At 69.8% G+C, this 111,330-nt stretch carries 110 protein-coding genes and 1 tRNA gene (2 of these 111 cut by a window edge); 47 read left to right on the forward strand and 64 right to left on the reverse strand.

What is annotated here, in order from left to right:
• On the forward strand, positions 1–236 hold the 3' portion of the coding sequence (locus tag ABD235_RS13960) for a 2-dehydropantoate 2-reductase (protein WP_344174076.1). Its footprint begins 760 nt before the window's first position; the window shows 236 of its 996 coding nt (coding positions 761–996); its start codon lies beyond the left edge, outside the window; the stop codon is at positions 234–236.
• On the opposite strand, the gene idi is transcribed toward ABD235_RS13960, so the two are convergent.
• A complete protein-coding gene (gene idi / locus ABD235_RS13965) occupies positions 225–800 on the reverse strand; it encodes an isopentenyl-diphosphate Delta-isomerase (protein WP_344174079.1) in 576 nt (191 codons plus the stop codon). The two genes, ABD235_RS13960 and idi, sit on opposite strands and share 12 nt — an antisense overlap.
• Positions 801–1,002: 202 nt before the next feature.
• On the opposite strand from idi, the gene tyrS reads away from it, so the two are divergent.
• Genes tyrS through ABD235_RS13980 form a run of 3 tightly spaced genes read left to right on the forward strand, consistent with a single transcriptional unit; the run spans position 1,003 to position 4,280 of the window.
• Positions 1,003–2,241, forward strand: coding sequence for a tyrosine--tRNA ligase (gene tyrS, locus ABD235_RS13970; RefSeq protein WP_344174082.1), 1,239 nt, complete (start codon positions 1,003–1,005; stop codon positions 2,239–2,241).
• A gap of 1 nt (position 2,242) precedes the next feature.
• On the forward strand, positions 2,243–3,439 hold the full coding sequence (locus ABD235_RS13975) for an aminoglycoside phosphotransferase family protein (protein WP_344174084.1): 1,197 nt from the start codon (positions 2,243–2,245) through the stop codon (positions 3,437–3,439).
• Between the two features lie 13 nt (positions 3,440–3,452).
• Positions 3,453–4,280 (forward strand): NAD(P)H-binding protein, encoded by an 828-nt coding sequence (locus tag ABD235_RS13980; RefSeq protein WP_344174086.1) that lies wholly within the window; start codon positions 3,453–3,455, stop codon positions 4,278–4,280.
• A 22-nt stretch (positions 4,281–4,302) separates the two neighbouring features.
• Here ABD235_RS13980 and ABD235_RS13985 read toward each other — a convergent pair whose 3' ends face one another.
• The gene (locus tag ABD235_RS13985; RefSeq protein WP_344174088.1) at positions 4,303–4,902 is read right to left on the reverse strand and encodes a TetR/AcrR family transcriptional regulator; all 600 of its coding nucleotides are present in this window, start codon (positions 4,900–4,902) and stop codon (positions 4,303–4,305) included.
• A 93-nt stretch (positions 4,903–4,995) separates the two neighbouring features.
• Here ABD235_RS13985 and ABD235_RS13990 point away from each other — a divergent pair, with 93 nt between their 5' ends.
• Positions 4,996–5,742, forward strand: a complete 747-nt coding sequence (locus ABD235_RS13990; RefSeq protein WP_344174091.1) for an SDR family NAD(P)-dependent oxidoreductase — start codon at positions 4,996–4,998, stop codon at positions 5,740–5,742.
• A gap of 113 nt (positions 5,743–5,855) precedes the next feature.
• Here ABD235_RS13990 and ABD235_RS13995 read toward each other — a convergent pair whose 3' ends face one another.
• The 8 genes from ABD235_RS13995 to ABD235_RS14030 all read right to left on the reverse strand — a co-directional run bounded on the left by ABD235_RS13995 (position 5,856) and on the right by ABD235_RS14030 (position 14,247).
• On the reverse strand, positions 5,856–6,194 hold the full coding sequence (locus ABD235_RS13995; protein WP_344174093.1) for a hypothetical protein: 339 nt from the start codon (positions 6,192–6,194) through the stop codon (positions 5,856–5,858).
• On the reverse strand, positions 6,181–6,474 hold the full coding sequence (locus ABD235_RS14000; protein WP_344174095.1) for a hypothetical protein: 294 nt from the start codon (positions 6,472–6,474) through the stop codon (positions 6,181–6,183). The genes ABD235_RS13995 and ABD235_RS14000 overlap by 14 nt, the downstream gene beginning before the upstream one ends.
• Positions 6,474–7,703, reverse strand: coding sequence for an NRAMP family divalent metal transporter (locus ABD235_RS14005; RefSeq protein WP_344174098.1), 1,230 nt, complete (start codon positions 7,701–7,703; stop codon positions 6,474–6,476). The genes ABD235_RS14000 and ABD235_RS14005 overlap by 1 nt, the downstream gene beginning before the upstream one ends.
• Positions 7,700–8,116, reverse strand: coding sequence for a hypothetical protein (locus tag ABD235_RS14010; protein ID WP_344174100.1), 417 nt, complete (start codon positions 8,114–8,116; stop codon positions 7,700–7,702). Before ABD235_RS14010 ends, ABD235_RS14005 begins: the two co-directional genes overlap by 4 nt.
• A 73-nt stretch (positions 8,117–8,189) precedes the next feature.
• Complete coding sequence (locus ABD235_RS14015) at positions 8,190–8,669, reverse strand: hypothetical protein (protein ID WP_344174102.1); 480 nt, start codon at positions 8,667–8,669, stop codon at positions 8,190–8,192.
• Complete coding sequence (locus ABD235_RS14020; protein ID WP_344174104.1) at positions 8,669–9,208, reverse strand: isochorismatase family protein; 540 nt, start codon at positions 9,206–9,208, stop codon at positions 8,669–8,671. The genes ABD235_RS14015 and ABD235_RS14020 overlap by 1 nt, the downstream gene beginning before the upstream one ends.
• Positions 9,209–9,385: 177 nt before the next feature.
• Positions 9,386–11,050, reverse strand: coding sequence for a family 43 glycosylhydrolase (locus ABD235_RS14025; protein ID WP_344174107.1), 1,665 nt, complete (start codon positions 11,048–11,050; stop codon positions 9,386–9,388).
• Positions 11,050–14,247 (reverse strand): DUF2961 domain-containing protein, encoded by a 3,198-nt coding sequence (locus ABD235_RS14030; RefSeq protein ID WP_344174109.1) that lies wholly within the window; start codon positions 14,245–14,247, stop codon positions 11,050–11,052. The genes ABD235_RS14025 and ABD235_RS14030 overlap by 1 nt, the downstream gene beginning before the upstream one ends.
• A 204-nt stretch (positions 14,248–14,451) precedes the next feature.
• On the opposite strand from ABD235_RS14030, the gene gndA reads away from it, so the two are divergent.
• Both gndA and ABD235_RS14040 read left to right on the forward strand, forming a co-directional pair.
• A complete protein-coding gene (gene gndA / locus ABD235_RS14035; protein ID WP_344174111.1) occupies positions 14,452–15,888 on the forward strand; it encodes an NADP-dependent phosphogluconate dehydrogenase in 1,437 nt (478 codons plus the stop codon).
• Positions 15,889–16,000: 112 nt separating this feature from the next.
• Complete coding sequence (locus tag ABD235_RS14040; RefSeq protein ID WP_344174114.1) at positions 16,001–16,546, forward strand: DUF6319 family protein; 546 nt, start codon at positions 16,001–16,003, stop codon at positions 16,544–16,546.
• Between the two features lie 209 nt (positions 16,547–16,755).
• Here ABD235_RS14040 and ABD235_RS14045 read toward each other — a convergent pair whose 3' ends face one another.
• Positions 16,756–16,878: a hypothetical protein gene (locus ABD235_RS14045; RefSeq protein ID WP_344174116.1), complete on the reverse strand. Its 123-nt coding sequence runs from the start codon at positions 16,876–16,878 to the stop codon at positions 16,756–16,758.
• 93 nt (positions 16,879–16,971) lie between these two features.
• Here ABD235_RS14045 and ABD235_RS14050 point away from each other — a divergent pair, with 93 nt between their 5' ends.
• The 4 genes from ABD235_RS14050 (at position 16,972) to ABD235_RS14065 (ending at position 19,392) form a co-directional block, all read left to right on the forward strand.
• Positions 16,972–17,541: a DUF6817 domain-containing protein gene (locus ABD235_RS14050; RefSeq protein ID WP_344174118.1), complete on the forward strand. Its 570-nt coding sequence runs from the start codon at positions 16,972–16,974 to the stop codon at positions 17,539–17,541.
• Between the two features lie 83 nt (positions 17,542–17,624).
• The gene (locus tag ABD235_RS14055) at positions 17,625–18,017 is read left to right on the forward strand and encodes a hypothetical protein (protein WP_344174120.1); all 393 of its coding nucleotides are present in this window, start codon (positions 17,625–17,627) and stop codon (positions 18,015–18,017) included.
• A gap of 11 nt (positions 18,018–18,028) precedes the next feature.
• Complete coding sequence (locus tag ABD235_RS14060) at positions 18,029–18,679, forward strand: class I SAM-dependent DNA methyltransferase (RefSeq protein WP_344174123.1); 651 nt, start codon at positions 18,029–18,031, stop codon at positions 18,677–18,679.
• Positions 18,680–18,873: 194 nt separating this feature from the next.
• Positions 18,874–19,392 carry a glyoxalase superfamily protein gene (locus ABD235_RS14065; RefSeq protein WP_344174125.1) on the forward strand — a complete coding sequence of 173 codons (519 nt, stop codon included), beginning with the start codon at positions 18,874–18,876 and terminating at the stop codon, positions 19,390–19,392.
• Positions 19,393–19,679: 287 nt separating this feature from the next.
• Here the strand turns inward: ABD235_RS14065 and ABD235_RS14070 are convergent, their stop codons facing one another.
• Positions 19,680–20,948, reverse strand: a complete 1,269-nt coding sequence (locus tag ABD235_RS14070) for a bifunctional transcriptional activator/DNA repair enzyme AdaA (protein WP_344174127.1) — start codon at positions 20,946–20,948, stop codon at positions 19,680–19,682.
• A gap of 791 nt (positions 20,949–21,739) precedes the next feature.
• On the opposite strand from ABD235_RS14070, the gene ABD235_RS14075 reads away from it, so the two are divergent.
• Together ABD235_RS14075 and ABD235_RS14080 are read left to right on the forward strand one after the other, a co-directional pair.
• Positions 21,740–22,036: a putative quinol monooxygenase gene (locus tag ABD235_RS14075; RefSeq protein ID WP_344174129.1), complete on the forward strand. Its 297-nt coding sequence runs from the start codon at positions 21,740–21,742 to the stop codon at positions 22,034–22,036.
• Positions 22,036–22,842: an isocitrate lyase/PEP mutase family protein gene (locus ABD235_RS14080; RefSeq protein WP_344174131.1), complete on the forward strand. Its 807-nt coding sequence runs from the start codon at positions 22,036–22,038 to the stop codon at positions 22,840–22,842. Before ABD235_RS14075 ends, ABD235_RS14080 begins: the two co-directional genes overlap by 1 nt.
• Here the strand turns inward: ABD235_RS14080 and ABD235_RS14085 are convergent.
• From ABD235_RS14085 to ABD235_RS14125, 9 genes are all read right to left on the reverse strand, one after another.
• On the reverse strand, positions 22,839–23,546 hold the full coding sequence (locus tag ABD235_RS14085; protein WP_344174133.1) for a PIG-L deacetylase family protein: 708 nt from the start codon (positions 23,544–23,546) through the stop codon (positions 22,839–22,841). The genes ABD235_RS14080 and ABD235_RS14085 overlap by 4 nt on opposite strands.
• Positions 23,547–23,555: 9 nt before the next feature.
• A complete protein-coding gene (locus tag ABD235_RS14090) occupies positions 23,556–24,857 on the reverse strand; it encodes a D-arabinono-1,4-lactone oxidase (protein ID WP_344174135.1) in 1,302 nt (433 codons plus the stop codon).
• The gene (locus tag ABD235_RS14095; RefSeq protein ID WP_344174137.1) at positions 24,854–26,008 is read right to left on the reverse strand and encodes an amino acid deaminase/aldolase; all 1,155 of its coding nucleotides are present in this window, start codon (positions 26,006–26,008) and stop codon (positions 24,854–24,856) included. The genes ABD235_RS14090 and ABD235_RS14095 overlap by 4 nt, the downstream gene beginning before the upstream one ends.
• A 44-nt stretch (positions 26,009–26,052) precedes the next feature.
• A complete protein-coding gene (locus ABD235_RS14100) occupies positions 26,053–26,829 on the reverse strand; it encodes a hypothetical protein (protein ID WP_344174140.1) in 777 nt (258 codons plus the stop codon).
• Complete coding sequence (locus ABD235_RS14105) at positions 26,826–28,211, reverse strand: M15 family metallopeptidase (RefSeq protein WP_344174144.1); 1,386 nt, start codon at positions 28,209–28,211, stop codon at positions 26,826–26,828. Before ABD235_RS14105 ends, ABD235_RS14100 begins: the two co-directional genes overlap by 4 nt.
• Before the next feature lie 109 nt (positions 28,212–28,320).
• Positions 28,321–29,442: a succinyldiaminopimelate transaminase gene (gene dapC, locus ABD235_RS14110; RefSeq protein ID WP_344174146.1), complete on the reverse strand. Its 1,122-nt coding sequence runs from the start codon at positions 29,440–29,442 to the stop codon at positions 28,321–28,323.
• Complete coding sequence (locus ABD235_RS14115) at positions 29,439–30,353, reverse strand: alpha/beta fold hydrolase (RefSeq protein WP_344174148.1); 915 nt, start codon at positions 30,351–30,353, stop codon at positions 29,439–29,441. Before ABD235_RS14115 ends, dapC begins: the two co-directional genes overlap by 4 nt.
• A 34-nt stretch (positions 30,354–30,387) precedes the next feature.
• Positions 30,388–30,984, reverse strand: coding sequence for a TetR/AcrR family transcriptional regulator (locus ABD235_RS14120; RefSeq protein WP_344174150.1), 597 nt, complete (start codon positions 30,982–30,984; stop codon positions 30,388–30,390).
• 42 nt (positions 30,985–31,026) lie between these two features.
• The gene (locus tag ABD235_RS14125; protein WP_344174152.1) at positions 31,027–31,497 is read right to left on the reverse strand and encodes a MarR family winged helix-turn-helix transcriptional regulator; all 471 of its coding nucleotides are present in this window, start codon (positions 31,495–31,497) and stop codon (positions 31,027–31,029) included.
• An 86-nt stretch (positions 31,498–31,583) separates the two neighbouring features.
• On the opposite strand from ABD235_RS14125, the gene ABD235_RS14130 reads away from it, so the two are divergent.
• Complete coding sequence (locus tag ABD235_RS14130; RefSeq protein ID WP_344174154.1) at positions 31,584–31,961, forward strand: DoxX family protein; 378 nt, start codon at positions 31,584–31,586, stop codon at positions 31,959–31,961.
• 5 nt (positions 31,962–31,966) lie between these two features.
• Here the strand turns inward: ABD235_RS14130 and ABD235_RS14135 are convergent, their stop codons facing one another.
• The 3 genes from ABD235_RS14135 to ABD235_RS14145 are packed head-to-tail and all read right to left on the reverse strand — an operon-like array spanning position 31,967 to position 33,654.
• The gene (locus tag ABD235_RS14135) at positions 31,967–32,305 is read right to left on the reverse strand and encodes a GroES family chaperonin (protein ID WP_425553113.1); all 339 of its coding nucleotides are present in this window, start codon (positions 32,303–32,305) and stop codon (positions 31,967–31,969) included.
• Entirely contained in the window at positions 32,302–32,565 is a 264-nt protein-coding gene (locus tag ABD235_RS14140; protein WP_344174157.1) for a DUF3618 domain-containing protein, read from the reverse strand. Before ABD235_RS14140 ends, ABD235_RS14135 begins: the two co-directional genes overlap by 4 nt.
• Before the next feature lie 45 nt (positions 32,566–32,610).
• Complete coding sequence (locus ABD235_RS14145) at positions 32,611–33,654, reverse strand: glucose 1-dehydrogenase (protein WP_344174159.1); 1,044 nt, start codon at positions 33,652–33,654, stop codon at positions 32,611–32,613.
• A gap of 175 nt (positions 33,655–33,829) precedes the next feature.
• On the opposite strand from ABD235_RS14145, the gene bcp reads away from it, so the two are divergent.
• From bcp to ABD235_RS14160, 3 genes are all read left to right on the forward strand, one after another.
• Positions 33,830–34,297: a thioredoxin-dependent thiol peroxidase gene (gene bcp / locus ABD235_RS14150; protein WP_344174161.1), complete on the forward strand. Its 468-nt coding sequence runs from the start codon at positions 33,830–33,832 to the stop codon at positions 34,295–34,297.
• A 410-nt stretch (positions 34,298–34,707) separates the two neighbouring features.
• The gene (locus ABD235_RS14155) at positions 34,708–36,258 is read left to right on the forward strand and encodes a VWA domain-containing protein (protein WP_344174163.1); all 1,551 of its coding nucleotides are present in this window, start codon (positions 34,708–34,710) and stop codon (positions 36,256–36,258) included.
• Positions 36,259–36,300: 42 nt separating this feature from the next.
• A tRNA-Leu gene (locus tag ABD235_RS14160) sits at positions 36,301–36,381 on the forward strand.
• 72 nt (positions 36,382–36,453) lie between these two features.
• Here the strand turns inward: ABD235_RS14160 and ABD235_RS14165 are convergent.
• From ABD235_RS14165 to ABD235_RS14180, 4 genes are all read right to left on the reverse strand, one after another.
• Positions 36,454–37,320, reverse strand: coding sequence for a hypothetical protein (locus tag ABD235_RS14165; RefSeq protein WP_344174165.1), 867 nt, complete (start codon positions 37,318–37,320; stop codon positions 36,454–36,456).
• Positions 37,321–37,893: 573 nt separating this feature from the next.
• On the reverse strand, positions 37,894–38,424 hold the full coding sequence (locus ABD235_RS14170; RefSeq protein ID WP_344174167.1) for a hypothetical protein: 531 nt from the start codon (positions 38,422–38,424) through the stop codon (positions 37,894–37,896).
• An 82-nt stretch (positions 38,425–38,506) separates the two neighbouring features.
• A complete protein-coding gene (locus ABD235_RS14175) occupies positions 38,507–39,664 on the reverse strand; it encodes an epoxide hydrolase family protein (RefSeq protein ID WP_344174169.1) in 1,158 nt (385 codons plus the stop codon).
• Positions 39,665–39,810: 146 nt separating this feature from the next.
• Positions 39,811–40,500, reverse strand: a complete 690-nt coding sequence (locus tag ABD235_RS14180) for a hypothetical protein (protein WP_344174171.1) — start codon at positions 40,498–40,500, stop codon at positions 39,811–39,813.
• A gap of 101 nt (positions 40,501–40,601) precedes the next feature.
• Here ABD235_RS14180 and ABD235_RS14185 point away from each other — a divergent pair, with 101 nt between their 5' ends.
• From ABD235_RS14185 to ABD235_RS14210, 6 genes are all read left to right on the forward strand, one after another.
• Positions 40,602–41,495 (forward strand): ABC transporter ATP-binding protein, encoded by an 894-nt coding sequence (locus ABD235_RS14185; protein ID WP_344174173.1) that lies wholly within the window; start codon positions 40,602–40,604, stop codon positions 41,493–41,495.
• Positions 41,492–42,229 carry an ABC transporter permease gene (locus tag ABD235_RS14190; RefSeq protein WP_344174175.1) on the forward strand — a complete coding sequence of 246 codons (738 nt, stop codon included), beginning with the start codon at positions 41,492–41,494 and terminating at the stop codon, positions 42,227–42,229. The genes ABD235_RS14185 and ABD235_RS14190 overlap by 4 nt, the downstream gene beginning before the upstream one ends.
• Positions 42,230–42,241: 12 nt before the next feature.
• Positions 42,242–43,462 (forward strand): sensor histidine kinase, encoded by a 1,221-nt coding sequence (locus ABD235_RS14195; protein WP_344174177.1) that lies wholly within the window; start codon positions 42,242–42,244, stop codon positions 43,460–43,462.
• Positions 43,455–44,084 carry a response regulator gene (locus ABD235_RS14200; protein WP_344174179.1) on the forward strand — a complete coding sequence of 210 codons (630 nt, stop codon included), beginning with the start codon at positions 43,455–43,457 and terminating at the stop codon, positions 44,082–44,084. The genes ABD235_RS14195 and ABD235_RS14200 overlap by 8 nt, the downstream gene beginning before the upstream one ends.
• A 118-nt stretch (positions 44,085–44,202) precedes the next feature.
• Positions 44,203–45,855 carry an NAD(P)/FAD-dependent oxidoreductase gene (locus ABD235_RS14205; protein WP_344174181.1) on the forward strand — a complete coding sequence of 551 codons (1,653 nt, stop codon included), beginning with the start codon at positions 44,203–44,205 and terminating at the stop codon, positions 45,853–45,855.
• Positions 45,856–45,858: 3 nt separating this feature from the next.
• Positions 45,859–47,241: a sensor histidine kinase gene (locus ABD235_RS14210; RefSeq protein ID WP_344174184.1), complete on the forward strand. Its 1,383-nt coding sequence runs from the start codon at positions 45,859–45,861 to the stop codon at positions 47,239–47,241.
• 3 nt (positions 47,242–47,244) lie between these two features.
• Here ABD235_RS14210 and ABD235_RS14215 read toward each other — a convergent pair whose 3' ends face one another.
• Positions 47,245–47,721 (reverse strand): ribonuclease H family protein, encoded by a 477-nt coding sequence (locus ABD235_RS14215; RefSeq protein WP_344174186.1) that lies wholly within the window; start codon positions 47,719–47,721, stop codon positions 47,245–47,247.
• A 79-nt stretch (positions 47,722–47,800) separates the two neighbouring features.
• On the opposite strand from ABD235_RS14215, the gene ABD235_RS14220 reads away from it, so the two are divergent.
• Positions 47,801–48,118, forward strand: a complete 318-nt coding sequence (locus ABD235_RS14220) for a hypothetical protein (RefSeq protein ID WP_344174188.1) — start codon at positions 47,801–47,803, stop codon at positions 48,116–48,118.
• Here the strand turns inward: ABD235_RS14220 and ABD235_RS14225 are convergent, their stop codons facing one another.
• Positions 48,119–48,943 carry a M55 family metallopeptidase gene (locus ABD235_RS14225; protein ID WP_344174190.1) on the reverse strand — a complete coding sequence of 275 codons (825 nt, stop codon included), beginning with the start codon at positions 48,941–48,943 and terminating at the stop codon, positions 48,119–48,121.
• Positions 48,944–49,004: 61 nt separating this feature from the next.
• Here ABD235_RS14225 and ABD235_RS14230 point away from each other — a divergent pair, with 61 nt between their 5' ends.
• From ABD235_RS14230 to ABD235_RS14250, 5 genes are all read left to right on the forward strand, one after another.
• Positions 49,005–49,994 carry a YihY/virulence factor BrkB family protein gene (locus ABD235_RS14230; RefSeq protein WP_344174192.1) on the forward strand — a complete coding sequence of 330 codons (990 nt, stop codon included), beginning with the start codon at positions 49,005–49,007 and terminating at the stop codon, positions 49,992–49,994.
• A 59-nt stretch (positions 49,995–50,053) separates the two neighbouring features.
• The gene (locus ABD235_RS14235) at positions 50,054–50,653 is read left to right on the forward strand and encodes a hypothetical protein (RefSeq protein ID WP_344174194.1); all 600 of its coding nucleotides are present in this window, start codon (positions 50,054–50,056) and stop codon (positions 50,651–50,653) included.
• 258 nt (positions 50,654–50,911) lie between these two features.
• On the forward strand, positions 50,912–54,256 hold the full coding sequence (locus ABD235_RS14240) for a S8 family serine peptidase (RefSeq protein WP_344174196.1): 3,345 nt from the start codon (positions 50,912–50,914) through the stop codon (positions 54,254–54,256).
• Positions 54,257–54,349: 93 nt separating this feature from the next.
• The gene (locus ABD235_RS14245; protein WP_344174198.1) at positions 54,350–55,915 is read left to right on the forward strand and encodes a DUF4139 domain-containing protein; all 1,566 of its coding nucleotides are present in this window, start codon (positions 54,350–54,352) and stop codon (positions 55,913–55,915) included.
• A gap of 34 nt (positions 55,916–55,949) precedes the next feature.
• The gene (locus tag ABD235_RS14250) at positions 55,950–56,975 is read left to right on the forward strand and encodes an alpha/beta hydrolase (RefSeq protein WP_344174200.1); all 1,026 of its coding nucleotides are present in this window, start codon (positions 55,950–55,952) and stop codon (positions 56,973–56,975) included.
• Between the two features lie 27 nt (positions 56,976–57,002).
• On the opposite strand, the gene ABD235_RS14255 is transcribed toward ABD235_RS14250, so the two are convergent.
• On the reverse strand, positions 57,003–57,446 hold the full coding sequence (locus ABD235_RS14255) for a VOC family protein (protein WP_344174202.1): 444 nt from the start codon (positions 57,444–57,446) through the stop codon (positions 57,003–57,005).
• A 172-nt stretch (positions 57,447–57,618) separates the two neighbouring features.
• On the opposite strand from ABD235_RS14255, the gene ABD235_RS14260 reads away from it, so the two are divergent.
• Positions 57,619–57,855 carry a hypothetical protein gene (locus ABD235_RS14260; protein ID WP_344174204.1) on the forward strand — a complete coding sequence of 79 codons (237 nt, stop codon included), beginning with the start codon at positions 57,619–57,621 and terminating at the stop codon, positions 57,853–57,855.
• 23 nt (positions 57,856–57,878) lie between these two features.
• On the opposite strand, the gene ABD235_RS14265 is transcribed toward ABD235_RS14260, so the two are convergent.
• Complete coding sequence (locus ABD235_RS14265; protein ID WP_344174206.1) at positions 57,879–60,296, reverse strand: glycosyl hydrolase; 2,418 nt, start codon at positions 60,294–60,296, stop codon at positions 57,879–57,881.
• A gap of 108 nt (positions 60,297–60,404) precedes the next feature.
• Positions 60,405–60,950, reverse strand: a complete 546-nt coding sequence (locus tag ABD235_RS14270; protein ID WP_344174208.1) for a GNAT family N-acetyltransferase — start codon at positions 60,948–60,950, stop codon at positions 60,405–60,407.
• A gap of 121 nt (positions 60,951–61,071) precedes the next feature.
• Between ABD235_RS14270 and ABD235_RS14275 the strand changes: the two genes are divergently transcribed.
• The gene (locus ABD235_RS14275) at positions 61,072–62,421 is read left to right on the forward strand and encodes an NAD(P)/FAD-dependent oxidoreductase (protein ID WP_344174210.1); all 1,350 of its coding nucleotides are present in this window, start codon (positions 61,072–61,074) and stop codon (positions 62,419–62,421) included.
• Between the two features lie 50 nt (positions 62,422–62,471).
• Here the strand turns inward: ABD235_RS14275 and ABD235_RS14280 are convergent, their stop codons facing one another.
• The gene (locus ABD235_RS14280) at positions 62,472–63,194 is read right to left on the reverse strand and encodes an alpha/beta fold hydrolase (RefSeq protein WP_344174212.1); all 723 of its coding nucleotides are present in this window, start codon (positions 63,192–63,194) and stop codon (positions 62,472–62,474) included.
• A gap of 89 nt (positions 63,195–63,283) precedes the next feature.
• Complete coding sequence (locus ABD235_RS14285) at positions 63,284–63,844, reverse strand: YbhB/YbcL family Raf kinase inhibitor-like protein (RefSeq protein WP_344174214.1); 561 nt, start codon at positions 63,842–63,844, stop codon at positions 63,284–63,286.
• Positions 63,845–63,985: 141 nt separating this feature from the next.
• Between ABD235_RS14285 and ABD235_RS14290 the strand changes: the two genes are divergently transcribed.
• The gene (locus tag ABD235_RS14290; protein ID WP_344174216.1) at positions 63,986–64,786 is read left to right on the forward strand and encodes a hypothetical protein; all 801 of its coding nucleotides are present in this window, start codon (positions 63,986–63,988) and stop codon (positions 64,784–64,786) included.
• Positions 64,787–64,834: 48 nt separating this feature from the next.
• Here the strand turns inward: ABD235_RS14290 and ABD235_RS14295 are convergent, their stop codons facing one another.
• The 3 genes from ABD235_RS14295 to ABD235_RS14305 form a co-directional block, all read right to left on the reverse strand.
• On the reverse strand, positions 64,835–67,318 hold the full coding sequence (locus ABD235_RS14295; protein WP_344174218.1) for a X2-like carbohydrate binding domain-containing protein: 2,484 nt from the start codon (positions 67,316–67,318) through the stop codon (positions 64,835–64,837).
• A 156-nt stretch (positions 67,319–67,474) separates the two neighbouring features.
• A complete protein-coding gene (locus ABD235_RS14300; RefSeq protein ID WP_344174220.1) occupies positions 67,475–67,933 on the reverse strand; it encodes a DinB family protein in 459 nt (152 codons plus the stop codon).
• Positions 67,930–68,547 (reverse strand): class I SAM-dependent methyltransferase, encoded by a 618-nt coding sequence (locus ABD235_RS14305; protein WP_344174222.1) that lies wholly within the window; start codon positions 68,545–68,547, stop codon positions 67,930–67,932. Before ABD235_RS14305 ends, ABD235_RS14300 begins: the two co-directional genes overlap by 4 nt.
• 66 nt (positions 68,548–68,613) lie before the next feature.
• Here ABD235_RS14305 and ABD235_RS14310 point away from each other — a divergent pair, with 66 nt between their 5' ends.
• On the forward strand, positions 68,614–69,186 hold the full coding sequence (locus tag ABD235_RS14310) for a helix-turn-helix domain-containing protein (RefSeq protein WP_344174224.1): 573 nt from the start codon (positions 68,614–68,616) through the stop codon (positions 69,184–69,186).
• A 6-nt stretch (positions 69,187–69,192) separates the two neighbouring features.
• Here ABD235_RS14310 and ABD235_RS14315 read toward each other — a convergent pair whose 3' ends face one another.
• Together ABD235_RS14315 and ABD235_RS14320 are read right to left on the reverse strand one after the other, a co-directional pair.
• The gene (locus ABD235_RS14315) at positions 69,193–69,846 is read right to left on the reverse strand and encodes a transglycosylase SLT domain-containing protein (protein WP_344174226.1); all 654 of its coding nucleotides are present in this window, start codon (positions 69,844–69,846) and stop codon (positions 69,193–69,195) included.
• A gap of 122 nt (positions 69,847–69,968) precedes the next feature.
• Positions 69,969–71,309 carry an FAD-dependent oxidoreductase gene (locus tag ABD235_RS14320; protein WP_344174228.1) on the reverse strand — a complete coding sequence of 447 codons (1,341 nt, stop codon included), beginning with the start codon at positions 71,307–71,309 and terminating at the stop codon, positions 69,969–69,971.
• A gap of 218 nt (positions 71,310–71,527) precedes the next feature.
• Between ABD235_RS14320 and ABD235_RS14325 the strand changes: the two genes are divergently transcribed.
• Positions 71,528–71,791: a hypothetical protein gene (locus ABD235_RS14325; protein WP_344174230.1), complete on the forward strand. Its 264-nt coding sequence runs from the start codon at positions 71,528–71,530 to the stop codon at positions 71,789–71,791.
• Position 71,792: 1 nt separating this feature from the next.
• The gene (locus ABD235_RS14330; protein ID WP_344174232.1) at positions 71,793–72,284 is read left to right on the forward strand and encodes a hypothetical protein; all 492 of its coding nucleotides are present in this window, start codon (positions 71,793–71,795) and stop codon (positions 72,282–72,284) included.
• On the opposite strand, the gene ABD235_RS14335 is transcribed toward ABD235_RS14330, so the two are convergent.
• Positions 72,281–73,150, reverse strand: coding sequence for a LysR family transcriptional regulator (locus ABD235_RS14335; RefSeq protein ID WP_344174234.1), 870 nt, complete (start codon positions 73,148–73,150; stop codon positions 72,281–72,283). The two genes, ABD235_RS14330 and ABD235_RS14335, sit on opposite strands and share 4 nt — an antisense overlap.
• A 103-nt stretch (positions 73,151–73,253) precedes the next feature.
• Between ABD235_RS14335 and ABD235_RS14340 the strand changes: the two genes are divergently transcribed.
• Both ABD235_RS14340 and ABD235_RS14345 read left to right on the forward strand, forming a co-directional pair.
• Positions 73,254–73,883 carry a LysE family translocator gene (locus tag ABD235_RS14340; RefSeq protein WP_344174236.1) on the forward strand — a complete coding sequence of 210 codons (630 nt, stop codon included), beginning with the start codon at positions 73,254–73,256 and terminating at the stop codon, positions 73,881–73,883.
• Positions 73,884–73,914: 31 nt separating this feature from the next.
• On the forward strand, positions 73,915–74,412 hold the full coding sequence (locus tag ABD235_RS14345; protein ID WP_344174238.1) for a GNAT family N-acetyltransferase: 498 nt from the start codon (positions 73,915–73,917) through the stop codon (positions 74,410–74,412).
• On the opposite strand, the gene ABD235_RS14350 is transcribed toward ABD235_RS14345, so the two are convergent.
• From ABD235_RS14350 to ABD235_RS14365, 4 genes are read right to left on the reverse strand one after another with little or no spacing between them, the layout of a single operon-like run.
• Positions 74,409–74,999, reverse strand: a complete 591-nt coding sequence (locus ABD235_RS14350; RefSeq protein WP_344174240.1) for a hypothetical protein — start codon at positions 74,997–74,999, stop codon at positions 74,409–74,411. The two genes, ABD235_RS14345 and ABD235_RS14350, sit on opposite strands and share 4 nt — an antisense overlap.
• A complete protein-coding gene (gene rdgB, locus ABD235_RS14355) occupies positions 74,999–75,604 on the reverse strand; it encodes an RdgB/HAM1 family non-canonical purine NTP pyrophosphatase (protein ID WP_344174242.1) in 606 nt (201 codons plus the stop codon). Before rdgB ends, ABD235_RS14350 begins: the two co-directional genes overlap by 1 nt.
• A complete protein-coding gene (gene rph, locus ABD235_RS14360; protein ID WP_344174244.1) occupies positions 75,601–76,317 on the reverse strand; it encodes a ribonuclease PH in 717 nt (238 codons plus the stop codon). Before rph ends, rdgB begins: the two co-directional genes overlap by 4 nt.
• A gap of 10 nt (positions 76,318–76,327) precedes the next feature.
• Positions 76,328–77,152: an SGNH/GDSL hydrolase family protein gene (locus ABD235_RS14365; protein WP_344174246.1), complete on the reverse strand. Its 825-nt coding sequence runs from the start codon at positions 77,150–77,152 to the stop codon at positions 76,328–76,330.
• Between the two features lie 146 nt (positions 77,153–77,298).
• Here ABD235_RS14365 and ABD235_RS14370 point away from each other — a divergent pair, with 146 nt between their 5' ends.
• Positions 77,299–78,471, forward strand: coding sequence for a Gfo/Idh/MocA family protein (locus ABD235_RS14370; protein ID WP_344174248.1), 1,173 nt, complete (start codon positions 77,299–77,301; stop codon positions 78,469–78,471).
• Here ABD235_RS14370 and ABD235_RS14375 read toward each other — a convergent pair.
• The 3 genes from ABD235_RS14375 to murI form a co-directional block, all read right to left on the reverse strand.
• Positions 78,459–79,451 (reverse strand): alpha/beta fold hydrolase, encoded by a 993-nt coding sequence (locus tag ABD235_RS14375; RefSeq protein ID WP_344174250.1) that lies wholly within the window; start codon positions 79,449–79,451, stop codon positions 78,459–78,461. The genes ABD235_RS14370 and ABD235_RS14375 overlap by 13 nt on opposite strands.
• The gene (locus ABD235_RS14380) at positions 79,451–80,197 is read right to left on the reverse strand and encodes an MBL fold metallo-hydrolase (RefSeq protein ID WP_344174252.1); all 747 of its coding nucleotides are present in this window, start codon (positions 80,195–80,197) and stop codon (positions 79,451–79,453) included. Before ABD235_RS14380 ends, ABD235_RS14375 begins: the two co-directional genes overlap by 1 nt.
• 614 nt (positions 80,198–80,811) lie before the next feature.
• The gene (gene murI, locus ABD235_RS14385) at positions 80,812–81,615 is read right to left on the reverse strand and encodes a glutamate racemase (RefSeq protein WP_344174254.1); all 804 of its coding nucleotides are present in this window, start codon (positions 81,613–81,615) and stop codon (positions 80,812–80,814) included.
• 180 nt (positions 81,616–81,795) lie between these two features.
• Between murI and ABD235_RS14390 the strand changes: the two genes are divergently transcribed.
• Entirely contained in the window at positions 81,796–82,152 is a 357-nt protein-coding gene (locus tag ABD235_RS14390; RefSeq protein WP_344174256.1) for a hypothetical protein, read from the forward strand.
• Between the two features lie 55 nt (positions 82,153–82,207).
• Here the strand turns inward: ABD235_RS14390 and ABD235_RS14395 are convergent, their stop codons facing one another.
• From ABD235_RS14395 to clpS, 6 genes are all read right to left on the reverse strand, one after another.
• Positions 82,208–83,155 carry a PLP-dependent cysteine synthase family protein gene (locus tag ABD235_RS14395; protein ID WP_344174258.1) on the reverse strand — a complete coding sequence of 316 codons (948 nt, stop codon included), beginning with the start codon at positions 83,153–83,155 and terminating at the stop codon, positions 82,208–82,210.
• Positions 83,156–83,180: 25 nt separating this feature from the next.
• On the reverse strand, positions 83,181–83,459 hold the full coding sequence (locus ABD235_RS14400; protein ID WP_344174260.1) for a MoaD/ThiS family protein: 279 nt from the start codon (positions 83,457–83,459) through the stop codon (positions 83,181–83,183).
• A 1-nt stretch (position 83,460) separates the two neighbouring features.
• Positions 83,461–83,919, reverse strand: coding sequence for a M67 family metallopeptidase (locus tag ABD235_RS14405; RefSeq protein WP_344174262.1), 459 nt, complete (start codon positions 83,917–83,919; stop codon positions 83,461–83,463).
• Positions 83,920–83,983: 64 nt separating this feature from the next.
• Positions 83,984–84,961 (reverse strand): aldo/keto reductase, encoded by a 978-nt coding sequence (locus ABD235_RS14410; RefSeq protein ID WP_344174264.1) that lies wholly within the window; start codon positions 84,959–84,961, stop codon positions 83,984–83,986.
• Between the two features lie 437 nt (positions 84,962–85,398).
• Entirely contained in the window at positions 85,399–85,956 is a 558-nt protein-coding gene (locus tag ABD235_RS14415) for a DUF2017 domain-containing protein (RefSeq protein WP_344174266.1), read from the reverse strand.
• A complete protein-coding gene (gene clpS, locus ABD235_RS14420; protein ID WP_344174268.1) occupies positions 85,953–86,240 on the reverse strand; it encodes an ATP-dependent Clp protease adapter ClpS in 288 nt (95 codons plus the stop codon). The genes ABD235_RS14415 and clpS overlap by 4 nt, the downstream gene beginning before the upstream one ends.
• Before the next feature lie 106 nt (positions 86,241–86,346).
• On the opposite strand from clpS, the gene ABD235_RS14425 reads away from it, so the two are divergent.
• Positions 86,347–87,636 carry a nicotinate phosphoribosyltransferase gene (locus ABD235_RS14425; RefSeq protein ID WP_425553177.1) on the forward strand — a complete coding sequence of 430 codons (1,290 nt, stop codon included), beginning with the start codon at positions 86,347–86,349 and terminating at the stop codon, positions 87,634–87,636.
• 36 nt (positions 87,637–87,672) lie between these two features.
• Here ABD235_RS14425 and ABD235_RS14430 read toward each other — a convergent pair whose 3' ends face one another.
• Complete coding sequence (locus ABD235_RS14430) at positions 87,673–88,365, reverse strand: glycoside hydrolase family 12 protein (protein ID WP_344174273.1); 693 nt, start codon at positions 88,363–88,365, stop codon at positions 87,673–87,675.
• A 356-nt stretch (positions 88,366–88,721) separates the two neighbouring features.
• Here ABD235_RS14430 and ABD235_RS14435 point away from each other — a divergent pair, with 356 nt between their 5' ends.
• The gene (locus ABD235_RS14435; protein WP_344174275.1) at positions 88,722–89,714 is read left to right on the forward strand and encodes a LacI family DNA-binding transcriptional regulator; all 993 of its coding nucleotides are present in this window, start codon (positions 88,722–88,724) and stop codon (positions 89,712–89,714) included.
• Here the strand turns inward: ABD235_RS14435 and ABD235_RS14440 are convergent.
• From ABD235_RS14440 to ABD235_RS14460, 5 genes are read right to left on the reverse strand one after another with little or no spacing between them, the layout of a single operon-like run.
• Complete coding sequence (locus ABD235_RS14440) at positions 89,693–91,639, reverse strand: beta-galactosidase (protein WP_344174277.1); 1,947 nt, start codon at positions 91,637–91,639, stop codon at positions 89,693–89,695. The genes ABD235_RS14435 and ABD235_RS14440 overlap by 22 nt on opposite strands.
• Positions 91,636–93,834 (reverse strand): WD40/YVTN/BNR-like repeat-containing protein, encoded by a 2,199-nt coding sequence (locus tag ABD235_RS14445; protein ID WP_344174279.1) that lies wholly within the window; start codon positions 93,832–93,834, stop codon positions 91,636–91,638. The genes ABD235_RS14440 and ABD235_RS14445 overlap by 4 nt, the downstream gene beginning before the upstream one ends.
• A 23-nt stretch (positions 93,835–93,857) precedes the next feature.
• Positions 93,858–94,817: a carbohydrate ABC transporter permease gene (locus ABD235_RS14450; RefSeq protein WP_344174282.1), complete on the reverse strand. Its 960-nt coding sequence runs from the start codon at positions 94,815–94,817 to the stop codon at positions 93,858–93,860.
• Positions 94,814–95,797 (reverse strand): ABC transporter permease, encoded by a 984-nt coding sequence (locus ABD235_RS14455; protein WP_344174284.1) that lies wholly within the window; start codon positions 95,795–95,797, stop codon positions 94,814–94,816. Before ABD235_RS14455 ends, ABD235_RS14450 begins: the two co-directional genes overlap by 4 nt.
• Positions 95,781–97,448 (reverse strand): extracellular solute-binding protein, encoded by a 1,668-nt coding sequence (locus ABD235_RS14460; protein WP_344174286.1) that lies wholly within the window; start codon positions 97,446–97,448, stop codon positions 95,781–95,783. The genes ABD235_RS14455 and ABD235_RS14460 overlap by 17 nt, the downstream gene beginning before the upstream one ends.
• A 158-nt stretch (positions 97,449–97,606) precedes the next feature.
• On the opposite strand from ABD235_RS14460, the gene ABD235_RS14465 reads away from it, so the two are divergent.
• Positions 97,607–98,815, forward strand: a complete 1,209-nt coding sequence (locus ABD235_RS14465; RefSeq protein ID WP_344174288.1) for an ROK family protein — start codon at positions 97,607–97,609, stop codon at positions 98,813–98,815.
• 317 nt (positions 98,816–99,132) lie between these two features.
• Positions 99,133–101,982: a glycoside hydrolase family 3 C-terminal domain-containing protein gene (locus tag ABD235_RS14470; protein WP_344174290.1), complete on the forward strand. Its 2,850-nt coding sequence runs from the start codon at positions 99,133–99,135 to the stop codon at positions 101,980–101,982.
• Here ABD235_RS14470 and yicI read toward each other — a convergent pair.
• Positions 101,979–104,201, reverse strand: coding sequence for an alpha-xylosidase (gene yicI, locus ABD235_RS14475; protein ID WP_344174292.1), 2,223 nt, complete (start codon positions 104,199–104,201; stop codon positions 101,979–101,981). The two genes, ABD235_RS14470 and yicI, sit on opposite strands and share 4 nt — an antisense overlap.
• Positions 104,202–104,323: 122 nt before the next feature.
• The gene (locus ABD235_RS14480) at positions 104,324–105,553 is read right to left on the reverse strand and encodes a D-arabinono-1,4-lactone oxidase (protein WP_344174294.1); all 1,230 of its coding nucleotides are present in this window, start codon (positions 105,551–105,553) and stop codon (positions 104,324–104,326) included.
• 146 nt (positions 105,554–105,699) lie between these two features.
• Between ABD235_RS14480 and ABD235_RS14485 the strand changes: the two genes are divergently transcribed.
• Positions 105,700–106,698 (forward strand): YdcF family protein, encoded by a 999-nt coding sequence (locus tag ABD235_RS14485; RefSeq protein WP_344174296.1) that lies wholly within the window; start codon positions 105,700–105,702, stop codon positions 106,696–106,698.
• A 9-nt stretch (positions 106,699–106,707) separates the two neighbouring features.
• The gene (locus ABD235_RS14490; protein ID WP_344174298.1) at positions 106,708–107,469 is read left to right on the forward strand and encodes a hypothetical protein; all 762 of its coding nucleotides are present in this window, start codon (positions 106,708–106,710) and stop codon (positions 107,467–107,469) included.
• Here ABD235_RS14490 and ABD235_RS14495 read toward each other — a convergent pair.
• Complete coding sequence (locus ABD235_RS14495; RefSeq protein WP_344174300.1) at positions 107,462–108,223, reverse strand: sulfite exporter TauE/SafE family protein; 762 nt, start codon at positions 108,221–108,223, stop codon at positions 107,462–107,464. The two genes, ABD235_RS14490 and ABD235_RS14495, sit on opposite strands and share 8 nt — an antisense overlap.
• Entirely contained in the window at positions 108,220–108,975 is a 756-nt protein-coding gene (locus tag ABD235_RS14500) for a FadR/GntR family transcriptional regulator (protein ID WP_344174303.1), read from the reverse strand. The genes ABD235_RS14495 and ABD235_RS14500 overlap by 4 nt, the downstream gene beginning before the upstream one ends.
• A gap of 89 nt (positions 108,976–109,064) precedes the next feature.
• Between ABD235_RS14500 and ABD235_RS14505 the strand changes: the two genes are divergently transcribed.
• Together ABD235_RS14505 and ABD235_RS14510 are read left to right on the forward strand one after the other, a co-directional pair.
• Positions 109,065–110,384 (forward strand): SLC13 family permease, encoded by a 1,320-nt coding sequence (locus ABD235_RS14505; RefSeq protein ID WP_344174305.1) that lies wholly within the window; start codon positions 109,065–109,067, stop codon positions 110,382–110,384.
• Between the two features lie 5 nt (positions 110,385–110,389).
• A protein-coding gene (locus ABD235_RS14510; RefSeq protein ID WP_344174308.1) for a CaiB/BaiF CoA transferase family protein crosses the window boundary here: on the forward strand, positions 110,390–111,330 show its 5' portion. It continues 205 nt past the right edge of the window; only the first 941 of its 1,146 coding nucleotides appear in the window; it begins with the start codon at positions 110,390–110,392; its stop codon lies off the right edge, out of view.

Here is a 111,330-nt window from a genome sequence, read left to right on the forward strand (position 1 = left end):
TGGCGTCGAAGATGCTCGCGATCGACCCGCACGCCCGCTCGTCGATGTGGGAAGACCTGCAAGCCGGCCGGCGCACCGAGATCGACTACCTGAACGGCGAGGTCGTCCGCCTGGCGGAGTCGCTCGACCGCACCGCTCCGGTCAATGCCAAGCTCGTCGACCTCATCCGCGCCGAAGAGGCCGGTCCGCGCCGAGCCTGGACCGGCGACGAGCTCTTCAAGCAGTTACGGATGTAGAGCTGCAGGCGGGAGCAGACTCGGGTCACCTACGACCCAGTCGGCAGGCGTCCCACCCAAAGCTGCCAAGGCGTCCAGCTGCAGCAGGCACCAAGGCGACAGGCCCGGCCACCCGGCGACGTCCGCCCACTCCACCCACTCGTACGCCGCGACCTCCGCCGGATCGGGCCGCGGGTCGCCGTCCCATCTGACGCGGTAGACCGGACACAGCTCGTTCTCGACGATCCCCGCCGGCATCTCCGCGCGGTAGCGGAACTCGGGCAGCACCAGGTCGACCTGCTCGGCGACGGCGATCACGCCGAGCTCGTCGGACAGCCGCCGGCGGACGGCGTCCGGAAGTGCCTCGCCGGGCAGGGGATGCCCGCAGCAACTGTTCGTCCAGACGCCCGGCCAGGTGGTCTTGGTGTGCGCCCGCTGGGTCAGCAGCACCCGGCCGCGCCGGTCGAACACGTAGCTGGAGAAGGCGAGGTGCAACGGCGTCGACGCGTGGTGCACGGTCGCCTTGTCCTCGGTGCCGATCGCCCGTCCTGCCTCGTCCAGCAGGACGACCTTCTCGGTGTTCATCGGTCAAGCCTAGTGCTAGCCTGGCGAACGTGACGAAGCAGCAGGCGACGTATCGACCGGCTCTGGGAGGAGCCGGGAGCTAGTCGTTCCCTGAAGCAGCTTCGTACCAGAGCCTCCGAGGCAGGAACCGTCCGGTTCCTGCCTCTTTTCGTTGCCGGGAGGCTCGCCGTGGCCTCTCGCCGTCTGCTCCGAGAGGACCCCCATGAACGACGCCCAGGCCGTGATCGACCGGTTACGGCGGACCACCGACACCATCGTCGGCGAGGCCGACCTGCGCACCCGGCTGGAGTCCGGCCGCCCGCTGCGGATCAAGTACGGCGTCGACTGCACCGCGCCCGACCTGCACCTCGGGCACGCGGTCAACCTGTGGATGATGCGCGGCCTGCAGGACCTCGGCCACACCGTCGTGTTCCTGCTCGGCGACCTGACCACGCGGATCGGCGACCCGACCGGCCGCAGCGAGACCCGACCGATGCTGACGCCGGAGGAGATCGAGGTGAACGCGGCCGCGTTCCTCGAGCAGGTGTCGCTGGTCTTGCGGACCGACCCCGAGGTGTTCGAGGTACGGCGCAACTCCGAGTGGTACGACGCGATGGACGTCGCGACGCTGCTCGGCCTGTTCGCGCAGGTGACCCAGGCGCAGCTGATGGCGCGCGACATGTTCCGCAGCCGGGTCGCGGCCGGCCGCGAGATCGCGCTGCACGAACTGACGTACCCCGTCCTCCAGGGCTACGACAGCTTCGCCCTGGGCAGCGACCTGACGATCGTGGGGTCGGACCAACTGTTCAACGAGCAACTAGGGCGGCACTTCCAGCAACGGCTGGGCGCCGAACCGCAGGTGGTGATCACCAGCACGATCACGCCCGGCCTCGACGGCGGCCCGAAGCAGTCGAAGTCGCTGAACAACTACGTCGCGCTGACGGACTCGCCCCAGGACAAGTTCGGCAAGCTGATGAGCCTGCCGGACGACCTGGTCGAGACGTACGCCCGCGTCTACACCGAGCTGCCGCTGGACGCCGTCGCCGCACTCGGCAGCGCCGCCGCGGTCGGCGGACCGGCTGCCCGGGACGCCAAGCTCAGGCTGGCCGCAGCCGTGGTCACCCGCTACCACTGCGCCGGTACGGCGCGAGCCGAGCTGGACGCGTTCCAGCGCGTGTTCTCGCAGCGGACCGAGCCGGTTGACCTGCCGGAGGTGGTCATCGACTCGCCGGCACTGTCGGCGCTGGAGTTGCTGATCGCCGTACGGCCGGATGTCAGCAAGTCGGAGCTACGACGGCTGCTGCGGCAGGGCGCGGTCAGTATCGACGGGATGAAACTGACCGACCCGGAGGAGACCGTCGACCTGCACGCGGGCGCCGTCGTACGCACGGGTCGGCGGACCTGGCACCGAGTCCGGCGTAATTCGCAGGCGGCGGCCCCCGCTATGCCGGACCATCGGTGAGGTGAGCGAGACGAAGACGGTGGAGGCGCTGGTCAGCCTCGGCGACCGGTACCTGGGCAGGGTGCCGGCCTTCGAGGCCGACCGGCCGTGGTGGTCCGAGATCGAGGCGACCACGGCGTCCTTGGATCGGCTGCTCGGCGTGCAGAGCCTGGTGCTGCGGTTGGTCCATGCCGACGAGGCGGAGACTCGTCGCGGTGGCCGCGTGGTGTACCACGTCCAGGTCGCCGCGGAGCCGCGTCCGGGAGTCCTCCATCCGGCGCCACGGCCGGAGTGGGCCGAGATCGTGAAGCCGCATCCGCTCCGCGCGACCTGGGCCGAGGTCGACGGTCCACGGCGGCTGATCGAGTGGGCGCAGGGCATCCTCGGTCCCGTCCGGCCGGCGCAGGTCAAGACGTGGAACCTGTCCTGCCTCGTTCGCCTGGACGACGCGTGGGCGAAGGCGACCAGCTCGTTCTGCAGCGTCGACGCCGAGGTCATCCGCCAGGTCCACCGGTACGACGAGACGCTGGCGCCCGGCGTACTCGGGGTCGATCCGGCGAACCGATGGTCGTTGCTGGAGCACGCGCCCGGCGTCGACTGCTGGGAACCGGACGACGAGACGCTGCGCGACGTGATCGGCCGGTGGGTCACCGTCCAGGCGACTCTCGATCCGGCCGAGCTGCGGACACCCCGGATGCTTCCGCAGGAGGTGGCCGGCGAACTCACCGGGCTGCTCGACGGCGACGCCGGCTCGCAGCTGTCGCCCGACGACCTCGCGCAGGCCCGGCGACTGGTCGACGTACTGCCCGGCCTGGTGGCGACGCTGGAGTCCGCGGGCCTGCCCAACACCTTGGTGCACGGCGACTTCCATACCGGGAACTGGCGCTCCGACGGAACCACCCGCCGGATCGTCGACTGGGCCGACAGCCATCTCGGCCATCCGGCCACGGACCTGCACCGGCTCTGCGGCTATCTCCCACCCCAGCAGCAGGAACTGGCCCGGTCGACCTGGGTCGCCGCCTGGCGCAGCCACTGGCCGGCCGGCGATCCGGCTCGGGCCCTCCCGCCGATCGCGGTGCTCAGCCGACTGCTCGGCGCGATCACCTACCAGCGGTTCCTGGACAACATTGAGCCCGACGAACGCGTCTACCACGAGGGCGATCCCGCCCACGAGATCGCCGGCGCCGTCGGGACCGCGACCGAACTCGGCCTGCTGTGACGAAGGGAAACCCATGACGATCTTGGTGACCGGCGCTTCCGGCAACGCGGGCGGTGCCGTCGTCCGCGCGCTCGCGGCGAACGGCGTACCTGCGAAGGCCCTGCTGCGTCGTGAGCGGGAGCTGCCGCCCGGCATCGACTTGCTGCAAGGGGATCTCAACGAACCCCAGACGTTCGCGGCGGGGCTCGAAGGGGTGAGCGGGATCTTCCTGCTCAGCGGGTACGCGGGGACCGAGGAGCTGCTGGCGAAAGCTGCGGCCGCCGGCGTCGAGCGGGTGGTGCTGCTGTCGAGCAGTTCGGTGGTCGGTACGACGACCGACAACGCCATCGCGGCGTACCACCTGCAGACCGAGCGGGCGGTCGAGGCGTCGGGCCTCGAGTGGACGTTCCTCCGGCCGAACACCTTCATGTCCAACACGTTGCGCTGGCTCGACCAGGTGCGGGCGGGTGACGAGATCACGGTGCAGTACCCCGAGGTGCCGATCTCGACGATCCACCCCGACGACATCGCGGACGTCGCGGTGCGGGCGCTGACAGAGGACGGTCACGCGGGTACGGCGTACCGGTTGACCGGGCCGGTCGCGCTGCGGCCGGCCGAGCAGGTGGGGATCCTCGGCGAGGTGCTCGGACGGCCGCTGCGCGCGGTCGAGTTGTCGCGGGAGGAGTCTCACGCCGAGTTGCTCGCCGCGATGCCGGAGGCCTACGCGAACGCCATCGACGGGTTCTTCGGTGCCGGAGTGGTCGACGAGACGACGGTCAACGACACGGTCGAGACCGTCACCGGCCACCCGGCGCGGACCTTGCGGAAGTGGGCCGAGGAGAACGCCGCGCGCTTCGCCTGACGCGGGTCGACGCCGTACGGCGTCAGCTGACGGCGAGCGTGCGCAGGTGGTCGATCATCGTGTCGACGGACTTGATCAGCGGGTCCGGCGAACGGCGGACCTGGCTGAGCAGCAGGCCGCCCTGCACGGCGGCGAGCATGGCGACCGCGAGCTGGGCGGTGTCGGCGGACCGGCTGAGCTCACCGCGGTCCTGCATGCGGGTGAGACCGTCCTGGATCAGCGACTCCCACATCTGGAAGGCGTTCGCGAGCTGAACCCGGGCGACCGGATCGGACTCGGACAGATCGCTGGCCAGGGAGCCGAGCGGGCAGCCGCCGGCGCACTGGGTGGCGGTCAGAATGCCCACCATCAGGTCCCGCCAGTTGCCGAGGGCATCGAAGTTGTCGAGCGTGTCGAGGCCCTGGCACTGGGCGTCCAGCACCTGGCCGGTCTGGTACTCGATCACGGCCAGGACCAGCGCGTTCTTGCCCGGGAAGTAGTGGTAGAGCTGCGACGGGCTGACCGCGGCCGCGCCCTGGATGTCCTCGACGGTGGTCCGCGCGACGCCCTGGTCGAGCATCAGCCGCGAGGCCGCCGCGACGATCCGCTCGCGGGTCGCCTGTCCCTTGCGTGTCAGTGTCACGCGGTCGAGCCTACCGATTTTGGAGTTGATACTCCAATTTTGGATCCGCAGGATTGGAGCAACTACTCCAACCAGCGAAAGCGACAGCATCTGATGACTGCAGACTTCACCGGCCGGACCGCCCTCGTCACCGGCAGCACCAGCGGGATCGGGCGTGAGGTGGCCACCCAGCTCGCCGCCCGGGGCGCGCACGTGATCGTCAGCGGGCGCGACACCGAGCGCGGCGAGGCCACCGTCGCCGCGATCCGCGCGGACGGCGGCAAGGCCGACTTCGTCCAGGCCGACCTGACCGATCCCGCCAGCGTGACGCACCTGGCCGCGCGGGCGGTCGAGCTCGGCGGGCAGGTCGACGTACTGGTCAACAACGCGGGGCTGTTCCCGATCGCGCTCACCCCCGAGGTGTCGGCGAGCGAGTTCGAGACCGTGTACGCCGTGAACGTGCGGGCGCCGTTCTTCCTGGTCGCCGCGCTGGCGCCGGCGATGGTCGAGCGTGGGTACGGCGCGATCGTGAACGTCACGACGATGGTGGCCACGTTCGGGATGGCCGGGATGGCGGTCTACGGCTCGAGCAAGGCCGCGTTGCAGCTGCTCACCAAGACGTGGGCCGCCGAGTTCGGCGCGGCCGGCGTCCGGGTGAACGCGGTCAGCCCCGGTCCCACCCGCACCGAAGGCACCGCCGTACTCGGCGACAACCTCGACGGCTTCGCCCTGACCACACCCCTCAGCCGCGTCGGCCGCCCCGAGGAGGTGGCAGCCGGGATCGTCTGGCTCGCCTCCGACGCCGCCAGCCTCGTCCACGGCGCCATCCTGCCGGTGGACGGCGGACGTCTGGCGGTCTGACCGCGTGGCCCCACTTTGAGCACCGGCCAGCCGCCCGAACGCTCCCGAGACGGCTGGGCCGTGCTCAAGGTGGGATCCAGCAGCGACCAACGCCCGTCTGGGCGCGGTCCGGGTCAGTACCTGGCGACGTCGTCGAGCGACCTGAGCTCGCCCCGCCCGCGGCGGATCGAGACCGTCTCCGCGACCTCGGCGACGTCGGACCAGGGCAGGTACCAGACCGCGCCGAGCCGGCGGTGGACCAGCCAGCGCAGCAGCGCCGGGCCGACGCGGCGTTCGTACCCGAACAACCGCGTCGAGCGCTTCTCCACCACGATCAGGCCGTCGATCCGCAGCGCGGCCTGCCGGGAGGCGAGCAGCGGTCCGTCCTGCACCAGCCGGACATCGGCCACGCCGCCGATCTCCTGGCCGTCGGCATCGATCACGCGGCGTCCGAGCAACTCATTCAGTCGCATCGCCGGCTCCTGGGATCCGCCCGATCAGGTGCTGCTCGACCCACTCGTCGTGCCGGTCGAGGTCGAGGTCCTGGTTGAGGATCTTCACCGCCGACTCGATCTCGACGACCTGGTTCGCCGGGATCGACCGGCCGCCCGAGATCAGCGCGGTGACCACCGGCACCTCGGCGTCGAGGTCGAGCTCGACGTCGTCGATCTTGCCGAGCATGCGCCCGGTGTGCAGGTCGAGCAGCTGCCGGTCCAGCAGGTGCAGCTGCGCGTGCAGTACCCGTCCACTCATCACTGCCCCGCCTTCGTCACGATCATCAACGGAATCGCCGCGATCGACGCCACCAGCAACAACCCGAGGTAGACCAGCGCGAGGAAGTTGCGCACGGCCCCGTTCTTGGCCGTCCCCATGTAGTCGGGGTCGTTGGCAACGATCAGGATCGGCAGGTAGGTCAGCGGCAGGGCCATCGCGGCGAACACCACCGAGTACTCGGTCACCTTCACCGGGTCGACCGCGGTCAGCAGGGTCAGCACCGACAGCAGCAGGCAGATGACGATCACCAGGTGGAACCGCGACGCCTGCCGCGGCCGGACGAACTTGCCCCACTGCCAGCCGCGGTACTGCGCGATCGTGTACCCGCAGGACAGCGCGGTCTCCAGCGCGGCGCCGAAGGTCGCCGCGAAGATCCCGATCAGCACGACGGCCAGGCCGACCTTCCCGAGCGCGACCGCGGTCGGCAGCGCGACCTGGCCGAGGGTGCTCACCTGGATCCCGGCCGGCAGGAACAGCACGGCCGTGCAGCCGGCGATCGCCAGCGACAGCAGCCCGCCGAGCGGGAACCCGATGAAGACGTTCGCCCGCTCGGTCGCCAGGTCCCGCCGCGTCCATTTCTCCTCGACGCCGCCGGAGGAGAAGAAGAACACCTCGTACGGCGTCATCGCGGCACCGAACAGCGCGATCGCGTAGTACGCGTACGTCGCCCACGACTCGTGGCCGATCGGGCGCGGGCTGGTCGCCTGGTGCAGGAGCTGACCCCAGTCCGGGCCGACCTTCCACAGCGCGACGGCGAACACGATCAGCAGCAGCCCGAGCAGGCCGAAGGTGGTCTCGAGCTTGGAGAACTTGACCCGCCAGATCACCATCCAGACCGCGAACGCGGCCAGCGGCATCCACAGCAGGTAGTTCACGCCGCTGGCCAGCTCGAACGCGAGCGCGACGCCGCCGATCTCCGCGATCAGCGTCAGCACCGTGACGAGGAACGACGAGACCAGCGTGACGAGCCCGGTCCGTCGGCCGAGGCGCTCGCGGATCAGGTCGAAGACCGGCCGGCCCGACATCGCGACCACGCGGCCGGCCATGTCGGCGTACAGGCAGATCCCGATCACGCCGACCACGACCACCCAGGCCAGGTGCATCCCGAACCGCGCGCCGACGAGCGCGTTGGTGACCAGGTCCCCGATGTCGACGAACCCGCCGATCGCGGTCAGGATCCCGAGGGTGACGGCGAGGAGCTTCTTCACCGCGCCAGCTCCGTCAGTTGCTGCGCACTCTTCTCCAGTACGCCGACCTGCCGCGCCGCCGCGGAGGTGTCGTTGTTCGTGAGCGCGATCCGGACGGTCGTCACCGCCTTCGCGGCGTCGTCCAGGGCCTTGCTGTACTCGTCGTAGAGCCTCTGGGCCTCGTCGGTCTCGGGCTGCTGGCTGTCGAACCCGGAGACGATCCCGTCCAGCGCCTTCTCCGAGTCGGCCACCAACTGGTTGGCCGGTTGCGCCCAGACGTTCCCCTCCAGCAGTTGCTGCACTGCCACTCGCGCCGTCCCCACCTCGGCCGCAGCCTCTCGAGCAGCCTGCGCGCCGGCGTCCTGAAGCTTCTGCTCAGGCCCGGCACAAGCGCTCAGGCTGACGAGCAGCAGAACCCCGAGTACCCATCGCATCCGCCGCTCCCAGGTCCGATAGTCGTGCACCCCCGCTGGTACCCATCAGCGCTGGATACAACCGCCGGGGCAACTACTTCCGGATGGCCCTGCCGACCGCCTGCTCGGACGCCCGTTCGAGGAACTCGTCGAGCCTGGCCCGCACCGACTCCCCGAGCTCGTCCAGCGAGACCCGGTCGTCGGCTTCCGACATCTCGTGCGTCGCCTCGATCGCCGCCAGCGCCAGCCGCTCCAACGCGGGGTCGCCGCACAGCAGCTTCACTTTGTAGAACGCGGCCCAGGACCGGGCGCGCAGCACGTGGCTCTCGGTCCTGAGCGGCTCGTAGTCCTCGACGTCCGGGCCGGTGACCAGCCGCTTGCGCAGGCGGGTCATGTGGGCGCGGCGCCAGTCCATCACCCGCTCGGCGAAGTCGCTGTACGCGTCGATCCGCCGGGCCCGCAGCTGCTCGTCACGCGTGAACCGCTCGGTCCGGCTCTGCGCGAGCCGCTGGAAGAGGAAGGAGGTCGCCGCCCCGACGACCGTACCGACGATCGCGATCCAGGCAGTCCCCATCAGTCGGTGGTCGGGCTGAGCGCGGCGACGTACTCGGCGCCGGTGGTCGCCGTGCCGAAGCGGGGGAAGACGTACGAGACGGCGAAGTCGTGGGCCTTGGCGTCGAGGCCGGTCATCGCGTCGGTGAGGTAGACGGTGGCGTAGCCGAGGTCGTCGGCGGCGCGTCCGGTGGACTCGACGCCGAAGTTGGTCGCGATGCCGGCCAACGCGATCGTCTCGATGTCGCGGGCCCGAAGCGCCTCGTCGAGCCCGGTGTTCGTGAAGGCGCCCACGGTCCGCTTGACGATCTCCAGGTCACCCGGCTGCGGATCCAGCTCGGGCGCCAGCTCGCTCCCCTCGGGCTGCACGCCCACCCCCGGCCGCTCGACCCGGACGTGCACCACCAGCCCACCGACCGACCGCGTCGCCTTCGCCAGCGCGACGCACCGATCAAGCACCTCGCGCCCGGCCAGCGGCCCGGTCTCCAGGGCGATGATCCGCGGCATCAGGTCGATCAGCACCAGCGCGGTCCGCCGCGGCTCCAAACTGAAGGAAGTCATCCTCCGACCCTAACGAGGGACCCGTGCACCGACCATCCCGCGGGCCGGGCCTGCTGGAGAAGCGCACCGGACTGCCGGTCGCGCGATCGTGAGGCGGGCGAAGCCACGCCGCTGCTCTTTCCCCCACCAAACGCCCCTGCCCCGCGCGCAGCGCGGGGCAGGGGCGTTTGGTTCGCACTACTTGAATTCAGCAGCCAGCTGATCGGCGTACTGGGTGTCCTTCTCCTTCGCCGAGAAGCCGAAGCGGAAGGTGCCGCCCTCGTACGTGCCGGGCGGAAGCGCACGACCGCCCGGTTGCCACAGCGGTTGCCACGCGACCGCGCCGTTCGGCGGGTCGTACCAGTGGTTGTCGCTCGACCACGCCGAACCCGCCTTGTACGCCGCGACGACGCTCAGCCCCGGACCCGTCGCCATCGACCACGCCGGCAGGCCCGCGACGTCCCCGTTTCGGTCGAACCCACCAGGATCACCCTGGTTGCCGAGGGCCGAGTCGACGTTCAGCGCGACCTCCCACACCGGCGCGGTCGTCGTACCGAGCACGTTCCACCGCAGTTGCGTGTCGAACGTCCTCGCGCCGAAGAAGAACGACCAGTCCGCCGTCACCGGCTCGTCGTTGAAGCTGATCCCCTTCAACGCCAGCCGATCCCCCCGAGCCTCGACCCGGGCAGCCGGCCCAGCCGTGTCCGTCGCCCCGAAGTTTCCCACCGCCAGGTACGGCGCGGTCGACCGCGACGACGAGTCCAACGCGGCCTGGTAGTTCCCACGCCCCGACGGATCGACGCCGAGCGACTTCAGCGCGGCCTTCGGTGCGCTCTGGACGTCGGCCCGGTAGTACTTGGTCGACACCACCCGCCCCTTCGTCACCTGCAACGCGTCGAAGTCGAGCGGCGCGACGTACAGCCCGCCCTTGCCCCAGCCGGCGCCCGTGACCCACCACCTGCGCCCGTCCTGCACGACCTCGGCCGCGTGCGCCGCGATCGTCCCGACCAGCTGGTCGACGGTGAACTTCAGCGGATCCTTGCTCTTGTAGACCTTGGTCGACTCGTACCCGCCGTCACAACAGACGAACAGGTACCAGTCCGACCCGCGCTGCACCACGAACGGCGACTCGGTCGGCCCACCGAACGTTCCGGTCGCCGGGTGCTGGAACGCCGTCTTCCGCTCGCTCCAGTGCCGCAGGTCGGGACTCGTGCGGTAGGCAACGATGTGGTTGCCTCCGGCGGGCGTCGAGTTGGCCGTGTAGTACATGACCCACTGGTTGCCGACCCGGTGCACCATCGGGTCCCGCCCGTCGAACCCGTCGGTGAACAACGGGTTCGCCGCCGTGTCCCGCGACCAGTTCACGAGGTCCTTGGACGTCGCCAGCTGCATCCGGTACGCCGTGTGGTCCTCGGTCCCACCCGCGTAGAACATGTAGTAGGTCCCGGCGTCGTACATCACGTACGGCGCCCAGATGTGGCTCTCCCCCGCCGCCGGATCCGCGAACAGCGCCGGCGCCTGCTTCGTCCACGGCCCGTTCGGCGTCGGCGCCGTGGCGTGCCCGAAGCTCTTCTCGTCGAGCGGGTTGGCCGGTTCGGCGTGCGTGATCGCGTAGACGTGCCAGGTCCCGGTCGCGCGGTCCTGGACGAGCGTGTGGTCGTTGTAGTACCACTGCTCGTTCTCGCCCACACTCGGGTCGTACACCTTCACGAACTTGCCCGCCGCAACGACCCGGTCCACCTGCACGTACGGCGTACTGCGCACCCGGTCCTCACCTCCGCCTCGGCCGGCCGACGCCGGCAGGGCTGCCGCGCTCAGAACGGCAGCTCCCGCCAGCGCCGCCAGGATCCTTCGCCCGCGCATCAGCCGAGCTCCAGATCCAGCAGGTCCACGCCGGCCAGGAAGTTGGTCGCCGCGGCGTTCTTCCCGGTCAGCGTGACGCTCAGCTGGTGTTTGCCCGCAGCAAGCGTCGCATTGCCCAGGTCAACCTTCTGCGTGCCGACCCCGGCCCCCTGGTACCCGTCGAACGACACCGGCGTACCGCCGTCGATCGCCAGGTCCACGATTCCGTAGTCGGCCGCCTTCGTCAGCACCGAGGACACCTTGTACGCCCCGGCCGACGGCACCGAGAACTCCAGCACCACCTTGTCACCCGCCTTCGTCCCATGGATCCACAACTGACTTCCACCCGACCAATTGACTCCACAGCAGTTGCCCTGCGGATCGACCGGTACGGTCGCCGACACAGCCGGCAGCAGCGTCTCGGCCTCGATCCGGATCGTGCTGCCCGACGTCGCCTGCGCGGCCGCGGACTTCGCACTCTCGTGTCCGGCCAGGTCGACCGCCGAGACCCGGTACGTCCAGGTCTCCTTCAGCCCGAGTCCCTTGTGCACGAAGCCCGGCACCGTGCTCGTGCCGATCAGCTTCTCGGCCGCACCGGCCTTCGCGCCGTACACCTTGTACGTCGCGATGCCGCTGTCGTCCGACGCCTCCGACCAAGTCAGCCCGATCGAGTTGTCGGTCCGCCCGGTCGCGACCAGGCCGGTCGCCGGCGCCGGCGCCTTGTGGTCGGCGTACGGGATGACGAGCGACTGCACGGCGTACGCCGCCGCCGTCCAGGCCGGTGCTCCCGCGGTCGGCCGGAGCTCGATGCTGAGCTTCGTCCGCCCGAAGGTGAGCGAGGCCGGGAGCTGGTAGTTGTCGTCCAGCCAGCGCTGGCGGTCGTTGCCGAGGGCCTGCAACCAGGTGCCCGCGTCCTTGCCGTTGACAAGCACCTTCACGGACTGCCAGGCCACGTTCTGGTCGCTGGTACGGCGCACTGTCACACCGCGGTTGACCGGGTCGATCTTCACGTCGAACTTGACCGGTGCGGTTGTCGAGCGGACCTGGTCGGTCAGCACGGTGTCGTCGTGGTCGCCCTCGTAGACCGATGTGAGGTCCTGCTGTGTACCGGAGTCGGCGTACTGGTGCTCGGCCCTGCTGCTCGCCGAACCGGTGTCGATCCGGTCCGTCTCGCGCGCCCCGAACGCGGCGCTGGTGTAGAGGAACGCGGTCGAGCCGTAGAGCGACGCGTGGTCGTTCTGCTGCCCGTGCTCGATGCCGAAGGCCAGCTGGTTCTGGAAACCGATCGAGTCGGTGATGTGCAGCCGGAACGCGCTGTCGCACTCGACCTCGCACTCGCCGGCCTTGACCTCGTGCCCGGAGTTGCCGTGGAACGGGGTCGAGTACGTGCCCTGGTTGAAGTACCAGCCCGACTCGTAGTAGTCCTCGGTCCCGGTGCCGTGGATCGCCGGGGTGCGCTCGCCGTCGACGTACACGCGCTCGTCGCCCTCGAGGTAACCGCGGGTGTTGCCGTCCGGCTGCAGTCCCTCCATGGTGTGCGAGACGCCGACGAACTTGCCGCGGCCGGTCGCCTCGGCGATCGTCCAGTCCTTGCCGTACGCCGGTTCGCCGCGGTGCGAGATCGCGGTGAAGTAGCCGCTCTTGCCGGTCAGCAGATCGACGGCCGCGCTCGCGTCCCGCGCGCTTGTCACCTCGGCCGTGCCCTGCAGCGGATACGCCGTGGTGTTGACCAGCGTGACGGTCGCGCGAGCCAGGTACGGCATCGGCCACCAGGACGAGTACCAGCCGTTCGGGTCCATCGCGAAGAACAGGCTCTTCACCGGGTTCTCGCCGAGACCGGAGCCGAAGAACTCGCCGATCGGCGCGTCCACCTGCTTCTTGCCGTCGACAACCACCTGCACCCGGACACCGGCCAGCAGCGCGTCGGAGGACTTCACCCGGGCCGCGTCGTCGGCCGTCGCGGCGTACGGCATCGAGTGCGAACCCGACCAGGCCTGCTTGTCGATCACGTACCCGTGCGCCTGCTCGTCGGCGACGTGGTTCGGGCCGACGTCGACGGTGTCCGTGCGCTTCGCCGTACCGCCGACGATCGAGTCGGCCCAGTAGGTGAACTCGTTGAAGTCCAGGTCGGAGGAGACGAACTCGTTCTTCACGGTGATCTGCGACTTGCCCGCGGTCGCGCTCGCCGGCAGCTCGACGACCTGGTCGTTCCACTGCGCGCCCTGCCCGGGGAGCGGCGCCCACTCGCCGACCTTCACGCCGTCGACCAGTACGTTCGCGCGCTGGTTGCCGATCCGCAGGTCCATCCGCCGGGTCAGCTTCACCCCGGTGTTGGCCGGGTCGAGCTTGACCGTGAACTGGCTGGAGCCGGTGAAGGCGCGGCCGTCGTCGGTGAACGCGTCGAGCTCGAGACCGACGATCTGCGGCAGCTTCAGGCGCAGTGCGCTGAGCTCGCCCGGACCGTAGCTGTCGGCAAGCGTCACCTGCTTGCCCGCGGCAAGGTTCAGCGGCTTGCTCGTGGTCCGCGCGGCCGGGTTCACGGGCTTCGGGTCCTTGGTGCCCGATGCCTGCAGCAACTTCACGACATCCTCGGCCTTGTCGGCCGGGTCGAACGTGCTCACGCCGTTCGCGTCGGGGAACTCGCGGTAGTCGACGTGGTAGAAGTACGGGTTGCTCTGGGTGGTGACCTTCATCGACTGCCTGTACGGCATCGGCACGCGGATGTAGACGCCGCCGCTGGTCTCCAGCGCGTTCGCGACCAGCGGGAAGACGAAGGGGGCGCCGAGCTTGCCGTCCACCAGGTCCTGCAGGCTCGCGTCCACCACCTTCTTGCCGTCGAGCTCGATGGTGATCCTGCCGGTCCTCGTGACGTCACCCTCGTCGCGGGTGAACCAGATCGACGCGATCTCGCCCGGACCGGCGTCCTCGGCGATCACGCAGCCGGAGGCGTCGGTGCGCAGGCACGAGTACGTGCCGTCGAAACCGTCGTTGTTGGTGCCGTCGCGGCCGAAGCTGGAGAACTGCTTGGTCCGGACGCCGTTCTGCAGCTCGGGCAGGCGGTCGAGCCGCCGGTAGACGTCCCAGCCGACCGGACCGTTGCCGCTGGACACACTCGGCGCGGCGTACGTCGTACTGGAGGCTTGGAGGGCTGTCGTGGCGGGGAGAACGAGGAGTGCTCCGAGGAGCGCCGCGGCGGTTCGTCGCAGCAACCTGGTCATAGGCGGAGACCTTCCGGGAGACCTGGGAAATCGATTTCTCAGTGTCTACCATCCGGGTCACTCGGTTGAGAAGAGTTCGATGAGCAGATTCTGGAATGAACGCGGAGTTCCACCAGTTGGTCACCCGATGGGCCATGGTGTTGCCACGGGCGACAGACTGGACCCGCAGTCCGTTCCTCCAGTCCTCACCCGCAGGAGACACCGATGAGTTCTGCTCCAGCCCAGATCGCCGTCACCGGCCTCGCCGTGATGGGCCGCAACCTGGCCCGGAACCTGGCCCGCAACGGCTTCCGCGTCGCCGTGCACAACCGGTCCCAGGGCCGCACCGACGCCCTGATCGAGGAGTTCGGCCACGAGGGCGAGTTCACCGCGGCCGCGGACCTCCCGGCGCTGGTCGAGTCGCTGGAGACGCCGCGCAAGATCATCATCATGGTCAAGGCGGGCGAGCCGACCGACGCGGTGATCGACGAACTGGTCCCGCTGCTGGACGAGGGCGACATCGTCGTCGACGCCGGCAACGCGCACTTCGCCGACACCCGCCGCCGCGAGGACGCCCTGAAGGCCAAGGGCCTGCACTTCGTCGGCGCCGGCGTCTCCGGTGGCGAGGAGGGGGCGCTGAACGGGCCGAGCATCATGCCGGGCGGATCGACGTTCGCCTACGCGGCGCTGGAGCCGATGCTGACCAAGATCGCCGCGCACGTGAACGGGGAGTCCTGCTGCGTCCACGTCGGCCCGGACGGCGCCGGCCACTTCGTCAAGATGCTGCACAACGGCATCGAGTACGCCGACATGCAGCTGATCGCGGAGGCCTACGACCTGCTCCGGCACGTGCTCGGGCTGTCCGCCCCGGAGATCGCCGACGTGTTCCGCGACTGGAACAGCGGCGACCTGGAGTCGTTCCTCATCGAGATCACCGCCGAGGTGCTGTCCCAGGTCGACGAGTCGACCGGCGGGCCGTTCGTGGACGTGGTGCTGGACCAGGCGGAGCAGAAGGGCACCGGGCGCTGGACCGTGCAGGTCGCGCTCGACCTCGGGATCCCCGTCAGCGGGATGGCCGAGGCCGTGTTCGCACGGTCGCTGTCGGGTGACGTCGTACGGCGTGAGGCGGCGGCCGGCGTACTGCCTGGTCCGGCGGGCAAGGTGTCGGTCGATCGCGACGCGTTCATCGAGGACGTGCGGCACGCGCTGTACTCGTCGAAGCTGGTGGCCTACGCGCAGGGCTTCGACGCGATCCGCGCCGCCTCCGAGCAGTACGGGTGGAACATCGACCTCGGCGCGATGGCGACGATCTGGCGCGGCGGCTGCATCATCCGGGCGCGGTTCCTGGACCGGATCAAGGAGGCGTACGACCGCGACGCGAACCTGCCGTCGCTGCTGGTCGACGACTACTTCAAGGAGGCCGTCGCGAACGGCCAGGAGGCGTGGCGCCGGGTCGTCGGCGTTGCCGCCGCGGCCGGCGTACCGGCTCCTGGCTTCTCGGCCTCGCTGTCGTACTACGACGGCCTGCGCGCGGAGCGGCTGCCGGCGGCGCTGATCCAGGGCCTGCGGGACCTGTTCGGCGCGCACACCTACCACCGCGTGGACCGCGAGGGCGCGTTCCACCTCGACTGGTCGGGTGACCGCAAGGAGCACGACGCCTGAGTCGTTGACGCGGCAGTGGGATTGGCGCTGAGATCGAACATATGTTCTACTGTTCACTCAGCGCCAGCCCGCTCCGGCGGGGACATGTTCACCCAGGGAGATCGCCGCAACGATGACCGTAGACACTTTTGCAGCTGAAGCTCAGACCGACGCCGTCGACACTCCCGCCGAGGCGATCGACACGCCGACGGACGTGACGGCTCCCGCTGCCGACGACGCCGAAGTGAAGCCTTCGTTCTCGGACGACTCGGCTCCCGCCGACGCTTCCGCTGCTGCTGACGCCTCCGCTGCTGCTGACGCCTCCGCTCCCGCTACCGCCGAGGCCACGCCGGCCCCGGTCGCCGAGAAGCCGAAGAAGGCTCCCGCGAAGAAGGCCCCGGCCAAGAAGACCAAGACCCTCGAGCTCACGCTGACCGTCACCGGCACCGCCGACGGCGAGTGGAAGGCCGAGCTGAAGCAGGGCAACAGCTACATCGCCAAGAACCTGCTCGTCGCCGCCGCGGCCGTCTCCCGCGCCGCCAAGGAGCTGCACGAGGACCTGTCCGGCCCGATCGACGAGGTCATCGACGCCGCCCGCGAGCAGCAGGCCGCCAAGGTCGCCGCCCTCGAGGCCGAGCTCGAAGCCGCCAAGCGCGCCCTCGCCGAGCTCGACGACTGACAACACCCACGATCCCGCAGCCGGACGCGGTCTTCCCCCAACTCCGGCCGTGGAACCCCTGGGCAGGGGCAGAGGCGTCCGCCCCCACCCAGACGCACTGAGGAGCATGCCGGGCCGTTGACCCCAACGGCCCGGCATGACGCGTTTCTGCCGCAGACCAGCACCCTCAGCCCCGGCCAGTCACCGGCAAGCGACCACAGCCCAGCCGGTCAGCCGACCAGCAACCTCAACCGCAGCGCGGCCACCCCAACCAGTCCCCCCATCCGGCGGAACTGGATCGGCAACGGAAGTTTTACGGCGACCCGCCCGATCCCGTGTGACGTATTCGGCACGCCGTGTCCTGGGCGGGGGGCTCCTGCGCGCCGTACCGTGTTTGCTCTGGGTTCACCTTCCGGGCCCTGGCCGCTCCGAACAGAAGAGGTCAGATGAGCACCTTCCAAGACCTGGGATCGCTGCTGCTGGTCCGCGGCGCCGACGAGCTGGATCACGCCGGCGGCACGCTCTACGTTCATCTGCACCGGGTCGCGAAGCGGCTCCGGGCGCTCGGCGCCTCCGACACCTTGGTGCTCGCCGGCCTCGCCCACGCGGCGTACGGGACCGACGGGTTCCCGACCCACCTCTTCGACTGGCAGCAGGAGCGGCCCGTCCTGGAAGCGGTGATCGGGCCGGAGGCCGAGCAGCTCGTCTACCGGTACGGCGCCTGCGAACGCGAGACCACCTGGCGCGACCTGGCCGAGCACCACACCGTCACGGACCGGTTCACCGGTACATCGGAGGAGCTCAGCACCGCCGAGCTGCGCGAGTTCGTCGACCTGACGATCGTCAACGAGCTGGACGTTCTCGACCACGCCCCGCAATTGGCCGGGAAGCTCCGGCCGTACCTGCAGGAACTCGTCCCGCGCTGGCAGTCCCTCGCCTCCCCCGCGGTCCTGGCCGACGCGGCACGGGCGCTGGAGCTGTCCCACGCGACGGGCGAGGAGCTTTCACCCGCCTAGCGTTTGAGCCGGCTTGCGCCTGAGTCCGGCAGGTCCAGGAAACCGTCCTGGAAATCGGTAGGCCTTCGACGCATGATCAATACATGGCTCAGTACGAAGTGATCGCCCGCACCCGGCTCGCCCGGCGCCTGACCACGTCCGCCTACCTAGACCTGGCCCTCGACTCCCCGAAGCTCGACAAGGGCATGCGTTTCGTCCGGACCGAAGAGCTCCCGGACGGCCAGGTGGCCGTCGTACTCCAGCACAAGTCCAGCCCGCGCAAGCACGATCTCGCGGCCGCCACGGCCAACCGCACACTCGCCCAGCTCGGCATCCCGGCCGCTGAGGTCCAGCAACTGGACCTCGTACGGCTCACCAAGCACGGCCGCGCTCTGGTCCGGTCCTGGAAGCAGTACCCCGGCGACCCGTCCGGAGACCGCGAGCCCCGCCGCCCGCACCCGACTCCGCCGACCCTGCGCGCCACCAGGGATCACTAACATCCGGCAGCATGACTGCCTCCCGCATCGACCAACCGGCTGACCTCGACACCGTCAGGACCTCGTACGACCGCGTCGCGGACAAGTACGTCGAGCTGAATCTCGGTGACCTCACGACGTACCCGTGGCTGCGCGCCGCGATCGACGGCTTCGCGGCCGCGGTCCACGGCCTCGGCCCGGTGCTCGATGTCGGCTGCGGCCCGGGCGACGTCACCGCGTACCTGGCCGAGCGCGGGCTCGACGTCTCCGGGGTCGATCTGTCCGCCCGGATGATCGAGCACGCCCGGCGATTGCACCCCGGCCAGCAGTTCGCCGTCGCGTCAGCCACCGAGCTGGAACTGGCGGATTCGTCGTACGGCGGGATCCTCGGCTGGTGGTCGTTGTTCAACCTGCCTCGCGAGGTCCTCCCGCAGGTGCTGCAGTCCTTCGCCCGCGCCCTGGTCCCCGGCGGCCACCTCATCCTGGGCATGCACCAAGGCGACGGCGAGCTCGTCCGAACCGAGGCGTACGGCGGTGTGCCGGTCGCATGGACCACCTACCTCTGGCAGCCCGACGAGCTCTGGGCGTTGCTGGCCTCCGCAGGCTTCGATTCGGTCGCCGACCTCAGGCTCTCCCAGAGCGTCGCCGGAGTTCCGTCGTTGGTGCTGGTGGCGCGGGTCTAACTGCTGATGGGCTCCCTTGGTCGACAGGCTTGGTGTTACCGTGAAGACGGCTTTGGTGTGGCCTGCCGCTCGCGCCCCTTTCCGGGGTTTGGTGAAGCACACCGTGTGAACTCTTCGGTGGATCCGGCTTTCGAAGCGGTCCTGAATCCGACAACGCGAGCACCGGACTGGTGGGGCCGTACGGAAGGCCGTTCATGAGTGTGGAGAACGCGAAAACGCTCGCGCGGAGATTGCGTGGGGACCTTGCCGCCGCCGGCGTCGAGATCTCGCACAGCTTGGCGCTGGAACTGGTGGCGCATCAGCAGGGCGCCAAGGACTGGAACGTCCTCGCGGCCGGCGGGTCGGCCCGGGTGGCGGCGGGGCCGAGCGTGCCGGTACTGCGGGTGATGTCGATGGAGGTCGCGTTGCCGTTCTACGTCGGCTTCCTCGGGTTCACGCTGGACTGGGAACACCGGTTCGACGTCGGGATGCCGGTGTACGCGCAGGTGTCGTGGGCGTCGGCGACGGTGCATCTGTCCGAGCACCACGGCGACGGGAGTCCGCACGGCGTGGTGTGGATTCCTGTTGCCGACGTCAACGAACTGCATCAGCGGCTGCACGCACAGGCCGATCAGCCGCTACGGCCGGGGATCGATGTGGATGCGCCGGGCGGACCGACGCTCGAGGTGATTGATCCGTACGGGAACGTACTACGGTTCGCGGAAACGCTGTAGTTGTTGAGGTTCCCCGTCCACGGCCGGGGCACCTCGGCGGCGGCCGTCGCCCCGGCTACGGGCGGGCACACACCGGCGGCGTTGGCGCCTCGGCCTCGGGCAGCGCAGCCCGGCAGCAGCCGGCACCTCGTCCACGGCCGGGGCACCTCGGGCTTGCCCGCGGGGTGCACCGGCTCACGTGGTGAGGTAAGTGGCGGCGAGAGCTTGGCGAGGGTGCCAGCTTGCCGGCAGCCGGCACCTCGTCTACCGCCGGGGCGCCTCGGGCTTCGCCCTCGCGGTGCACCGGCTCACGTGGTGAGGTAGGTCGCGGCGAGAGCTTGGTGGGGGTGCCAGCTTGCCGGTTCGGCGTACAGGCTTGGTGGAAACGCGTCCTGGTGGCCGAGGCGGAGGGCGATGGTGTGCGCGGTGTCGGCGGTGAGGCCGGGGATGCTGGTGAGGTTGGCGATCAGGGTGTCCAGGGGTTGATCGAGGAAGGCTGGGTCGGCTACGCAGGATTCGGCCATCAGCTGTGGGAGGCCGGTCGCGCTTTGGAGCGCCTCGGCCGACGGGAAGAGATGCGTGAGGCCGTGCGGCAGCCCGGGGACGGGGTGACCGAACTCTTCGACCAGCCCACCGGCCAAACCGCGTGCCTCCTCGCGGGAGTTGCCTTGGGCAAGGGCTGACTGCACGGCAGCCTCCAGCGGTCCCCAGGCGCCGGGGACGCGGAGGCCCGGGCGGCGTCGTACGAGCGGTCCCAGGACCGGATCCTGCGCGAGTTCAGCCGGCGCGGTGTCGAGGCCGACCATCCGGGCAGCGCGTTCGACGACGTGGATCAGGCCTTCCCAGTATGGAAGATGAGCGCGGAGGATCAGGTGGTCGCCATCGCCCGCAGTCAGCTCGAGCAGGCCAGGGCCGCCGTCGAGAGCGATGGTCCGGCGGTAGGTGCCATCGGCAACTGATTCGACGCCGGGGATCGCGCGGGCCGCGAAGAAGGCGAGCATCGCCTGCCAGTCGTACGGCGGTTGGTACGGGAGCCGCATCACCAACCCGCCGTCCGCGGTCAGCCGATCAGCTCGCCGCCGGCGATCACGCAACTCGCGCGGCGCGGCGCGGAACACCTGCCGCATCTCCCGGTTGAACTGCCGCAAACTCCCGAAGCCGGACGCGAACGCGATGTCCGCGACGGTCAGATCCGAGTCGTCCAGCAGCCGCCGCGCGAAATGCGCCCGCCGGGACCGCGCAAGCTGGTCGGGCGTCACCCCGAGGTGATCCCGAAACATCCGCCGCAGATGCCGCGGCGACACCGCCAGCCGCTCCCCGAGCGCGACCTCGGTCCCATCGTCGAGCACGCCGTCGATGATCAACTGCACCGCCCGGCACACCATCTCCGGCGCCCGAGCATCGACCGGCGAAGCCACCCGGTACGGCCGGCACCGCAAACAAGCCCGAAACCCAGCCGCCTCCGCAGCCGCCGCCAGTTCGAACGTCCGCACGTTCTCCGCCAGGGGTTTCGCCCCACACCCCGGCCGACAGTAGATCCCCGTAGTCACCACCGCCGAGTACGTCGTCACACCCACAGGTATAGGCCATCCCCAGCCCCCCAACCAGCCATATCCGGACCAGTGGGGAAAGGGAGGGAGAGGAAGCCCGGCCGCCCCGACGGCTACGGGGCTTCGCCCCGTGCCCGCTCGTCCGCGCACCTCCGGCTCGCGGCTCGACCCCACATCCTCCTCGCGCCGGAATCTGGTTGGGAGGAAGGGGCCTGCCCTCCCCGACGGGCTACGGGCTTCGCCCGTGCCGGCTCGGCCTCGCGTGGCTTCGGCCCAGCGCCGCCGACGCGGCTCCGAGCTACACCCGAGTTTGACCCACGCCCGGTTCGGACTCATGTCCGCGTTTGGACCAAGATCCGAGTCGCGCAGGGATCTGGTGGGGTCGAGAGAAGGGGAGCCTGCCCGCCCCGGCGGCTACGGGCTTCGCCCGTGCCGGCTGGCCGTGCGCGGCTGCCGCGCACGCGCCGGCTCGGACCACATCGGTCTCGCACAGGGATCTGGGGGAAGCGGAGGGCCTCGCTGCAGCGCACGCTGGGGCTCGGACCCACATCGGTCTCGTACAGGGATCTGGGTGGGAGTGGGGGGCCTCGCCGCCCGACGGCTACGGGCTTCGCCCGTGCCGGCTCGGCCGGGCGCGGCTGCAGCGCACGCTCCGGCTCGGGACCCACGTTGCCCTCGCAGGGGTGATGGAGGTTGGGAGCTTGGCCGTGCCGGGCCGTCCTGCGCCGGCGTACGTGGTTGTCCGAATCTGGCCAGACCGTGGGGGCCCTGCCGGTTGATGCTTCTTGGGTCAGATCACTGCAGAGAGGGTCACCAAGATGCTGTGCAAGGTTTTTCCGATTGAGCTCAAGCCGGGCATGCAAGCCGAGGCGGAGGCGATTGTGGCGGAGTTTGCGCCGCGGGGGCCTGAGGTGGAGGCGGGGACGTTGTCGTTCCGGGTGTACCGGGATCCGGCGCGGGCCGACTACCTGTTGTTCGTGGAGCACTTCGCGGACCAGGCGGCGTACGACGCGCACACCGGCTCGGCGGCGTACAAGGAACTGATCGCGGGGCGGTTCGCCGGGTTGATCGTCGAATTCGTCGAGATCGACCACGAGCTGCTGGTCAGCCACTGATGTCCAGCGACAAGGCGCAGAAGCTCCGGGCGCTCGATCCGTTGGTGCTGCCCAACGTCTGGGACGCGGGGAGCGCCGTGCTGGTGGTCGCGGCCGGTGCGCAGGCGGTCGCGACGACCAGTGGCGGCGTGGCCTGGTCGCTGGGCAAGCCCGACGGTCAGGTCCTCACCCGTGACGAGATGATCGAGCAGGTACGCCGGATCGCCGCAGCCGTCGACGTGCCGGTGACGGCCGACATCGAGGGCGGCTACGGCCCGGCGCCGGCCGATGTCCGGAGGACCGTCGAGGAGGTCGCCGCAGCGGGCGCTGTCGGGGTGAACCTCGAGGACTCCAAGGCCCCGGGCGGTCCGCTGTTCTCCGTCGACGAGCAGGTCGAGCGGATCAAAGCGGCGCGGGCCGGCGCAACGGCCAAGGGCCTGCACAACCTGCTGATCAACCTGCGGACCGACGTGTTCCTCTTCGGCATCGGCCCGGAGGACGGCCGCTTGGGCGACGTGCTCGATCGCGCCAAGCGGTACGCCGAGGCCGGCGCCGACGGCCTGTTCGTCCCCGGGCTCACCGACCTGCCGACCATCCGCGAGCTGACCGCGCAGTCCCCGCTCCCGGTCAACGTGATGGCCGGCCCGGGCGCACCGTCGGTCGCCGAGTTCATCGCCCACGGCGTACGCCGGATCAGCCTCGGTACGGCGATCGCCCAGGCGGCGTACTCGAAGGCCCTCGACGCCGCCCGCGAAGTCCTCGACCACGGCACCTACGACGAGCTCGCCGACATCCTCGACTTCGGTCAGCTCAACGCGAAGTTCTAAGGAGTGAACACCTCGAAGGACGTCGCGAACGTCGTACCGAACCTGGTACCACCGGCGCGCGACACTCCTTCGAGGAACTCCGACGGATCGAAGCCGCCCAGCCCGTCGATGTAGGCCTTGTGCGCCCGCAACGACTCCAGCCCCGTCTCGTACGTGTCGGTGATGTCGACCCCGTGCTTGCCCGACGGCGAGCCCGCCGCCCACACCTGCCGTACGCCGTTCCACCGCTCACCGGCATCGGGAAAGATCCACCGGTTGGCCGCGTCCCGCACGGCGTCGAGCGTTGCCCGCCCGACGGCCATGTGGTCGGCCTGGTTGAGGATCACGTCCCCGTCCCAGGTCTCGCGGAAGTTGTTCGTGATCACGATCTCCGGCTGGTGCCGGCGGATCACCGCGGTGAGCACCTCGCGCAGCGCGACGCCGTACTCGATCGTGCCGTCGGGCTGCCCGAGGAACTCGACCACGTCGACGCCGACGATCCGCGCCGACTCGATCTCCTCGGCCTCCCGCAGCGGCCCGCACTCGGCCGGCGCGAGACCGTCGATGCCTGCCTCGCCGGAGGTGGCCATCACGTAGACGATCTCCTTGCCCTGCCCGGTCCAGCGCGCGATCGCCGCGGCCGTTCCGAACTCCAGGTCGTCGGGGTGCGCCACGATCGCGAGCGCCTTCTGCCAGTCCTCAACGACCGGTTCGAGTGGGGTCATGGCGGCAGGCTAGTCGCCGAAGACCTGCCGCGTGTAGGGGTTTGCGAACGCGCGCCGCGGATCGAGGCGGTCGCGCACCGCCAGGAAGTCGCCGAAGTGCGGGTACAGCTCGGCGAAACGCTCGGCGCCGAGCGTGTGCAGCTTGCCCCAGTGCGGCCGGCCGCCGTACGCCGCGACGATCTGCTCGAAGGCGGCGAAGTACCGCCCGTGGTCGAGCCGGTGGTACTGGTGGATCGCGATGTACGCCGTCGCCCGGCCCTGCGCGGTCGACAGCCAGATGTCGTCGGCCGCCGCGACCCGCACCTCGATCGGGAACGGGAACCGCTCCCCCGACCGATCGATCCAGGCCCGCAGCTCGCCGAGCACCTCGACCAGCTTCTCCCGCGGTACGGCGTACTCGGACTCGCGGAACACCACGTTCCGTTCCGAGCAGAACACCTTGTACGACGCGTCGACGTACTCGCGCGCCGACAGCGCCCGCGACGCGAGCTGGTTGATCCGCGGCACCAGGGTGGGCCGCCGGACCGCGAGCCGGTTGGTCAGCTCGAACACCTTGTTGGACAGCAGCTCGTCGTCCACCCAGCCGCGGATCCGGCTGACCGGCGACGCGCCGACGCCGTCGGAGACCCGGTTGTTGCGCTTGGTCAGCGCGACGTCGGTGTGCGGGAACCAGTAGAACTCGAAATGGTCGTTGCCATCGGCAAGTTCATCGAAACCGTTCAGCACTTCGCCCAGCGGCAGCGGCATCTCCTGCGCGCGCAGCAGGAACGCCGGCACGCACTGCAACGTCATCGAGGTGATCACGCCCAGCGCCCCGACCGAGACACGGGCGGCCGCGAACACGTCGGCGTTCTCGTCGGCGGAGCACTGCAGCACCGAGCCGTCGGCCGTGACCAACTCCAGCCCGACCACCTGGGTCGCCAGGCCGCCGAGCTTCGCGCCGGTCCCGTGCGTGCCGGTGGAGACCGCGCCGGAGATCGTCTGCTTGTCGATGTCGCCGAGGTTGGCCATCGCGAGGTCGAACGACGCGAGCCCGGCGTTCAGCTTGGCCAGCCCGGTGCCGGCGCCGACCGTGACCCGGCCCGACGTCCGGTCGGCGGACTGGATCGCGGACAGCCCGTCGAGCCGGACCATCACCTGTTCCGGGACCGAGCAGCCGGTGAAGGAGTGGCCGGAGCCGACCGCCTTCAGCTTCTTGCCCTGCTCGGCCGCGGCCTTGACTGCCGCGGCGACCTCGTCGGTCGAGCCCGGCCGCAGCACCTCGACGCCGGTCGCCGACTCGGTGCCCGCCCAGTTCCGCCAGGTGCTCATCCGAAGTTCTTCCCTTCGCCCCGGTAGCTCACCAGCTCGGTCAGCTCGTTGCCGTCGATCGCGTACAGCCGGTCGAACCGCTCCAGCATCTCGCCTGCCTTGGCGTAGCGCATCCACACGCGGTCGCCGATCTTCAGACCGCGCGCGTTCTCGCCAGCGACCGGGGTCTGCACCTCGCCGGCGCCCTCGGTCCCGAGGAGCTTCAGCCCGAGCGGCCAGGTCGGCGCGGGCAGCCGCGACTTCTTCGCCGGGCCGGACGCGACGTACCCGCCGCCGAACAGCGTGGCGATCCGCGGCGTCGGACGTCGTACGACGCCCAGCGCGTACGCGACCGCGTGCTCGGGCTGGAACACGTCGTACCTGTCGAACAGCGTCGGCCCGTAGAGACCTGACCCGGCCGTGACCTCCGTGACCGCGGGATCGGCGCTGCTGATCTCGATGCTGCCCGTGCCCCCGCTGTTCACCAGCCGGAGCAGCGCGACCTGCTTGACCGCGTCGACGACCGCGCCACGGCGGTCGGACAGCTCGGCCGCGGACCGCCGCTTCACCCAGCGCACGGCGGGCGAGGTGTCCGGCAGCCCGGCGATCTGCGCCTCGTAGAACATCACGCCGACCAGCTCGAAGGCGTCGTCGGCGACGACCTGCCGCGCGAGCGCGAGCACCTGCTCCGGCGTCCGCAGCGGAGAACGCCGTACGCCGAGATGCTGGCCGAAGACCCGCAGCGAGGCGTCGACGTCCAGGCAGACCCGGATCCGCTCACCGCCGCCGGTGACCTGCTTGATGAACGCGAGGTGCTCGACATCGTCGATCATCAACGTGATCCGCGCGGCCGCTTCGGCGTCGCCGGCCAGTTCGCGCAGCGCGGCGCGGTGGACGGTCGGATAGCCCATCAGGATGTCGTCGACGCCGTTGCGCGCGAGCCAGAGCGCCTCGGGCAGCGCGTAGCTCATCACGCCGTGGAAACCGGGCCGCTGCAGCGCCTCGGTGAGCAACGCACGGTTGCGCACCGACTTGGAGGCCACGCGGATCGGCACCCCGGCGGCGCGCCGGACCAGGTCGTCGGCGTTGCGGCGGAAGGCGGCCAGGTCCACCACCGCGAACGGCGGGTCCAGCTCGGCGGTCAGCCGTGCGTACCGGTCGAAGTCACCCATGGACGGAGTCTAAGCGCGGACAAAACTGAAAGGTAGTACATCTTTCATGCCGAATCGATCACAGCCCGGAGTACGGGAACGACGCTGTGCGCCCAGTCGGCGCTCGGTTTGGCGTCCTGCGCGGCGAGCAGAGCGACCGTGCTGCCTTGGTGCACGACGGTCTCGGCGTAGGGCTCGGCGCCGGCGTACCGGCGCACTTGGGCTGCTGCGTCCTGCTCCGACCAGAGCGGCTCTACTGCGAGCTGGGCGTCCTTGGAGGTGCCGCAGGCTGTCATGCGCGCCTGGTACCCGGTGTAGTACTGCGCAGCCTGCTTCTGGTTCGCGAAGCGGAGCAGAAGGGCTGTAGCGGGCAGGTCCGAGCCAGTCCGGTACGTCGCCTGCAGGGCGTGCAGCGGGACCGGCAGCGAGCCCGCCGGCATCCGCCCTTCACAGCCGACCGGCAATGCTTCGTACGCCGCCTGGTGCGCGCTGCGCTGTCTGGTCCACGTCTTGTTGCCCAGCCAGCCCGCCTCCGCGCCGCCCTCGTCGACGTACGTCTTCCAGCCCGTGCCGAGCTTGTCGGCCGGGGGCAGGTTCTTGCTGGTGACCGGTCCGGCGGCAGCGGGCGGCGGTGCGGTCGCCTGCTCGGGTACTGCCGGGGGCTTGGCGGCGTCGGTGGGCTTGGCCGTGTTCGGCGTGACTGTGGGGATCGGGACCGTGCCGCCGACGGTGCTGGGGATCGACAGCTCGGGAGTGGCTGCGGGCTTGTCAGCTGCCTGGGTGGGACTGCAGGCGGTCAGCAGGCCTGCAGCGACCACCACTACGGCGTACTGGACTCTCATTTCGGCTCGAAGTGCTGGTAGTCCGGCTTGGCCCAGCGGGCGCCCCAGAAGTAACCCTGGGCGTCGAGGGCCTTGGTGAGGGTGCTGCCGGCGAACAGCATGCCGGGGCGGGCCGGTGTGCGAGTGCGGTAGGCCAGACCGTTCTTCGGGTACCAGACGCCGTTGGCCGCGAGGTACGGGTTCTCCACGGTGTTGATGTCGATCGCGTAGCCGTAGGAGTGCGGCGACAGCGAGTACGGGTCGCCGGTGACCTGGCGGCAGTTGAACATCGAGGTGTTGTCGGCCTCCATCGCGCGGACGTCGCTGCCGCCGAACACGTCGACCCGGGTCATCCGCCGGATCGGGAACTTGGCGTTCAGGTTCGCGGTCCAGACCGTGATCATCTTCTGCACGGCGGCGTCGCGGACGATCAGCTCACCCTTGTGCAGCAGGCCGTCGAAGCCCCAGTGGTTCATCGTCAGCAGCCGTAGCGACGACGGCCCGACCGGGCAGCCGGCGCGGTAGGTCTTCGGGACCATGCTCGCGGCGACGGCGTACACCTTCGGGTTGAGCCCGGCCTTGACCACGACGTACGCCGACGCCGACACCTCGACGGCCGTGGCCGGCACGCCCCGGCTGACCACGCGAACCGACCGGCTGGACGGGAAGTTGTCCGGGAACGGCAACCGGAAGTTGCCCTTGGCATCGGTTTTGACGCTGGTCAGCCAGCGCCAGGCGCCGCTGCCGAGCAGGTCCTGGAGCACGACCTCGAGCCCCGGCTGGGCCGGCACCGTCGTCCCGGTGACGGCGACGCCGGTCAGCGCGACGTAGGAGGCGGCGGGTTTGGTGATCACGATCCGGCGGTCCTGCGCGGTGCCGATCCGGGCCGGCGACATCGCCGGGGTGCCGTAGAACTTCGGACCGACGACGACCCGGAACGTGGTGCGGATCGGGCCGGTCGGGGTATAGGTGATCTTGTACGCGCCGCCGGTCGTCGACTGGGTCGCGCCGCGCAGGGTCCAGCCGCTCGGCAGCGCCTGCCAGAGCGAGAGGTACCAGTTCGTGGCGCCGTTGTTGAGCTTGCCGGTGAACGTCATCGGCCGGTCTTCCCACGTCGTGGCCGGCTGGTCGAGCGAGATCGCCAGCGCCTCGGCGGCGAGCGACGGCTGCGTGGTCGGCTGGCCCGTCGGCTGATCGGTGGGCGTTCCGGTCGGCGTGCTGGTGGGCTCTTCGGTCGCCGGCGGCGCCGGCGTCTCGGCCGGCGGCGTGCTCGGTGGCGTGCTGTCCGGCGTGTCCGCCGGTGTTTCGGCCGGCACGACCGGCGTCGACACCGGCGTACCGGACGGCACGCCCGGTGTGTCGTCGGCGTGCGCGCTGATCGGCAGCAGCGCGAGCAGCGCCACGACCGCGACTGTAGGCAGAGCTCTCCGAGCCATGACCGTCCTCCCCAACGGGCGGGACCATTCCGGGCCGCCCTCCTCACCAGGGGAGACGCCCTGGACGCCAGAAAAGTTACACCTGGGCTTGCAGTCTTTTCACCGCCGCATCGATTCGCTCGTCGGTCCCGGTGAGCGCAACTCGAATGTTCCTCTCACCAGCCGTTCCGTAAAAGGCCCCGGGCGCCACCAGAATGCCCAGTTCGGACAGCGCGGCCACCGATCCGTAGGCGTCGTACGACGGGTGCTCGGCCCACAGGTACAGCCCGCCCTGCGACAACGTGATCTCCCAGCCCGCGCCGGTCAGCGCCTCGCGCAGGACCGACCGGCGCCGGATGTAGCGCGCCCGCTGCTCCTCCACGTGCTGGTCGTCGGCGAACGCCGCCGCCATCGCCGCCTGGATCGGCGACGGGACCATCAGCCCGGCGTGCTTGCGCACCGCCAGCAGCTCGGCCACGATCCGCTCGTCGCCGGCCACGAAACCGGCCCGGTAACCAGCGAGGTTGGACCGCTTGGACAGCGAGTGCACGGCCAGCAGGTTGTCGAAGGAGCCGCCGCACACGTCCGGGTGCAGCACGGACACCGGCTGCTCGTCCCAGCCGAACTCCACGTAGCACTCGTCGTTCACCAGCAGCACGTTGTTGGCCCGGGCCCACTCCACCGCGGCCTTGAGCTCCGCGGCCGAGGTGATCTCTCCGGACGGGTTGCGGGGCGAGTTCAGGTAGGCGACGGCCACCGGGCCGTCGTACTGGGTGACGTCGGGGACCGGCACGCTCTTGGCGCGAGCCAGCGCGGCGCCTGCCTCGTACGTCGGGTAGGCGAGGTCCGGGATGAGCACGGTGTCACCGGCTCCGACGCCGAGCAGCATCGGGAGCAGCATGATCAGCTCCTTGGTCCCGATCACCGGCAGCACACCGGTCCGCGGGTCCACCCCCGGTACGTCGAGGCGGCGCTCGAGCCAGTCGACCGCGGACTGCCGCGCGGTCGACGTACCGATCGTTGTCGGGTACGCCGGAGCGTCGGCCGCGTCGGCCAGCGCCTTCTTCACCAGGTCGGGCACCGGGTCCACCGGACTGCCGATCGACAGGTCGACGATGCCGTCCGGATGGTCGGCCGCCTTCTGCTTGAACGGCGCGAGCTTGTCCCACGGGAAGTCCGGCAACCGGCTGGAGGTGGAGCTGGAGAAGAGGTCTGTCACCCCTCCATTGTCTCCTGCGCGACCCTCGCCGCGTGGCCGCCTTCCCAATCTGTGGATAAGAAGCCGAGCGCCATCGCGATCACCGCCGGGTCGCCCAGGATCCGGCGGTGCCCGAGCCCCTCGGTCAGCTCGACGGTCGCGCCCGGCCAGGCCTTGGCCAGCCGGATGCTCCCGTCGGCCTGGGTCTCGCGGTCGTCCCGGTCGTGGATCGCCAGCAGCGGCGGCAGCTCCCGCCTGGTCGCGAGGTCGGTCACCACGCGTGTGCCCTCGTAGCTCTCCATCGGCCCGAACCTGCGCGCGAACCGGCGCAGGAACCCGGCTCGCACCCGCGGCCCGAACCCGAACGCCGCCTGGAACCCGTCCATCCAATCCGCGAAGTCCGTCGCCGCCGCGAGGTACACCACCCGCTCCGGCCCGGCGAAGTGCAGCAGCGCGTGCGAGATCGCCGCCGCGCCGAGCGAGTGCGCGATCACGCCGTACGCCGGACCGCGGTCCGCGACGACCGCCTGGAACGCGTCGGCGAGCTCGAGCAACGTGCTGCGGCCCTTGCCCTCCGGACCGGGCGCGGAGTCGCCGTGGCTCGGTGCGTCGTACGCGACCACCTGGAACCCGCTGTCGACCAGCGGCGGGATGAAGGCCGCAAGCTGCAGGCCCCAACCGCCCCAGCCGTGGACGAGATAGACCAGCGGGCCCTGTTCGCCGTACACCTGGCCTCGGATCAGGCCTTCTTCGAAGGGCAGCTCGAACGGCGTACCGGGCGGGAGGTCGACCCTCGGGCGGCGGACCTTCTCCGGGACTGGTGGCACGCGGAACCACAGCTGCTCGAGCAGCCGGGCACCGATCGGCGGCGCGACCCGCTCGAGAATCCGGAAGCTGGTCGCATAAAACCGAACGATCGTGCTTTTTTTCACCGCTGCGTCTCCCCCACTCGAAGTTCCCTGGTCTCTAGATCCGCGCCGCGTCGAGCAGCGCTTCGAAGGCCGCGCGCGCCCGCGCCTCGGCGCGGTCGTCGCCGAGCAGCCGGCTGGCGTGATGGAAGGCCATCAGCACGCCCTGGATGTCGAACGCGTACTGCTCCGGATCGGCGTCCGGCCGGAACTGCCCCTCGGTGATCCCGGTCCGGAAGATCGTCGCGATCGCGTCGATGTAGTCGCGGTACGCCTGCAGGAAGCGATCGCGGACCGGGCCGGGCGGCGCGTCGTCCAGCTCGGCGGACACGCTGTAGAAGAAGCAACCGCCGGGCAGGGCGAGATCGCCGCTGTCCCAGCGCAGCTTGCGGTCGAACAGCGCGCGCAGCCGGGCCTCGCCGCGCGGAGCCTTCAGCGCCGGCCGGACGACCCGCTCGGCGAACAGCTCCGCGGTCCAGTCGATCACGTCGAGCTGGAGCTGCTCCTTGGACTTGAAGTGGGAGAACAGGCCGCTCTTCGACAGCCGCGTCCGCTCGGCGAGCAGACCGATGCTGAGCCCGCTCAGCCCGATCACACTGACCTGCGCCGCGGCGACGTCGAGCACCGCCGCTCTGGTCTCCTCACCTTTACCCACCCTCGAATAAGAGCACGACCGTGCGGTTCTCGGCAAGGGCTTTTAGCAGGGCTTCCCGGGATCGACCTTCGCGAGGATCTGCTCGCTGATCACCCTGAGCTGCTCGAGCTGCTCCGGCGTGAGCGCGTCGATGACGTACTTGCGGACCATCTCGACGTGCCCGGGCGCCGCCTCCACCAGGTAGGCGTACCCCTCGTCGGTCAGCGTGGCGACGGTGATCCGGCCGTCTTCCTCGTACGGACGGCGATGCACGAACCCGCGACTCTCCAGCCGCTTCACCACGTGCGACAGCCGCGACAGCGTGCCGTTCGCCTCGCCGGCCAGGTCACTCATCCGCCGCGACCGTCCCGGCGACTCCGACAGGGCGGCGAGCACCGTGTACTCGAAATGATTCAGGCCGGAGTCACGCTGCAGCTGGAAGTCGAGCGCTCCAGGCAGCTTGAACAACATGGCCGCCAGCGCCATCCACCCCTGCAGCTCGTCGGCATTCAGCCACCGCACGTCCTCCGCCATCCGTGCAGTCTACCGACTTGATTGACGCTTCAACCCAACCCGCGCTACCTTGACTTGAAGCATCAACTAACTACTGAGAGCAGCTGATGAACGTCTTCCTGTGGATCGTCGCCGGCCTCCTGGCCGCCTTCTTCCTGGCCGCCGGCGGCAACAAACTGGCCCAGTCCAAGGCCAAGCTCGGCGAGAACCCGAACATGAAGTGGACCGAGGACTTCTCCGCCGGCACCCTCAAGCTCATCGGCACCGCCGAGGTCCTCGGCGCACTCGGCCTGATCCTCCCGGCCGCCCTCGACATCGCCCCGATCCTGGTCCCGCTCGCCGCCGTCGGCCTGGCGGTGATCATGGCCGCCGCCATCGTCGTCCACGTCCGCCGCAAGGAGTACAAGACACTGCCGATCAACGCGGTGGTCCTGGTGCTCGCCGTAGTACTGGCGATCTTCCGCTTCGGCCCGAACAGCTTCTAGGAGTTCTAGAGGTAGAGCCCGGTTTGCCCGTCTTCCAGGCGGTTGGCGGCGACGGCGTGGAGGTCGCGTTCGCGCAGCAGCACGTAGTCGTCGCCGCGGACCTCGACCTCGGCGCGGTCCTCCGGATCGAACAGCACCCGGTCGTCGACCTCGACCGTGCGTACGTTGGCGCCGATCGCGACCACCTTGGCCCATGCCAGCCGGCGGCCCATCTGGGCGGTCGCCGGGATCAGGATCCCGGCCGAGGACTTCCGCTCCCCCTCGACCTCCAGCGACACCAGGACGCGGTCGTGCAGCATCCGGATCGGTAGCTTGTCGTCGGACAGGCGCTTGCGAGGGGTCACCGGCGGCCCACCAGCTTGCGGATCATCAGCAGGGCGCCGACCACACCGACAACAGCCGCACCGACCGCGACCAGCTTCTGCGTGCGCAGCTCACCGCGCTCGTCGAAGACCTGCGCCTTCGCCTGCTCGACCTGCCGCTTGGCGACGTTCTTCGGGCTCGTGCGGTCGACCAGCTCGTCCACGGTCGCGGCCAGTCGTGCACGGGTGGCGGCGATGTCCGCCTCGATCTGCTCGGTACCACGAGCTTGCGTGTCCGACACCTGTCCTCCTCGTTACTGACCGGCAACTGATCCCATCCTCGCAGGTCAGGCGCGCAGGTCCACGACCACCTTGATGTCGCCGGGCTTCTTGGTCAGCGCACTGGGCCAATCCGACAGCGGAACGGTCCTGGTGATCAACCGCTCCAGCCAGCTCTGGTCCGCCGCCAGCAGCACATCCACAGCGTCGGCGTAGTGCCGCTTGGCAGCATTGACCGTCCCAACCAGCGCGGCATTCCGTACGACGAGCTGCCGCACCAGAGCGTCCATCTGTACCTCGATGCGGTCCGGACCAGGCGAGATCCCGGCCAGGCACATCACCCCAGCCGGCGCCAGCAGCTTGGCCGACTCGACCACTACCGGCCCAGCACCGGTCGCCTCGATGACAACGTCCGGCTGCACCCGCAGCTCGCTCAGGTCAGTCAAGAACGTCCCGCCAAGGTCTCGCACCAGCTGCGGCTTAGGTCCCTCGTCAGACCGGTCCAGCACGTGTACGGCGTACCCACGCTGCGCAGCAATCAGCGCAGCCAGCAGACCGATCGGTCCGGCGCCCGTGACAAGCACCTGCTTCGGCTCGTACCAGGAGCGACTCCCAACATGGTCCACCTGCTCCCACGCCTTGGTGAGGATGCTGGCGGGCTCCACCAGTACGCCGAGCCGCCCCAGCTCAGCAGGAACCCGTACGGCGAAGTACGGGTCGACCCGCCACCGCTCAGCGCCGTACCCGTCGTCCCCCTTGATGCCGCGCTCGGTGTAGAGCCCGTTGCGGCAGAAATCCCACTCACCGCGCGCACAGGCCGGGCAGGGTTCCGGGTCCGGCCGCCTGACGATGCCTGCGACCAGGTCCCCGCTGGAGAAGCCGGAGCCGGGCGGAGCCTCCAGCACCTGGCCCAGCGACTCGTGGCCGAGCACCAGCTGGTCCGCACCGGCCCTGCCGCTGCCGAACTCGCCGGCGACGAGCTCCAGGTCGGTGCCGCAGATCCCGGCCAGCACGCCCTCGACGAGCATCGTCCCGTCGGCCTCGGGCGGTTCGGCGACCTCGCCGACGGACGCTGAGCCAGCCTTGCCCGGAACCACCGTCATCGCCCGCATGCGCCCACTCCACTCCTGCACGGTCCCCGCGCGCAAGTTCCCTCGCCGTACCTCATGGTCGTCCCACGCGTCACAGGAGCCCCTCGCGCCGCTGCTTCCGGCGTACGGCAGAATGTCGGACAATCACCCAGTCGTGCCCGTTGTCCTGTGCCGTTGTCGACGAAAGGACCCCGTCATGTCCGAGCGCCTGTCCGTCGGCGACGTTGCACCCGAGTTCACGCTGTCCGACGCGAACGGCAACGAGGTCTCGCTGCGCGACCTGCGCGGCAAGAACGTGATCGTCTACTTCTACCCGGCCGCGATGACCCCGGGCTGCACCAAGCAGGCCTGCGACTTCCGCGACTCGCTCGACTCGCTGGCCGCGGCCGGGTACACGGTGCTCGGGATCTCGCCGGACAAGCCGGCCAAGCTGCAGAAGTTCCGCGAGCGCGACGGCGTGACGTTCCCGCTGCTGAGCGACCCGGACAAGGAGGTCCTGACGGCGTACGGGGCCTTCGGCGAGAAGACGATGTACGGCAAGAAGGTCACCGGGGTGATCCGCTCGACCTTCGTCGTCGACCCCGACGGGAAGATCGCGGTCGCGCAGTACAACGTGAAGGCCACCGGCCACGTGGCGAAACTGCGACGCGATCTCGGTCTCTGAGACAGCTCGACCGGTTCAGCGAAGGAAAACCTTCGACGGTTTCACGGGCACGGTCCATGGAACGGTCGTTTGAGCAAATCCGTGCTGTGATCTGGATCACACCCCGGTCGGAGCGGACCGGAGTTCCGACGCTACCCAGCGTGAGTTTTTAGGCTTACCTGAGGAGTAGCCGTACTCCGAAGGCCTCCAGCGTTCGATGACGACCTGATTCCGGTGCGGTCACGGTGGCCGGCGACCTTGGCCCTGACCAGTGCAAACCGGGTAATCTGCGCGCGCAGTCTGCCTCTGGGAGGGAGGGACCTGCCGCGATGGGAAAACATTCCTCTGCGGTAACGCGAAGTAACAACAACCGCCGGCCGGTGTACTTGACCGCCGTCGGTCTCTTGGTGCTCTCGCTAGGTGCCGTGTTCGTGGTCCGCTCCTTCGGATCCGAGTCCGGCGCCGACGGTTTGCTGGGCGGTCAGTGTGACGAGCCGACCCAGATCAAACTCAGCACGACGCCCGAGTTCCAGCCTCAGCTGGACCAGGCGACCAAGGCGTTGATGGCCAAGGGCGGTGAGGACGGCAACGCCTGTCTGCAGTTCACCATCACCGCCGCGCAGTCCGCGTCGGTCGCCCAGGAGCTCTCGAACGGCAGCGACAGCCGGCCGGACCTGTGGGTGCCGGACTCCTCGCTGTGGGTGGGCCGCGCCGACGACGGCGAGTCCATCCCGACCATCGCCGTACCGTCGCTGGCCACGTCACCGCTGGTCCTGGTCGGCAAGTCCGAGAACTTCGCCAACACCTCGTCGTGGCTGAGCCTCTTCGCGGAAACCCAGCCGGCTCTGCTCGACCCGGCCAAGCAGGCCTCCGGCGCACTCGCACTCCTGGCGATCCAGTCCGAACGCGCCAAGACCTCGGCGTCGAACAGCCAGGTCGCCAAGGTGCTCGTACCGCTGGCGCAGCGGCTCGGTTCGATGCCGAAGCAGTACACCGAGGTGAGCGGGCCGCTCAGCCGGGCCTCCGCCGACGGCAGCCCGGTCGTCGTACCGATGTCTGAGCAGGCGTTCGTCAAGTACCAGGACGAGAACCCGGCCGCACAGCTGAAGGCGATCGTGCCGCGCACCGGGACGCTGCTGATGGACTACCCGGTGGTGGTCACCGCCAAGACCAACACCGAGGCGATCACCGACGCCGGCAAGGCGCTCGGCGAGCAGATGCTGTCCGACGCCGTCGGCCAGTCTCGGGACGACGCGGGCTTCCGCGACGCCCTGGTGAGTCCGCTCGGCGAAGGCCGCGGCGTCGGCGACATCACCCAGCTGACCAAGCCGACCGCCAGCGCGATCGAGAAGGCTCTGCTGAGCTGGACGACGCTGTCACTGTCGGCCCACTCGCTGGCCGTCATCGACGTCTCGGGCTCGATGGCCGAGAAGGTCCCCGGCAGCGCCAAGACCCGGATGCAGCTGACCATCGAGGCCGCCGGCAAGGGCCTCACGCTGTTCCCCGACTCGGCCGAACTGGGCCTGTGGGTGTTCTCCACGAAGATCGGCCCGCTCGGGGCCGACTTCAAGAAGCTGGTACCGATCGGCAAGCTGACCCCGGCCCACCGGCAGGCGATGATCAGCAACCTGACGGCCCAGTCGGCCCGCGTCAACGGTGGCACCGGTCTGTACGACACCGCCATCGCCGCGATCAAGGAAGTCCGCAGCCAGTACGACTCGGGCGCCGTCAACACCGTCCTGCTCTTCACCGACGGCAAGAACGACGACCCGGGCAGCGACAGCCTCGACCGCACCCTGCAGATCCTCGAGGGCCTGAAGGACCCGGCCCGCCCGGTCCGCATCATCGCCCTGGGCATCGGCCCCGACGCGGACGAGACCGAGCTCAAGCGCCTGGCCCAGGCCACCGGCGGCCAGAGCTACGTCGCCCGCAACCCCACGGACCTCCAGGACGTCTTCATCGACGCCCTGCAGAACCGCTGACACCGGTTGCTCCCTAGGATGACCTCCTGGGGAGCAACCCCGGCCAGAGTGGTGGAACGGCAGACACGCCGGCTTTAGGTGCCGGTGCCCTCGGGCGTGCGGGTTCAAGTCCCGCCTCTGGCACCCACGCGAAGTCTTCAAGCCTTGTGGCTGAATGGCCCACGCCCGCCGCTGCTGTCGCGCACAACGTCCGCGTCAGTGGTCGTACAAGGCTTCGAGTTCGGTGCGGCGGGTGGTGACGTCGTCATGATCGTCGCCGAAGACGAGCAGGTGCAGCGTGCTCTGGTTGATCGTGTTGTCGGTGCGGCGGGTGTCGTGGCCGCCGGTGACGATGAGCCCTCCGCGCTGCAGCGCGGGCCGCAGCGCGGCCAGGAGTGTGGCGATGGGTGCCGAGGTGGTGAGTTTCGTCGACTCCGACGGTCGGTCCAGGGCGTCGGGACGGATGGTGTGCAGCGCCAGCAGCGGGATGGATCCGCTGGTGATGCGGAAGTTGAGGTCGAGCATGACGAGTTCGCCGTCGTAGGTCTGGGCGCAGTCGAGGCTGCACATGCCGCGGTAGCCGACGTCGGCGGCGCGCTGGGCGATCGCCAGGCATTCGGTGAGCAGGTCGGCGGGCAGGGGAACGATGAGCCCGAAGCGGCCGCCGGTGTAGACGCCGTCGGCGTCGATACGCTGGTCGGTCACGGCGAGCAGGCGGGCCCGGCCGTCGGCGGCGACGTACAGCTGGACCCCCCAGTTGTGCTGGATGTTCAGGTACTCCTCGACGACCACCTCGGTGAGGACGTCGGTGAACGCGGGCAGGATCACCGGGTCCCCCGCTCGGTGCAGGTAGACGTCGAGGCTGGCGCCGTGAGCGGCGTTGGTGGCGGCCTTGAGCACCCAGGACTTCTCGGCGGGGATGGCTTCGGCGAGCTCGTCGATCGTGACGATCTGGCGGCGGGCCTGGAAGCGGGGGTCGACGAAGGTGCTGATGCTGGCTTTGTTGTTGAGGTAACCGACGAGCTCGGCGCTCTTCACGGAGCGTTCGTCGGGGTACAGCGCCGTGGGCTGCGGGTACTCCATCGACATGAGCAGGCCGTCGCTGAGAGCTTCGGTGACGCGGGCGGCGAACTCGGCCTCGGTGCGGAACTCGCGTGGATCGGTGCCGACGGGCAGGCCACCGTCGCGGAGGGCGGCGAGGAGGTTGGGTTCAGTGCCGCCCGCGCTGGTGATGACGGGGGTGTCGCCGGCGATGGCGAGGGGGCGGGCGGACAGGACGTCGCGGGTGTTGCGGTGCCTGCTCGACGGAACGGCCGGCTCCTGCGCGGGGCGTGCGCAGACGGCGATACCAGGACCGTAGATGTCGGTGAGGGTCCGAGGAGCGGCCAGGATCGGCGTGAGCGCAGAAGCGGTAATGGGAGATCTCCCTTGTGGGGTGGTGCTTGGACCCGGTCCTGGCGTGGAGTGGTGCGAAACGACCGAAAGCGGTGAAACGCGCCTGGATGAGGCGGCGTCCGCTCCAGAGTGAAGGCGCCCGCGGGTGTGAACCCGGGGCGGCCGTATTCGTCACTGTCTCACGTTTCGCGAGACTCGGTGAGCTGCCGATGCGCCGCCGGAACAGCTCCCCCCAACGACGACTTGTCAGCGGACGCCGGTTTACTGGGTCTGGGTGATGGTCTGTAGCTGGGACAGCAGCAGGGCTGCCTGCTTGGCTCGTGCGGAGATGCCGAGCAGCTCGCGGGCCAGCAGAACCAGCGAGATCGGGAACATCACCATCGCCACCAGGATCACGAAGATGGCGGCGAGGCTGTCCAGGGGTGAGTCGTTGCTGCGGGCGTCGCCGCTGCTTGTCGAGGAGAAGTTCAGGCTGTCGCGCTTGCCTGTCTCGAGGAGGCACCGGAACTTCGGCTTGTACGGGCGGACCGTCGCCTTGCTGCCGTCGGCGAGGCGGAGCCTCACGCGGCTGCGGATGAACATGCCGCGGGACACCTTCGTCACCGCGGGCAGTTGACGCCATGGACGGTCGGGGCGGTCGAGGACCGAGACGCCGCCCTCGTGAACGTACAGTCCGGTGACGGTCTTCTTCAGCAGGACCATCATCACGCCCGCGGGGAGCGGGGCCTCGCACGCGGCGCGGATCTCTTCGACCGTGTGGTGCGGCAATGGGTCGGCTTGCTTCTTCGCCACGCTGTCCCCCCGGAGGCCATGATCGATCCCTTCTCGGAAGGCTAACGCCTGTCCGCCGGCCACGCGGAGATTTGAGTCGTGGTCAGCGCAGACCGGCGGCGAACTCTCGGATGTCCTGGGCGAGGAGGTCAGGTTCCTCGGTGGCCATGAAGTGACCGCCGCGCGGCAGGACGCTCCATCGAGGGTGGTGGAACTGTCGCTCCGCAAGGGAACGGGGCGGTACGCCGCCGATGTCCGACCGGCTGGCGTATACGGCTACGGGCGCGGCGGCGGGATCCTTCGTCGGGCGGGATCCTGGGAAGAGGTCGTGAGCGTGATAGTGCATCACCGATGAGCCGAACGAACCTGTTGTCCAGTAAAGAGTCAGAAGAGTGAGCAACGTCGTACGGGTGGCTGGGGCGGTCAGGTCGAGGGTGCTCCACGCCTGCCACTTCTCGACGACCCAGGCCGCGAGTGCTACCGGCGAGTCGGCGACAGCGAGCGCCGCGGTCAGGGGCTTGGTGGCCTGGAGATGGTGATAGGCACCATCCTGCTCTGCCCAGGTGGCCATCGACGCGAGCCATTCGTTCTCCTCGGCAGTCAGCGTGCCGTCGTGAACTCCCGGAGTGCGGACCGGGCTCAGCGCGTTGGTGCTGACGTGAGCACCGAGCACGGCGTCAGGGTGTCGAACTGCCAACCAGGCCGTCACCCGTGCTCCGATGTCCCCGCCCGAGGCGAAGAACGACTCGTAGCCGAGACGTGACATCAAGACTTGCCAGCGGTCCGCGATCGAGGCAGCGGTCAACTGCTCGAGCTTCCTGAACGTGTCGGAGTAGGCAAACCCGGGCACCGACGGTACGACGACGTGGAATGCGTCTTCGGCTCGTCCTCCGTGCAGTTCAGGTCTCGTCAGCGGCTCGAGGAGAGGAACGATCTCGAGGAACGAGCTGGGCCACCCGTGCGTGATGACGATCGGTCTGGCGTGGGGATGCGGACTGCGGACGTGCAGGAAATGGGTCCACGCACCGTCGATCTCCAGGCGGAAGTGAGGAAGCGCCCGAAGCCTGGCGACGTACTCGTCGAAGTCGAAGGCGGTCGCCCACTCGTTGACGAGATCGCGGGCGAAGGACACCGGAGTTCCCGCCGACCAGTCGTCCACGGGCTGCTCGGCCGGGAACCTTGCAGTCAGAAGTCGAGCGCCGAGCGCACTTGTCGTCGTCTGGCCAGGAGCAGGGTCAAAGGACTCTGGCTCCTGCGTCATCAGCGATTCCTCCCCGTGGTGACCCGACCAGTAGACCCCGCCCACTCGCCCGTACGTCACCCTAACGGTCGCGCGACACCGATCCGCAGAACGGCGGGGTGCCGTGCAAGAACGTCGAGCACGACACTGCCGTGGACGACTGCGACCTACCGGGGAACGATTTCTGTTCGGCCTTGCCACGAGCCGTGTTCTGACAGAGGCCGGAACCGCAGCGTGGCGAACTCGTGGTGGAAGTCCCGGCGGCGGCGCTCGACCATCGCGGCGGCGTGACGGTCGGGCGCGGGGACAGCGCTGTGGCCGTGGACCATGTCTTCCATCTCTTGGATGGAGTGCCAGACCGAAAACGTGGAGATTGTGTGGGGTGGGCGCATCGCGGCCAGCGCCAACGTGGTTCCCGGGTGATCGCGGACAAGGCGTTCTACTGGCTTGCCCCATTTCAGGAATCTGGGGACTTCGGGGAGGCGCATTCGGGCGAGGGTGACGGCGACGACCGGTTCGGCTGGGTCCCAGTCGCCTGAACGCGCGGGCAGGTCGGGGAAGGCTGCTAGGCGGGACCAGCGGCGGAGGAATTGCAGGCGGACGTGCCAGCCTGTGGCCAGGTCTTGGCCCAGGGGGTGGTCTGCGAGGAAGGCGAGGAGTGCGGGTTCGTCTTCCCAGCGGGCGAACATGGCCATTCGGCGGAGTTGCATGCGGGAGGGGGAGATGGTGGGGGCGCCCAGGGTCATCAGCGCCAGGCATTCGGCGTGGCGGAGGCCGGGGGCGGATGGGGGCCTCCACAGGGCGCGTGCCGTTGTTGCCGGGCTGAGCTCCGCTAGGTGGAACGTGAAGATCGTCATCGTGGGCAACTGTCGCACGACAGAAGATCAGCCGATTGGGTGATGGCGGGCGAGCTTGATGGGCGATGTGGGGTGGGTGTGCCTTCCGCGAGGGTTTTCGTATGGCTGTTGTCGAGGTGAGTGGGTTACGGAAGTCGTACGGCGATCGCACCGTGGTGGACGGGGTTTCCTTCGGGGTCGAGGAAGGGGAGATCTTCGGGATCTTGGGGCCGAACGGGGCGGGGAAGACGACGACCGTGGAGTGTGTCGAGGGGCTGCGGGTTCCGGACGGCGGGAAGGTCAGGGTCGCTGGGCTTGATCCGGTGGCGGATCGCGCGGAGGTGAGTCAACTGCTCGGGGCTCAGCTGCAGGAGAGTGAGTTGCAGGGGAAGCTCACGGTTCGGGAGGCGTTGGAGTTGTACGCCGCCTTCTACCCGCGGCCGGCTGACTGGAGGGTGCTGGCTGAGCGGTTGGGGCTCAACGAACACCTGGACCGGCGGTTCGGGCAGTTGAGTGGCGGGCAGAAGCAGCGGTTGTTCATTGCGCTGGCGCTGGTGGGGAATCCTCGGGTGGTGGTGCTCGACGAGCTGACGACGGGGCTGGATCCGCGGGCTCGGCGGGAGACCTGGGAGATCGTTGAGGACATCCGGAGGCAGGGCGTCACCGTTCTGCTGGTCACGCATTTCATGGAGGAAGCGCAGCGGTTGTGCGATCGGATCGCGGTGATCGACAAGGGGCGGATCACCGCGCTGGACACGCCGCGGGGGCTGATCAGCCGGACGGCGGGGGCCACCGTCATGTCGTTCACGCCGTCGGCTCCGGTGGACCTCGAAGGGGTGCCGCAGCTGGTGTCGGTGGAGGAGCAAGAGGGGCGGATCACGCTCAGGGGCACCGACGAGACGGTGACCGCCGTGCTGTCGTTGCTGGCTCGGCAGCGGATTACGGCGCTGCAGCTTCGGGTGACTGATGCGACGCTCGACGATGCGTTCCTCGACCTGACGGGAGCTGCGAAATGAGTACAACCGCTGTCCTCAAAGCTGAGGCCCGACTGTTCCGGCGGGAGCCGGGAGCGTTGTTCTGGGTGATCGCGTTTCCCTCGCTGTTGTTGGGGATTCTGGGCGCCGTACCGTCGTTTCGTCAGAGCAGCCCGGACCTTGGCGGGCTTCGGCTGATCGACGTCTACGTGCCGGTACTCGTTCTGGTCGCGCTGATCATGGCCGGCGTGCAGACGATGCCGCCGGTGATCACCGGGTACCGCGAGCGTGGGATCCTGCGGCGGATGTCGCTGACGCCGGTTCGGCCGGGAGCGTTGCTGGGTGCGCAGATGGGGTTGAACGGCGCGGCCGCGATCCTCTCGGCGCTGCTCTGCCTGACGATCGGGCGGGCTGTCCTCAACGTCGCGCTACCGCGCCAGGCCGCCGGATACGTGCTGGCGTTGCTGCTGACGGCGGCTGCGGCGTTGGCCCTGGGCGCCCTCGTGTCAGCGCTTGCGAAGACGGCGAAGATGGCGGGCGCCATCGGCTCGGTCGTGTTCTTCCCCAGCCTGTTCTGCGCCGGGCTCTGGATCCCGGTGCGGTCGATGCCGGACCTGATGGCGCACATCGTCGTACTGACGCCGTTCGGCGCGGCGGCGAGTGCGCTTGATCAGGCGTCGACCGGCCAGTGGCCGGACTGGTCGCACCTCGGAGTCATGACCGCGTGGGCCGTCGTACTGACCGCCGCGGCAGCGCGCTGGTTCCGGTGGGAGTAGGAGACTAGGCGCGTGGACACCGACATCGAGCGCCGGCAGGAGGTTTTCCGCGAGTGGCTGCCGTACGGGCTGCTCTGCATCGGCACGGTGCTGTCCACCGCCACGGCCGGGCTGATCATGCCGGACACCGACGACCGGATCCTGGCCGGCGTACTGGTCGCAATGGCGCTTGCGCTCGAGGTGTGGTGGACCAGGACCAACCGTCCAGGCCCAAATCGCATCTCGGCGGCGTACTACGCCACAAGACTGGCCCTCGGCTTCGTGCTGACGTTGCTGAACGGGTTGTTCGCGTTCTACGCCGTCGCCGGCTACTTCGACACCAACGAGCAGATCGCCAACCGGCGCTGGAAGCAGTTCGCCTTGTTCGCCTGCTCCGTCCCGGTCGCCGCCGCGCAGAGCAGCGGGATCCCGGTCGGCGACTCGCTGAAGTGGGTCGTGTTCGCCGGGCTCCTGGTGGCCAACAACGTGCTGCTGACGACGGTCGTGCACTTCTCCGAGCAGGAGGACGAGCGGTCGCGGGCCCGGGCGGCGACGATCGTCGAGCTCGAGCGGGCCCAGGACGAGAACGCCGCCCTGCAGGCGCAGCTCCTGGTCCAGGCCAGGGAGGCCGGGATCGCCGACGAGCGCCGGCGGATGGCCGCGGAGATCCACGACACGATCGCGCAGGGTCTGACCGGCATCATCGCGCAGCTGCAGGTCGTCGCGAACATCTCCGACGAACCGGTCGTGCAGGAGCGCGTCGGCCGCGCGACCGAGCTGGCCCGGCACAGCCTGAGCGAGGCCCGGCGCTCGGTGCAGAACCTCGCCCCGGTCGATCTCTCGTACGACGGGCTCCCGGTCGCGCTGCGCAAGACCGTCGACCAGTGGGCCGAGCGCACCGCCGTACGGGCCGACTTCACCCTCACCGGTACGGCGCAGCAGCTCCATCAGGAGGTCTCGGCGACGCTGCTCCGGATCACCCAGGAGGCCCTCGCGAACGTGGCCAAGCACGCCTCGGCCGAGCGCGTCGGCGTCACCCTCAGCTTCATCGACGACGAGGTCACCTTGGACATCCGCGACGACGGCAAGGGTTTCGACCCGCTGATCAGAACCGAGCGCAGCAGCACCGGCGGCTTCGGCCTCGACGGCATGCGGGCCCGCGCCGAACGGATCGCCGGTTCGCTCACCGTCGAGTCCGAAGCAGGGGCCGGTACGGCGCTGTCGGCGCGCGTACCGTTGGTGCCCCATGGCTGAGATCTCCCTCCTCCTCGTCGACGACCATCCCGTTGTCCGCAACGGGCTTCGCGGCCTGTTCGAGTCGGTCCCCGGCTTCATCGTGCTCGCCGAGGCGTCCAACGGGGTCGAGGCGGTCGCACTGGCCACCGAGCTCGACCCGGACGTGATCCTGATGGACCTGCGGATGCCCGGAGGCAGCGGGCTCGACGCCATCACCGAGCTGACCCGCCGCGGCGCCCGCGCGAAGATCCTGGTCCTCACCACCTGGGACTCCGACTCCGACACCCTGCCGGCGATCGAGGCCGGCGCGACCGGCTACCTGCTCAAGGACGCGCCGGGGCCGGAGTTGTTCACCGGTGTCCGCGAGGCGGCGGCCGGTCGTACGGTCCTCTCCCCCGCCGTGGCTTCCCGCCTCGTCTCAGCAGTCCGTACGCCGGCCAACGCGCTCGCCGCTCGGGAACGCGAGGTGCTCGCGTTGGTTGCCAAGGGCACCTCCAACCGCGAGATCGCCCGCGAGCTGTTCATCAGCGAGGCGACGGTGAAGACGCACCTCAGCCACCTGTTCACCAAGCTCGGCGTGACCGACCGCGCCGCGGCGGTCGCGAAGGGCTACGAACAAGGCATCCTCGGCCGGGACTGACCTCCGGCCCGCGGTTGGGAGCCTCGGACAACAGCTTCGGCCGCGGAAGGCTCGGCGGGGCTGGGATCTGGCCGGGCGGGCGTTGTCGTGCTTACGCTGGCCTCGGGGGGAAGACCAGATGAGCAAACCCACGATCCTGACCGTCGACGACGATCCCATGGTGTCGGCGGCGATCTCGCGAGACCTGCGGAACCGGTACGGCGACGACTACCTGATCGTGCGCGCCGGGTCGGGCGCGCAAGCCCTTGCGGTGCTGGCGAAGCTTGCGCTGCGCAACCAACCGGTCGCGCTGATCGCCGCTGACCAGCGGATGCCGGAGATGACCGGCATCGAGATGCTCGAGCGGGCGCGGGTGCACGCACCCGGCGCGAAGTACCTGCTACTCACCGCGTACGCCGACACCGACGTCGCGATCAAGGCGATCAACGACATCGGCCTCGACTACTACCTGCTCAAGCCGTGGGACCCGCCCGAGGAGCGGTTGTACCCGGTGATCGAGGGCCTGCTCGACGACTGGCGGCAGGCCAACCCCGATCACACGTCCGACGTACGGGTCATCGGCAACCGGTGGTCCGACCGCAGTCACGAGATCAAGACGTTCCTGGCCCGCAACTACGTCCCCTACCGCTGGTACGACGTCGAGCGCGACACCGAAGCCCGCAGACTGACGCAGCTCGCCGAGGCGGAAGCGCCGGACCTGCCGCTGGTCCTGATCCCCGACGGCGACACCCTGCGCAGGCCGTCGACGCTCGATCTCGCGGGAGCCCTGGGCCTGCGAACCACCGCCCAGCAACCCCTGTACGACGTGTGCATCGTCGGCGGCGGTCCCGCGGGCCTGGCGGCCGCGGTGTACGCGGCGTCCGAAGGACTGAGCACGGTGATCGTCGAGCGCGAGGCGCCGGGTGGGCAGGCCGGGCAGAGCGCGGCGATCGAGAACTACCTCGGGTTCCCCAGAGGACTGACCGGCTCGGACCTGGCCCAGCGGGCGGTCGCGCAGGTGTCGCGGTTCGGCGCGGAGATGGTGCTGGCCCGCTCGGTGACCGGCTTCGAGACCAGGGGTCCGGTCCATGCCGTCCTGGTCGAGGGCGCGGGCGAGATCGAGGCCCGCGCGGTGATCGTGGCGACCGGGGTTTCGTACCGCCGGCTGGAAGCGCCCGGGCTCGCGGAGCTCACCAGCTGCGGCGTGTACTACGGCGTGAGCGCGAGCGACGCGAGCCAGTGCGAGGGCGACGACGTCTATCTCGTCGGCGGGGCCAACTCGGCGGGTCAGGCCGCGCTCAACCTGGCGCGCTACGCGCGGAACGTCGTCCTGATCGTCCGGGGCTCCTCGCTGGAAGCCACGATGTCGCGGTACCTGATCGACAAGATCGCGTCCACGCCGAACATCCGCGTGCGGTGCCGCAGCGAGGTGGCGGCCTGTCGTGGCAACGGTCACCTGGAGGCCGTCACCATCGCCGACCGAAACACGGGCCGCACCGAGGAGCTGCCGACGAGCTGGTTGTTCGTCTTCGTGGGCGCCTCGCCGCGCACCGAGTGGCTGGGCCCTGACGTCGTCCGGGACGCCAAGGGTTTCGTGGTCACCGGCCAGGAACTGCTCGCCCACGACCAGGGGTGGCGGTTGCCGAGGGCCCCCTTCGTGCTCGAGTCGAGCGTGCCCGGCGTGTTCGCGGCCGGCGACGTACGGCTCGACTCGATGAAGCGGGTCGCCTCCGCCGTCGGCGAGGGCGCCATGTCCGTCTATCTCGTGCACCGCTATCTGGCCACGGTGTGAGCCGTGGACGTCGGCGACATCAAAGGGCTCAGCCTCTTCGCCGGGCTGAGCGACGGGCAACTCACGGAACTGCTCGAGGGCGGTGCCGAGGTACCGATCGAGCCTGGCGTCAAGCTGTTCACCGAGGGCGAGCACGCGGACTTCTGGTGGGTGCTGGTCGACGGCGCGATCGACCTGTCGAGGCACGTCGGCCGGGAGGACACGGTCGTGGGCCGGATGGACGTGCCGGGTCGCTGGGCCGGCGGGTTCAGGGCCTGGGACGAGCGGGGCGTCTATCTCGCGTCGGGGCGTGGTGTGCAGGAAGGCCGCGTACTACGGGTGCCGGCCGCGGTGCTGCGGACGCTCACCGACGCCTGGTTCCCCTTGGGTGGCCACCTGATCAACGGGGTCTACGGAACCGCGCGATCCATCGAGGCCACCGCGCGGCAACGCCAGTCCCTGGTGACGCTCGGCACCCTCGCCGCGGGTCTTGCCCACGAGATCAACAATCCCGCGGCGGCCGCGACGCGGGCCGCGGGCGCGCTCGAGGGGGTCTGCCAGACGCTGATCTCCTCGCTGGACCGGCTGGCCCAGGGAGAGATCTCGGCCTCGCAGCTGACCGCCCTCGACAAGCTCCGCCGCGAGATCCAGCCGGCCGCGATCAGCCTCGATCCGCTCGACGTCGCGGACCAGGAGAACGCCGTGGCCACCTGGCTCGGGCGCCACGGGGTCGAGCGGGACTGGGTGATCGCGCAGCCGCTGGCCGCGGCCGGGGTCGACGTCGCCTGGTGCGAGCGCGCGGCCGCCGTACTGGACGAGGACAACCTCGAGCCCGGCCTGGACTGGGTGGCGAGCACGTTCGCCGCGACCACGTTGCTGTCCGAGGTGCGGGAGTCGACCCGGCGGATCTCCGACCTGGTCGCGGCCGTCAGGTCGTACTCGCAGATGGACCGGGCGTCGCTGCAGCCCACCGACGTGACCCAGGGACTCGAGAACACCCTGGTGATGCTCGGCCACAAGCTCCGCGACGGGATCGAGGTGGTGCGCGAGTACGGCGACCTGCCGCGGATCGAGGCGTACACCGGTGAGCTCAACCAGGTCTGGACCAACCTGATCGACAACGCCGTCGACGCGATGAACGGATCCGGCACCCTGCGCGTCCGGACCCGCGCCGAGGGCCACGAGATCGTCGTCGAGATCGCCGACACCGGCGAGGGCATGCCCCCGGAGGTCGCCGCCCGCGCCTTCGAGGCCTTCTACACCACCAAGGACGTCGGCAAAGGCACCGGCCTCGGCCTGGACATCGCCCGCCGGATCGTCGTCGAACGCCACAACGGCTCCATCGCGATCACGTCGGCGCCCGGTGACACGACGTTGCAGGTCCGCCTGCCCGTTCGCCGGCCGTGAGGATCAGCGCTGCGGGAAGCAGGCGGCGACGGCCAGGCTGTCGACGAAGTCGTTCATCTCGTGGCCGGAGTGGCCCTTGACCCACTGGAACGCGATGTCGCCGCGGGTGGCCACCAGGTCGACCAAGGGCTCCCACAGGTCGCGGTTGGCGACCGGCTTGCGGGCCGACGTGAGCCAGCCGCGCTCGAGCCAGCCGGTGTGCCAGCGGTCGCGGAAGCAGTTCACGACGTACGTCGAGTCGGAGACGATCAGCAGCGGGCCCTCGTTCGCCCTCGCGGCCTCGAGCGCGGCGCGGATCTCCATCCGCTGGTTCGTGGAGACGGCCTCGTGGCCGGAGGCGAACTCGGTCCTCGACAGGGCCCAGGCCCAGCCGCCCGGGCCGGGATTGACCGAGCAGGCGCCGTCGGTGAACACGCTGCGGGCGCCGACGGGGACGGTCATGTCGGCGGGGCGGGGACGGCGTACGCGGGTGGTGGCCATAAGACCGAAAACACTACTGCACCGGGCCCTCGCCCTCGGTGACCTGCTCGTCGTAATCTCGGAGCAGGGAGTGAGAGCGATGGAGAGGCTGCGGACGTCGCTGGGACAGCTGGCGGACCGGTTCCGCCGGCACCCTGTCGCGGTCGCTGATCCGTTCGACACGTTGTGGTTGCAGACCCGGCTCGGCCACCTGGCCACCGAGATCCGGCGGATCGAGACCGCGCCGCGGATCTACGCGCGAGCGCACCGGTTGATGGCCGTCGAGGCGGCCTACGACGCGCTGCTCGACGAGGCGTGCCGCCTGGCCGGCGTACCGGAGAAGGACGGTCCGGAGCGCGGCGAGGACAAGCGCTGGCTCGAGGAGCAGGAGCTGGCCGCCCGCGGCTGGTCGTGGTGACTACTCGCTGACTCCTCGGCTCAGCAGGACCGCGGCGATGAACGTCCGGAAGAGTTGCAGCGGATCGTCATTGCGCAGGGCAACGACTTTCTCGTCCACCTGCTCGACGCCGCGCAGCGCGCAGGCCAGGTCCGCCAGCGCACGGTTGTGGTACCGGACGGTGAGCTCGGCCGGCTGCTCGATGGTCGGCAGCTGGAAGTCGCCCAAGCGGCGCAGCGCACTCTCGGCGCCGTCCCGGATCCGCTCCTGAGCCAGCTCTGGGTGCACGGTCAGCGCCGCGTTGTGCGAGACCGACTCCTTCACGACGACGCCTTCGATGCCCGGGCAGAACGGCAGCGCCTCGTCGATCGTCACCCGGTCCCCCGAGATCAGTACGACGGGAACCCCGTGCGCCAGCGCCGCGAGCGCGTTGACGCCCGCCTCGCCCGCGACCACGCCGTTGAGGCGGACCTCGGCGATCGCCTTCGGGTTGTACGTGTGGTGCAGCACCGACGACGTGGCGCCCGCCGACCCGTGGTACGAGACGAACATCGCCGCGTCGAAGGAGTCGTCGAGCCCCTCCATCATGTACAGCGGCTTGTGGCGCCCGGACAGGTAGCTCGCGCGGCCGTGCAGCTCGTCCGGGCGCAGGTTCTGCATCGTCGAGTGGGAGTCGTTGACCACGAGCTCGGTCGCACCGGCCGCCAGCGCGCCGTCGATCGCGGCGTTGACCTCCGCCTGCAGCAGCCGGCGGTAGTACTCGTACTCCACGGCCGGCCCCCGCACCTGACCCCAGTCGACGACCCCTGTCGTCCCCTCCATGTCCGTGGACAAGAACACCTTCACCGCCGACTCCTCTCCTGGGCACCTGCGCACGATCGAAGCACAGGGACCGTACGGTAGGGGCGTGGGTACCTTCGGGCAGCGGGTGGACGCTGTGCAGCGGCGGCGTCGGGTCCTGGGATTCCCGCTGGGCGTGATCTACAAGTTCTTCGACGACCAGGGCAGCTACCTCGCGGTGATCGTCACGTACTACGCGTTCGTGGCGATCTTCCCACTGCTGCTGATCTCGTCGTCGGTGCTCGGGTTCGTGCTCCAGGGCAACGAGGAACTGCAGAAGGCCGTGCTGGAGTCGGCGCTCAAGGAGTTCCCGATCGTCGGGACCCAGCTGGCGACGCCGCAGGGTCTGCAGGGCAGTACGGCGGCCGTGATCGTGGGCACGCTGGCCGCCGTGTACGGCGTGATCGGCCTCGGGCAGGCCGTGCAGAACGCGGTCAACGTGACCTGGGGAGTCCCGCGCAACGGCCGGCCCAATCCGTTTCACGGACGGCTGCGCTCGGGCGCGCTGCTGTCGCTGGCGGGACTGACCGTGCTCAGCTTCGCCACGCTGACCGTGCTGGCCGGTAGCCAGATGTCGATGTCCAGCAAGGTCGCGGACGGCATGGGGTGGCTGGTCTCCGTCGGCTCGGTGCTGGTCCTGACCGCGCTGCTGACGCTGTGCCTGCGGCCCGGGATCAGGCCTCGGCCGCCGTTCCGGAAGATTCTGCCGGGAGCGTTCTTCACGGCTCTCGGCTGGCACCTGCTCGAGCGGCTGGGTGGGATCTACGTCGAGCACGTCCTGGCCAAGGCGAGCGAGGTGAACGGCGTGTTCGCGCTGACCCTGGGCCTGATCGGGCTCATCTACGCCGCCTCCACGATCGCCGTCGTCGGCGCCGAGCTGAACTCGGTGATCGCGCACCGGCTCTACCCGCGCTCGCTGCTGGCCCTGTTCAACGACTCCACCGCGGACCTGACCCCGGCCGACCACCGCGCCTACGCGATGTACGCCAAGGCTCAGCGGCACAAGGCCGCCGAGACGATCGAGGTCACCTTCGGGCCGCACGAGCCCAACTCCTGACCCACCAGCTCAGGCGGCGGGTTTCGTGGGTTGGCGGTACGGCGGTTAAGGTCTGCCGGGTGTCCAGTTTTGATGTTGCCGCGCCCGATCACGAACTGACCGACGTCGAGGAACGCACTTGGCGGGAGGTGTCCGACGTCGGGATCGCCGTCGCCCGGACCGAGTGGGCGGGAGCTGCCCGGGAGATGTTGCTGGCAGCGGCCGGCAAGTACCAGGGCCTGGTGCAGCACAAGGACGTCGCGGCCGGCGTCCAGGAGCTGACGGGGATCCGGACCAAGCAGCCGACCCGGCAGTGGATGGGCGGCGTGCTGGCCGAGGTCTCGGCCGAGAGCCTGCGGCGTGGCGAGCCGATGCTGTCGGCGCTGTGCGTGAACCCCGACGAGAGCGTGTTCGACGGGTACGCCGCGATCGTGGGCGCCGCGACCGGGACCACTCCCCCCGACGCCGACGTGCACGCCTCGCACGAGCGGCTCAACGTCTACCGCCACTTCGAGGCGGCCGGGCTGCCGGCCGACGGCGGCAGCCCGATGATCCCGTCGAAGCTGAGCGCGGCGCGCGGCCGGGCGCGCAAGGCGGCGATCGCCGAGCGGCCGATCAACAAGTGCCCGAAGTGCAACCTGCAGACGCCGGCCAACGGGATCTGCGACACCTGCGACTGATCCGGGCCTCGGGCAAGAGGTTGTCGACGGCAAACGCTTGAGTCAGTCGCCGTGGGGTGCGAGGTCTGGCCGAGGACGAGGTTGTGGGCTTAGCCTCACCTCAGGCGGGTGCCGCGGGGGTGTCTGCCGGTACGCCGGAACCCGGGGGGGGTTCGGTCACAGGACTGAAGGGTCTGCAGCGTCGTACGGCGCTGCCCGACGTCCCATGCCTGGCCTTCTGAAGGTTGTCGGCGTCTGCTGCCTTCACAGGAGGCCCTCATGAGGTCCAGAGCCCGGACCCGCACGACCCGACGTACTGCCATCGCCGGTCTGTCCGCCGGCCTGCTGATCGCCGCCACCCTGCCCGCCTTGGGCGCGGCGGCGGCCGACCCGTCCCCCACCGGTCCCAAGACCTGGACGGCGACGCCCCTGGCGGTCGCCGACACGGTCAACGGCGCCAAGTCGCCGAGCGGTCAGCTCGCCAAGAGCGACCCGGCCCTGATCAACAGCACCTCGGCCAAGCAGGTCCGGGTCGTCGTCAAGCTCGACTACGACTCGCTGTCGTCGTACCGCGGTGGACTCAAGGGTCTGCCCGGCACCAGTCCGGCGGTCACCGGCAAGCGCCTCGAGCCGAAGAGCGCGAACGCGGCCAAGTACCTGAAGCACGTGGCGGGGCTCGAGGACACCTTCCTCGCCGCGCTGCGGGACCGGGTCCCGAGCGCGCGGGCCGGCCAGAAGCTGCAGACCGTGTACGGCGGGATCGCGCTGAGCGTCGAGGCGAACAAGGCGCGCGACCTGCTCAAGCTGCCCGGCGTGGCCGCGGTCCAGCAGGACAACCCGCAACAGCTGCTCACCGACTCCAGCGGCGCGTTCATCGGCGCCCCGACGATCTACAACCAGCTCGGCGGCTCCGCGAACGCGGGCAAGGGCGTCGTCGTCGGCATCCTGGACAGCGGCGCCTGGCCCGAGCACCCGTCGTTCGCCGACCCCGGCACGCTGCCGGTGCCACCGCCGACCGTCGACGGCACGGCCCGCGTGTGCGACTTCGGCGACAACCCGCTGACGCCGGCGCCTGACGTTTACACCTGCAACCGCAAGCTGATCGGCGGCCGGCCGTTCCTCGACACCTACAACGCGGTGATCGGTGGGGACGTGTACCCCGACAGCGCGCGGGACTCCAACGGGCACGGCACGCACACCGCCACGACGTCGGCGGGCGGGCCGGTCGCGAACGCCAACCCGCTGGGCATCTCCCGCGGCCCGATCCTCGGGATCGCCCCGGCGGCAGCCGTGTCGGTGTACAAGGTCTGCGGCGCCGAAGGCTGCTTCCCGAGCGACTCGGCCGCGGCCGTCGGACGGGCCGTCCTGGACGGCGTCAAGGTGATCAACTTCTCGATCTCCGGCGGCAGCGACCCGTACAGCGACCCGGTCGAGCTGGCCTTCCTCGACGCGTACGCCGCGGGCGTCTTCGTCGCCGCCTCGGCCGGCAACTCCGGTCCGGGCGCGAACACCACCGACCACCGAAGCCCGTGGGTCACCACGGTGGCGGCGTCGACGCAGAGCCGGACCTTCCGCTCGGCGATCACGCTGACCGGCGACGGCGCGACCGCGTCGATCTCGGGCATCTCGATCACGGCCGGTGTCAGCACGCCGACGCGGGTCGTGCTCGCGTCCGCGCCGCCGTACAACAACGCGGCCTGCACCGCGCCGGCGCCCCCGGGTCTCTTCGTCAACAAGATCGTCGCCTGTGAGTTCACCCCGGGTCGCGTGCTGAAGGGGTTCAACGTCAAGCAGGGCGGCGCGGCCGGCATGCTGATGTACAACACCACCTCGCCGTCCGACGTGTTCAGCGACAACCACTGGCTGCCGACCGCGCAGCTGGAGAAGCCCGACGCCGACGCGCTGCTGGCCTTCGTCGCGGCCCACCCGGCGACCACCAACGCGTCCTTCACGCAAGGCACCAAGACCACCTGGCAGGGCGACGTGATGACGTCGTTCTCGTCGCGTGGTCCCGGTGGTGACTTCCTCAAGCCCGACGTGACCGCGCCCGGCCTGCACATCCTGGCCGGACAGACGCCGACGCCGGAGTCCGCCTCCGAGGGGCCGCCCGGGAACCTGTTCCAGGCGATCGCCGGTACGTCGATGTCGTCGCCGCACGTGGCCGGCGCCGGCGCCCTCGTCGCCGCGCTGCACCCGACGTGGACCGCGGGACAGATCAAGTCCGCCCTCGCCACGACCGCCAAGACCACGGTCAAGAAGCCGGACCGGGTCACCCAGGCCGACCCGTTCGACTACGGCAGCGGCCGGATCGACCTCACCAAGGCCGGCGACCCCGGTCTGACGCTGGACGAGACGGCGGCCAACTACGCGGCCGCGGCGACCGACTCGCTGAACCGGATCGACCTCAACCTGCCGTCGGTCAACGCGCCGACCATGCCGGGCCTGATCACCGCCGAGCGGACGGTCAAGAACGTCACCAACCAGACGCTCACCTTCAGCGCCACCGGTACGACGGTCAGCGGGGCGAACGTCAGCGTGCTGCCGCCGGTGTTCCAGGTGAAGCCCGGCAAGACGCAGAAGCTGACCATCGCCGTCACGGCGCCCGCACTGCCCGACGGTCAGTACTTCGGTCAGGTCAACCTCAAGCAGATCGGCGGCAACCGGGCCCTGCACCTGCCGGTCGCGTTCTTCCGCCAGGAAGGCGTCGTACCGGTCGACCAGACCTGTACGCCGTCGACCATCGCCCGCAACACCGGGGCGTCGACGTGCACGGTCACCGTGCAGAACAACAGCCTGCAGACCACCTCGGTGACGGCGGCGAGCACGCTGAGCTCGCAGCTCCGGCTGAACAGCGTCACCGGCGCCACCCAGGTCGGCGGCCAGCTCGCGACCAAGACCGCGACGCTGGCCGGGCGCCAGCCCGACCGGCCGGTGATCGCACCGGGTGAGTTGTTCGGCTACCTGCCACTCGACGCGTTCGGCGTGGCCCCCACCCCGATCGGGGACGAGCAGGCGCTGAACTTCAACGTCCCGGCCTTCCAGTACGCCGGCCAGACGTACAACCGGATCGGCGTGACCTCGAACGGGTACTCGGTCGCCGGCGGTACGTCGACAAGTGACGACGTCCAGTTCGCCCCGCAGTCCCTGCCCGATCCGGCCCGGCCGAACAACGTGCTCGCGTCGTACTGGACCGACCTGGACGGGACCGCTGCCCCGGGCGTCTACGCGACCACCCTGACCGACGGGGTGGCCACCTGGATCGTGCTGGAGTGGCGGGTGAACCTGTTCGGCACCTCCACGCTGAAGGTGTTCCAGCAGTGGATCGGCGTCAACGGCGCCGAGGACATCACCTACGCCTACAACGGTGCGCTCGGTGACCCACCGGCCGGCTACGGCCTGACGGTCGGCGCCGAGAACCTCGAGGGAACGGCCGGCAGCCAGATCGCCGGTCCGCCGACCGGGGACTACCGGATCACGTCGACGCCGGGAGCGCCGGGCGGTTCGATGACCTACTCGATGAACGTCAAGGGCGTGCAGAAGGGCACCGGGTCGGTCACGACCGGGACCTCGACCCCGCTCGTCAAGGGCCTCACGATCGAGGTCGACAGGATCGTCGTCAACTAACGCGCTGGGGCCGGACCCTACGGGGGTCCGGCCCTTCGTGGCCTGTGGACGACGCACGGCAGAGAAGGCCTTCCGGCGGCTACTGTCGGGGCCATGAGCGAACTCGTGGTGGACGCCCCGATCGTGGCCGTCGTCGTGTATCCCGACCGCGCCCGGGTCACCCGGCGCGGCCGGATCACCGTGCCCGCCGGTGACCGGACGGTGTACGTCGAGGCGTTGCCGCTGGGTCTGCAGGAGGACTCCGTTCGGGTCTCCGGGCGCGGACCGGCGACGGTGCTCGGGGTGGACGTGGCGATGCGGCATCATCCGCAGGCGCCGGACGAGACCGTGGCCGCGCTCGAGCGCCAACGCCGCGAGGCGCTGGCCGAGGTCGAGGAGCTGGCCGATGCCGACGAGGTGCAGGTTCAGCTCGACGCCTTCCTCGCGCAGTTGGGCCGACGGGCCGGAGGGACCTTCGCGCGGACCCTGGCGAGCGGTGACTCCGGGGTCGAGCTGGGTGAGTTCACCGAGTCGCTGGCGGGGCGGCTGTCCGCCGTACGTTCGAAGCGGCGGGAGCTGGCGAAGCAGCGCCACGAGGCGGAAGAGCGGCTGGCCGCTGCTGACCGCCGGCTTGCCGCGGTGGCGGAGCAGCGGGCTCCTGATCGGCGGTCGGCCGCGGTCGGGCTGGCGCTGGAGTCCGAGGCAGAGGTGGAGATCGAGCTGTCGTACGTCGTGCCCGGCGCCGGCTGGAGCAGCTCGTACGACGTACGGCTGTCCGGCGATCGGTTGACGTTGAGCTGGTACGGGCTGATCACGCAGCACACGGGTGAGGACTGGCCCGAGTGCGAGCTGACACTGTCGACGGCTCGGCCGATGGTGAGTGCGAAGGTGCCTGAGCTCGATCCCTGGTACCTCGACCGCTATCACCCGCCGGTGCCGGTCGCGGCTGCCGCGCCAGGTGCCGCTCCTCGTCCCATGGCCCGGCAGGCTTCGTACGGCGCTGCTGAAAGCCTTGCCGCGGCTCCTGCCTTCGCGGACGTCTCCGCGACCGTCGAACAAGGCGTCACGGCCGCGACCTACACGCCGCCACGACCGGTCGCCGTCCCGGCCGACGGCGCTTCGCACCGGGCGACGATCGCGTCCGTCGAGCTCGACACCGAACTCGACTACGTGACCGCGCCGGTCCGGTCGCCCGACGTCCACCTGCGCGCCACGGTCGTGAACTCCTCGGAGCACACGCTGCCCGCCGGACGCGCCGCGGTCTTCCACGAGGCGGACTTCGTCGGCTCGACCGCGCTGCCGTTGTGGGCTCCCGGCGAGGACGTCGAGCTCGCCCTGGGCCTGGACGACCGGATCCGCGTCGAGCGCAAGCTCGTCCGTCGTACGGCGAGCAAGGCGACGCTCGGCTCGACCCGGCGGCGCGAGGTCGAGTACGAGACCCGCGTCGAGAACCACACGCCCCGCACGGCCCGGGTCACCGTCCTCGACCAGCTCCCGGTCGCCCGTGACCACGAGATCGCGGTCAAGCCGATCACCACGTCGCCCGAGCCCGCGGAAACCACCGACCTCGGCGTCGTCACCTGGAAGCTCGAGCTCGCGCCGGACGCCGAGGTCGCGGTCAAGCTCGGCTTCCGCGTCGACACCGGCAAGTCCGTCGACCTGACCGGTTGGCGGGAGTAGCCCTGCATTCCCTTTGATCCTAGGAGGACACCGTATGTTGCCGTGGCGTGCTGAGTTGGCCGGCCGGTTCGTGGAGTCGCAGTTCGAGAGTGAGCTGCTGCGGGGCAATCCGCTGGGCGATCCGCACGTGCGGCCGGTGCTCGTGTACCTGCCGCCGGGGTACGAGTCGGGTGATCAGCGTTATCCCAGCATCTACGTGGCGATGGGGTACACCGGGCACCTGGGCATGTGGTTCAACCGGACGCCGTTCCGGCAGCCCTATCCGGAGTTGCTGGACGCGATGTTCGCGACCGGCGACGTGCCGCCGGCGATCGTCGTGTTCGTCGACGCGTGGACGAAGTACGGCGGCTCGCAGTACCTGGACTCGCCGGGGACCGGGCAGTACCACTCCTACCTGTGCGACGAGATCGTGCCGTGGGTGGACGCGACGTACCGGACCATCGCCGACCGCGACCACCGGGCGATCACCGGGAAGTCGAGCGGCGGGTACGCGGCGATGGTGACGCCGTTGCTCCGGCCCGACGTCTTCGGCGCGCTGGCGACGCACGCCGGCGATGCGGCGTTCGAGGTCTGCTACCGGCCCGAGTTCCCGGTCCGCGCCAAGCAGCTGCGCGACCGGTACGACGGCTCGTACGCGGCCTTCTTCGCCGACGCCGAGAAGCGCGCCGGCCAGATGACGCACCAGGATCTCGTCCTGCTGGAGATCTACGGCTACGCGTCGGCGTACTCGGCCGAACCGGACGGCACGGTCCTGCTCCCCTTCGACGACCTCGGCGAGATCGTCCCGGAGATCTGGGACCGCTGGCTCGCGATGGACCCGGTCGCGATGCTGAAGCAACCCCAGTACGCCGAGGCCCTGCGCTCGCTCCGCGCGGTGTGGATCGACGCCGGCAAACAGGACGAGTACCACCTGGACCTGGGCGCCACCGCCTTCCACCGCGCAGCCCAAGCGCTCGGCGGCCCGGAACTCCACTTCGAGCTCTTCGAGGGCACCCACGCCGGCATCGAGTACCGCTACCCGCTGGCCGTCCGCTGGCTGTGCGAACAACTCACGCGGTAGAAATTCAGACGCCCCGACACCACTCCTTCACTGCGGCCGTGCGGTGATGCCGTGCAGGAGTCCTGTGGTCTGCCCGATCTCGATGAGGTACCCATCGGGATCGCGCAGGTAGCAGCGCAGCTCGGCGCCGCGGTCTTGGGGCTCGGTGAGAAACCGGGCGCATTGGGCGCGGGCCTGCGCGTGGAACGCGTGGATGTCGGCCACGCGGACGTTGAGGAACGCCGACACCGGGTCGCCGGGTTCGGGGGCGGTCAGTACGACGTCCGGCTTGTCCGGAGTGGGGCCTCCGCCCGGATTCATGACGATCCAGGTGTTGGCGACCTTCACCGTCGCCGGGTTCTCCGCGAGCACGATCTCGCCGCCGAAGACGTTCGCATAGAACTCCCGCGAGACACCGACGTCGCGCACGGTCAGGAAGTGCGTCACCAGCAGTCCGTGCTCCGGTGCGGGAAATCCGTCGTACTCGGTCACGGCTGTCTCCCAGGAATCGGTGATCCGTCGGCAGCTCAGACAGGACAACCCTCCGACCTGTGACAACTGGAACGGGACCGAGAAACGTTTGATTAACGTCGACTACTGCGGGTACTGGCCTTATGACAAGGCGTAACGATGTTGCGCACGGCAAGGGAAGGCGGAGGTCCCGATGAGACGCATGGCAAGGATGGTGGCAGTGGCGAGCATGGCGGCGGTCGCGATGTTCGGCGGGACGACGGTGGCGAACGCGCAGCCGACCGGCGTCCAGGCCGAAGGCGAGGTCTCGTGCGGCTACGACTTCGACAAGTGCCACCTGCAGTGGTTCGACTACGGCTTCGTGAAGAACTACATCGTCAGCAAGATCTACTACCGCGGTGGCGGCTACCACTTCTACTGGTGGAACTGACCCCCCGGACCTGAACCGGCCGGCTACTCCGCCACAGCCCCCGGTTCAGGTCCGTCTGCCGCAGGCACCTGAAGGACCACGGGCGAGCTGAGCAGACCGGAGTGCAGGAAGTCGGCCGCGTGCTCGATGTCCTGCAGTTCGAAGCGATTGCCATGCGCCGCCGTGACGGACTCCACCAGCGGCGCGAGGTGCTGATCACCGGCCAGCGCGTTCGCGCCCGTGTTGTGGACGACGATCCGCAAGGTGTTGCGGCCGGGTCGAGCAGCCTCGGTCACGTCCACCCGGTACGGCGGCGCCCACACGCTCCCGCACCGGACGTCGTTCACCCAGACCTCGGCGGCGACCCCGACCGGCGGGACCAGCCGGGCGTGGAACGAGTTCGACGGAAGGTACTCCTCGGCGTCCGCCTTCTCCCCCGGACCGAAGTCGAGGAAGGTCCGCGCGGCCTCGGAGAGCTCGATCTCCGTCAGGTAGGTCGCCGATCCCGAGTACGTCGGCCGCAGGTCCTCCCACCGATCCGGCAGGCCGACCGGCTCCGCGCCGTCGCCGAAGTCCACCCGCCACGGGCCTGCGACCGGGCCTACGACCTCAGCCTCGACCGAAGGCTCAGGCACTCGGTCGACCGGCACCAGGACCACCGACTCGTACGGATGCAGCGTCACCTCGGAATCGACCACCGTCGTCGCGCCCGTAGCGGCATCCCAACGCTCGAAGGCGTCCGAGACTTCGAAGCGAAAGCTGCGCACCTGGTTGCCGGTGTTCGCGACGAAGTACACGTCCCCGTCGTCGAGCCGCCGATGCACGATCCCGATGTCCTGCTCCACAGGCTCCGGCAACCGCTCGACAAGCTGCTCCAGATTCACCACCTCACCCGCCTCGAGCCATTCCCGAGTCCGCGCCGGCACCATCGCACCCTCCGGTACGACGACCAGCCCGCCCGGCTCCAGCACGTCGACCGCATCGTCGTCCACCAGGTCGAAGTCCAGCCCCGACTCACGAATCGCCCGCGGAATCTCCTCCCCGATCACGTCCCGAGCCGCCCGATACAGGTTCACCGACCCTCGCGCCGCGACGTACACGTCGGACGCAGGCACGTACACCTTGATCTCCCGCACCGGCGTCCCCTGCTGCAACAGCCACGACAGCCGGTGCAACGACCCGAACAACTCCGGCGCGACCGGCCACCAAGGATTGCGATCGTCCAACGCCCCGGCGGCGTAGAAGATCCAGCCCACCCCCGGTGCATCCGACGGTGAGTACGGCCAGCCGTGCCCGATCAGCTGGTTCACGCCCGACAGGAAGTGCTCGTGCGCCTCACCCTTGAGGTCCAGCGGCGTCGCCCGGAACGACGGCGAGTGCACCCACGTCCACACCTCGGCCGACACGACCTGCTGCCCGTACGCCGCGGCCGCCGACGCCGCCCACCGCGTCTCGGGCACGCGCGTCCATCCCCACCCCTCGCCCTCGTACAGGTCGGCGAACCGATAGCTGCTCACCGTGGCGCCCGGTTCGCCGTAGCTCTGGATCCGGAACGGCATCCCGTGCCCGGCCGCCCACCGCTGGAACACCGCGACGAGGTTCTGCTCGTACAGCTCCGCCAGCGTTCGCTGAAAGTCGATCCGCACCTGCGCCGATCCGGCCGTGTCGACCAGCAGTTCGTAGAGCCGCGGCCGCAACGAGTACTCCCGCCGGGCCGCGAACTCCTCCAGCAGACCCGGCGTCCAGTCGGCGCCGTACACCTCCAGGCTGTCGCAGAACACCGACCCGACCAGCTCCGGCCCGGCGGCCAGCAGAAACGGCTCGGCGACCGACGCGATGTGCTTCTCCGCCGCGGCCGCCGAGTAGTGATCGAGCACCGGCCCCTCGGCACCCGCCGCGGCCCGCTTCACGTTCTGCCCGGTCAGTCGCGAGGTGGCGATCAGCACCTCCCGCGGCCCCTTGCCCGCCGGCACGTGGATCACCCCGTCGGCGATCGCGAGCTCCTCGTACGCCGACGGCGCGGCGCCGTCGCCGACGAACGCGGCGACGATCTCGTCACCGGGCCAGGCCTCGACCACCGGGACGTCGTACGACGAAGCGCCGATCTCGCGCCGGTCCCAGCTCAGCCCCCGCGCGGCGTGCTCCGGCCCGATGTGCCCACCGCCGTACGACCAGCCGCTGCCGAGCGTGAGGTCGAACCGCAGCCCGAGGTCACGCGCGGTCCGCGCCGCGAACCCCAGATCCTTGAGGAGCTCGTCCGAGCCGAACCGCGCGGTCACCGGACCCATCGGGTACACGAAGGCGACCTCGACCCCGCCGAGCCCGGCCGCGGCCATCGCGCGCAACTGCCGCTCGAGCTCGGTCCGCTCGACCGACGGGCCGAACCACCACCACCGCATCATCGGCCGGCCCTCCGCCGGCGGATTCCGGAACCGGCGTCGTACGTCGTCCACGGTCGCCATCGCGTCGGCCTTCCCAGTCGCCCACGGTGCTCGTGCCTCCACCCCATCGCGCCGGCCCGACCACGTCAACGAACCTGTCCGGGATCGGTCACCCCGCGCCGGGGCTGATCAGTCCTCCTCGCAGGTCGCGCAGTACGCCAGGTCGTCGTGCCGCAGCCGGTACAGCTCCAGGCGTCGGTGGTGGTACTCCTCGGTCTCGCCGATCCACTCCATGCCGATCCGTCGCGCCGTCGCCGCCGCGCGCTCGTTCGACGCGCCGACCAGGGCGAACAACTCGTCGACGTTGGCGTGGTGCATCGACCAGCGCGCCACCGCCTCACCGGCCTCCGCCGCGTAGCCCTGGCCCCACGCCGTCCGGGCGAGCTGCCAGCCGATCTCGATGTCCTCCCACGGCGCCAGCCGCAGCAGTGCGACGCCGCCGACCAGACGCTGCGCGTCGCGCTCGCGGACAGCCCAGTGGCTGACCGGTTTCACGTCGTCGGCCTGCCACTGCCGCAGGACCGCGCGCATGGCCGCCTCGTCCGGAACGCGGTGCATCTCCGGGGTCAGCCAGCGGGTCACCTCCTCGTCGCCGTAGATCGCCAGGGCTTCCGGCGCGTCGGTGTCGCGCCAGGGCCCGATCACCAGGCGGTCGGTCTCGATCCTCGGTTCCATCGCAGTCCCTTCGATGCTGTCGGCACTGAAATGGACCGGGCAGCCCCCGCGGTTGTGACAGGGATCGCGTCACAGCTCGGGCGGTTGCTTTGTCTTCATCAGTAGGAGAGAGGGGACGTACATGCGCAAGATCGTGATCGTCGGCGGCGGGTACGCCGGGTTCTACACGGCCTGGAAGCTGGAGAAGACGCTGCGCCGCGGCGAGGCCAAGGTGGTCGTGATCGACCCGCGGCCGTACCTGACGTACCAGCCGTTCCTGCCCGAGGTGCTGTCCGGTGCCGTCGAGGCCCGGCACGCGGCGGTCTCGCTGCGGCGCAACCTGCACCGCACGAAGATCGTCGCCGGCGCCGTCACGACGATCGAGCACGGCCGCAAGACCGTCACCGTCCGGCCGACGCAGGGCGCCGACTTCGAGATCGAGTACGACGTGCTGGTGGTGACCGCCGGTGCGGTGACGCGGACGTTCGCCGTACCGGGGCTGACCGAGCAGGCGATCGGGATGAAGCACGTCGAGGAGGCCGTCGCGATTCGCGACCGGCTGCTGACGGCCTTCGACGAAGCGTCCGTGCTGCCGCCCGGTCCGGCGCGGCAGCGACTGCTGACGGTGACCTTCGTGGGCGGCGGGTTCGCCGGGGTCGAGGGTTTCGCCGAGCTGCTGTCGCTGGCCAACAAGCTGCTGTCCTTCTATCCGGAGCTGACCCCTTCGGACCTTTCGTTTCATCTGGTCGAGGCCAAGCACCGGATCCTGCCCGAGGTCAGCGATCGTCCCGGGCAGTGGGTGGTCTCGCAGCTCGAGAAGCGCGGCGCCCACGTTCACCTCGACTGCTCGATGGTCTCGGCCGTCGACGGTCACGTCGTCCTGTCGAACGGCATCGAGTACGACGGGGAGCTGATCGTCTGGACGGCCGGCAACGCCGCGCCGCAGCTCGTGCGCAACCACACCGACCTGCCGGTCAACGCGCAGGGACGCCTGCTGGTCCGGGCGGATCTGCGGGTCGGCACCGACGACGAGCCGATCGAGGACGCCTGGGCCGCCGGGGACGACGCGGCGGTGCCGGACCTCGCGGCGTCCGTTGCCGGAACCTACACGGTGCCGAACGCGCAGCACGCCGTACGGCAGGGGAAGCTGCTGGCGAAGAACCTGCGCGCTTCGCTGCGGGGTCGCGCTCCGAAGGAGTACGTGCACCACAGCCTCGGCGCCATCGCCACGCTCGGACTGGGCACGGGGATCTTCCAGTTCCGGGGGCTGGTGATCAAGGGGTTCCTGGCCTGGCTGATGCATCGCGGGTACCACGTGCTGGCGGTGCCGACGTGGGACCGCAAGATCCGCGTCCTGGCCGTGTGGCTCACCGCGGTGTTCTACGGGCGGGACATCGTCTCGCTGGCGTCGGTGCAGCGGCCGCGCGAGGCCTTCGTCACCGAGGCCGACGTACCGCGTGAAGCAGTTGCATCGACAGCTGCCCGGAGCTGAACAAAGGAGTTGGCCGCTCGCTCGGGCGAGCGGCCAACTCGTTTGTTGGCTCAGCTGGAAACCGCCGTGACGGCTTCGAGGATCACCTCGGCGACTGGACCCGGCTGCGAGACGCTCAAGGCGTGCGAGCCGCCCTCGATCTCGCGGGTCGTCCGCGCGCCCGCCCGCTCGGCGAAGTACCGGTGAGCGGCCACCGGAATGTTGCGGTCCTGGTCACTGATCACGAACCACGACGGCGTCGTCCGCCAGCCCGGCGCGTCGGTCGGGAGCGGATCGGTCAGCGCCTTCTCGGTCACCGGCCGCTGCGTCGCCGCCATCAACGCCGCCTCCTCCGCCGGTACGTCGGCGCAGAACTGCTGGTGGAACCGGTCCTGCCGGATGTACAGCTCGTTCCCACCGGACGCCACCGGGTAGCCGGCCAGCGCATCACCGAGCGTGCTGCCCGGGAACTTCGCCGACAGCTCCAGCGCACTCTCCCCGTGCTCCGGCGCGAACGCGTCGACGAACACGAGTCCCACCACAGCGTCGTTCTGCGCCGACGCCTCGGTGATCACCATCCCGCCGTACGAGTGCCCGACGAGCACGACCGGCCCGCCGACCCCGGCGACGACGTCCCGCACGTACGCCGCATCGCCTTCCAGGCTCCGCAATTGGTTGCCTGCCGCAACGGTCTGCCCCCCTTCGGCCTGCAACCGCGCGACCACCCCGTTCCAGCTCGCGCTCTCCGCGAACGCCCCGTGCACGAGGACGACGGTCGGCTTCTGTTCAGTCATGGCTCTGCTCTCCCCTTGATGAATAGCTGTCACCCACTTGGACCGAACAGCCACCCACCCTGTGACGAGATCCCGCAGGCCCCGCCGAGTTACCCCTCGCGCCGATAGGTCGCGACGAACTCCGCCGTGTCGACTACCGCCGACTCAGCCGCCGCCAGCACGGTCCGCGCGGGTACGCCGTACGGCAGGTCGATCGCCTTGTTCAACGCCAGCAGCGTGAACCGGTAGTGATGGGTCTGCCCTGCCGGCGGACAAGGCCCGTTGTACGTCGCCTCGCCGAGATCACTCAACGCCTCACGCGCCTCATTCGGCTTCGTGTGCTCAGCCAGCCCGCCCGCCCCCGGCGGGATCTTCCACTCCACCCAGTGGATCAACGGGTCACCCTGGGGACTCACCTTGTCGTCGTCCACCATCGACAGCACCAGCTCCACGGTCCCGCTGGGCACATGCCGGAACACCAACGGCGGCGAGAAGTCCCCCGCCCCGTCACACGTCATCCGTGGATCGAAACTCCCGTCCGCCCGGAACCCGTCACCGGCCACCACGGCGAACTTCCCGTCGTCAGATGCGACCGGCGCGGGATCTTCACCGTTCGAACACCCGGCGACGGCGAGCAGCAGGACAGCAACAGTTACCGGCAACTTCAGCACGCATTCACGCTAACCACTCCGCCCGTGATCCGACCCTTACCGATCATCGACCATGCAACCGTCGCGGCGGGCCGTACGTCGTACCCGCCGACAAGACACACGCCCATCCGGCCGGAACGCCGGGATCTTGCGGAGGTAGTGATGGTGAACAGGATCAGCAGACGGCACGCCCTGATGCTCGGCGGTGGGGCGCTGGCAGCGGCGCTCGGCACGAGTCAGGCGGCGGCGAGTCCGTGGGTTCGGCTGCCGGTGGTGACGGCGAACATCGGGCGGAAGAACCTCGGCGCGCGGGAGGCGGCGATCCGGGACGTCCGCACCAACGCCGACCCGGGGAATCGGCCGGTCGTCGGCTGGCAGGAGATCCGGGAGGGCGACGAGGGTGAGCCGGCGATGATCTCGCAGTACTTCGGCGACGCCTACCAGAACGCGTTCCTGCGGCACGACACGTCGTACCGGGTGCCGATCTCCGTGCCACAGCCCTGGACCGTGGTGAACTCCAACGCGACCTTCGTGCACGGCGGGATCAGCGACGTCACGCCACCGCGGTGGATCAACGAGGTGGCGGTCGAGCACTCGGCGTACCCGGGGCTGAAGTTCGTGCTGATCAACACGCACTACCTGGCCGGCGCCTACAACGGCGAGCAGAACCCGAACCTGCGCGACGAGTGGGACCTGCACAAGAAGACGCACCGCGAGCGGGTGATGGCGCACCACGAGCGCGGGCACCTGGTCATCTGGACCGCCGACACGAACAACCCGGGCTACGACCAGGCAACCGGACAGGCGGCCGAGCGCAAGGTGTTTGCCAATGGCATCGACCGGATCGACTGGCTGCCCGGGGACGGGACGGTACAGCTCGAGCTCACCGGCACCAGGAGCGTGCCGATGAGCGTCGACAGCCACGAGGCCCGGGTCGCGCTGTTCCGGATCCGGCTGGCCTGAGACGTGAACGGGGCCCGGGGATCCCGGGCCCCGTTCACTGGCTTACTGCTAGCCGATCGTGTAGCGGAGCTGGTCGGACCGGAGGACGTCTCCGGAGACCTTCACGATGCGGACGGTGTGGTTGGCGTCCTTCAGGCCGGACTGGGTGAAGGCCGGCTGGAGGGTCACCCGCTCGTCGCTGTGCAGGTTGACCCGCTGGACGAGCTTGCCGTCGATGAAGACGTCGGCCTCGCCCTGGTCGGGCGCCTTGGCGGTGTTCCACTGGACCGACGTACCGCGGAAGGTGAAGCTGACCGAGGCGCCGTTGGCCGTGGTGAAGTGGATGTCGTCGCGGTAGTCGCCGCGGAAGGTGAAGTCCAGGGCGTTGTCACCGGTGGTGAGCTTGGCCAGGTACTCCTTCTTCAGCGTGACGTTACGCCCGGCAACGGTGTAGTCGGTGCCCTTGACCAGCGCCGTACCGGCATTGGCGACCGACGCCAGCTCGCTCGAGTCACGAGCGATCTCGATCGTCACGTCGGCCGGAGCCTTCTTGTCGAAGGCAACGGTGTCCGGGTTCAGCAGGCTGACCTGCCGTACGTCGAGCTTGTCGACCAGCATGAACTGGCCGGACTTCTTCACGCCGCGGATCGTGTGTGTGCCGTTCGGCAGGTCCGAGATGCTGAAGACCTTCACCTGCGCGCCGCGGCCCTCGGCCTGGTGCGTGTCGACGGTCTGCTTCAGCTCGCCGTCGATGTAGATCTCGACCTCACCCTGCGACTCGTGGGTCTCGGTGAAGTAGTCGACCCCGGTCCCGACGAACGTGTGCGTGAACGCGTCGCCGTTGGCCTCGGTGTACTGCACGTCGTCCTGGTAGTCACCGAGCCCGCGCCCGGTGCTACGGCTCCACGACCCCGTGTAGTTGATCTGCGGGTCGTCGTTGTTCAGCGTCACGGTCCGGACGCCGGCGTTGTCCGCCTGCGGCGGCGTGGCCGCGCCGGTGTCGGTCACCTTGACGGTCAGCGGCTCGGAGACCGCGGAGACCTCCTTGTTGCCGTTGCGCTCCCAGGCGCCGTCGTACTGCGCGCGCAGGTCGTCGTCGTTGACCCGGATCGACACCTTTTTCTGCGGCGTCACCTTGAACAGCCGGGCGCCGTGCGGCGGTACGACCTTCGCCGTGTAGCCGGTCTTGAAGGCGCCGAGGTCCTTGCCCGCCCACAGGTCGCGCACCGACGCGCCGCCGTCCAGGCCGAGGTCGGCGAAGTTCGCCGTCATGTCCGCCTCGGTGGTGCCGAGGTTGAACAGGGCAACGGTGTACGAGCTGTCCGCGTTCAGCGAGTACCAGACCTGGCGGTTGGTCTTGGTCGACACCGGCTGCGCGGGGCGGCCGGCCTGGTTCACCGCGATCACCTCGCGGTTGGTCAGCAGGTCCAGCCCGTACTGGTCGAGCTTGGTCATGTCGTTGCCGATGTAGAACGGCGCGGCCGAGACCGCCCACAGCGTGGCCGCCGTACGCCGCTCGTCCTTGGTCAGGCCGTCCATCGTGCCGTTACCGACATTGAGCGAGTCGAGGTCGTTCCAGCCGCCGGGCCCACCGTGGCGCCACCAGTCGGCCACCTTGGGAAACAGCCGGGAGATGTTCGGCCACGCGGTCAGGGCCTCGTTGGTGCAGTAGCACTCGACGTCCCAGTCCAGCCGCCAGCCGTTCGCGACCGACTTCCAGTAGTCGGCGTACCGGATGTCGAGCGCCCAGGACAGCTCGAACCAGATCTTGTGCCGGGCCAGCGCCTTCGACCAGCCGGCCACCTCGTCACGCGCGTCGAGCGACAGGTCGTTCTTGCCCGAGCCCGGAGTCACGCTGTCGAACTTGAGGAAGTCGATGCCCCAGCTCGCGAACAGGTCCGCGATCGAGTCGATGTACTTCTGCGCGCACGGGTTGTCCATGTCGATCCGGTAGCCGAAGCCCCAGTAGTCGCCCTGCTGCCGCGGCTCCTTGGCCAGGTTGCCGGTGGTGCAGCCGGGAGCGCCGTAGATCGGCAGGTTCGCCTTCAGTACGGCGTCGGAGATGCCGGGGATGCTGTAGATCCCGACCTTCTGGCCGTTGTCGTGGATGTGGTCGATGACTTCCTGGAACCCGTTCGGGTACAGCGTCTTGCTCGGCGTCGGTCGGCCGTACGCGTCGATCCCGTCGTTCCAGGCGGCGTCGATGTTGATGTACTTGTAGCCGAACGGCTGCAGCTTGGCGTGCATCGCGTCGGACTGCGCCTTGATCTGGGCCGCGGTGATCCACTTGCCGCCGAGCGGCGAGAAGACCTCCATGCTGTAGCTGCTCCAGCCCATGTAGGGCTTGGCCGCGACGGCGCCCGCGGGCGCGAGCGGGTCGGCGGCCGGCAGTGCCGCGGTGGTCGTCGTGTCGGCCTTGCCCACCGCGGTGGTCGTGCCGGGGGTGATCGGGGCGGCCGACGAGACGGCCGCCGCCCCCACCGGCAGGATGACGGCGACGGCGAGCCCCGCGATCAGGCCTCGGATCGCCTTGGGTCGGCGGGATCTGGTCATGAGCGGTGACCCTCTCTGTGGTCTTCGAGTGAGCCGTACCGACCGGGGCGGATCGGATAGGATATTGGAACCCTGAAGGCTGACCGAGAGGTTGTCAAGACTTTCTGTCTTGCGTGAAGAAATTAGTTTTGCGCCGCCGTACGTCGTACCGCCCGCTCAGCGGCCGACCGCGCCGTCCAGCTGTTCCCGCAGGATGTCGGCGTGCCCGGCGTGCCGGCCGGTCTCCTCGATCAGGTGCACCAGGACCCACCGCCGCGACGCCCCTCGGGGTCCGGCAGATGACTCGAGGTCCGTCCAGCCTGCGATCACCGCGTTCGCCCGCTCGACGACCTCGCGGTAGGCAGCCAGTACGCCGTCGACGGTCTCGTCCTCGCCGGCGTGGAACGTCTTCTTCCAGTCCCGGACCTGCTCGCCCAGCAGGTAGAACCGCTCGACCGCCGTCACGTGCTTGACCAGCCCCAGCAAGTTGGTCCCCGAGTCGACGCCCGGCGTCCTGACCTGCGGCTCGGGGACGCCCGCGACCTTGCCCGCGATCGCCGCACGCAAGTAGTCGAGGAACCCTTGGAGCGTGGCCTTCTCGTCCGCCCCGGTGCGCGGCGGCCCGACGTCCTTCATCGCCCACTCCGCTGGATGAGCAGCACGTTGTCGGTGACCGTCGCGGTTACGCCACTCGGACCGACGGCTTCGCGTTGCGGGCTGTCGGCCCGGAGTACGGCGTACTGCTCGGGGTCGAGCTCGAGCTCGGCCGCGATCTCACTCGGGGGCGTGAAGTGGGCGTCGGGGTCCTGGTTCCAGGACCAGGGCGCGATCGAGCCGTGGTCGACGACCAGGAGGAGACCGCCGGGGCGTAATGCCCGAGCTGCTTTGCGAAGCACCGCGCTGCGGGGGAAGTCGAAGGGGGTCTGCAGGTACTGCGCGGAGACGAGATCGAAGGTGCCGGGCGGGAAGGTGCGGGAAAGGTCGTGCCGTACGGCGGTGATGCTGCCCTGCCGTCCATCAACCAGCTCGAGCGCGCCGACCTTCTCGACAGCCGTGCCGGAGATGTCCACGGCGGTGACCTGCCAGCCCCGCTGCGCAAGCCAGAGGGAGTCCCCGCCCGCGCCGCACCCGAGGTCGAGCGCGGCGCCGGCCGGCAGGGGCTCGGCCGTCTCCACCAGCAAGGGGTTGACCCGGTCACCCCAGGTCTCGCGCTCGTCGTACAGGTTGTCCCAAAAGGTTTCTGCCGTCATGCCCGCCAGCATCGACCGGGCACTTCCGACCTTGCAAACCTTGTTGCGGATCCGCATGATGTGGCCATGGGCAACCCCGAAAAGGACGTACTGGAAGGCGTCGGACCACGCTTGCGAGCGTTACGCCAAGCACGCAGCACGACCTTGGCCGACCTGGCAGCCGAGACCGGCCTGACCGCAAGCACCCTCTCCCGGCTCGAGACCGGAAAGCTCCGCCCAACGCTGGAGCAACTGCTCCCACTGGCCCGCGCACACGGCGTACCGCTCGACGACCTGGTCGCGGCACCACTCACCGGCGACCCCCGGATCCACCTCCGACCAGTACGACGCTCCGGCCTCACGATCGTCCCGCTCACCCGGAGACCGGGCGGTGTCCAGGCCTACAAGGTCGTCTACCCACCAGCAGGCCGAGCATCGACCACCAAACGCCAGACCCACGAGGGCTACGAGTGGTTCTACGTCCTCACCGGCACCATCCGCTTCATACTCGGCGAGGACGAGTACGTCCTGACCGAGGGCGAGGCCGCCGAGTTCGACACCCGCCTCCCCCACTGGCTCGGCAGCGCCGACCACCGCGCAGCCGAAGTACTCACCCTCTTCGGCCCCCAGGGCGAACGAGCGCATCTGACGCCGCGCTGACGCGCCTCACTTCCGTACGGCGTCGGCGGACTTTTGCCAGTTGTCGTGGATGCGGTCGAGGTAGGACTGCGCCTGCGAGCCGGGCTTGCGGCCGTTGGCGAACAGGCGCATGTTGCCGCGGCCCGCGTTGTAGCCGAGGGCAACCAGTTCGTCCCGGGTGAGCTGGGTGCGGAGGCGGTCCGGGAGGCCTCGCGCGAGGTCGCTCAGGTGCCAGGCGGCGGCCTCGATGGCGAGCTCGGGATGGTCGGGCAACTCGTTCCACGTCCGGCCGGGCATCCGGCGGCCGCGCTGGGTGTCCTCGAACGCGGCCTCGTGCATGTTCGCGATGCCGAGCGCCGGGTTGGAGTCGATCTTCTGCCAGGAGCGTTCGAACTCCGGGTCGTGCGGTTTGTACGACTCGTTGTAGAGGATCGCCATCAGCAGCTGCGGGTTGACCTTCGCCGCGGCGGCCGACTTGCGGACCTGTACGGCGAAGTGCGCGGGGTCGTAGTCGGTCCACCAGTCGGTGGAGGTCGCGGTCGCCTTGGGCTTCGGCGCCGGTTTGGTTGCCGAGGACACCGGAGCGCTGGGCTTGGCCTCACCGTCCGACTCCGGACCGCGCGCGACGCACGCCGCGACGCCTACCGCGCCGACGACGATCAACCACCAGCCCTTGTTCACCCACACCCCTCATCCGCGGCGCCAGGTCACCAACCCTACCGACCGGACACCACAGACCTGAGGAGGTACGACGCCCGCAGGCGTTCGGCGAGGACCGGACCAACCGCTCCCCGCCGTACGGGTCAGCCCTGGGAGGCCTTCAGCATCTCCTCGCGGGGGACGACCTTGATGCGCTCACGGCCGGCCGCCGCACCGAGCGACTGCTCGTGGGCGTCGAGGCGGGTCCAGCCCTCGGCGTCGACGACGGTCGCGCCGCGGCCGGCGAGGTGGGTGACGATCGCGTCCGGGTCGGTGATCTCCGGCCGCGGCAGGCTCTCGAGGTCCGCCAGCAGGCAGGCGATCGTCTCGGCGGCGTCGGACTTGGTGTGCCCGATCAGCCCGATCGGGCCGCGCTTGATCCAGCCGGTGACGTACAGGCCGGGCAGCGGCGCCTCGTCGATGTCGAGCACGCGTCCGCGGTCGTTCGTCATCACGCCGGCCTGGTGGTCGAACGGCAGCTCGGGCAGGTGCGACGACAGGTACCCGACGGCGCGGTAGACCGCCTGCACCGGAGTATCGACGTACTCGCCGGTGCCGCGAACCGTCCCGTCGCCCTGCAGCTCGGTGCGCTCGGTCCGCAGCCCCTCGACGCGGTCGGTGCCGAGCACCTCGACCGGCGCGTGGCACAGGTGGATGTGGATCCGGTGCGCGGCACCGGTCGGTTCGGCCTCGAGGTACTTGAGCAGCGTGTCGACGACCAGCCGCGTGCCCTTGCTGGAGTTGATCGCCTTCTGGCTGGCCTCGTCGATCTCGAAGCCCTCGGGGTGCACGATCACGTCCACGTTCGGCGAGTGCGACAGCTCGCGCAGCTCCATCGGCGTGAACTTGATCTGCGCCGGACCGCGCCGCGCGAACACGTGCACGTCGGTCGCCTGGTTCGCCTTCAGGCCCTGGTAGACGTTGTCGGCGATCTCGGTGGTGAGCTGCTCGTCGGCCGGCTTGGCCAGCATCCGCGCGACGTCGAGCGCCACGTTGCCCGCGCCGATCACCGCCACGTGGCGCGCGTCGAGCGGCCATTCCCGCGGTACGTCGGGGTGCCCGGCGTACCAGCTGACGAAGTCCGCGGCGCCGTGGCTGCCCGGCAGGTCGATGCCCGGGATCGCGAGCTCGCGGTCGGCCATCGCGCCGGTGGAGAAGATCACCGCGTCGTAGTACCGGCGCAGGTCCTCGAGCTTGAGGTCGACGCCGAACTCGACGTTGCCGAAGAAGCGGATCCGCTCCCGGCCGACCACCCGGTGCAGCGCCTTGATGATCTCCTTGATCCGCGGGTGGTCCGGCGCGACGCCGTACCGGACCAGGCCGAACGGCGCGGGCAGCCGTTCGATCAGGTCGACGTGAGCCCCCTCGTACTCCTTGGTCAGAATGTCGGCGGCGTAAATGCCGGCCGGTCCAGCACCGACAACGGCGACTCGGAGCTCTCGCACGATCTCCCCAGACAATAGGTAAGGATAGCCTAAGCAACGGTACCGACCGCGGACCTCGATCCCAACTTTGGAGACCCACCTCACACGGGTCCCGACCGGCCCGGAAATCATCGCGGGGATCGCGGCCCGCCCCCACCACTGCCCGCCGTACGAGACACGCCGGCGATGGCCGTCCGGCCTTCTATACTGCGGATCCGCGACGTGGGAGGGCACTGGGGATGAGCAGCCAGCAGGCAGTCGAGCAGGAAGTCGACGCGGTCTTCGGGCCGGACGTACGGCGTACCGTCACCGTGCACTCGTCCGGCGCGGTGTCGATCGTCGTCCGAGCGGCACGCGTCGTGGTGATCGACGGTACGGCGGCCGGCGACGAGTGGGGCTTCTCGATCGACCCCGACGACGCGTCGGCCTTCGCCGGCCACGCCGAGACGACCTCTTCTCTGGCCGAAGCCCTGCGCTCAGCCCACGACGCGGTCAACAGCTGACGTGCCCGACGAACCACGGCTGAGTCTGCCCGAACGGTTAGCGCTGCTGTACGACCGGCTGAGTGCGTTGCCGCCGGCCAGGACGGCCGACGAGGCGTTCCGGCAGCTCGCCGAGACCCTCGACCGGGTCGAGGACGAGCACAGCGGGGTCGAGCGCGATCCCAACCCCGGACTGAAGTTCGACGGGCGGATGTACCCGCCGCGTGAGGACTTCACCGAGCGCCTCCCCGACGGCGGTCTGCGGGCCACCACCAAAGGCAATCTGATCGAGATCTCGCCCGGCGGAACGACCGACATCTACAGCCGGCACACCAGCGACCTGGTCTACCGCCGACCGGGCATCGACGCCCAGCCGGCGCTGGATCCCGAGCTGCAGAAGGCCGCGGAGCTGAACGCGACCAACCACGCGCAGCAGGGCCGCACTTCGCCGGCGGCAGTGTCCAAGGCCCACCAGCAGACGCCGCAGCGCGAGGACCGCGGCCCGGAGCGCTAGTCCGACGTACTGGCCTCGGCAAGGGCTTCGAGTACGGCGGCGACCGCGGGCGGGTCAGGCGGGTCGCCGTACGTCGCCGCGTGGATCTGGCGGTGCAGGCCGGTGAGCTCGGTGGTGTGGACGTCCGTACGGCGATGAGCCTGCAGCGCGAGCCCGGGCAGGAGCGCGACGCCCAGGCCAGCGGCGACCAGGGCCTGCACGACGATGATGTCGTCGCTGTGCGAACCGATCGGGGGCGTGAAGCCGGCCTGTTGGCACACCGCCAGCAGCTCCGCCTCGCAGCGGGTGCAGCCGCCGATCCACGCGGAGTCGCGATGGTTCGTGAGGCTGTCGTCGGCCTGCCGGCTGATCAGGTAGATCGGGTCGTCGCCGAGGTGAACCAGGCGGAACTCGTCCCGCTCGGCCGGCGCGTTGGCGTACTGGAAGACGAGTGCGACGTCGATCTCGCCGTGCCGCAGGAGCTGGAGCGACTCGACCGGGTGGTGGTCGGTCAGGCTCAGCTCGATGCCCGGGTACGAACGTGCGAGCGCGGCGGCCGCCTTGGGCACGATCGTGCTGAGCGCGGACGCGTTGGCGGCGAGGCGGACGCGACCTGACTGCAGCCCGACCTGCGCCGCGAGCTCGCTGCTGGCCGCGTCGACGCGGCCGAGGATCTCGGCGGCTCGGTTGGCCAGGAGCTGCCCCTCAGGCGTCAGGCGGATGCCCCGACCGACGCGCTGGATGAGCTTGGCGCCGGTCGCCGCTTCGAGGCGCGAGAGGTGGTGGCTGACCGACGGCTGCGAGTAGTGCAACTCCTGGGCCGCCTCGGTCACCGATCCGTGCCGCGCGACCGCGGCCAGGACGCTGAGCTGGGTCAGGTTGAGCATCCATCAACTTTATCAATGTGTTGCCGACTGAACTGGCATTAGACGTCATACGACTTACGGTCGAAGCTCGTTGGTAAGAGCCCACTACCGAGGAGAGATCGAGATGAACGTCGAACTGTTCGCCGCGTTTCTGCTGGCCGCGCTGGTCATCAACTTCACGCCCGGGCCGGGGATGCTGTTCATCCTCGCCCAGGGCCTGACCGGCGGCCGCCGCGCCGGCCGCGCCGCCGCCTGCGGTACGGCGTCCGGGATGCTCGTCCACACCAGCGCCGTGGCGCTCGGCCTGGCCGCCGTACTGCGCGCGGCGCCGATCGCCATGGACGTCTTGCGCTTCGCCGGCGCCGCCTACCTGCTGTGGATGGCGTTCCAGTCCCTCCGCAAGTCCGAGCTCACCTCGGCCACCCCCGGTGAGGCCGTGTCGGAGCGCTTCGCCCCGGTCTACGTCCGAGGCCTGGTCAACAGCCTGACAAACCCGAAGATCCTGCTGTTCTACCTGGCCTTTCTCCCCCAGTTCGTCGACCCGAGCCTCGGCCACCAGGCCCTGCAACTGTTCACGCTCGGCCTGACCATGCTCCTGATCGGCCTGGCCGTCGACCTCACGGTCGGCAGCGGCGCCGTCCGCGTCGGCCGCTTCCTGCGCACCCACCGCGCCGCCAACCAGTGGCTTCCCCGCGCCGCCGGCACCGCGTACGGCGTACTGGCCGCCGGCCTCATCCTCGGCGCAGCCTCCTGAACTGTCGGCGCTGTCTCCTACGGTCGAAGCCATGATCGACGCACGCCGAGCAACCGCCGCCGACGGCACCGCGGTAGGCGAGATCCACGCCGCCTCCTGGGCCGCCGCCTACGCCCCCTTCTTCACCGAGGACTTCGCCACTCCCCAGATCCAAAGCCGCCTCACCCGCTGGCACGACCGGCTCTCTTCAGGCGAAGGCACTGTCCTCCTCGCTCTCGTCGACACCCTTCCCGCAGCCATGACCTGGCTCAACGAGTCCGAAACCCGCCCCGGCGTCGCCGAGATCCTCAGCTTCTACGCCCACCCCCGAGCGTGGGGCACCGGCGCAGCCCCCGCCCTGATGACCGAAACCCTGGAAACCCTGAGAACCCAAGGCTTCTCGACCGTCCACCTCTGGACCCTCCAAGCCACCCCGCAGTCCCGCCGCTTCTACGAGAAGTCCGGCTTCACCGAGACCGGCAACACCCAGTCCCGAGACTTCGGCGACGGCAAGCCGCTCCAGCAGGTCGAGTACGAGCGAGCCTGTTAGTTGCCCAGGGCGTCTAGATACGCCGTGCCGCGGGGGCTCAGTTCGTAGCCGACTTCCAGGCTGTGGGTCAGGCCCAGGTTCTTCAGTTTGCGGACGTCGATCTTGAAGCCCGGGGTGTCTCGGTTGAGGGCCGGGGCCAGGTCGCCCGCCCGGGTGGCCGGCTTGGACTGGATGAGTTCGAGGGTTTGGCGGGTCCAGGCGCCGTGGCGACTGAGTTCGTCGAGGTGGGCGAGCTTCGCGGTGAGCTCCTCGACGTCTGCGGGAGTGAGATCTGCCGAGTTGGCCAGCTCCTCGCGCGGGTCCGGGCCTTCGACCAGGTGGAAGCGGATCAGCCAGGTGGGGAGGGTGTCGTCGCCGCGGAGGCGGCGGCGGACGTCCTTGGCGTTCATCCGGCCGGCCAGGTGCAGCATCTCGTCGTAGTCGGAGATCAGGTCGGGGTTGACCCGCTTGATGCTGTCGATCTCGATTCGGCCGGCGTTGGTGCGGTAGACGCGGCCCTCGATCACGCGGGGTTCGGCCCAGCGCCGGTACGCCGCGGTGATGCGGCCCTCGGCGACGCCTTCGGTGTCGGTTCCGGCGAAGAGCATCAGGCCTCCAGGGCTTTGGCGACGAGTGGCGCGAGCGCGCGCAGCGACTTGCCGCGGTGGCTGATCGCGTCCTTCTCCTCGACGGTCAGCTCGGCCGTCGTCCGGTCGTACCCCTCGGGCACGAACAGCACGTCGTACCCGAAACCGCCGGTCCCGCGCAGTTCACGGATCACCGACCCGCGCATCTCGCCGCGCAGCACCTCCTCCGAACCGTCCGGCTGCACGAAGGCGACCGCCGCGACGAAAGCAGCACCCCGCCGCTCGTCCGGCACGTCCTCCAGCTGCCCGAGCAGCAGCACGTTGTTCGCGTGGTTGTCCTTCGCCGGCCCCGACCAGCGCGCCGACAGTACGCCGGGCATCCCGTTCAGCGCGTCGACGCAGATCCCGCTGTCGTCGGCGACCGACGGCAGCCCGGTCGCGGCGACCGCGGCCCGGGCCTTCAGCAGCGCGTTGCCCTCGAAGGTCGGCTCGGTCTCGGCCGGCTCGTCGTACGCCGGTACGTCGGCCAGCCCGAGCACCTCGATCCCCGGCACGATCGGCGCCAGGATCCGGCGCAGCTCCTCGAGCTTCTTCGCGTTGTTCGACGCGAGCAGCACCTTGCTCATGCCAGCGCCTCCAGCTGCAGCTTCGTCAGCTCCTCGCACCCGGCGGTCCCCAGCGACAACAGCGCGTCCAGCTCGGCGCGGTCGAACGGCGCGCCCTCGGCCGTGCCCTGCACCTCGATGAACTTGCCGTCGCCGGTCAGCACCAGGTTCATGTCGGTCTCGGCGCGCACGTCCTCCTCGTAGCAGAGGTCGAGCATCGGCGCGCCGTCGATGATCCCGACCGACACAGCCGACACCGAGCCGGTCAGCGGCTCGCCCTTCAGCGCCTTCCGGTCGCGCAGGTACGACACCGCGTCCGCCAGTGCGACGTACGCACCGGTGATCGCTGCGGTCCGCGTCCCGCCGTCGGCCTGGAGCACGTCGCAGTCGAGCAGGATCGTGTTCTCGCCGAGCGCCTTGTAGTCGACGACCGCGCGCAGCGAGCGCCCGATCAGCCGGGAGATCTCGTGCGTCCGGCCGCCGATCCGGCCCTTGACCGACTCGCGGTCGGACCGGGTGTTGGTCGAGCGCGGCAGCATCGCGTACTCCGCGCTGACCCAGCCCAGGCCGGAGCCCTTGCGCCAGCGCGGCACCCCTTCGGTGACCGACGCCGCGCACAGCACCCGCGTCCGGCCGAACTCGACCAGCACCGATCCTTCGGCGTGGTCGAGCCATTTCCGGGTCAAGGTCACCGGGCGGAGCTGGTCAGGGGTACGTCCATCGCTACGAGCCATGCTGAAAACCTTATGCCCGAAGGCGCTGCACCCCCGCATCGGCAGGCGGACGGAACTGCCCGAGCACCATCCGCGCGGCCCACGGCGTCAGGTCTCCCGCGCGTCGCCCGACCCACGGAACCCCTTCCCGCACCATCCACACCGCGTCGGCCCACCGGCTCGGCGGCTCCCCCCCACAGTCCAGCTCAGGCGGTACGTCGATCCGTACGCCGCGCGCCGTCAGCTCGTCGGCGAACGCCCGCGCGAGGCGCCGGTGCCCGCGTTCGCCCGGGTGCAGGCGGTCGACCGACCAGAAGTCCCGGCGGTACACCTCCGGGTAGTCGGCCATGTCGAGCCGGATCCCGCCGTACTGCAGGAAGAGGTCGTCGTACGCCGTGTTGACCTGCTCGATCCGGTTCCACAACGGCCGCCGCAACCACGCGGGCAGCCCGAACACCTGCCCGTGGTCGTGGAACCGGACGGTGAGCAGCAGGGCGCCGCGCGCGGTCAGCTCCGCCGCGCACTGCTGCAGGCAGTCGCGGATCTGGCCCGCGTCGAAGGTCGAGCGCATCGTGTCGTTGACGCCGACGATCAGCGAGGCCAGGTCGATCGGGCCCGTCCCGGTCGCCGGGATCTGGTCCGCGGTGACCTGCGGAACGGTCGCGCCGCTGGTCGCGTAGTTGGAGAACGTCACACGGTGGGAACTACCCAGGGAGTCGGCGAGCAGCGAGGCCCAGCCCCGCCAGCCCTGCCCCGGGCGCGCTCCGGCACCGGAAAGGTCGGTCGTGCTGCCGTTCAACGGGTCCCCGACACCAACGGTCGTCGAGTCGCCGAGTGCCACGTAGTGGAGGCTCACGTTCCGTCATGGTGACGCCACCGAACGGGTGCCGGGTGAGGGCGAGATGGCCGGTCGGGCAACACGGCACGAGCAAACAGGTGTTGAGGACCGCAAGTGTTCGGACATAGGCTCTTACAAACAACTACGTGCAGGAGTAGTGAACGATGACTGATCTTCGGTTCGGTGTGGTCGGACTCGGCGCGCGCAGCAGCCTGGCTCGGCACGCGCACAGACCGGGCGAGGGCGCCGAGATCGTGGCCGTCTGCGACCCGGTCGAGAAGCAGCGCGAGGCGGCGCTGACGACGTACCCGGACGCGACGGCGTACGGCGACCACCGCGAACTGCTCGACCTGAAGCTCGACGGGGTCTTTTTGACCACGCCGGACGACCTGCACGAGGACCCGGCGATCGACTTCCTCCGGGCTGGGGTCGCGGTGTTCGTGGAGAAGCCGCTGGCGATCACCACGGACGGTTGCGACCGCGTGCTGCAGGCGGCGTACGAGAGCGGGACGCGGCTGTACGTCGGCCACAACATGCGGCACATGCCGGTGGTCCAGACCATGCGCGACCTGATCCAGTCGGGGGCGATCGGTGAGGTGAAGGCGATCTGGTGCCGGCACTTCGTCGGGCACGGCGGCGACTTCTACTTCAAGGACTGGCACGCCGACCGGCGCCGGACCACGAGCCTCCTGCTGCAGAAGGGGGCCCACGACATCGACGTGATGCACTGGCTGGCCGGCGGCTACACCACGCACGCGACCGCGCTCGGCGGACTCGTCCTGTACGGCGGGATCGAGGACCGCCAGGACCGGTCCGGGCAGCGGTTCAGCGAGTTCGTGTCCAGCGACAACTGGCCGCCGCTGGAGCAGAAGGGGCTGGCGCCGGTGATGGACGTCGAGGACCTGTCGATGGCGAACTTCCAGCTCGACAACGGGGTCTTCCTCAGCTACCAGCAGTGCCACTTCACGCCGGACTACTGGCGCAACTACACCGTCATCGGCACGCACGGCCGGCTGGAGAACTTCGGCGACACGTCCGGCAGCGTCGTCAAGGTGTGGAACAGCGGCCGCTCGGGCTACCGCTCCGACGCCGACCAGGTCGTCGAGGTCGCCTCCGAGGACGAGGGCCACGGCGGCGCGGACCCCAAGCTGGTCGACGAGTTCGTCCGCTTCGTCCGCGACGGCGGCGCGACCCTGACCTCGCCGATCGCGGCTCGCGCCGCGGTCGCGGCCGGGTTCGCGGCCACCACGTCGCTGCGTTCCAACGGGACGCCGATCGACATCCCGCAGCTCGACCCGGCGCTGATCAGCTACTTCGACGGCGGTCAGTCCCGCTGAGAATCCCCTGCAGCGCTGAGAATTCGCTGCAGCAGAAGGCGAAACTCCTCCGGCCGCTCGCGCCACGGCGAGTGGCCGGCGCCTTCGACCAAGTGAAACTCCGCGTGCGGTACGGCGTCCGCGAGCTTCCGTACGGCGCTCGCCGGGCGCGGGTCGCCTTCCGCGTGCACGAAGTCGACGGGCATCGCGAGCGTCCTGGCCAGCTCGATCAGGCGGTCGTCGCCGAAGGCACGATTGTCGGCGGTCAGGGCGTTGTTCGCCGCGAAGTTGATCGGCCACGGCACGGCGGCGTCCTCCAGGGCCCACGCCCAGGCGCGCTCGCGGTCCGCGTGGTCGGTGAACCAGGACAGCGCGCGAAACTCGCGCTCCTCGTCGGCAGTGCGGGGGCGCCGATTTCCCAACGTTTCAAGGCGTTCGGCCTGCTCGGTGGTCATCCGCCGCCGCTGCTCGGCCAGGGACGGCGTCAGCCAGTCCCCCACGCCGACGCCGCTGAGGTAGATCAGGTGGGCAACGCGCGTCGGATGCGCTGCCGCGTACCTCAGCGCCAGCGTCGCGCCGAACGAGTGGCCGACGACAACCATCCGCTCGTGGCCCCAATGCTCGCGCAGCTCCTCGAGGTCCGCGACCAGGCGGGCGATCGACTGCTCGTCGGAGGGGTCCGAGCCGCCGCAGCCGCGCTGGTCGTAGCGGTGGACGACGCGATCGTCGATCAGGTCCGCGAGCGGCGCGAGGTAGTCCCACAGCCCCGGTCCGCCGTGCAGCAGCACGACCGGCAGCGGGTCGACCGGCGGCGGAACGGTTGACGACAGGACGGTCGACGGCAGCTCGGTCGACGACGGATCGACCGGCGGCGGACCGGTCGACGACAGCTCGGCCGACGGTGCGTCGGCTGACGGCGGGTCGGCCGGCCTCGAGGCGCTCGGCGTCGTACCGGAGGTGTACGTCTGCAGGCGGATGCCGTCGGCAAGTGTGACGAGCATCAGATCTCGTAGACCGCGCCGGGCGTCGCCGTCAGGACCTCGCCGGGGAAGGTCCGTCGGGCGTTCTCCGTCTGGGCGACTCGGTCGTACCACGGCGGCACGTGGGTGATCACCAGCCGCTTGGCGCCGGCGCGTTTGGCCTGTTCGCCGGCGTCGGACGGGGTCAGGTGCAGATCGTCAGGGTTGTCCGGGTTGTTGTCCTGCAGGGCGGCCTCGGACAGCAGGAGGTCGGTGCCGCGGGCGAGCTCGATCAGGGCCTCGTTCGGCCCGGTGTCGCCGGTGTAGGTGATCGACTTGTTGCCGTACTCAACCCTGATCGCGTACGCCGGCACCGGGTGCACCATCGGCGCGGTGCGGACCGTGAACGGCCCGATCTGCTGGGATTCCTGCCAGGTGTGGAACTCCAGCTCCTCCTCCATCCCCGGGTCGTCGGGCAGGTCGTAGGCCAGCGCCATCCGCGCGGCCGCGCCCTCCGGACCGTAGACCGGGATCCGCGGGAACGGCGACGACGGCGAGTACTTCAGCGCGACGTACAGGCCGCACAGGTCCATGCAGTGGTCAGGATGCAGGTGGGACAAGGCGATCGCGCCGATCTCGTGCGCGGCCAGGTGCCGCTGCAGCGCGCCCAGCGCGCCGCTGCCGAGGTCGAGCACCAGGTCGAACCCGCCCGCGGAGACCAGGTAGCTCGACGCAGGCGAGTCCGGCCCGGGAACGGACCCGGAGCAGCCGAGCACGGTGAGCTTCATACCTTGAACATTACCGGCGGGTTGCCGACTCTGCAGACAACCCCGGAACGTCGCAGAACGACAGATCCCGTGGCCTGGCGGCGATTGTGCGGACCTCACGCGCGGATCTGGTGCCGTCGACAACATCCACTGAGAGCCCGGTCACACCGGCGACCAGCAGGCCCGCGGTCGAGGCAGATTGACCTACTGGTGGCGCCGACCCCCCTGGTCGGCGGCGATCCGCCAGACCACCCGCACGACCTGCACCCGCCGCTCGGCGGCGACTCCCGCACGCTCGAGACCCAAGCCGGGTGAATACCGTGCTGGACCAGGCAGAACAGCGACCGAAGTCGCACGCCACCGTTGTTTCGTTCGTATCCCGACCGAGCGATGGAGAGGAGACGACGATGGACGTGGGGACGTACCGGCCTGCGATGCTGCTGGTCGCGGTGGCCGGGATCGGGGAAGGCCGATCGCACTGATCTTCCGGCTGTTCACCGACAAGGGGCCGTCGGCGATGACCGCCGCCAACTACCTGGACGCGCCGTGGTGCCACGCCCTGCCGAGGCTGGCGATCGTCCTCGCGCTGGCTTGTTGTCCGTCCTGAACAAGCTCACAAGCGAGTGCTTGAACGGCTAGCGTACCCAGGCGAACTGGTCGACGGTGTTGATCACCGGGCCCAGGAAGCGGGCGCCGATGGTGGCGAAGTCGGACGGGTTGCCGGTGGTGACGAAGCGGTGTTGCGGCTCGGGGAGGGAGTCGTCGCGGAGGAGGCCGGCCTTGGTCAGTACGCCGTACAGGTCCTTGGCGCCTTCCTCGGCGCTGCTGACGAAGGTGACGCCGTCGCCCATCACGTACGAGATCACGCCGGTGAGCAACGGGTAGTGCGTGCAGCCGAGAATCAGTGTGTCGACGCCGGCCTCGACCAAGGGGTCCAGGTACTCGTGGGCGGCGGCCAGGAGCTCCGGGCCGGACGTCACGCCGGACTCGACGAAGTCGACGAACTTCGGGCAGGCCTGCGTGGTCAGCTCGACCTGCGGCGCGGCGGCGAACGCGTCGTCGTAGGCCAGCGAGGCCGCGGTCGAACGCGTGCAGATCACGCCGACCTTCTGGTTCCTGGTCGCGGAGACCGCGCGCCGGGCGGCGGGCAGGATGACCTCGACCACGGGTACGTCGTACCGCTCGCGGGCGTCGCGCAGCATCGCGGCGCTGGCGGAGTTGCAGGCGATCACCAGGGCCTTGACGCCGGCGTCGACCAGGTGGTCCAGGCACTCCAGCGAGTACTCCCGGACTTCGGCGATCGACTTCGGCCCGTACGGCTGGCGGGCCGTGTCGCCGAGGTACAGGATCGGTTCGTGCGGCAGCTGGTCGAGCACCGCCCGCGCCACCGTGAGCCCGCCGAAGCCTGAGTCGAAGATGCCGATCGGTGCGTCTGCCACACTCCGAAGATTAGCCCCCGGCTCCGACAGGACCGGCAGCGGGCAGTTCTGAAGTAACCCTTACCTAAGGCCGCAGAACGACACGCCGGAGTTGTCCACATCTTTACTCTCCGGAATTGCAATCTCACGTGACGCGCGCCACTCTGGAGCGATGTATTTGCAACCGCCCCTCGCGACGCCATGAACCTGGCAGTCCACATCGCGGTGGCACTGGGCTCCACCGCCGCACCAGATCCGCAACCGACGAACGCCGCGCAAGCGGCCGGACAGGTTGCCGATGCCAACGCCGACAGCACCGCCGCCGACATCGCCGGAGCCCTCGGGCCCACCGGGATGCTGATGGTGCTGCTGCTCGCCGCCTTCGCGATCTACGTCGTCTCGCTGTCGCTGCACCCGTTCGCCAAGTGCAACCGGTGCAAGGGCATGGGACGTCACAAGGGATCGCTGTTCAACTACGCCACTCGTCCCTGCACCAGCTGCAAGGGCCGTGGCACCCATCCCCGGCTAGGACGCAAAGTGCTGTTCAAACAACCCTGATCCAGACCGGTCGGCGCCCCCGCCCAGCGCGCCGGTCCGGACCACCACCACGGCCTCAGGCCCAGAGCTGGCCCTCGAGGCGGTCCTCGGCCTCGTCGATGGTGCCTTCGTAGGCGCCGGTCGACAGGTACTTCCAGCCGCCGTCGGCGACCACGAACGCGATGTCGGCCGGTTCGCCGTCGCGGACGCACTTGGCCGCCTGGCCGAGGGCTGCGTGCAGGATCGCGCCGGTCGAGATGCCGGCGAAGATGCCTTCGTTGTCGAGCAGCTCACGCACCCGCCGGACGGCGTCGCGCGGGCCGACCGAGAACCGGCCGTCGATCAGCGTCGCGTCGTACAGCTCGGGGACGAAGCCCTCGTCGAGGTTGCGCAGGCCGTAGACGAGCTCGCCGTAGCGCGGCTCGGCGGCGACGATCTTCACCTCGGGCTTGTGCTCGCGGAAGAACCGCCCGGCGCCCATCAGCGTGCCGGTCGTGCCGAGCCCGGCGACGAAGTGCGTCACCGACGGCAGGTCGGCGAAGATCTCGCGCGCCGTCCCGTCGTAGTGCGCCAGCGCGTTCGACGGGTTGCCGTACTGGTAGAGCATCACCCAGTCCGGGTGCTCCTCGGCGACCTGCTTGGCGACCCGGACCGCTTCGTTGGAACCGCCGGCCGCGGGCGAGGAGATGATCTCGACACCCCACATCCGCAGGATCTGCCGGCGTTCCTCCGAGGTGTTCTCCGGCATCACGCAGACCATCCGGTAGCCGCGCAGCTTGGCCGCCATCGCCAGCGAGATCCCGGTGTTGCCCGACGTCGGCTCGAGGATCGTGTTGCCCGGCCGCAGCCGGCCGTCCTTCTCGGCGTCCAGCAGCATCCGCAGCGCCGCCCGGTCCTTGATCGAGCCGGTCGGGTTGTGGTCCTCGAGCTTCGCCCACAGCCGGACGTCGGCCGACGGCGAGAGCTTCGGGAGCCCGACCAGCGGCGTACCGCCGACGGAGTCGAGCAGGCTGTCGAAACGCATGAACGCTCCTCGGGAGGGGTTGGGGTCAGCCGCCGGCGACGGCCGGCAGTACGACGACGACGTCGCCGTCCTTGACGCCGGTCTTCAGCCCGCCGGTGAAGCGCACGTCCTCGTCGTTCACGTACACGTTGACGAAGCGCCGCAGCTCCTCGGGCTCGCCCTCGACGATCCGCTCCTTCAGGCCCGGGTGGTTGCCGTTCACGTTGTCGATGAACTCGGCCAGCGTGCTGCCGTCGCCGTTCACCGCCTTCTCGCCCCCGGTGTAGGTGCGCAGAATGGTCGGGACGCGAAGCTCGATCGCCATCTCAGTTGTCTCCTCGGTTGCCGCTGCCGTGGTTGGCCACGATCTGCACTTCTTCTTCGGTGACCGCGCCGTCGATGATCCGGTACGACCGGAACTCCACCGGCCCGTCGTACGACGGCGAGTCGGCCCCGTCGCGGGTCGACACCAGCACGTAGTGCGCGCCCGGCTCCTGGGCCAGGTTGATGTCGGTCCGGGACGGGTAGGCCTGCGTCGCGGTGTGCGAGTGGTAGATCACCACCGGCTCCTCGTCGCGCTCGTCCATCTCCTTGTAGAGCTTGAACAGGTCGCCCGAGTCGAACTCGTAGAACGTCGGCGACATCGCCGCGTTCAGCATCGGGATGAAGCGCTCCGGCCGGTCCGACCCGGCCGGTCCCGCGACCACACCGCACGCCTCGTCCGGATGGTCCCGCCGCGCGTGCGCCACGATCGCGTCGTAGGTCGCCTGGTCGATGATGAGCACGGTTCCACGATACGGAGCGCGACCAGGGCACCCCGCCAACCCGGCTTCCGGTCCAGTATGTGGACTACCAGCGGTCGTGGACCTGCGGGCGGATCAGTTCGTCGTACGTCGAACGCACGGCGGCGAGCTGCTCGTCGGTGAGCGGGGCGAGCGCCGCGGCGCCGATGTTGCCGGCGACCTGCTCGGGGTTGCGGGCGCCGGGAATGACGACCGAGACGCCCGGCTGGTCGATGATCCAGCGGAGCGCGAACTGGGCCATCGTGGCGCCGGCCGGCAGCCAGGGCATCAGGCGCTGGACGGCTTCCAGGCCGGTCCTGAACTCGACGCCGGAGAAGGTCTCGCCGACGTCGAAGGCCTCGCCCTGGCGGTTGTAGTTGCGGTGGTCGTCGGCGCCGAACGTCGTGCTCTCGTCGTACTTGCCGGACAGCAGCCCGCTGGCGAGCGGCACCCGGGCGATGATCCCGACGCCGGCCTCGCGCGCGGCCGGCAGCACTTCGTCGAGCGGCTTCAGGCGGAACGCGTTCAGGATGATCTGCACCGACGCCACGTTCGGCCGCGCGATCGCGGTCAGCGCCTCGGCGCAGGTCTCCACGCTCACGCCGTACGCCGCGATCCGCTTCTCGGCGACCAGTTCGTCGAGCGCGTCGAAGACCGCGTCGGTGGAGTAGACCGAGGTCGGCGGGCAGTGCAGCTGGACCAGGTCGATCGTCTCGACGTCCAGGTTCTCGCGGGACCGGTCGTTCCAGGCGCGGAAGTTGTCCAGGGTGTAGTTCTCGGGCTTCTGCTCGACCCGGCGGCCCATCTTGGTGGCAACCGTCAGGCCGTCGTACTCCTTGAGGACCTGCCCGACGAGCCGCTCGCTGCGCCCGTCGCCGTACACGTCGGCGGTGTCGATGAACGTGACGCCGCCGTCGACAGCGGCCCGCAGTACGCCGAGCGCCGTGTCCTCGCCGACCTCACCCCAGTCGGCCCCGAGCTGCCAGGCCCCCAGCCCGACCACGCCGACATCCCGACCCGTACGCCCCAAAGTCCGCTTCTCCATACCGCCAACCCTAGGCGCATCGAACCCGAGCATCCCGCCGTCGCACTCCGCGGCCCACTCCCCATCCCCACTTTGAGCACGCCCCAGCCACATTCACACCGTCTCGGCGACTGGCCGGTGCACAAGGTGCATCCCCGCTGACGACCGGCGCCCCGCGCCCCGGTGCGTCACGGTGAGGTCGCTGCGAATGACGTGACTTTGTGCACCGGCCAGTCGCCGCAGGACCGGAAACCTGGCTGGCCCGTGCTCAAAGTCCGATCCCGAGGCTGGCGACGGGACCCCGCCGGTGCGGTGCGGTGCCGGCCGGGCGGGCGGTGCGGTGCCGGGCGAAGCGATGCAGGGGCGGCGGTACGGCGAGTGCCCGGTCGACCATCAGCGAGGGCCGGGCGGCGGCACGGCGGGTGGCCGTGTAGCGGGTGGCAGGACCGGTAGGTGGCTCAGCGCATGTTGTGCAGCAGGGCGGACTGCAGGTAGCCGAGCCAGTCGTACAGGTCGTAGGTCAGGCGGCGCGGGTCGTCGTCGGGGAGCTTCTCCCAGACGGCGTAGTCGTCGTCCTCCTTGATGTCCAAACGGGTGCCGATCGCGAGGCGGAGATCGTTGAGCGCGCGCAGCCAGGCGAGCTGGTCGTCGGGCTCGAGCGGGATGCCGTCCTCGGGCGACTGCTCCTCGAGCGCGGTCAGCACGCGCTTGGCGTCGTTCGCCTTGCCGTCCCGCAGCCCGCGCTCGGTGAACCGGCGGAACTCGGCCGCGGCCATGTCGTCCCCGGAGTACGCGTTCGGCAGCAGGCGCTGCAGTACGACGTCCTCCGGCGGCGCGGTCGGGCCGTCGGAGTCGAGCAGCGCGGCCAGCGGGTCGTCGCCGGCCGCCGTGGCGCGCGGCGGCATCCCGTCGTACAGGAGCTCGACCAGGTTGCGCAGGAGGTTGGACAGGATGTCCGCCTCGTGCTCGGCGAAGCTGACCACGACGGTCTTGCGGCGCTTGCGGAACCGGGTCACGACTTCTCGCAGGTGGCCCAGAGGCCGTAGCTGTGCATGGCCTCGACGTCGCGTTCCATCGCCTCGCGGTTGCCGTTGGACACGGCCGACTTGCCCTCCTCGTGCACCTGCATCATCAGCTTCTCCGCCTTCTGCTTGGAGTAGCCGAAGTAGGTCTGGAAGACGAACGTCACGTAGTCCATCAGGTTGACGGGGTCGTTCCAGACGATCGTCACCCACGGTGGGCTCAACTCGATCGCCTCGTCGACTTCGGGGCTGTCGAGCTCGCTCGGTGCGGTGGTCACTTGGCCATTCTCTCCACTACAGGTTCCCGGCTCGCAATAGGCTGCCCTTGTGACGACCTCAGCGGAGCCTACGACCGCCCTGCTCACCGACCACTACGAGCTGACCATGCTGCAGGCCGCGCTGGCCGACGGCACGGCGCACCGCCGCTCGGTCTTCGAGTTGTTCGCCCGGCGACTGCCCGACGGACGCCGGTACGGCGTGGTGGCGGGCGTGAACCGGCTGCTCGACGCGCTGGAGCGGTTCCGCTTCGACGAGGCGACCGTCTCGTTCCTGCGCGAGCGCGGCGTGGTCGACCAGGCGACCTGCGACTGGCTGGCCGACTACCGGTTCAGCGGCGACATCTCCGGCTACGCCGACGGCGAAATCTTCTTTCCGGGCTCGCCGGTGCTGGTGGTCGAGTCGTCGTTCGCCGAGGCCGTGCTGCTGGAAACCGTGTTCCTGTCGATCCTCAACCACGACTCCGCGGTCGCCTCGGCGGCGTCCCGGATGACCTGGTGGGCCGGCGGCCGGCCGTGCATCGAGATGGGCTCGCGGCGGACCCACGAGGAGGCCGCGGTCGCGTCCGCGCTGGCGGCGTACATCGCAGGCTTCGCGACGACGTCGAACCTGGAGGCCGCGCGCCGCTTCGGCATCCCCAGCGCCGGTACGGCGGCGCACTCGTTCACGCTCCTGCACGACACCGAGCGGGACGCGTTCGTCTCGCAGGTGGACGCGCTCGGCAAGGGGACGACGCTGCTGATCGACACCTACGACCTCACCGAGGCGGTGAAGACCGCGATCGAGGTGACCGGCACGGAGCTGGGCGCCGTACGGCTGGACTCCGGTGACCTGCCGTCGCTGGCCGGTCAGGTCCGCGAGCAACTGGACGCGCTCGGCGCGACGAAGACGCGGATCATCGTGACCAGCGACCTGGACGAGTTCCAGATCGCCGCCCTGGCGCCGGCGTCCGTCGACGGGTACGGCGTGGGCACGTCGCTGGTGACCGGCAGCGGGTACCCGACCTGCGGTTTCGTCTACAAGCTGGTCGCCCGCGAGGACGCCGACGGCACGATGGTCCCGGTCGCGAAGAAGAGCCCCGACAAGATCTCGATCGGCGGCCGCAAGTACGCCCTGCGCCGCCGCAACCGCCAGGGCGTCGCCGAGGCCGAGGTGATCGGCGTCGGCGAGGCCCCGGTCGACGACGGCGACGACCGCGTCCTGCTCAAACCGCTCGTCGAAGCCGGCAAGATCGTCGGCCGCACCACCCCCGAGGAGTCCCAGGCCCACCACCTCAAGGTCCGCGACGAACTCCCCCGCAGCGCCAGCCAACTCAGCCGCGGCGAGCCTGCCATCCCGACGGACTACACCGGCGACATGAACTCCAGGAACCCGTACGCCCCACGCAGCACGATGTGACGACGGTGCCGCCCCGGCCGGGGCGGCACCGCACGTTCAGGACGACGTGACCGAATAGCTGTTGGTGGTGAAATTCAGGCCGCCGCTGGACGACGTGATCTCGAAGCCGAACTGGACCTCGCCCATCGTCGCGTCGCCGATCCAGCCGCGGTTGCGGATCCAGTTCATCACCGCTTTCAGGTCGACCGTGCCGGCATTGGTGTTCGAGGTGCGCAGGAACGAGAAGACCTCGTTCGCGCCGTTGCTGCCGCGGTAGACGTCCCAGGTGTGGCCGCCGACGGAGACGGTGGTCTGCTTGCTGCCGATCGCGCCGACCGCGCCCTGCTTGTTCATCCAGAGCATGATCTCGTAGGCGTTGTTGCCGGCCCAGATGTCGTACGCCGTCGCGTACGCCCCGGAGCCGGGACGGCTCACGTCGAACCGGCTGGACAAGGTGCCCAGGGCACTGATCTTCTTGTTGATCGCCTTGCCGGCATGGGGGTAAGACTTGACGCCGCCCGTGTTCGGGTGGTTGGCCCAGACTCCCCAGTTGCTGGAGGAGTTGGCCCAGATCGTCTGCGGGCCGGCGCCACCGCCCCACACGTTGTTGCGGACGGTGTAGCCGCCGTTCGACCAGGAGCCCCACTTGTCACCGGACTCCCAGGTGGCCGCACTGGCCGGCAGGGCCGCGACCGCCGAGGCCGCCAGCAGGGTCACCAGCGCCACCAGCGTCTTCCAGGTTCTGTTCATCGTTCATCCTTCCCACGAGTTCCGGGGCGACGCCTTTCGAAGCAGAAGTCGAAGCGCTTCGACGACTATTCGAAAGGCAGGAAAGCGTCTTTTCCGGAGGATGGCCGTCGAATTCGATGTCGAATCGACGAATGAATTCCGTCGTATTCACGGCGGAGTGGGAGAACTATTACAGCCGATTTGTCCGTGGTCAATGCCGGCGACGTGACGGCGACCCGGCGGCGTTTCGGTCTTGACACCGGGCCGGTGGCGCTCGACGCTGTGAGCGAGCGGGATCGAAGCGCTTCGACCCACAGGCCACAAGACGCGAGGAGGCAACCATCGTCACCATCGCCGATGTCGCGCGGCACGCCGGGGTGGCGGCCAGCACCGTGTCGTACGTGCTCAGCGGGAAGCGGTCGATCTCGTCGGAGACACGGGACCGGGTGCAGGAAGCCGTTCAGGCGCTGGGCTACCGGCCCAACGCCAGCGCCCGCGCGCTCGCCTCGAACCGTTCCAACGTGCTCGCCCTGGTGATCCCGCTGCGGGCCGGCATGCACGTCCCGGTGCTGATGCAATTCGCGACCTCGGTCGTGACCACCGCGCGCCGCTACGACCACGACGTCCTGCTGCTGACCGCCGACGAGGGCCGGTCCGGCCTCGAGCGCGTCTCCCAGAGCGCGCTGGTCGACGCACTCGTGGTGATGGACGTCGAGCTTCACGACGAGCGCGTACCGCTGCTGCGCGAACTGCCGATGCCGTCGGTGCTGATCGGGATCCCGGCCGACACCGACGGCCTGACCTGTATCGACCTGGACTTCTTCGCGGCCGCCGAGCAGTGCGTCGACCACCTGACCGACCTGGGCCACCACAGCATCGCCCTGCTCGGTACGCCGTCGGCCGTCTACGCGCGGCAGACCGGCTTCGCCCACCGCACCCTGGCCGGCTTCCAGGCGGCGGTGGAGCGACGGGGCATCGTCGGCATCGAGACTCCCTGCGAGGCGACCTTCGACGCGGTCCTCAACACCGTCGGCGAGCTGCTGGAAGCCCATCCGGGGATCACCGGCCTGGTGGTGCAGAACGAGCCGATCATCGGCCCGCTGCTCGACGTTCTGCGCAAGCTCGGCCGTCGCGTTCCCGAGGACATGTCGCTGATGGCGATCTGCGCCGACGACGTGGCCGAGCGCCAGGTTCCGCAGCTGTCCTCGGTCACCCTGCCCGCCGAGGAGATCGGCCAGCACGCGGTCGAGGCCCTGATCGCCAAGCTCGAAGGCGGCGGCACCTCGGCCGTCACCCTGGTGCCCGCGCGGCTGACCGCCCGCGCGAGCACCTGCGCCGCTCCGGAGCCTCAGGAGCGGACCACCGCCTGACCGCCCGCGGGCAGGACGAGGCGTCCGCTCACGTCAGCGCCCGACAGCAGCTCCCTCCCCGAAGCCGGTACGACGGCCTCCGCGTCCCCGTGGTTGATCAGGAACGTCCAGGTCGTCCCGTCCGCCTGACGCCGTACGAGCTCCACGCCGTCCGGTAGATCGGGCAACTCGATCCCCGCGCCCCTCATCGCCTGCTCCAGCAGTGCCCGGTACGCGTCGTCCTCGAGCTGCGTCGACACGTACCAGGCGACGCCATCGCCAGAGAAGTTCCGAGTGACCGCAGGCGATCCGTCCAGCACGCCACCGGCGTACCGGTCGATCACCTCGGCGCCGGTCAGCTGCACGTCCTCGCTCCACACCCGACCGCGTGCACCTGACGCGAGCTCCACCTCGGCGACCGGGTGGAACTCCTCGACCCGTACGCCGAGCAGCTCGGCGAACGCCCCGGGATAACCACCCAGCCACACCTGCGCGTCCTCGTTCACGATCCCGCTGAAGTACGTCACCAGCACGTGCCCGCCGCCCTCGACGTACCGCGCGATCGACGCGGCCGCCTCGGCCGAGACCAGGTACAGACTCGGCACCACCACCAGCCGGTACGACGAAAGGTCGGCCGCCGGCCCGGGCAGATCAACCCCGACCCCCGCGGCCCACACCTGCCGGTGCGCGGCCTGCACGGCCGCGAGGTAGTCGAGCTCGGACGACGGCAGGTGCGTCCCCTGCATCGCCCACCAGGCCTCCGCGTCCCACAGCACCGCGACCTCCGCCTGCACCGCGCTCCCGTCGACCTCCGCGATCCGAGGCAGCACGGCTCCGAACTCAACAACCTCCCGGAACCTTCGACTGTCCGCCCCCGCGTGCGGAACCAGCGCGGAGTGCCACATCTCGGCGCCGCCGCGCGACGCGCGCCACTGGAAGAACAGCGCACCCTTCGAGCCCCGGGCGATGTGCGCGAGGCTGTGCCGTGTCATCCGGCCGGGTTCCTTGGTGTGCGACCGGGTCCCGGTGTTCACGGCTCCGGCCGCCTGCTCCATCAGCAGCCACGGCCGGCCACCCGCCCACGACCTCGCGAGGTCCGCCCCGAAGGCGGTCTGCTCCTCGGCACCACGGCCGGCATCGCCCGGATAGTGGTCGATGGCCACGAGATCGACCTCGGCGGCCCAGCGCGCGTGGTCGACCGGCACCCACGCGCCGAACACGAAGTTGGTCGTCACCGGCAACTCCGGAGTGAACCCGCGCAGGATCTCCTTCTGCTCTCGAAAGGCAGCCAGCAGCTCGTCCGACCAGAACCGCCGGAAGTCCAGCGCCTGCGTCGGATTCACCAGGTACTGCGTGGCGCGCGGCGGCCGGATCTCCTCCCAGCTCGAGTACCCCTGGCTCCAGAACGCCGTCGTCCACGCCGCGTTCAACCGGTCCAAGTCGCCGTAGCGAGCGAGCAGCCAGCGCCGGAACGACGAAGCCGCGTGATCGCAGTGGCAGACGGTCCCGTACTCGTTGTGGACGTGCCACATCGCCAGCGCGGGATGTCCGGCGTACCGCTCGCCGAGCGCCCGCGCGATCCCCGCCGCCGCTTCCCGGTACGCCGGAGCGCAGGCGCAGTACGTGTCCCGACTCCCGTGCGTCAGCCGTACGCCGTCAGCCCGAACCGGCAACGCGTCGGGATGCGCCAAGCTGAACCACGGCGGTGGCGAGGCCGTCGGCGTGGCCAGGTCGACCTGCACCCCGCCGTCGGCGAGCAGGTCCATCACCTGGTCAAGCCAGCCGAACTCGTACCGCCCGGGCTCCGGCTCCAGGCTGGACCAGGCGAACACCCCGACGGTCGCCAGGTTGACGCCCGCCTGCCGCATCAACGCGACGTCGTCCTTCCACACCTCCGGCGGCCACTGCTCCGGGTTGTAGTCGCCGCCGTAGTACAGACCTGTCATACCGGTTCTCCGTAGGGGATGCCGAGGCCGTTGGTGGACAGGTAGACCCGTCCGTACACCCGCGGATCGCCGGCGATCGCGTCGTTGGTCGAGGCGTACTGGTGCCGGTCGTCGTTGACCCGGACCCAGCTGGCGCCACTGTCGTCGGACCGGAAGATGCCCCGGACCCCGGCCACCTTGCCCGACGTGTAGACCGCCATCTCCCGGCGGCCGGGCGCCGCCTTGCCGAAGCCCACCGTCAGCGCCTCCTCGATGGTCGTCACCCGCTGGTAGCTGAGCCCGCGATCGACCGAGCGGTACAGCCCCGCGGCGCCGGCCGCGAGCCAGCAGTCCCCGGACCGGTTCAGCACCGTCTCGAGCTTACCGGCGCCGGTCGGCAAACCAGTTGCCGTGGGCAAGAAGCTCCGGCCGCCGTCGACACTGCGGTACGCCGTACCGGTGGCCGCGTCGAACGCGTGGAACAGGTTCGCGTCGACCCGGTCCGCGACCACGGCGACCTGCTGCGGCAACCCGGTCACCGGCGTCCACGAGGCGCCCCGGTCCCGCGAGTAGTGCGGCAGCACGTCGCCCGGGACCCACACGATCGTCCGCGCGTCCGTGCCGACCACGATCCTGCCCGGCTGCGTCGATCCGGCGGGCTCACCGGCGAAGGGCTGCCAGCTCGCGCCGGCGTCGGTCGAGTACGCGCCACGCTGCAGGCTGTCGCCGTACGCGACCCGCACGACGAACCCCTCGGCCCTGGCCGCGTAGTCGAGACTCGGCGAGGACCCGCTGACTGGGTTGGACGCCTGCCCGTCCGGCGGTACGACGTCCAGCCGGTCGTGCCGGTAGACGCCGATGTCGCCGAGCGCGCTGATCAGCGGCGGACCCCACGGCGGGCTGATCAGGTCCAGCACCGCCGTCTCCTCCAGCCCCTGCGCGCGGACCGACCAGTGCGTACTGCGGCCTGCCTCGGCGTTCGTCGCGTCGTCGGTGCCGAAGATCGTCGCGCCGGTGACGTACAGGACCTTGCCGGAGTCGAACGGGTCGATCGAGATGTCCCCGATCATCCAGCCGAGCTTCGGCGTCCCGTGGAAGTCCAGGTACGGCGCTCCCGAGGTGTCCAGCTCGATCTTCGACCCGATCGAGTGCCAGGTCGCGCCCCCGTCGACCGTCCGGAACACGTCGTCGACCGGACCCCACCGGCTCATCGTCGACACCATCACCGTGCCGGGCCGGCGCGCGTCCACGGCCAGGCCGGCGTAGCCGAATCCCGCTTCGCCACCGGTGTTCGGCCGTAGCGGGGTGATGTCGGTCCAGACACCCGTCGCGGTGTCGAGCTTGTGGACCGCGCCGTCGTACATCTCGTACGGTCCCGGCAGGTCGCCGTACGTCACGTACAGCTGTCCGTTCGAGGTCAGTTCTCCGTGATGCGGCAGCAAACCGGTGGGCTGGTCCGCCAGAGGAGACCAGGTGCGGCCGGCGTCGTCGCTTCGCCACAGGGGGTTCGCGCGATCGGTGGTGCCGACGTAGATGGTCTTCGTCGCGCGACCGGCGCGGCTCCCCCGCCGGTCGAAGAAGACGAACCCGAGCCCGATTCCCGCCGTACCGGCGGTCGGGAAGCTCTCGACCCGCGCCCAGGTCTCGCCGCGGTCGGTACTGCGCCACAGGCCTTCGTTGCGGGTCCCGAAGTACAGGATCCGCCCGTCGCACGGATCGACGGCCAGCCGCTCGCCCATCGAGCGACCGGGCTCGTTCCCGCCGAGCTTGAACGGGAGGTCGGTACGCCGGAACGTGCGGCCCTGGTCCGTCGAGCGCAGGATCGCGCCGTTGATCGGCGACCAGTCGTTGGTGTAGGTGCCGACGGCAAGGAAGAGCCGCGCCGGGTCGCGCGGGTCGAGGGCCAGGCTCTCGACCCCGGTCAGGCTCCAGTCCTCCAGGCCGACCCACTCGAGCAGCTGGACCCACCGGCGCGTCCGCGGGTCCAGCCGGGCGGCGCCGCCGATGTCGGTCCGGACGTAGACCAGACCACGCTGCGCGGGGTGGTGCACGATGCCGGTGACGAAACCGCCGCCGACGATCTCGACGTTGCGCCAGCGGTACCGGCCGGCGCCGTGGCCGGGCGTCGCGGCGGCCGGCTCCGGCCACGCCGCCACGGTCGCGGCCGCGGCGGCACCGGTGCCCAGCGCCAGGAAATGCCTGCGCGGAAGCGTCATCTCACTCCTTCTGAAAGGTCGGGCTAGCCCTTGACCGCGCCGATGATGACGCCCTTGGTGAAGTGCTTCTGGATGAACGGGTAGACGAGCAGGACCGGGATCACGGCCAGGACGACGATCGCCATCTTGATCGCCAGGCTCGGCGCCGGCGCCAGGCCGAGTGCCGGACTGGAGGTGACACCGCCCGCGCCGGTGGGCAGCACCTGCGCCTGGACGATGTACGTCCGCAGGACCAGCTGCAACGGCCACTTGGTGTTGTCGTTGAGGTAGAGCATCGCGTTGAAGAACGCGTTCCAGTAGCCGACCGCGTAGAACAGCCCGACGACGGCGACCACCGCCTTCGACAGCGGCAGCACGATCCGGGTCAGCACGGCGAACTCACCCGCGCCGTCGATCCGCGCGCTGTCGATCAGCTCGCCCGGGATGCCCATGAAGAACGCGCGCATCACGATCAGGTTGAACGCCGAGATCGCGGTCGGCAGGATCAGCGAGGCGTAGCTGTCGATCAGCCCGAGCGAGTTCACCAGCAGGTAGCTCGGGATGATGCCCGGACCGAACAGAAAAGTGAGCAGTACGACGAACAGCAGCGGCCGGTGCCACAACGAGCCCGGCCGGGACAGCCCGTACGCCGCGAGCACGGTGATCAGCAGGCTGAACGCCGTACCGACGACCGTGATCACCGTGCTGATCACCAGGGCCCGGGTGACGACACCACCCGACAGCAGCTGGACGTACGCGGCCAGGGTCAGCTCCCGCGGTACGACGACCAGCCCGCCCGCGCGGGTGACGGCCTCGGTCGAGGACAGGCTGGTGACGACCACGACGTACAGCGGGAAGGCGACGACCAGGAAGACCAGGGCCAGCACGACCGGCTTGCCCAGCCGGCCGACCAGCGTCGGCTCCTCCTCCCAGACCGGGCGGTCCGGATGACGTCCCGGCCGGAACAGCGATCCGGCCGGCGGCTTGACGGCTTGTGAGCTCATGAGCGCGAGTACACCCCCTGCTCGCCCACCAGATGGGCGAATTTGTTGGCGGCCAGCACCAGCACGAGGCCGACCAGTCCCTTGAACAACCCGGCGGCCGCGCCGTACCCGAAGTCGCCGACCAGCAGGCCCTCGAAGTACACGTAGGTGTCCAGCACCTCGGACGCGCCGGCGCCGACGGCCTGGCGCTGCAGGATGAACTGCTCGAACCCGACCGTGAGCGCGTCACCCAGCCGCAGGATCAGCAGCAGCACGATCACCGGGCGCAGGCCCGGCAGCGTGATGTGCCACAGCCGGCGCCAGCGGTTCGCGCCGTCGGCGGCCGCGGCCTCGTACAGCGCCGGGTTGATGGTGCTCAGCGCGGCCAGGAAGACGATCATGCCCCAGCCCGCGTCCTTCCAGACCGCCTGCGCGGTGACCAGCAGGATGAAGCTGTCGGGTTTCGTCATCAGGTCGACGGCCTGGAAGCCGTTGGCGCGCAGGCTCTGCGCGAGCAGCCCGGCGCCGCCGATCATCTGCTGGAACAGCGACACGACCAGCACCCACGAGAAGAAGTGCGGCAGGTAGACGACGCCCTGGATGAAGGTCCGCACCCGCACCGAGAGCACGCTGTTCAGCAGCAGCGCGAGCAGGATCGGAATCGGGAAGAAGAACACCAGCTGGAACGCCGTGATCGTGAGCGTGTTGGCCAGCGCCGACCAGAACGCGCCGTCGCCGAACATCCGGCTGAAGTTGGCCAGGCCGACGAACTCGCTGTCCCGGATGCCGACGTACGGCGAGTAGTCCTGGAAGGCGATCACGTTGCCGAGCGTCGGCAGGTAGTGGAAGAGCAGCAGCAGGACGATCACCGGGGCGACCATCAGCAGCAGCGGCCAGTCCTGCCGCAGCCGGACCCGCCAGTGCGGGCGGGTCCGGCGCGGTCGCGGGGCCGGCGCCGGCGGCTGCGCGGTCGGCGTCCTGACCTCATCGACCGTTGTCACTGAGCACCTTCGCGTAGAACTCGCGACCCTCGTCCCCGCCGCCGGACCGCCAGGCCTCGACGGCCGTCTTGAGCTCCGACACCGGTCGCCGGCCGCGGAGGATGTCCTGCAGCTTGTCGTCGAAGGGCTGGTTCAGGCCGGCCATCTTGGACGGCGCCTCGACCCGGATGCCCTCGAACGGGTTCTTCTCCATCCGCTTGCAGGACTCGTTCTCCCAGGCGCTCATCGCCTGCACGTAGCCGGGGTACTGGCTCTGCGTGTGCGCCGACGGACGGCCGCCGAGGAAGATGTAGGTGTTCGCGACCTCCTTCGAGCCGAGCGCGGTCAGCTTCGGGGCGCCGGAGCTCTCCTTGGTGTAGTGCTTGCCCTCCACGCCGTACGCCGCCAGCTGGTACTCCTCGGTGCCGAACGGCGCCGCGGTGTAGTTCAGGACGCCGAGCAGCTCCTTGATCCGGGCCTCGCCGAGGCCCTTCTTCACGAAGGTGAAGATGCTCGCCGGGTCACCGCCCCAGACGATCGGCTCGCCACCGTCGTGGGCGAACGGCATCACCGCCTGCATCTCGAACGACGGGTTGATCGGCAGCTGCCGCTGCAGCGCCTCGGCCCAGGACCCGGTGCCGTCCTGGTACACCAGGATCTGGCCGCCCTCGAACAACGGCTTCTGGTCGGCGCCCGCGTTGCCGACCACGGTCGGGTGCACGTACCCCGACTGGAACAGCTTGCGGGTGAAGGCCACCGCCTCCTCGAACTCCGGGGTCTCGATCTTCTGCACGAGCTTGCCGCTGGAGTCCTTGCGCCAGCCCGCCGGTGCGCCGAACGCCCGGGCCATCTCGTCGACGATCGAGCCGAACGCCCAGCGGTTCGCCTTGGCGTCGGTCAACTCCTTGCCCAGGGCAAGTACGTCGTCGGCGTTCTTCGGCGGCTCCGCGCCCAGCTTGGTGAACAGGTCCTTGCGGTAGTACAGCGCCCAGGGAAGTCCGACCCCCGGGAAGGGAACCGCCTTGAGCTGCGAGTTCCACACGCCGTACGCCCAGGCGCGGGTCGGCAGGTTCGCGAGCATCGGGTACGCCGCCGCCTTGTCGCCGGCCAGGTACGGGGTGAGGTCCTCGAAGAGCTTGTCGACCGCCTGGCCGAACCGGGTCTGGCCGGAGATCTCCCAGCCCGGGATGCAGAGCAGCTCCGGCACGTTGCCGGCGGCCAGCACCGGGCCGAGCTTGTCGCCGTACTCGTTGCCGTTGACGACGTTGAACCGGACCGGCGCGCCGATCCGCTCGTTGTTGGCGTCGAAGTAGGAGTTGTTGCCGAGGCCGGGCGGCAGCGGGCCCCACAGCGGGGTCATCGCGCTGACCTCCTTGCCACTGGTCACCGGCTTGTCCGGCAGCGCCCGCTTCAGCTCGGTCGGGTACTTGGTGAACCCCGGCGACGCGCCGTTGCTGCCCGGCAGGTCCGGCTTGACCGGCTCGTACCCGACGTACGTCGGCAGCAGTCCGGCCAGCTTGTCCTCGGTCTCGGCCCGGCCGCTGGTCGACGACCCGGTGCCGTCGTTCGAGCAGGCGGTCAGGGCGGTGCCGCTGGTCGCGACGGCCGCACCGGCACCGAGCAGGGAGAGAAAGGTCCGGCGGCTGGGTGAGCCGCCTGCGGGTGCGATCACGGGAAGATCCCTTCCGGCTGGGAACGAACGTCCGTTCCGGGTAGAGTTAGTTGGGCTAGTAGCCAAACAAATTAACGCAGGACCGCAGCCGCCACAAGGTGTAGAACTGACCCAGGGCGCACCACACCCCGCGCCGACCGAGCCGAAGAGGACGGACCTTGACCCCTCACACCGCGGACCACACCGACGTCCGCGCCACGAACCTCGCCGCCGTGCTCGGCCACCTGCGCGCCCACGCGCCCTGCTCCCGGGCCGCGATCGCCGGCGGCACCGGGCTGAACAAGGCCACCGTCACCAGCATCGTCGCCGACCTGATCGCCCAGCGGCTGGCCCGCGAGACCGAGCAGACCCAGAACCACGTCGGCCGGCCGGCCACGTTGCTGGTGCTCGACGGTTCGGCGTACGCCGCGATCGGGATGGAGATCAGCGCCCGCGGGCTGACCGCGATCGCGTACGACTCGGCCGGCGGGCAGCTCTTGCGCTGGCACCGTTCCGGTCCCGGCGCGGGCGCGGCCCCGGCGAAGACGATCGCCGCGCTGGCCGCGCTGGCCCGCCGCGCGATCTCGGCGGTGCACTCCTCGGGGCGCGACGTCCTCGGCCTGACCGTCGGCGTACCGGCCTTGGTCGACCGGGACGGGACCGTCGTCCTGGCGGCAGGGCTCGGCTGGCGGGACGTGCCGCTCCGCGCCAACTTGGTCGAGGCCCTCGGCCGTCCGGCCTTTCCGGTGCTGGTGGACAACGACGCGAACCTCGGCGCCCTGGCCGAGCACCGGTACGGCGCGTACGCCGGCACCGCGGATCTGATCCACCTGTCCGGCGACACCGGCGTCGGCGCGGGCGTGATCTGCGACGGCCGGCCACTGCGCGGACACCACGGGTACGTCGGGGAGATCGGGCACCTGCGGATCCAGCCGGACGGTCCGCTGTGCGGCTGCGGCCGGCGTGGCTGTCTGGAGGCGATGGCCGGCCTGCCGGCCATCCTGGCCCGGCTCGATCCTTCCGACGAGTCGGAGGCGGACCCGCAACTGCGGACCGACCAGCTGGTCCGGCGGGCGGAAGACGGGGACGCGGCGACCCTGAAGACCCTGACGGAGGTCGGCGGCCTGCTCGGCCAGGGCATTTCCGTGCTGGTCGACCTGCTCGATCCCGAGCTCGTCGTGCTGGGCGGCTCGTACGCGGCCCTCGGTCGCTGGCTGGCGCCCGCGATCGAGCAGGAACTCGCCGAGGGTGCGCTGGTCGCGACCAGCGCCCGGTGCCAGGTCGTGATCTCGGACTTCGGCCACGACGCCACCTCGATCGGCGCCGTCGCCCGCTCCCTGGACCGCCTCGACTCCGGCCGCCTGCCGACCCCGTCCTCTCAGCCGTAGCGTCCGAAGAATCGGATTGCGTCCGAAGAACCCGAGGCTGTAGCGCACGCCCCTTCGGACGCATCACGCTTCTTCGGACGTTGGCGGGGCGTTTCGGACGCATCGGTTCGGACGCAATGCGGTTCTTCGGACGTCACGGTTCGCGCGCGGCGCGGGCCGAGATCTTGACCGTCCGCTCCCGGGGTGCGACGCTCTGAGACACCTTCTGATCGAAGCGCTTCGATGACTGCCTCTCCACCCTCCCCGACCAGCACTGTCGAAGCGCTTCGACCGCCTTTCCGTCGGCAGACGGCCGAGCGCTCCGGAGCCCGATCACGATGACCTCCCCGCCCAGCACGCCGCAGACCTCCCCTCCCCCGTTCCGCGACCCGGCCCGCAAGCTGCCGGAGCGCGTCGGCGACCTGCTCGAACGGCTGACGCTCGCCGAGAAGCTGGGGCTGCTCCACCAGCACCAGGGCGCCGTACCGCGGCTGGGCCTGGCGCCGTTCCGGACCGGGACCGAGGCCCTGCACGGCGTCTCCTGGCTCGGTCCCGCCACGGTGTTCCCGCAGGCGATCGGCCTCGCCAGCAGCTGGAACACCGACCTCGTCGAGGCCGTGGGATCAGCGGTCGGCGACGAGGTGCGCGCGTTCCACCACCGCGACCGGACCGCGGTCGGCCTCAACGTCTGGGCACCGGTGGTGAACCCGCTGCGCGATCCCCGCTGGGGCCGCAACGAGGAGGGCTACTCCGAGGACCCCTGGCTGACCGGCGAGCTGGCGGTCGCCTACGGCCGCGGCCTGACCGGAACCGCGCCGGGTCCGTTGAAGACCGCGCCGACCCTGAAGCATTTCCTTGCCTACAACAACGAGACCGACCGGTGCACCACGTCCAGCAACCTGCCGCCGCGGGTGCTGTACGACTACGAGCTGCCGGCCTTCCGGGCTCCGATCGAGGCCGGTGCGGCCGTCGCGGTGATGCCGTCGTACAACCTGGTGAACGGACGGCCCGCCCACCTGAGCCCGCTGATCAACGACGTGCTGCGCGGCTGGACCGAGGACGACCTGCTGGTCGTCAGCGACGCCGGCGCGCCGGCGAACCTGGTCGGGCTGCAGGCCTACTACCCGGACGGGCCGTCGGCGTACGCCGCGGCGCTCAAGGCGGGGGTCGACAGCTTCACGCAGGACGACAACGACGCCGGGCCGTCCGTGCAGCACCTGACCGACGCGCTGGAGCGGCGGCTGCTGACCGAGTCCGACATCGACGACGCCGTACGGCACGCGCTGGCCATCCGGTTCCGGCTGGGTGAGTTCGACCCGCCCGAGCTCGATCCGTACGCCGACCTCGGCGACGACGTCGTCGGTTGCCCGGCGCACCGGCAGCTCGCGCAAGAGGCCGCCCGGCAGTCGATCGTCCTGCTGAAGCACGAGTGTCACCTGCTGCCGCTGGACTCCGCGACCGTCGGCCGGGTGGCGATCGTCGGACCGCTCGCGGACACGCTGTACGAGGACTGGTACTCCGGCACCCTGCCCTACCGGGTCACCGCCCGCGACGGGCTGGTCGAACGCCTCGGGGCGGACGCGGTCGACTTCTGCGAGGGCGTCGACCGGGTCGAGTTGCGCACGCCGGACGGCTGTCTGAGCGCTGGCGAGGACGGCGTACTCAGGCTTGGGCCGGCCGGCGGTTTCGACCTGTTCGACTGGGGTGGTGGCGCGTGGACGCTGCGCTCGATGCAGACCGGGTCGTACGTCACGGTGGCCGACGACAAGTCCCTGCGAGCCGACCATCCCGGGCCGAGCAGCTGGGTGGTCAACGAGACCTTCGAGCTGCAGCTGACCGGCGAGACGAACGCGATTCTGCGGCACCTCGCCGGGAACCGGTACGTCGTCGTGCACGCCGACGGCTCGGTCACCGCGACCGCCGAGGACGCGAGCGCGGCGACCGTCTTCGGGGTGGAGACACTGATCGACGGCGCCGCCGAAGCGGCTGCACTGGCGGCCCGGGCCGATGTCGCGATCGTTGTCGCGGGCAACCATCCGCTGGTGAACGGCCGGGAGACGGAGGACCGCGAGTCGCTGGACCTGCCGGCCGGCCAGGAACGGCTGGTGCGCGCCGTTCAAGCGGCCAACTCCCGGACGGTCCTGGTCATGTCGAGCAGCTACCCGTTCGCGGTCGAGTGGGCCGACCGGCAACTCCCCGCGGTGCTGTGGTCGGCGCACGGCGGTCAGGAGTACGGGCGCGCGCTGGCCGACGTACTGTTCGGCGACGCGGACCCGGCCGGACGGCTGCCGCAGACCTGGTACCGGTCGGCCGCGGACCTGCCCGACCTGCTCGACTACGACATCGTCTCGACCGACGCGACCTACCTGTACTACCGGGGAACGCCGCTCTACCCGTTCGGCCACGGCCTGAGCTACACCACGTTCGCGTACTCCGATGTCCGGCTGAGCTCCACCTCCGTGCCGGCCGACGGTGAACTCCTGGTGACCCTGACCGTCACCAACACCGGCACGCGCGCCGGCCGGGAAGTGGTTCAGCTGTACACGCACCAGCAGCGCTCGCGCAGCAAGCAACCGCTGCGGCAACTGCGCGACTTCCAGCGGATCTCGCTGGCGGCGGGCGAGAGCGTCGAGGTCGAGTTCGCGCTCCCGGCCGCGGACCTCGCGCACTTCGACGTCACCAGGAACCGGCGCTGCGTCGAGACGGCCAGGTACAGCGTTCTGGTCGGTCGTTCCTGCACCGACACCCGACTGACGGCTTCCTTCGACGTGCACGGCGAGCGCATCCCGGCCCGGAACGTCGGCGCAGTGCCGCTGGCCGCGACGGCGTTCGACGAGTACTGCGCGATCACGCTCACCGACACGACACCGGTCCGCGGCGACGCCGTCCGGTCGCTGGAAGCCGGTGCGTGGCTGCTGTTCGAGGACGTCGACCTGACCACCGGGTACGGCCGCTGTGTCGCGGACGTCAGCTCGGAGGGGTCGGTCCCGGCGTCGCTGGAGCTCCGGCTCGACGACCCGCTGCACGGGACCTTGCTCGGCACGATCGAGGTGCCACCGACCGGCCACCGCCACACCTGGGCCCAGCAGGTCGCCACGCTCGCGCCCGCCGACGGCGTACGAGCCCTGTACGTCGTCTTCTCCAGCGAGGCGATCTCGCTGGAGAAGCTGACGTTTCTCTCGACCTAGACGACGGTGACGGTGAACCGGTCGCAGGTGCCCTCGAGCACCTTTGCGGCCGGTTTCCCGTCGGTCAGGGTCAGCTCGATCGTGGCGACCGTCTGCCCGTTCGGCCCGGGCAGCACGACCCGCCGCGACTGGCCTTCGGACGGCGCGAACCAGCGCAGCTCGACGCCGTCGGCCCAGTCGTAGTCCGGGCGGTCGTCCACAGCGCCGACCGCGATCACGGCACCTTCCCGGACCAGCACCGGCAGGCTGTCGAAGCCGTGCGTCTCGGTGACCCAACGGCTCCCGGCCAACCGCTCGCCGGTCAGCAGGTCCGTCCAGCGCCCCTCGGGCAGGTAGAAGCGGACCTCGCCGTCCTTGCTCATCACCGGCGCCACCAGCAGGTCGGGGCCCAGCATGTACTGGCGTTCCAGGTAGGCGACGCCGGGATCGGTGGGGAACTCCAGCACCATCGGCCGCATCATCGGCGTACCGGTCGCGTGGGCCTCTTCGGCGACCGCGGCCAAGTACGGCATCAGGGACAGCTTCAGCTTGGTGAACTTCCGCAGTACGCCGACAGCCTCCTCGTCGAAGGCCCACGGCACCCGGTACGAGCTGGAGCCGTGCAGACGCGAGTGCGACGACAGCAGCCCGAACGGCACCCAGCGCTTGAACACGGCGGCGTCCGGCGTGCCCTCGAACCCACCGATGTCGTGGCTCCAGTAGCCGAATCCCGAGGACGCCAGCGAGAGGCCACCGCGCAACGACTCGGCCATCGCCTCGAACGTCGACTCGCAGTCGCCACCCCAGTGCACCGGGAACTGCTGGCCGCCGACCGTCGCCGACCGGGCGAACAGGACGGCGTCACCTTCGCCGCGCTGCTCGGTCAGCAGGTCGAACACGGCCTTGTTGTAGAGGTGCGGGTAGTAGTTGTGCATCCGGCGCGGGTCCGACCCGTCGGACCAGACCACGTCCTCGGCCGGGATCCGTTCGCCGAAGTCGGTCTTGAAACAGTCCACGCCGAGGTCGAGCAGCGCCTGCAACTTGGACCGGAACCACGCCGTCGCGGCGGGGTTGGTGAAGTCGACGATCGCCATGCCGGCCTGCCACAGGTCCCACTGCCAGACCGAGCCGTCGGGGCGCTTCAGGAGGTAGCCGAGCCGGCGCCCTTCCTCGAACAGCACCGAGCGCTGGGCGATGTAGGGGTTGATCCACAGGCTGACCCGGAGCCCGCGGTCCTTCAGCCGCCGGACCATCCCGGCCGGGTCGGGGAACGCGACCGGGTCCCAGAGGAAGTCGCACCAGTGGAACTGGCGCATCCAGAAGCAGTCGAAGTGGAAGACGCTGAGCGGCAGGTCGCGGGACGCCATGCCCTCGACGAAGCTGCTCGTCGTCTCCTCGGTGTAGTCCGTGGTGAACGAGGTCGACAGCCACAGCCCCATCGACCAGGCCGGGACGCGGGCCGGGCGCCCGGTGAGCGCGGTGTAGCGGCGCAGGACGTCCTTCGGTTCCGGGCCGCCGATCACGTAGTAGGTCAGCTGCTGGCCCTCGACGCTGAACTGGTTGCGGGAGACGACCTCCGAGCCGACCTCGAACGACACGTGCGCGGGGGTGTCCACCAGTACGCCGTACCCGCTGCTGCTCAGGTAGAAGGGCACGTTCTTGTACGCCTGCTCGCTGGACGTGCCGCCGTCGGCGTTCCAGATGTCGACCACCTGGCCGTTCTTCACCAGCGGGCCGAACCGCTCGCCGAGGCCGTACACCGTCTCGCCGACGCCGAGCGCGAGCTGCTCGTGCAGGTACTGACGGCCTTCCTGGTCGGTGATCAGCCCGATGCTGCGGGCGCTGGACCCGGTGAGCGGCTTGCCGTCGCGCTCGAAGCGCAGGTCCCACGGGCCGTCGAGCTGAACGACCGCGGTGAGGTCGCCGCTGGTCAGCCGCGCGGTCTCCCGGCCGACCTCGACCTTCACCGAATGGTCGTCGCCAGTCGTCAGCTCGAACGCCGGCCGCGGCGGCAGCCCGCCGCTGTGGTGCTCGATCGTCACGCCGATGACGTCCGGCGCCGGCGAGGTGAGGGTGACCGTGAACAGCGGCTGGTTCAGGGTGTCGCCCCGGCCGACGATCTGCTTGGCCGGGGCGTACACGACGAGGGATCGCTCGGAAGCCTCGGCACTCTCGACCGCGGCTGGACGCAACCGCGTCAGCCCCGCCCGCAGCTGCCAGTAGCCGTCAGTGAACTTCATCGACTGCCTCTCTGCCTGGACGCGGCTCGGCCACGCAGCCGATTGTCGAAGCGTTTCGACAAACCGTAGGAGAGCGCCCCGGCCGCGTCAATGGCCCGCCCGCCCTGCGAGCAGAAGGCCGGTCAGCCGAGGGGGAGGTAGGTGTTCAGGTAGTCGTTGCGGAACTTGCCACCTGCGTCGTAGCGGCTGGCCAGTTCGACGAAGTCCCGGACCTTGGGGTAGCAGGTCGCGAGGGTGGCGGCGTCGGCGGTGAAGACCTTGCCCCAGTGCGGCCGGGCACCCAACGGCAGGAGCGCGTCCTCGATGGCCTCGACGACCGGGCGGACCGCTGTCTCGTCCTGGATCCAGGTGAAGTGGAAGGCGACGCTGTCGCGGCCCTGGCTCGGGCTGAGCCACAGGGTGTCGGCGGCGATCGTACGGACCTCAGAGACCTGGATGAGCGGCGCCATCTCCTTGCCCAAGGCCTGCAGCCGTTCGATCGCGACGGGGGCCTGAGCGCGTTCGACGAAGTACTCCGACTGCAGTTCCTCGCCGTTCGACGGCGTGAACTCGAGGCGGAAGTGCGGGAGCCGCGCGTTCCACGGGCCGGGGACGCCGCCCTGCTGGGTGGCGAAATCGGCGGGCATCGTCTTGATCGGGTGGCGGGCGCCGTCGGCCAGACGGGCACCGAGCCACTCGGGCTCCAGGGTGGTCTGCTTGGCCTTGCGCCAGACCATCACGTCGGGGTCGACCCAGTCGGTGAACGCGCTCACGCTGTACGCGCTCGAGAACACCTCGTCGAACGACGAGGCCAGGCGCTCGACCGGCAGGCCGTCGTACACGACCTGGCTGATCTCGTACGACGGTTCGACCGCGAGCGTCAGATGGGTCGTCACGCCGAGCGCGCCGAGCGCGACGATCGCGCCGTCGAAGTCCGGATCGGTCTTGTCGAGCGACACCAGCGATCCGTCGGCGCCGACGAACTCGATCCGTACGACGGCCGACGCGAGCGTCCCGTTCGTGTCGCCGGAGCCGTGCGTCCCCGTCGAGCAGGCACCCGCGACCGAGATGTGCGGCAGCGACCCCAGGTTGTGCAGCGCGAGCCCGTCAGCCTGCAGCGCGGCCGTCACCTCGCCGTACCGCAGTCCGCCGGCGACGCGCACGGTGCGCCGGTCCGCCGCGATCTCGATCGTCTTCGGCAGGTCGAGCACCGACACCAGGGTGTCCGCGGTGTCGGCGATCCGGTTGAACGAGTGCCCGGTGCCGAGCACTCGGACCCGCTCGCTGCCACCGACCAGCTCCTGCAGCTCCTCCACCGACGTCGGCCGGTGCGGCTCCGCCGCGAAGGTGATGTTGCCTGCCCAGTTCTTCATGCGGTTCCTCTCACCGGATTCCCCGGAGCCTTGCACATCGGTTCCCGGCAAGTTTCCGTCACCTCCGGCGAGCCAGCACCTGGCGACCGGAACCGTCCATGATTTGATACGACCGCTCGCCACCGACGGTGATCAAGGAGACACGGATGATCTTCGGGTTCGGGATCGCGGCGTTCTGGTTCGTGCTGTTCGTGATCAGCTTCGTGCGCGACCGGCGGGTGCTGCGCAACGGGATCTACCTGGTGATGACGGTGTTCTTCGCCGGGATCGGCACCGTCTTCGCGCTGGAGTCGGTCAACCAGACCGCCGCCCGCTGGCTGGTCCTGCTGGTGCTGGTGATGATCCCGGTGACCGGGCTCGTGCTGACGGTCGCGCTGATCGGCAACGGCGTGGTGATGCTGCGCCGCGAGGGCCGGCGACCGGCGAACCTGCTGTCGCTGGCGGCCGGTCTCGGGATCGTTGCCTTCGGCATCTTCAGCGTGCTGGTGCTGAAGACCGGGTCGCCGTTCCTGGCCGCGGTCCGGGACGCGATCGGCGGGACGCTGGGCTACGTGTCGTTCCTGTTCGTCTGCTTCCTGGCCTACGCGTTCGTCTACGCGCGGATCCGGTTCTTCCGCCGGCCCGACTTCATCGTCGTGCTCGGTTCCGGCCTGCGTGGCCGCCGGGTCCCGCCGCTGCTGGCCAGCCGGCTCGACAAGGCGCAGGCCGTCTGGCAGAAGGAACGCGACAAGGGCCGTACGCCGTTGCTGATCACCTCCGGCGGCCAGGGCCCGGGAGAGGAGGTCGCCGAGGCGGTCGCGATGGCCGACTACCTGGTCGACCGCGGCGTACCGGCGGACGCCGTACTGCGTGAGGACCGGTCGACGACGACCTTCGAGAACCTCACCTTCAGCAGCCGCATCATGACCGAGCTCAACCCGAAGTACCGCTGCCTGATCGTCACCAACAACTTCCACGCCCTCCGCGCCGCCTTCACCGCCCGCAAGGCCGACGTCAACGGCCAGGTCCTCGGCTCCCCCACCGCCCTGTACTTCTGGCCCAGCGCCACCATCCGCGAGTTCATCGCCGTCCTCGTCGACCACAAGCTCGCCAACGGCATCGTCATCGGCCTGATCCTGCTGAGCGCCTTCGCCCGCCTCGTCTAGGGTGGATGCGTGAGTCTTACCGCTGGCGGTCCGCGTCGTGAGGATTTCTTCAAGGTGCCCGGCAAGGGAGCCGGCGCGCCGGTGAAGCCTGGGGAGAAGCCGCCGGTGGACCGGACGGCTTCGTTGTCGGTGGGCGCGTTCCAGCCGGTGATCGCGGCGGTGCCGATGCCGCGGCGGTTGTTCGAACACGAGAAGGAACGGGCGGCGGCGCTGGCGGCCGGCTCGGACGGCGAGCGGGAGCTGAAGAACGTGGTCGCCGACCTGGACGTCGCTCTCACCACCGCCGTACTGCTGCTGCGCGGGGTCGAGCACGCGAAGGCGCGGGAGCGCGTGGTCGAGGCAGTGCCGTTGCTCGTCGGCTCCGCGGACTACCAGCCGCTCGATGCCGCGGCGGAGTTCCTCGATCTCGACGGCGAGGACGTGGCCGAGATCCTGGACGGCTTGACTGAGCAGGGGTACGCCGGGCCGACCGAGGAAGCGATCGCGCAGGCGGAGGATCTGCGCGAGCAACTCAGGCAGGTCGACCACGAGAAGCTCGACGCCTTCCTCGAGAAAGCGCTGCGGATCGTCGTCCTGGTGTCGTTCACGGGCGCTGCCGCTCCGCTGGGCGCCTTGACCGAGGGCGACCCGCAGCTCGCCGAGGTCGCGAAGGCAGGCGTCGTGGGACTGGCCGCGGTGGCGCTGCAGGAGTTGCCGAGCAGCAAGTACGAGAAGGTCGAGGACCACGAGGTCGAGGACCTCATCGAGGGGCTGACTCCGCCGGTCAGGTGAGCATCGTCACCGCGGCGATCACGCCGGCCAGCACGATCAGGATCCGGAGCAGCGTCGGCGGAAGCACCCGGCCGACGTGCGCGCCGGTGTAGCCGCCGACGATCGAGCCGATCGCGAGCAGCCCGACCGCGGTGTAGTCGAGGTCGGCGACGAACACGAAGATCAGACCGGCGACGACGTTCGCGGCCATCACCGCCAGGGTCTTCAACGCGTTGACGATCCGCAGGTCGAGGTCGAGCCCCAGGCCCAGCACCGCCATCATCATCACGCCCGAGCCGGCGCCGAAGTACCCGCCGTACACGCCGGTCAGGGTGGCGAAGAACGTGGTGACGGGCGACATCTTCGTCCGCGGCCCGACCTCGTGCGGTTTCCGGGAGCGCAGCCAGCGGGAGATCGTCGGCGTCGCGCCGACCAGCAGGCAGGTGAACAGGATCAGCCACGGGACGATCGCCTCGAAGACGCCGGACGGCAGCGCGAGCAGCAGGACGGCGCCGCCGATCGAGCCGAACGCGCAGGTCGCGACCACCACCCAGGTCACCGCGGGCTGTTCACGCAGTTCGCGCCGGTAGCCGAGCGAACCACCGAGGCCGGCCGGGATCATCCCGACCGTGTTCGACGCGTTGGCGACCACCGGCGGGATGCCCAGGGCAACCAGAACGGGGAAGCTGACCAGGGAGGCCACGCCGACCGTGGACGTCAGCAGTCCGGCGACGAGCCCGGTAGCGATGACGATCAGGTGCTCAGTACCCGTCACGACTGCTCGGCGGAGAGGTCGGCGGCACGCCCCAGCGGCTCCGGAGCGCGGCCAGGCTCGCGCAGCAGAGCCACGTCACTGACCAGCATCACGTGCTCGTGCATCGCCTGGGAGGCGGCGACCGGGTCGCCCGCGACGATGGCCTCCGCGACCTTGCGGTGCCCGGCCAGCGAGTCCTTCGGTCGCCCGGGCTGCGACAGCGACTCGATCCGGGTTTCCCGGATCAGGTCGTGGATCGCCTCCATCATCTGCCCGAGCAGTTCCGACCGCGCCGCCGTCGTGACCGCACCGTGGAACTGCTCGTCCGCGTCGACCCCGCGCCCACCGGCCGCGATGTCGCGTTCCATCGCGGCCAGCGCCGCCTGGATCGCGACCACATCAGCGTCAGTACGCCGTACGGCGGCCAGCGCGGCCAGCTTCGACTCCAGCGCGTCCCGCGCGTCGATGATCTCCGGCAGCCGGTCGGCGTGCGCCCGGATCGCCTCGATCACCGGCGCGGTCCGCGCCTGCTCGGTGAGCACGGTCCCGTCACCGTGCCGGACGACGACCACGCCGATCACCTCGAGCGCGACCAGCGCCTGGCTCAGCGTCGCGCGGCTCACGCCGAGCCGGACGGCGAGCTCCCGCTCGGGTGGCAGCCGGTCACCGGCCTTCAGCCCGTTCTCCGCGATCCATCCGGTGATCTGCTCGGCGACCTGCTCGTAGAGGCGGGTCCGTAGCACCGGACGCGGAAAGCGCGGAGAGTCGTCCATGAGCACCAATGTATTGACAACTGGGTCATTGAGCTATTGGCTAGGCCACTGAGCCAACTGTGGCGTCCCCCACATCATTGGAGAATCAGATGGGTCCCGAGTGGGTAGCGATCCTGGCGCTGGTCGCCTTGTTCGTGATCGGCACGCTGCTGCCGATCAACATGGGTGCGCTCGCGTACGTCGCGGCGTGGCTGGTCGGCATGTTCTCCCTCGACCTGAGCGAGAAGGAGATCCTCGGCGGGGTCAGCGGTGACCTGATCCTGACCCTGATCGGCGTCACCTACCTGTTCGCGATCGCCAAGAACAACGGCACCGTGGACCTGATCGTGCGATCCGCGGTCCGCGCGGTCGGCGGCCGGGTCGCGCTGATCCCGTGGGTGATGTTCGCGGTGACCGCGCTGCTGACCGCGATCGGCGCGGCCAGCCCGGCCGCCTGCGCGATCATCGGGCCGATCGCGCTCGGGTTCGCCGGCAAGTACAAGATCAACCCGCTGATGATGGGCATGTTCGTCGTGCACGGCGCCCAGGGCGGCGGGTTCTCCCCGATCAGCATCTACGGCACGATCACCAACTCGGTGATGGAGGACAACAACCTGCCGTCGAGCGAGATGACGGTGTTCCTGGCCAGCCTGGCCGTCAACCTGGTGATGGCGGCGATCCTGTTCGTGCTGTTCGGCGGCCGCCAGCTGATGGCCCAGCGGGTCGACCCTGACGACGAGGACACACTGAGCGAGGACCTCCACCGCGGCGGCGCGACCGTCCCGGCGCGCGGGTACGGTACGTCGGCCCCGACCGGTACGCAGGCGCTCGGCGTACGGCGGGACCAGGTGCTCACGCTGGTCGCGTTCGTCGGCGTCGCGCTGGTCGCGCTGGTGTTCGACAAGAACATCGGGTTCGTCGCGATCACCGCCGCGGTGATCCTCGCGATGCTGTCGCCGACCGAGCACAAGGACGCGGTCCGGCAGATCGCCTGGCCGACCGTGCTCCTGGTCGCCGGCGTCAGCACGTACGCCGCGATCCTGACCGAGGCCGGTTCGCCGGAGTTCGTCGGGAACTGGGCGGCCGGGCTCGGCGCGATCGCGATCGGCGCGCTGGTGCTCTGCTACGTCGGCGGCGTGGTGTCGGCGTTCGCGTCGTCGACCGCGCTGCTGCCGGTGATCATCCCGATCGCCGTCCCGCTGATCGCCAACGGCGGGATCAGCGCCGGCCTGTTCGTCGCCGCGCTGGCGGTCTCGTCGACGATCGTCGACGTCAGCCCGTTCTCGACCAACGGCGCGCTGATGCTGGCCAACAAGCCGGACACGATCGCCGAACCCGTGTTCTACAAGCAGATCCTGACCTACAGCATGATCGTCGTCGTGGTGGGTCCGCTGCTGGTGTGGGCCGCGCTGGTCCTGCCGGGGTGGTGAGCACGATGAGTGGACCGCTGGACGGCGTACTGGTCGTCGATCTGTCGCGGGCGCTGGCCGGGCCGCACGCGACGATGATGCTGGGCGATCTCGGCGCGCGGGTGATCAAGGTCGAGGCGCCGGGGCGCGGCGACGACACGCGCGGGTGGGGGCCGCCGTTCGTCGGTGAGGAGTCGACGTACTTCCTCTCGGCCAACCGGAACAAGGAGTCGATCGCCCTGGATCTGAAGGATCCTGGTGATCGCGAGGTGCTGCTGCGGCTGGTCGACCGGGCCGACGTACTGGTGGAGAACTTCCGGACCGGGGTGCTGGAACGGCTCGGGCTCGGGCTGGAGGCGTTGCAGGCCAGGAATCCGCGGCTGATCGCGCTGTCCATCACCGGGTTCGGGCACGACGGGCCCGAAGGCGGGCGCGCGGGGTACGACCAGATCGCGCAGGGCGAGGCCGGGTTGATGTCGCTGACCGGGTCGGGGCCCGAGGATCCGCAGCGGGTCGGGGTGCCGATCGGGGATCTGCTCGCGGGGATGTACGGCGCGTACGGCGTACTGGCGGCGCTGCGGGAGCGGGACCTGACCGGCGTCGGCCAGGTGGTGCGGACGTCGTTGCTGGCAGCGGTGGTCGGGGTGCACGCGTTCCAGGGAACGCGGTACACGGTGGCCGGAGAAGTGGGGGTTGCCCAGGGCAATCATCATCCGTCGATCGCGCCGTACGGGTTGTTCCACTGTGCCGACGGCTCGGTGCAGATCGCGGTCGGCAGTGAGGGCCTGTGGCAACGGCTGGTTTCGGCGTTCGCGCTGGACGAGACCGGGCTCGAGACGAACGCGTTGCGGGTGGCCGATCGGGCGCGGGTGATCTCCGTGGTCGAAGCCGCCTTCGCCGAGTGGCCGGCCGAGCGGTTGCTGGCCAAGCTCGACGAGGTCGGTGTGCCGGCGGGCAAGGTGCGGCG

Source organism: Kribbella lupini, assembly GCF_039529595.1.
GTDB lineage: Bacteria > Actinomycetota > Actinomycetes > Propionibacteriales > Kribbellaceae > Kribbella > Kribbella lupini.

What these genes read in the sequence shown, in the direction of transcription:
- ABD235_RS14500 (WP_344174303.1), bottom strand. Translation starts at nt 108,975, where the DNA reads ATGGACGACTCTCCGCGCTTTCCGCGTCCGGTGCTACGGACCCGCCTC.
- ABD235_RS14090 (WP_344174135.1), bottom strand. Translation starts at nt 24,857, where the DNA reads ATGAGCACCTGGCGGAACTGGGCGGGCACCGAGTCGGCGACCGGCGTC.
- ABD235_RS14390 (WP_344174256.1), top strand. Translation starts at nt 81,796, where the DNA reads ATGAACCTGGCAGTCCACATCGCGGTGGCACTGGGCTCCACCGCCGCA.
- ABD235_RS14290 (WP_344174216.1), top strand. Translation starts at nt 63,986, where the DNA reads ATGGTGAACAGGATCAGCAGACGGCACGCCCTGATGCTCGGCGGTGGG.
- ABD235_RS14015 (WP_344174102.1), bottom strand. Translation starts at nt 8,669, where the DNA reads ATGGGGACTGCCTGGATCGCGATCGTCGGTACGGTCGTCGGGGCGGCG.
- ABD235_RS13995 (WP_344174093.1), bottom strand. Translation starts at nt 6,194, where the DNA reads ATGCGACTGAATGAGTTGCTCGGACGCCGCGTGATCGATGCCGACGGC.
- idi (WP_344174079.1), bottom strand. Translation starts at nt 800, where the DNA reads ATGAACACCGAGAAGGTCGTCCTGCTGGACGAGGCAGGACGGGCGATC.
- ABD235_RS14300 (WP_344174220.1), bottom strand. Translation starts at nt 67,933, where the DNA reads ATGAAGGACGTCGGGCCGCCGCGCACCGGGGCGGACGAGAAGGCCACG.
- ABD235_RS14000 (WP_344174095.1), bottom strand. Translation starts at nt 6,474, where the DNA reads ATGAGTGGACGGGTACTGCACGCGCAGCTGCACCTGCTGGACCGGCAG.
- ABD235_RS13980 (WP_344174086.1), top strand. Translation starts at nt 3,453, where the DNA reads ATGACGATCTTGGTGACCGGCGCTTCCGGCAACGCGGGCGGTGCCGTC.
- ABD235_RS14030 (WP_344174109.1), bottom strand. Translation starts at nt 14,247, where the DNA reads ATGACCAGGTTGCTGCGACGAACCGCCGCGGCGCTCCTCGGAGCACTC.
- ABD235_RS14450 (WP_344174282.1), bottom strand. Translation starts at nt 94,817, where the DNA reads ATGAGCTCACAAGCCGTCAAGCCGCCGGCCGGATCGCTGTTCCGGCCG.
- ABD235_RS14200 (WP_344174179.1), top strand. Translation starts at nt 43,455, where the DNA reads ATGGCTGAGATCTCCCTCCTCCTCGTCGACGACCATCCCGTTGTCCGC.
- ABD235_RS14430 (WP_344174273.1), bottom strand. Translation starts at nt 88,365, where the DNA reads ATGAACAGAACCTGGAAGACGCTGGTGGCGCTGGTGACCCTGCTGGCG.
- ABD235_RS14375 (WP_344174250.1), bottom strand. Translation starts at nt 79,451, where the DNA reads ATGCTCGTCACACTTGCCGACGGCATCCGCCTGCAGACGTACACCTCC.
- bcp (WP_344174161.1), top strand. Translation starts at nt 33,830, where the DNA reads ATGTCCGAGCGCCTGTCCGTCGGCGACGTTGCACCCGAGTTCACGCTG.
- gndA (WP_344174111.1), top strand. Translation starts at nt 14,452, where the DNA reads ATGAGTTCTGCTCCAGCCCAGATCGCCGTCACCGGCCTCGCCGTGATG.
- ABD235_RS13990 (WP_344174091.1), top strand. Translation starts at nt 4,996, where the DNA reads ATGACTGCAGACTTCACCGGCCGGACCGCCCTCGTCACCGGCAGCACC.
- ABD235_RS14335 (WP_344174234.1), bottom strand. Translation starts at nt 73,150, where the DNA reads ATGCTCAACCTGACCCAGCTCAGCGTCCTGGCCGCGGTCGCGCGGCAC.
- ABD235_RS14260 (WP_344174204.1), top strand. Translation starts at nt 57,619, where the DNA reads ATGAGACGCATGGCAAGGATGGTGGCAGTGGCGAGCATGGCGGCGGTC.
- tyrS (WP_344174082.1), top strand. Translation starts at nt 1,003, where the DNA reads ATGAACGACGCCCAGGCCGTGATCGACCGGTTACGGCGGACCACCGAC.
- ABD235_RS14085 (WP_344174133.1), bottom strand. Translation starts at nt 23,546, where the DNA reads ATGACCCCACTCGAACCGGTCGTTGAGGACTGGCAGAAGGCGCTCGCG.
- ABD235_RS14025 (WP_344174107.1), bottom strand. Translation starts at nt 11,050, where the DNA reads ATGCGCGGGCGAAGGATCCTGGCGGCGCTGGCGGGAGCTGCCGTTCTG.
- ABD235_RS14165 (WP_344174165.1), bottom strand. Translation starts at nt 37,320, where the DNA reads ATGGAGTACCCGCAGCCCACGGCGCTGTACCCCGACGAACGCTCCGTG.
- ABD235_RS14295 (WP_344174218.1), bottom strand. Translation starts at nt 67,318, where the DNA reads ATGACCAGATCCCGCCGACCCAAGGCGATCCGAGGCCTGATCGCGGGG.
- ABD235_RS14080 (WP_344174131.1), top strand. Translation starts at nt 22,036, where the DNA reads ATGTCCAGCGACAAGGCGCAGAAGCTCCGGGCGCTCGATCCGTTGGTG.
- ABD235_RS14145 (WP_344174159.1), bottom strand. Translation starts at nt 33,654, where the DNA reads ATGCGGGCGATGACGGTGGTTCCGGGCAAGGCTGGCTCAGCGTCCGTC.
- ABD235_RS14175 (WP_344174169.1), bottom strand. Translation starts at nt 39,664, where the DNA reads ATGACGCAGGAGCCAGAGTCCTTTGACCCTGCTCCTGGCCAGACGACG.
- ABD235_RS14280 (WP_344174212.1), bottom strand. Translation starts at nt 63,194, where the DNA reads ATGACTGAACAGAAGCCGACCGTCGTCCTCGTGCACGGGGCGTTCGCG.
- ABD235_RS14425 (WP_425553177.1), top strand. Translation starts at nt 86,347, where the DNA reads ATGCTGCAGGCCGCGCTGGCCGACGGCACGGCGCACCGCCGCTCGGTC.
- ABD235_RS14410 (WP_344174264.1), bottom strand. Translation starts at nt 84,961, where the DNA reads ATGGAGAAGCGGACTTTGGGGCGTACGGGTCGGGATGTCGGCGTGGTC.
- ABD235_RS14370 (WP_344174248.1), top strand. Translation starts at nt 77,299, where the DNA reads ATGACTGATCTTCGGTTCGGTGTGGTCGGACTCGGCGCGCGCAGCAGC.
- ABD235_RS14505 (WP_344174305.1), top strand. Translation starts at nt 109,065, where the DNA reads ATGGGTCCCGAGTGGGTAGCGATCCTGGCGCTGGTCGCCTTGTTCGTG.
- ABD235_RS14130 (WP_344174154.1), top strand. Translation starts at nt 31,584, where the DNA reads ATGAACGTCTTCCTGTGGATCGTCGCCGGCCTCCTGGCCGCCTTCTTC.
- ABD235_RS14075 (WP_344174129.1), top strand. Translation starts at nt 21,740, where the DNA reads ATGCTGTGCAAGGTTTTTCCGATTGAGCTCAAGCCGGGCATGCAAGCC.
- ABD235_RS14215 (WP_344174186.1), bottom strand. Translation starts at nt 47,721, where the DNA reads ATGGCCACCACCCGCGTACGCCGTCCCCGCCCCGCCGACATGACCGTC.
- ABD235_RS14485 (WP_344174296.1), top strand. Translation starts at nt 105,700, where the DNA reads ATGATCTTCGGGTTCGGGATCGCGGCGTTCTGGTTCGTGCTGTTCGTG.
- rdgB (WP_344174242.1), bottom strand. Translation starts at nt 75,604, where the DNA reads ATGAGCAAGGTGCTGCTCGCGTCGAACAACGCGAAGAAGCTCGAGGAG.
- ABD235_RS14040 (WP_344174114.1), top strand. Translation starts at nt 16,001, where the DNA reads ATGACCGTAGACACTTTTGCAGCTGAAGCTCAGACCGACGCCGTCGAC.
- ABD235_RS14020 (WP_344174104.1), bottom strand. Translation starts at nt 9,208, where the DNA reads ATGACTTCCTTCAGTTTGGAGCCGCGGCGGACCGCGCTGGTGCTGATC.
- ABD235_RS14345 (WP_344174238.1), top strand. Translation starts at nt 73,915, where the DNA reads ATGATCGACGCACGCCGAGCAACCGCCGCCGACGGCACCGCGGTAGGC.
- ABD235_RS14095 (WP_344174137.1), bottom strand. Translation starts at nt 26,008, where the DNA reads ATGGGTGACTTCGACCGGTACGCACGGCTGACCGCCGAGCTGGACCCG.
- ABD235_RS14055 (WP_344174120.1), top strand. Translation starts at nt 17,625, where the DNA reads ATGGCTCAGTACGAAGTGATCGCCCGCACCCGGCTCGCCCGGCGCCTG.
- ABD235_RS14245 (WP_344174198.1), top strand. Translation starts at nt 54,350, where the DNA reads ATGAGCGAACTCGTGGTGGACGCCCCGATCGTGGCCGTCGTCGTGTAT.
- yicI (WP_344174292.1), bottom strand. Translation starts at nt 104,201, where the DNA reads ATGAAGTTCACTGACGGCTACTGGCAGCTGCGGGCGGGGCTGACGCGG.
- ABD235_RS14270 (WP_344174208.1), bottom strand. Translation starts at nt 60,950, where the DNA reads ATGGAACCGAGGATCGAGACCGACCGCCTGGTGATCGGGCCCTGGCGC.
- ABD235_RS14190 (WP_344174175.1), top strand. Translation starts at nt 41,492, where the DNA reads ATGAGTACAACCGCTGTCCTCAAAGCTGAGGCCCGACTGTTCCGGCGG.
- ABD235_RS14325 (WP_344174230.1), top strand. Translation starts at nt 71,528, where the DNA reads ATGAGCAGCCAGCAGGCAGTCGAGCAGGAAGTCGACGCGGTCTTCGGG.
- ABD235_RS14185 (WP_344174173.1), top strand. Translation starts at nt 40,602, where the DNA reads ATGGCTGTTGTCGAGGTGAGTGGGTTACGGAAGTCGTACGGCGATCGC.
- ABD235_RS14125 (WP_344174152.1), bottom strand. Translation starts at nt 31,497, where the DNA reads ATGGCGGAGGACGTGCGGTGGCTGAATGCCGACGAGCTGCAGGGGTGG.
- ABD235_RS14250 (WP_344174200.1), top strand. Translation starts at nt 55,950, where the DNA reads ATGTTGCCGTGGCGTGCTGAGTTGGCCGGCCGGTTCGTGGAGTCGCAG.
- ABD235_RS14220 (WP_344174188.1), top strand. Translation starts at nt 47,801, where the DNA reads ATGGAGAGGCTGCGGACGTCGCTGGGACAGCTGGCGGACCGGTTCCGC.
- ABD235_RS14400 (WP_344174260.1), bottom strand. Translation starts at nt 83,459, where the DNA reads ATGGCGATCGAGCTTCGCGTCCCGACCATTCTGCGCACCTACACCGGG.
- ABD235_RS14395 (WP_344174258.1), bottom strand. Translation starts at nt 83,155, where the DNA reads ATGCGTTTCGACAGCCTGCTCGACTCCGTCGGCGGTACGCCGCTGGTC.
- ABD235_RS14380 (WP_344174252.1), bottom strand. Translation starts at nt 80,197, where the DNA reads ATGAAGCTCACCGTGCTCGGCTGCTCCGGGTCCGTTCCCGGGCCGGAC.
- ABD235_RS14240 (WP_344174196.1), top strand. Translation starts at nt 50,912, where the DNA reads ATGAGGTCCAGAGCCCGGACCCGCACGACCCGACGTACTGCCATCGCC.
- ABD235_RS14445 (WP_344174279.1), bottom strand. Translation starts at nt 93,834, where the DNA reads ATGACGCTTCCGCGCAGGCATTTCCTGGCGCTGGGCACCGGTGCCGCC.
- ABD235_RS14065 (WP_344174125.1), top strand. Translation starts at nt 18,874, where the DNA reads ATGAGTGTGGAGAACGCGAAAACGCTCGCGCGGAGATTGCGTGGGGAC.
- ABD235_RS14205 (WP_344174181.1), top strand. Translation starts at nt 44,203, where the DNA reads ATGAGCAAACCCACGATCCTGACCGTCGACGACGATCCCATGGTGTCG.
- rph (WP_344174244.1), bottom strand. Translation starts at nt 76,317, where the DNA reads ATGGCTCGTAGCGATGGACGTACCCCTGACCAGCTCCGCCCGGTGACC.
- ABD235_RS14010 (WP_344174100.1), bottom strand. Translation starts at nt 8,116, where the DNA reads ATGCGATGGGTACTCGGGGTTCTGCTGCTCGTCAGCCTGAGCGCTTGT.
- ABD235_RS14480 (WP_344174294.1), bottom strand. Translation starts at nt 105,553, where the DNA reads ATGAAGAACTGGGCAGGCAACATCACCTTCGCGGCGGAGCCGCACCGG.
- ABD235_RS14470 (WP_344174290.1), top strand. Translation starts at nt 99,133, where the DNA reads ATGACCTCCCCGCCCAGCACGCCGCAGACCTCCCCTCCCCCGTTCCGC.
- ABD235_RS14180 (WP_344174171.1), bottom strand. Translation starts at nt 40,500, where the DNA reads ATGACGATCTTCACGTTCCACCTAGCGGAGCTCAGCCCGGCAACAACG.
- ABD235_RS14265 (WP_344174206.1), bottom strand. Translation starts at nt 60,296, where the DNA reads ATGGCGACCGTGGACGACGTACGACGCCGGTTCCGGAATCCGCCGGCG.
- ABD235_RS14050 (WP_344174118.1), top strand. Translation starts at nt 16,972, where the DNA reads ATGAGCACCTTCCAAGACCTGGGATCGCTGCTGCTGGTCCGCGGCGCC.
- ABD235_RS14310 (WP_344174224.1), top strand. Translation starts at nt 68,614, where the DNA reads ATGGGCAACCCCGAAAAGGACGTACTGGAAGGCGTCGGACCACGCTTG.
- ABD235_RS14305 (WP_344174222.1), bottom strand. Translation starts at nt 68,547, where the DNA reads ATGACGGCAGAAACCTTTTGGGACAACCTGTACGACGAGCGCGAGACC.
- ABD235_RS14340 (WP_344174236.1), top strand. Translation starts at nt 73,254, where the DNA reads ATGAACGTCGAACTGTTCGCCGCGTTTCTGCTGGCCGCGCTGGTCATC.
- ABD235_RS14100 (WP_344174140.1), bottom strand. Translation starts at nt 26,829, where the DNA reads ATGAGAGTCCAGTACGCCGTAGTGGTGGTCGCTGCAGGCCTGCTGACC.
- ABD235_RS14440 (WP_344174277.1), bottom strand. Translation starts at nt 91,639, where the DNA reads ATGACAGGTCTGTACTACGGCGGCGACTACAACCCGGAGCAGTGGCCG.
- ABD235_RS14350 (WP_344174240.1), bottom strand. Translation starts at nt 74,999, where the DNA reads ATGCTCTTCGCCGGAACCGACACCGAAGGCGTCGCCGAGGGCCGCATC.
- ABD235_RS14060 (WP_344174123.1), top strand. Translation starts at nt 18,029, where the DNA reads ATGACTGCCTCCCGCATCGACCAACCGGCTGACCTCGACACCGTCAGG.
- ABD235_RS14275 (WP_344174210.1), top strand. Translation starts at nt 61,072, where the DNA reads ATGCGCAAGATCGTGATCGTCGGCGGCGGGTACGCCGGGTTCTACACG.